The 109,204-nt window shown below is 70.1% G+C and carries 113 protein-coding genes and 1 tRNA gene (2 of these 114 cut by a window edge); 56 read left to right on the top strand and 58 right to left on the bottom strand.

Translation table 11 applies throughout. The annotated features are described in order from the left end of the window. Positions 1 to 263, top strand: partial view of a DUF5784 family protein gene (locus GN153_RS13230; protein ID WP_159903556.1) — the final stretch only. 727 nt of this gene lie to the left of the window's left edge; 263 of the gene's 990 nt are visible here — the last part of the coding sequence; its start codon lies off the left edge, out of view; its stop codon occupies positions 261 to 263. On the opposite strand, the gene GN153_RS13225 is transcribed toward GN153_RS13230, so the two are convergent. Continuing rightward, the gene (locus tag GN153_RS13225) at positions 231 to 848 is read right to left on the bottom strand and encodes a rhomboid family intramembrane serine protease (protein WP_159903554.1); all 618 of its coding nucleotides are present in this window, start codon (positions 846 to 848) and stop codon (positions 231 to 233) included. The two genes, GN153_RS13230 and GN153_RS13225, sit on opposite strands and share 33 nt — an antisense overlap. Positions 849 to 954: 106 nt before the next feature. On the opposite strand from GN153_RS13225, the gene GN153_RS13220 reads away from it, so the two are divergent. Next, positions 955 to 2,010, top strand: a complete 1,056-nt coding sequence (locus GN153_RS13220; RefSeq protein ID WP_201287896.1) for a DUF2891 domain-containing protein — start codon at positions 955 to 957, stop codon at positions 2,008 to 2,010. A 55-nt stretch (positions 2,011 to 2,065) separates the two neighbouring features. Here GN153_RS13220 and GN153_RS13215 read toward each other — a convergent pair whose 3' ends face one another. Continuing rightward, a complete protein-coding gene (locus GN153_RS13215; protein ID WP_201287895.1) occupies positions 2,066 to 3,688 on the bottom strand; it encodes an AMP-binding protein in 1,623 nt (540 codons plus the stop codon). Positions 3,689 to 3,826: 138 nt separating this feature from the next. Here GN153_RS13215 and GN153_RS13210 point away from each other — a divergent pair, with 138 nt between their 5' ends. After that, positions 3,827 to 5,113, top strand: coding sequence for an MFS transporter (locus GN153_RS13210; RefSeq protein WP_159903814.1), 1,287 nt, complete (start codon positions 3,827 to 3,829; stop codon positions 5,111 to 5,113). A 123-nt stretch (positions 5,114 to 5,236) separates the two neighbouring features. Further along, the gene (gene cofH / locus GN153_RS13205; protein ID WP_159903550.1) at positions 5,237 to 6,592 is read left to right on the top strand and encodes a 7,8-didemethyl-8-hydroxy-5-deazariboflavin synthase subunit CofH; all 1,356 of its coding nucleotides are present in this window, start codon (positions 5,237 to 5,239) and stop codon (positions 6,590 to 6,592) included. Positions 6,593 to 6,642: 50 nt separating this feature from the next. On the opposite strand, the gene GN153_RS13200 is transcribed toward cofH, so the two are convergent. After that, positions 6,643 to 6,966 (bottom strand): hypothetical protein, encoded by a 324-nt coding sequence (locus GN153_RS13200; protein WP_159903548.1) that lies wholly within the window; start codon positions 6,964 to 6,966, stop codon positions 6,643 to 6,645. An 85-nt stretch (positions 6,967 to 7,051) separates the two neighbouring features. Here GN153_RS13200 and GN153_RS13195 point away from each other — a divergent pair, with 85 nt between their 5' ends. Further along, positions 7,052 to 7,711, top strand: coding sequence for a helix-turn-helix domain-containing protein (locus GN153_RS13195; protein ID WP_159903546.1), 660 nt, complete (start codon positions 7,052 to 7,054; stop codon positions 7,709 to 7,711). On the opposite strand, the gene cofG is transcribed toward GN153_RS13195, so the two are convergent. From cofG to GN153_RS13175, 4 genes are all read right to left on the bottom strand, one after another. Next, positions 7,708 to 8,922 carry a 7,8-didemethyl-8-hydroxy-5-deazariboflavin synthase subunit CofG gene (gene cofG / locus GN153_RS13190; protein WP_159903544.1) on the bottom strand — a complete coding sequence of 405 codons (1,215 nt, stop codon included), beginning with the start codon at positions 8,920 to 8,922 and terminating at the stop codon, positions 7,708 to 7,710. The genes GN153_RS13195 and cofG overlap by 4 nt on opposite strands. A gap of 53 nt (positions 8,923 to 8,975) precedes the next feature. Further along, positions 8,976 to 9,623, bottom strand: a complete 648-nt coding sequence (cofC, locus tag GN153_RS13185; protein WP_159903542.1) for a 2-phospho-L-lactate guanylyltransferase — start codon at positions 9,621 to 9,623, stop codon at positions 8,976 to 8,978. A gap of 76 nt (positions 9,624 to 9,699) precedes the next feature. Next, positions 9,700 to 10,881, bottom strand: coding sequence for a tubulin/FtsZ family protein (locus tag GN153_RS13180; RefSeq protein ID WP_159903540.1), 1,182 nt, complete (start codon positions 10,879 to 10,881; stop codon positions 9,700 to 9,702). A 133-nt stretch (positions 10,882 to 11,014) separates the two neighbouring features. Next, entirely contained in the window at positions 11,015 to 11,923 is a 909-nt protein-coding gene (locus GN153_RS13175; protein WP_159903538.1) for a complex I NDUFA9 subunit family protein, read from the bottom strand. Positions 11,924 to 12,069: 146 nt separating this feature from the next. Between GN153_RS13175 and tmk the strand changes: the two genes are divergently transcribed. Next, the gene (tmk, locus tag GN153_RS13170) at positions 12,070 to 12,657 is read left to right on the top strand and encodes a dTMP kinase (protein WP_159903536.1); all 588 of its coding nucleotides are present in this window, start codon (positions 12,070 to 12,072) and stop codon (positions 12,655 to 12,657) included. Positions 12,658 to 12,669: 12 nt separating this feature from the next. Here tmk and GN153_RS13165 read toward each other — a convergent pair whose 3' ends face one another. After that, positions 12,670 to 13,017: a hypothetical protein gene (locus GN153_RS13165; RefSeq protein WP_159903534.1), complete on the bottom strand. Its 348-nt coding sequence runs from the start codon at positions 13,015 to 13,017 to the stop codon at positions 12,670 to 12,672. Positions 13,018 to 13,075: 58 nt separating this feature from the next. Then, positions 13,076 to 13,306 (bottom strand): Lrp/AsnC ligand binding domain-containing protein, encoded by a 231-nt coding sequence (locus GN153_RS13160; protein WP_159903532.1) that lies wholly within the window; start codon positions 13,304 to 13,306, stop codon positions 13,076 to 13,078. 95 nt (positions 13,307 to 13,401) lie between these two features. Between GN153_RS13160 and GN153_RS13155 the strand changes: the two genes are divergently transcribed. Further along, the gene (locus GN153_RS13155) at positions 13,402 to 14,085 is read left to right on the top strand and encodes a potassium channel family protein (protein ID WP_159903530.1); all 684 of its coding nucleotides are present in this window, start codon (positions 13,402 to 13,404) and stop codon (positions 14,083 to 14,085) included. A gap of 1 nt (position 14,086) precedes the next feature. Continuing rightward, the gene (locus GN153_RS13150) at positions 14,087 to 14,317 is read left to right on the top strand and encodes an Lrp/AsnC family transcriptional regulator (protein ID WP_159903528.1); all 231 of its coding nucleotides are present in this window, start codon (positions 14,087 to 14,089) and stop codon (positions 14,315 to 14,317) included. Positions 14,318 to 14,533: 216 nt separating this feature from the next. On the opposite strand, the gene GN153_RS13145 is transcribed toward GN153_RS13150, so the two are convergent. Together GN153_RS13145 and GN153_RS13140 are read right to left on the bottom strand one after the other, a co-directional pair. Next, on the bottom strand, positions 14,534 to 15,043 hold the full coding sequence (locus GN153_RS13145; RefSeq protein ID WP_159903526.1) for a DUF5813 family protein: 510 nt from the start codon (positions 15,041 to 15,043) through the stop codon (positions 14,534 to 14,536). A gap of 207 nt (positions 15,044 to 15,250) precedes the next feature. After that, positions 15,251 to 15,335, bottom strand: a tRNA-Leu gene (locus GN153_RS13140). A gap of 89 nt (positions 15,336 to 15,424) precedes the next feature. Between GN153_RS13140 and GN153_RS13135 the strand changes: the two genes are divergently transcribed. Further along, the gene (locus tag GN153_RS13135; RefSeq protein ID WP_159903524.1) at positions 15,425 to 16,333 is read left to right on the top strand and encodes a hypothetical protein; all 909 of its coding nucleotides are present in this window, start codon (positions 15,425 to 15,427) and stop codon (positions 16,331 to 16,333) included. 45 nt (positions 16,334 to 16,378) lie between these two features. Here the strand turns inward: GN153_RS13135 and GN153_RS13130 are convergent, their stop codons facing one another. The 8 genes from GN153_RS13130 to GN153_RS13095 all read right to left on the bottom strand — a co-directional run bounded on the left by GN153_RS13130 (position 16,379) and on the right by GN153_RS13095 (position 24,477). Further along, positions 16,379 to 16,921, bottom strand: a complete 543-nt coding sequence (locus GN153_RS13130) for a hypothetical protein (protein WP_159903522.1) — start codon at positions 16,919 to 16,921, stop codon at positions 16,379 to 16,381. A gap of 57 nt (positions 16,922 to 16,978) precedes the next feature. Then, positions 16,979 to 18,334: an ABC transporter ATP-binding protein gene (locus GN153_RS13125; RefSeq protein WP_159903520.1), complete on the bottom strand. Its 1,356-nt coding sequence runs from the start codon at positions 18,332 to 18,334 to the stop codon at positions 16,979 to 16,981. After that, positions 18,334 to 19,407 carry an ABC transporter ATP-binding protein gene (locus GN153_RS13120; RefSeq protein WP_159903517.1) on the bottom strand — a complete coding sequence of 358 codons (1,074 nt, stop codon included), beginning with the start codon at positions 19,405 to 19,407 and terminating at the stop codon, positions 18,334 to 18,336. The genes GN153_RS13125 and GN153_RS13120 overlap by 1 nt, the downstream gene beginning before the upstream one ends. After that, on the bottom strand, positions 19,407 to 20,447 hold the full coding sequence (locus tag GN153_RS13115; RefSeq protein ID WP_159903515.1) for an ABC transporter permease: 1,041 nt from the start codon (positions 20,445 to 20,447) through the stop codon (positions 19,407 to 19,409). The genes GN153_RS13120 and GN153_RS13115 overlap by 1 nt, the downstream gene beginning before the upstream one ends. 3 nt (positions 20,448 to 20,450) lie before the next feature. Then, positions 20,451 to 21,401: an ABC transporter permease gene (locus tag GN153_RS13110; protein ID WP_159903513.1), complete on the bottom strand. Its 951-nt coding sequence runs from the start codon at positions 21,399 to 21,401 to the stop codon at positions 20,451 to 20,453. Between the two features lie 30 nt (positions 21,402 to 21,431). After that, complete coding sequence (locus GN153_RS13105; RefSeq protein WP_236544806.1) at positions 21,432 to 23,372, bottom strand: ABC transporter substrate-binding protein; 1,941 nt, start codon at positions 23,370 to 23,372, stop codon at positions 21,432 to 21,434. A 227-nt stretch (positions 23,373 to 23,599) separates the two neighbouring features. Then, a complete protein-coding gene (locus GN153_RS13100) occupies positions 23,600 to 23,935 on the bottom strand; it encodes a ferredoxin (protein ID WP_159903509.1) in 336 nt (111 codons plus the stop codon). Beyond that, positions 23,935 to 24,477 (bottom strand): peptidylprolyl isomerase, encoded by a 543-nt coding sequence (locus tag GN153_RS13095; RefSeq protein WP_159903507.1) that lies wholly within the window; start codon positions 24,475 to 24,477, stop codon positions 23,935 to 23,937. The genes GN153_RS13100 and GN153_RS13095 overlap by 1 nt, the downstream gene beginning before the upstream one ends. Positions 24,478 to 24,553: 76 nt before the next feature. Between GN153_RS13095 and GN153_RS13090 the strand changes: the two genes are divergently transcribed. Further along, positions 24,554 to 25,105, top strand: a complete 552-nt coding sequence (locus GN153_RS13090; RefSeq protein ID WP_159903505.1) for a GNAT family N-acetyltransferase — start codon at positions 24,554 to 24,556, stop codon at positions 25,103 to 25,105. Between the two features lie 18 nt (positions 25,106 to 25,123). Here GN153_RS13090 and trpB read toward each other — a convergent pair whose 3' ends face one another. Next, a complete protein-coding gene (gene trpB / locus GN153_RS13085) occupies positions 25,124 to 26,284 on the bottom strand; it encodes a tryptophan synthase subunit beta (protein ID WP_159903503.1) in 1,161 nt (386 codons plus the stop codon). 197 nt (positions 26,285 to 26,481) lie between these two features. On the opposite strand from trpB, the gene GN153_RS13080 reads away from it, so the two are divergent. Beyond that, entirely contained in the window at positions 26,482 to 27,204 is a 723-nt protein-coding gene (locus tag GN153_RS13080) for a DUF47 family protein (protein ID WP_159903500.1), read from the top strand. Positions 27,205 to 27,239: 35 nt separating this feature from the next. Here GN153_RS13080 and twy1 read toward each other — a convergent pair whose 3' ends face one another. Continuing rightward, a complete protein-coding gene (gene twy1 / locus GN153_RS13075) occupies positions 27,240 to 28,226 on the bottom strand; it encodes a 4-demethylwyosine synthase TYW1 (RefSeq protein ID WP_159903498.1) in 987 nt (328 codons plus the stop codon). A 219-nt stretch (positions 28,227 to 28,445) separates the two neighbouring features. Between twy1 and GN153_RS13070 the strand changes: the two genes are divergently transcribed. The 5 genes from GN153_RS13070 to GN153_RS13050 all read left to right on the top strand — a co-directional run bounded on the left by GN153_RS13070 (position 28,446) and on the right by GN153_RS13050 (position 34,925). Further along, on the top strand, positions 28,446 to 30,623 hold the full coding sequence (locus GN153_RS13070) for a neutral/alkaline non-lysosomal ceramidase N-terminal domain-containing protein (protein ID WP_159903496.1): 2,178 nt from the start codon (positions 28,446 to 28,448) through the stop codon (positions 30,621 to 30,623). 98 nt (positions 30,624 to 30,721) lie between these two features. Continuing rightward, the gene (locus tag GN153_RS13065) at positions 30,722 to 31,675 is read left to right on the top strand and encodes a ribonucleotide reductase (protein WP_159903494.1); all 954 of its coding nucleotides are present in this window, start codon (positions 30,722 to 30,724) and stop codon (positions 31,673 to 31,675) included. A 276-nt stretch (positions 31,676 to 31,951) separates the two neighbouring features. Beyond that, entirely contained in the window at positions 31,952 to 33,025 is a 1,074-nt protein-coding gene (locus GN153_RS13060) for a metal ABC transporter substrate-binding protein (RefSeq protein ID WP_201287893.1), read from the top strand. After that, complete coding sequence (locus GN153_RS13055) at positions 33,022 to 33,843, top strand: metal ABC transporter ATP-binding protein (RefSeq protein WP_159903492.1); 822 nt, start codon at positions 33,022 to 33,024, stop codon at positions 33,841 to 33,843. The genes GN153_RS13060 and GN153_RS13055 overlap by 4 nt, the downstream gene beginning before the upstream one ends. Then, entirely contained in the window at positions 33,840 to 34,925 is a 1,086-nt protein-coding gene (locus GN153_RS13050) for a metal ABC transporter permease (protein ID WP_159903490.1), read from the top strand. The genes GN153_RS13055 and GN153_RS13050 overlap by 4 nt, the downstream gene beginning before the upstream one ends. Positions 34,926 to 35,031: 106 nt before the next feature. On the opposite strand, the gene GN153_RS13045 is transcribed toward GN153_RS13050, so the two are convergent. From GN153_RS13045 to GN153_RS13020, 6 genes are all read right to left on the bottom strand, one after another. After that, positions 35,032 to 35,937 carry an MBL fold metallo-hydrolase gene (locus GN153_RS13045; protein ID WP_159903488.1) on the bottom strand — a complete coding sequence of 302 codons (906 nt, stop codon included), beginning with the start codon at positions 35,935 to 35,937 and terminating at the stop codon, positions 35,032 to 35,034. A 262-nt stretch (positions 35,938 to 36,199) separates the two neighbouring features. After that, positions 36,200 to 37,501 (bottom strand): M28 family peptidase, encoded by a 1,302-nt coding sequence (locus GN153_RS13040; protein WP_159903486.1) that lies wholly within the window; start codon positions 37,499 to 37,501, stop codon positions 36,200 to 36,202. Between the two features lie 96 nt (positions 37,502 to 37,597). After that, complete coding sequence (locus tag GN153_RS13035) at positions 37,598 to 38,362, bottom strand: alpha/beta fold hydrolase (RefSeq protein WP_201287892.1); 765 nt, start codon at positions 38,360 to 38,362, stop codon at positions 37,598 to 37,600. A 59-nt stretch (positions 38,363 to 38,421) separates the two neighbouring features. Beyond that, positions 38,422 to 39,033 carry a class I SAM-dependent methyltransferase gene (locus tag GN153_RS13030; protein ID WP_159903484.1) on the bottom strand — a complete coding sequence of 204 codons (612 nt, stop codon included), beginning with the start codon at positions 39,031 to 39,033 and terminating at the stop codon, positions 38,422 to 38,424. A gap of 62 nt (positions 39,034 to 39,095) precedes the next feature. Then, positions 39,096 to 40,397, bottom strand: a complete 1,302-nt coding sequence (locus GN153_RS13025) for an MFS transporter (protein ID WP_159903482.1) — start codon at positions 40,395 to 40,397, stop codon at positions 39,096 to 39,098. 113 nt (positions 40,398 to 40,510) lie between these two features. Further along, positions 40,511 to 41,251, bottom strand: coding sequence for a 3-hydroxyacyl-CoA dehydrogenase family protein (locus GN153_RS13020; RefSeq protein ID WP_159903480.1), 741 nt, complete (start codon positions 41,249 to 41,251; stop codon positions 40,511 to 40,513). Between the two features lie 97 nt (positions 41,252 to 41,348). On the opposite strand from GN153_RS13020, the gene GN153_RS13015 reads away from it, so the two are divergent. Further along, positions 41,349 to 42,983 (top strand): acyl-CoA synthetase, encoded by a 1,635-nt coding sequence (locus tag GN153_RS13015; RefSeq protein WP_159903478.1) that lies wholly within the window; start codon positions 41,349 to 41,351, stop codon positions 42,981 to 42,983. Between the two features lie 305 nt (positions 42,984 to 43,288). Here GN153_RS13015 and GN153_RS13010 read toward each other — a convergent pair whose 3' ends face one another. The 7 genes from GN153_RS13010 to GN153_RS12980 all read right to left on the bottom strand — a co-directional run bounded on the left by GN153_RS13010 (position 43,289) and on the right by GN153_RS12980 (position 50,114). Next, positions 43,289 to 44,020, bottom strand: a complete 732-nt coding sequence (locus tag GN153_RS13010) for an SDR family oxidoreductase (RefSeq protein ID WP_159903476.1) — start codon at positions 44,018 to 44,020, stop codon at positions 43,289 to 43,291. 74 nt (positions 44,021 to 44,094) lie between these two features. Further along, on the bottom strand, positions 44,095 to 45,291 hold the full coding sequence (locus GN153_RS13005) for an acyl-CoA dehydrogenase family protein (RefSeq protein WP_159903474.1): 1,197 nt from the start codon (positions 45,289 to 45,291) through the stop codon (positions 44,095 to 44,097). A gap of 102 nt (positions 45,292 to 45,393) precedes the next feature. Next, entirely contained in the window at positions 45,394 to 46,602 is a 1,209-nt protein-coding gene (locus GN153_RS13000) for an LLM class flavin-dependent oxidoreductase (protein ID WP_159903472.1), read from the bottom strand. Between the two features lie 113 nt (positions 46,603 to 46,715). After that, entirely contained in the window at positions 46,716 to 47,138 is a 423-nt protein-coding gene (locus tag GN153_RS12995) for a Zn-ribbon domain-containing OB-fold protein (protein ID WP_159903470.1), read from the bottom strand. Next, entirely contained in the window at positions 47,138 to 48,286 is a 1,149-nt protein-coding gene (locus tag GN153_RS12990) for a thiolase domain-containing protein (protein ID WP_159903468.1), read from the bottom strand. The genes GN153_RS12995 and GN153_RS12990 overlap by 1 nt, the downstream gene beginning before the upstream one ends. 86 nt (positions 48,287 to 48,372) lie before the next feature. Continuing rightward, positions 48,373 to 49,149: an HpcH/HpaI aldolase family protein gene (locus GN153_RS12985; RefSeq protein ID WP_159903466.1), complete on the bottom strand. Its 777-nt coding sequence runs from the start codon at positions 49,147 to 49,149 to the stop codon at positions 48,373 to 48,375. A gap of 71 nt (positions 49,150 to 49,220) precedes the next feature. Beyond that, entirely contained in the window at positions 49,221 to 50,114 is an 894-nt protein-coding gene (locus tag GN153_RS12980; protein ID WP_159903464.1) for a hypothetical protein, read from the bottom strand. 107 nt (positions 50,115 to 50,221) lie between these two features. Between GN153_RS12980 and GN153_RS12975 the strand changes: the two genes are divergently transcribed. The 3 genes from GN153_RS12975 (at position 50,222) to GN153_RS12965 (ending at position 53,283) form a co-directional block, all read left to right on the top strand. Further along, the gene (locus GN153_RS12975; protein ID WP_159903462.1) at positions 50,222 to 51,283 is read left to right on the top strand and encodes a hypothetical protein; all 1,062 of its coding nucleotides are present in this window, start codon (positions 50,222 to 50,224) and stop codon (positions 51,281 to 51,283) included. Between the two features lie 78 nt (positions 51,284 to 51,361). Next, positions 51,362 to 51,754, top strand: coding sequence for an NUDIX domain-containing protein (locus tag GN153_RS12970; RefSeq protein ID WP_159903459.1), 393 nt, complete (start codon positions 51,362 to 51,364; stop codon positions 51,752 to 51,754). 83 nt (positions 51,755 to 51,837) lie between these two features. Continuing rightward, entirely contained in the window at positions 51,838 to 53,283 is a 1,446-nt protein-coding gene (locus GN153_RS12965) for a dihydroorotase (protein ID WP_159903457.1), read from the top strand. A 6-nt stretch (positions 53,284 to 53,289) separates the two neighbouring features. Here the strand turns inward: GN153_RS12965 and GN153_RS12960 are convergent, their stop codons facing one another. Then, entirely contained in the window at positions 53,290 to 54,066 is a 777-nt protein-coding gene (locus GN153_RS12960) for a DUF5806 family protein (protein WP_159903455.1), read from the bottom strand. Positions 54,067 to 54,182: 116 nt separating this feature from the next. On the opposite strand from GN153_RS12960, the gene GN153_RS12955 reads away from it, so the two are divergent. From GN153_RS12955 to GN153_RS12945, 3 genes are all read left to right on the top strand, one after another. Then, complete coding sequence (locus GN153_RS12955; RefSeq protein WP_159903453.1) at positions 54,183 to 54,551, top strand: universal stress protein; 369 nt, start codon at positions 54,183 to 54,185, stop codon at positions 54,549 to 54,551. Beyond that, positions 54,548 to 55,072, top strand: coding sequence for a GNAT family N-acetyltransferase (locus GN153_RS12950; RefSeq protein WP_159903451.1), 525 nt, complete (start codon positions 54,548 to 54,550; stop codon positions 55,070 to 55,072). Before GN153_RS12955 ends, GN153_RS12950 begins: the two co-directional genes overlap by 4 nt. Positions 55,073 to 55,253: 181 nt before the next feature. Further along, positions 55,254 to 56,501, top strand: coding sequence for an RNA-guided endonuclease InsQ/TnpB family protein (locus tag GN153_RS12945; RefSeq protein WP_159903449.1), 1,248 nt, complete (start codon positions 55,254 to 55,256; stop codon positions 56,499 to 56,501). 75 nt (positions 56,502 to 56,576) lie between these two features. Here the strand turns inward: GN153_RS12945 and GN153_RS12940 are convergent, their stop codons facing one another. Beyond that, positions 56,577 to 57,017 carry a universal stress protein gene (locus GN153_RS12940; protein ID WP_159903447.1) on the bottom strand — a complete coding sequence of 147 codons (441 nt, stop codon included), beginning with the start codon at positions 57,015 to 57,017 and terminating at the stop codon, positions 56,577 to 56,579. A 111-nt stretch (positions 57,018 to 57,128) separates the two neighbouring features. On the opposite strand from GN153_RS12940, the gene GN153_RS12935 reads away from it, so the two are divergent. Then, entirely contained in the window at positions 57,129 to 57,557 is a 429-nt protein-coding gene (locus GN153_RS12935; RefSeq protein WP_159903445.1) for a universal stress protein, read from the top strand. Between the two features lie 73 nt (positions 57,558 to 57,630). Beyond that, a complete protein-coding gene (locus GN153_RS12930; protein WP_159903443.1) occupies positions 57,631 to 58,719 on the top strand; it encodes a DHH family phosphoesterase in 1,089 nt (362 codons plus the stop codon). 13 nt (positions 58,720 to 58,732) lie between these two features. Here the strand turns inward: GN153_RS12930 and GN153_RS12925 are convergent, their stop codons facing one another. The 6 genes from GN153_RS12925 to GN153_RS12900 form a co-directional block, all read right to left on the bottom strand. Continuing rightward, positions 58,733 to 59,569 carry a VOC family protein gene (locus GN153_RS12925; RefSeq protein WP_159903441.1) on the bottom strand — a complete coding sequence of 279 codons (837 nt, stop codon included), beginning with the start codon at positions 59,567 to 59,569 and terminating at the stop codon, positions 58,733 to 58,735. Positions 59,570 to 59,639: 70 nt separating this feature from the next. Continuing rightward, positions 59,640 to 60,077 (bottom strand): DUF5807 family protein, encoded by a 438-nt coding sequence (locus GN153_RS12920; protein ID WP_159903439.1) that lies wholly within the window; start codon positions 60,075 to 60,077, stop codon positions 59,640 to 59,642. An 81-nt stretch (positions 60,078 to 60,158) separates the two neighbouring features. Continuing rightward, positions 60,159 to 60,515, bottom strand: coding sequence for an ArsR/SmtB family transcription factor (locus GN153_RS12915; RefSeq protein WP_159903437.1), 357 nt, complete (start codon positions 60,513 to 60,515; stop codon positions 60,159 to 60,161). A gap of 149 nt (positions 60,516 to 60,664) precedes the next feature. Next, positions 60,665 to 61,390, bottom strand: a complete 726-nt coding sequence (locus GN153_RS12910; RefSeq protein WP_159903435.1) for an RAD55 family ATPase — start codon at positions 61,388 to 61,390, stop codon at positions 60,665 to 60,667. A gap of 97 nt (positions 61,391 to 61,487) precedes the next feature. Then, entirely contained in the window at positions 61,488 to 61,913 is a 426-nt protein-coding gene (locus GN153_RS12905) for a DUF7112 family protein (RefSeq protein WP_159903433.1), read from the bottom strand. Next, complete coding sequence (locus tag GN153_RS12900; protein ID WP_159903431.1) at positions 61,910 to 62,293, bottom strand: 30S ribosomal protein S6e; 384 nt, start codon at positions 62,291 to 62,293, stop codon at positions 61,910 to 61,912. Before GN153_RS12900 ends, GN153_RS12905 begins: the two co-directional genes overlap by 4 nt. A 116-nt stretch (positions 62,294 to 62,409) precedes the next feature. Between GN153_RS12900 and GN153_RS12895 the strand changes: the two genes are divergently transcribed. After that, on the top strand, positions 62,410 to 62,625 hold the full coding sequence (locus tag GN153_RS12895) for a hypothetical protein (RefSeq protein WP_159903429.1): 216 nt from the start codon (positions 62,410 to 62,412) through the stop codon (positions 62,623 to 62,625). A gap of 44 nt (positions 62,626 to 62,669) precedes the next feature. Here GN153_RS12895 and GN153_RS12890 read toward each other — a convergent pair whose 3' ends face one another. Beyond that, positions 62,670 to 63,095: a dCTP deaminase gene (locus GN153_RS12890; RefSeq protein ID WP_159903427.1), complete on the bottom strand. Its 426-nt coding sequence runs from the start codon at positions 63,093 to 63,095 to the stop codon at positions 62,670 to 62,672. A gap of 85 nt (positions 63,096 to 63,180) precedes the next feature. Here GN153_RS12890 and GN153_RS12885 point away from each other — a divergent pair, with 85 nt between their 5' ends. After that, positions 63,181 to 64,833, top strand: coding sequence for a class I adenylate-forming enzyme family protein (locus GN153_RS12885; protein WP_159903425.1), 1,653 nt, complete (start codon positions 63,181 to 63,183; stop codon positions 64,831 to 64,833). A gap of 52 nt (positions 64,834 to 64,885) precedes the next feature. Here GN153_RS12885 and GN153_RS12880 read toward each other — a convergent pair whose 3' ends face one another. The 3 genes from GN153_RS12880 to GN153_RS12870 all read right to left on the bottom strand — a co-directional run bounded on the left by GN153_RS12880 (position 64,886) and on the right by GN153_RS12870 (position 69,119). After that, positions 64,886 to 66,463 (bottom strand): HVO_2922 family protein, encoded by a 1,578-nt coding sequence (locus tag GN153_RS12880; protein ID WP_159903423.1) that lies wholly within the window; start codon positions 66,461 to 66,463, stop codon positions 64,886 to 64,888. Between the two features lie 119 nt (positions 66,464 to 66,582). Next, positions 66,583 to 67,665 carry a twin-arginine translocation signal domain-containing protein gene (locus GN153_RS17570; RefSeq protein ID WP_201287891.1) on the bottom strand — a complete coding sequence of 361 codons (1,083 nt, stop codon included), beginning with the start codon at positions 67,663 to 67,665 and terminating at the stop codon, positions 66,583 to 66,585. Between the two features lie 248 nt (positions 67,666 to 67,913). Further along, positions 67,914 to 69,119 (bottom strand): MFS transporter, encoded by a 1,206-nt coding sequence (locus GN153_RS12870; RefSeq protein WP_159903421.1) that lies wholly within the window; start codon positions 69,117 to 69,119, stop codon positions 67,914 to 67,916. Between the two features lie 188 nt (positions 69,120 to 69,307). Here GN153_RS12870 and GN153_RS12865 point away from each other — a divergent pair, with 188 nt between their 5' ends. From GN153_RS12865 to GN153_RS12845, 5 genes are all read left to right on the top strand, one after another. Further along, positions 69,308 to 70,261, top strand: coding sequence for a ring-cleaving dioxygenase (locus GN153_RS12865; RefSeq protein ID WP_159903418.1), 954 nt, complete (start codon positions 69,308 to 69,310; stop codon positions 70,259 to 70,261). Further along, positions 70,258 to 71,454, top strand: a complete 1,197-nt coding sequence (locus GN153_RS12860; protein ID WP_159903416.1) for an iron-containing alcohol dehydrogenase family protein — start codon at positions 70,258 to 70,260, stop codon at positions 71,452 to 71,454. Before GN153_RS12865 ends, GN153_RS12860 begins: the two co-directional genes overlap by 4 nt. A gap of 223 nt (positions 71,455 to 71,677) precedes the next feature. Next, positions 71,678 to 72,919, top strand: coding sequence for an acyl-CoA dehydrogenase family protein (locus tag GN153_RS12855; RefSeq protein ID WP_159903414.1), 1,242 nt, complete (start codon positions 71,678 to 71,680; stop codon positions 72,917 to 72,919). A 348-nt stretch (positions 72,920 to 73,267) separates the two neighbouring features. After that, positions 73,268 to 74,152 (top strand): LLM class F420-dependent oxidoreductase, encoded by an 885-nt coding sequence (locus GN153_RS12850; protein WP_159903412.1) that lies wholly within the window; start codon positions 73,268 to 73,270, stop codon positions 74,150 to 74,152. Between the two features lie 35 nt (positions 74,153 to 74,187). Further along, positions 74,188 to 75,402: an MFS transporter gene (locus GN153_RS12845; protein ID WP_159903410.1), complete on the top strand. Its 1,215-nt coding sequence runs from the start codon at positions 74,188 to 74,190 to the stop codon at positions 75,400 to 75,402. Between the two features lie 47 nt (positions 75,403 to 75,449). On the opposite strand, the gene GN153_RS12840 is transcribed toward GN153_RS12845, so the two are convergent. After that, positions 75,450 to 76,445, bottom strand: a complete 996-nt coding sequence (locus GN153_RS12840; protein ID WP_159903408.1) for a hypothetical protein — start codon at positions 76,443 to 76,445, stop codon at positions 75,450 to 75,452. 54 nt (positions 76,446 to 76,499) lie between these two features. Here GN153_RS12840 and GN153_RS12835 point away from each other — a divergent pair, with 54 nt between their 5' ends. Then, positions 76,500 to 77,378, top strand: a complete 879-nt coding sequence (locus tag GN153_RS12835; RefSeq protein ID WP_159903406.1) for an LLM class F420-dependent oxidoreductase — start codon at positions 76,500 to 76,502, stop codon at positions 77,376 to 77,378. Positions 77,379 to 77,426: 48 nt separating this feature from the next. Here the strand turns inward: GN153_RS12835 and GN153_RS12830 are convergent, their stop codons facing one another. The 3 genes from GN153_RS12830 to GN153_RS12820 form a co-directional block, all read right to left on the bottom strand. Beyond that, complete coding sequence (locus GN153_RS12830) at positions 77,427 to 77,951, bottom strand: carboxymuconolactone decarboxylase family protein (RefSeq protein ID WP_159903404.1); 525 nt, start codon at positions 77,949 to 77,951, stop codon at positions 77,427 to 77,429. Positions 77,952 to 78,050: 99 nt separating this feature from the next. Next, positions 78,051 to 78,506, bottom strand: a complete 456-nt coding sequence (locus tag GN153_RS12825) for a MaoC family dehydratase (RefSeq protein WP_159903402.1) — start codon at positions 78,504 to 78,506, stop codon at positions 78,051 to 78,053. A gap of 79 nt (positions 78,507 to 78,585) precedes the next feature. Beyond that, positions 78,586 to 79,908, bottom strand: coding sequence for an MFS transporter (locus GN153_RS12820; RefSeq protein WP_159903401.1), 1,323 nt, complete (start codon positions 79,906 to 79,908; stop codon positions 78,586 to 78,588). 123 nt (positions 79,909 to 80,031) lie between these two features. Here GN153_RS12820 and GN153_RS12815 point away from each other — a divergent pair, with 123 nt between their 5' ends. From GN153_RS12815 to GN153_RS12805, 3 genes are all read left to right on the top strand, one after another. Beyond that, the gene (locus GN153_RS12815) at positions 80,032 to 80,832 is read left to right on the top strand and encodes an N-acyl homoserine lactonase family protein (RefSeq protein ID WP_159903400.1); all 801 of its coding nucleotides are present in this window, start codon (positions 80,032 to 80,034) and stop codon (positions 80,830 to 80,832) included. 64 nt (positions 80,833 to 80,896) lie between these two features. Continuing rightward, positions 80,897 to 81,685, top strand: a complete 789-nt coding sequence (locus GN153_RS12810; protein WP_159903399.1) for a crotonase/enoyl-CoA hydratase family protein — start codon at positions 80,897 to 80,899, stop codon at positions 81,683 to 81,685. A gap of 212 nt (positions 81,686 to 81,897) precedes the next feature. After that, complete coding sequence (locus GN153_RS12805; RefSeq protein ID WP_159903398.1) at positions 81,898 to 83,475, top strand: ATP-binding protein; 1,578 nt, start codon at positions 81,898 to 81,900, stop codon at positions 83,473 to 83,475. 43 nt (positions 83,476 to 83,518) lie between these two features. Here GN153_RS12805 and GN153_RS12800 read toward each other — a convergent pair whose 3' ends face one another. The 3 genes from GN153_RS12800 to GN153_RS12790 form a co-directional block, all read right to left on the bottom strand. Next, the gene (locus GN153_RS12800; protein ID WP_159903397.1) at positions 83,519 to 85,216 is read right to left on the bottom strand and encodes an acyl-CoA carboxylase subunit beta; all 1,698 of its coding nucleotides are present in this window, start codon (positions 85,214 to 85,216) and stop codon (positions 83,519 to 83,521) included. A gap of 229 nt (positions 85,217 to 85,445) precedes the next feature. Then, positions 85,446 to 87,104, bottom strand: coding sequence for a class I adenylate-forming enzyme family protein (locus tag GN153_RS12795; RefSeq protein WP_159903396.1), 1,659 nt, complete (start codon positions 87,102 to 87,104; stop codon positions 85,446 to 85,448). 92 nt (positions 87,105 to 87,196) lie between these two features. After that, complete coding sequence (locus tag GN153_RS12790; RefSeq protein ID WP_159903395.1) at positions 87,197 to 87,409, bottom strand: hypothetical protein; 213 nt, start codon at positions 87,407 to 87,409, stop codon at positions 87,197 to 87,199. 186 nt (positions 87,410 to 87,595) lie between these two features. On the opposite strand from GN153_RS12790, the gene GN153_RS12785 reads away from it, so the two are divergent. From GN153_RS12785 to GN153_RS12720, 14 genes are all read left to right on the top strand, one after another. After that, entirely contained in the window at positions 87,596 to 88,717 is a 1,122-nt protein-coding gene (locus tag GN153_RS12785) for a thiamine ABC transporter substrate-binding protein (RefSeq protein WP_159903393.1), read from the top strand. Positions 88,718 to 88,725: 8 nt separating this feature from the next. Beyond that, positions 88,726 to 90,519, top strand: a complete 1,794-nt coding sequence (locus GN153_RS12780) for an ABC transporter permease (RefSeq protein WP_159903391.1) — start codon at positions 88,726 to 88,728, stop codon at positions 90,517 to 90,519. Beyond that, the gene (locus GN153_RS12775) at positions 90,507 to 91,571 is read left to right on the top strand and encodes an ABC transporter ATP-binding protein (RefSeq protein WP_159903389.1); all 1,065 of its coding nucleotides are present in this window, start codon (positions 90,507 to 90,509) and stop codon (positions 91,569 to 91,571) included. The genes GN153_RS12780 and GN153_RS12775 overlap by 13 nt, the downstream gene beginning before the upstream one ends. Before the next feature lie 54 nt (positions 91,572 to 91,625). Then, entirely contained in the window at positions 91,626 to 92,636 is a 1,011-nt protein-coding gene (locus tag GN153_RS12770) for an AIR synthase-related protein (RefSeq protein ID WP_159903387.1), read from the top strand. 41 nt (positions 92,637 to 92,677) lie between these two features. Continuing rightward, positions 92,678 to 93,340 (top strand): MBL fold metallo-hydrolase, encoded by a 663-nt coding sequence (locus GN153_RS12765; RefSeq protein ID WP_159903385.1) that lies wholly within the window; start codon positions 92,678 to 92,680, stop codon positions 93,338 to 93,340. Between the two features lie 82 nt (positions 93,341 to 93,422). Beyond that, positions 93,423 to 94,772 carry a tRNA pseudouridine(13) synthase TruD gene (gene truD / locus GN153_RS12760; RefSeq protein WP_159903383.1) on the top strand — a complete coding sequence of 450 codons (1,350 nt, stop codon included), beginning with the start codon at positions 93,423 to 93,425 and terminating at the stop codon, positions 94,770 to 94,772. Between the two features lie 961 nt (positions 94,773 to 95,733). Beyond that, a complete protein-coding gene (locus GN153_RS12755) occupies positions 95,734 to 96,456 on the top strand; it encodes a DUF2103 domain-containing protein (RefSeq protein WP_159903381.1) in 723 nt (240 codons plus the stop codon). A gap of 99 nt (positions 96,457 to 96,555) precedes the next feature. Then, positions 96,556 to 98,367: a formate/nitrite transporter family protein gene (locus GN153_RS12750; RefSeq protein ID WP_159903378.1), complete on the top strand. Its 1,812-nt coding sequence runs from the start codon at positions 96,556 to 96,558 to the stop codon at positions 98,365 to 98,367. A 68-nt stretch (positions 98,368 to 98,435) separates the two neighbouring features. Next, positions 98,436 to 98,696, top strand: a complete 261-nt coding sequence (locus GN153_RS12745; RefSeq protein ID WP_159903376.1) for an amphi-Trp domain-containing protein — start codon at positions 98,436 to 98,438, stop codon at positions 98,694 to 98,696. 109 nt (positions 98,697 to 98,805) lie between these two features. Next, positions 98,806 to 99,087 (top strand): 50S ribosomal protein L37ae, encoded by a 282-nt coding sequence (locus tag GN153_RS12740; protein ID WP_159903374.1) that lies wholly within the window; start codon positions 98,806 to 98,808, stop codon positions 99,085 to 99,087. Next, positions 99,084 to 99,218, top strand: a complete 135-nt coding sequence (locus GN153_RS12735; protein WP_159903372.1) for a DNA-directed RNA polymerase subunit P — start codon at positions 99,084 to 99,086, stop codon at positions 99,216 to 99,218. The genes GN153_RS12740 and GN153_RS12735 overlap by 4 nt, the downstream gene beginning before the upstream one ends. A 48-nt stretch (positions 99,219 to 99,266) precedes the next feature. Beyond that, entirely contained in the window at positions 99,267 to 99,590 is a 324-nt protein-coding gene (locus GN153_RS12730; protein ID WP_159903370.1) for a KEOPS complex subunit Pcc1, read from the top strand. Positions 99,591 to 99,633: 43 nt separating this feature from the next. Continuing rightward, positions 99,634 to 100,014 carry a prefoldin subunit beta gene (locus tag GN153_RS12725; protein WP_159903368.1) on the top strand — a complete coding sequence of 127 codons (381 nt, stop codon included), beginning with the start codon at positions 99,634 to 99,636 and terminating at the stop codon, positions 100,012 to 100,014. A gap of 36 nt (positions 100,015 to 100,050) precedes the next feature. Further along, positions 100,051 to 100,308, top strand: coding sequence for a DUF3194 domain-containing protein (locus tag GN153_RS12720; protein ID WP_159903366.1), 258 nt, complete (start codon positions 100,051 to 100,053; stop codon positions 100,306 to 100,308). 25 nt (positions 100,309 to 100,333) lie between these two features. Here GN153_RS12720 and GN153_RS12715 read toward each other — a convergent pair whose 3' ends face one another. Together GN153_RS12715 and GN153_RS12710 are read right to left on the bottom strand one after the other, a co-directional pair. Beyond that, positions 100,334 to 100,561, bottom strand: coding sequence for a hypothetical protein (locus GN153_RS12715; RefSeq protein ID WP_159903364.1), 228 nt, complete (start codon positions 100,559 to 100,561; stop codon positions 100,334 to 100,336). 117 nt (positions 100,562 to 100,678) lie between these two features. After that, a complete protein-coding gene (locus GN153_RS12710) occupies positions 100,679 to 101,146 on the bottom strand; it encodes a hypothetical protein (protein ID WP_159903362.1) in 468 nt (155 codons plus the stop codon). Between the two features lie 284 nt (positions 101,147 to 101,430). Between GN153_RS12710 and GN153_RS12705 the strand changes: the two genes are divergently transcribed. The 5 genes from GN153_RS12705 (at position 101,431) to GN153_RS12685 (ending at position 105,507) form a co-directional block, all read left to right on the top strand. Then, complete coding sequence (locus tag GN153_RS12705) at positions 101,431 to 101,922, top strand: bifunctional nuclease family protein (protein WP_159903360.1); 492 nt, start codon at positions 101,431 to 101,433, stop codon at positions 101,920 to 101,922. Next, on the top strand, positions 101,923 to 102,585 hold the full coding sequence (locus tag GN153_RS12700; RefSeq protein ID WP_159903358.1) for an HAD family hydrolase: 663 nt from the start codon (positions 101,923 to 101,925) through the stop codon (positions 102,583 to 102,585). Between the two features lie 93 nt (positions 102,586 to 102,678). Then, the gene (locus GN153_RS12695) at positions 102,679 to 103,347 is read left to right on the top strand and encodes an HAD family hydrolase (protein WP_159903356.1); all 669 of its coding nucleotides are present in this window, start codon (positions 102,679 to 102,681) and stop codon (positions 103,345 to 103,347) included. 48 nt (positions 103,348 to 103,395) lie between these two features. Then, positions 103,396 to 104,415: a phosphotransferase family protein gene (locus GN153_RS12690; RefSeq protein WP_159903354.1), complete on the top strand. Its 1,020-nt coding sequence runs from the start codon at positions 103,396 to 103,398 to the stop codon at positions 104,413 to 104,415. Positions 104,416 to 104,496: 81 nt separating this feature from the next. Next, a complete protein-coding gene (locus GN153_RS12685) occupies positions 104,497 to 105,507 on the top strand; it encodes a TIGR04024 family LLM class F420-dependent oxidoreductase (RefSeq protein WP_159903352.1) in 1,011 nt (336 codons plus the stop codon). A gap of 40 nt (positions 105,508 to 105,547) precedes the next feature. Here GN153_RS12685 and GN153_RS12680 read toward each other — a convergent pair whose 3' ends face one another. Then, positions 105,548 to 106,411, bottom strand: a complete 864-nt coding sequence (locus GN153_RS12680) for a hypothetical protein (protein ID WP_159903350.1) — start codon at positions 106,409 to 106,411, stop codon at positions 105,548 to 105,550. A gap of 89 nt (positions 106,412 to 106,500) precedes the next feature. On the opposite strand from GN153_RS12680, the gene GN153_RS12675 reads away from it, so the two are divergent. Further along, positions 106,501 to 107,658: a M24 family metallopeptidase gene (locus GN153_RS12675; RefSeq protein WP_159903348.1), complete on the top strand. Its 1,158-nt coding sequence runs from the start codon at positions 106,501 to 106,503 to the stop codon at positions 107,656 to 107,658. On the opposite strand, the gene GN153_RS12670 is transcribed toward GN153_RS12675, so the two are convergent. Together GN153_RS12670 and GN153_RS12665 are read right to left on the bottom strand one after the other, a co-directional pair. Then, a complete protein-coding gene (locus GN153_RS12670) occupies positions 107,659 to 108,885 on the bottom strand; it encodes a metal-dependent hydrolase family protein (RefSeq protein ID WP_159903346.1) in 1,227 nt (408 codons plus the stop codon). It abuts the gene before it with no gap. 68 nt (positions 108,886 to 108,953) lie between these two features. Beyond that, positions 108,954 to 109,204, bottom strand: partial view of an MFS transporter gene (locus tag GN153_RS12665; protein WP_159903344.1) — the final stretch only. 1,069 nt of this gene lie beyond the right edge of the window; only the last 251 of its 1,320 coding nucleotides appear in the window; the start codon falls outside the window, past its right edge — the gene reads right to left on this strand; the stop codon is at positions 108,954 to 108,956.

Raw genomic sequence — 109,204 nt, 5'->3', positions numbered from 1 at the left:
CCGGGAACCGCCGGGCGGGCACGCCCGCCGCCGCCCTCCGGGAGACCGTCGACGGCAAGACCAGCGACCAGCTCCGTGCCCACGAGGGGGCGACGCTGCTCGTGGACTGTACCTCCTTCCGTGACGACGAGTGGTCGGCGGTGATGGGCGAGCGCCCGGCCGTGGGCTACGAGCCGACAGTGGTCTACCGCTACCGGCCCGACGGGAGCCTCTCGGGGTACACCCGCGGCTCAGTCCCGCTGGAGGTCGCGGACCTGCTGTGACCCCCGGTCGGCTCCGCGACGGCTGTCGAGCACGCCCAGCCGGCCGGCGACCAGCCCCAGCGTCAGCCCGGCAGCGTGGGCCACCAGCGCGGCCCGTGACGAGCCCGTAACGAGCGTCAGGCCGACGACCAGGACGGCCAGCCCGAGCAGCTTCGCCCTCGGGGAGAGGTCGACCCAGTCGAGGACGGCGCCCGCAAGCCGGTTGCCCGTGAGCAGGTAACCCACGAGCGCGAACACCGCACCGCTGGCCCCAAGCACGACCGGCGGCTGCCCCCACACCCCGCCGACGGCAAGCTCCGCGAGCACCGCCGCCATCCCGGTCGCGAGGAAGAAGGCGTGGAACCGGGCGCGGGTCGTCCGGCGGGCCACCAGCGGGCCGACGACCGCCAGCGCGACCGCGTTCGCCACCAGGTGGCCCGGCCCCGCGTGGGCGTAGACGCTCGTGGCGAGCGTCCAGGGCTCGGCCACGACGGTGACCGCGCTCGCCGCGAGTGCACCCGCCTGCCCGAGCACGCCCAGCGCGACCTGGAGGACGAAGACCGCGAGCATCACCGCCAGGGTCTCGAGGACCGGGGACCGGCGCATACTCCCCTCTCGGGGCCGCGCGACCAAAAGCAGTCGGCTCCGCGCCGTTCGTCACCGTGAGTCGGGCAACCACAGCATAAAATACCGGGCGGTCGCCAGTATGCCCGTGAATCCACTCGAGGTCACCGACACGGAGACGCTGCTCTCGGGGAGGGGCGGCTGGCTCACGTCCGAGGTGGTCGAGACGCTCGCACGGTACCCGCTGGAGTCGGTCGACACCGAGTTCCCCCACCACGGGCGGGCCGTCGACTCGCCGGAGGGCAACCCCCGACCGGCCGAGCGGTCGCCGGTCTTCTATGGCTGTTACGACTGGCACTCCGCGGTCCACAGCCACTGGTGTCTGGTCCGCCAGCTCCGGCTGTTCGACGGCCACCCCGACGGGGCCGAAATCCGCCGGAGCATCGACGACAGAGTGACGGCGGCCAACGTCGAGACGGAACTCGAACAGTTCGAGGGCGGCGGCTTCGAGAACCCTTACGGCTGGGCGTGGTTCCTGCGTCTGGCCGCCGAACTCGACGCCTGGGACGACCCGCAGGGAGCGGAGTGGCGGGCGACCCTCGCGCCGCTCGAGGAGCGGATCCGCGACCTCACCCGCTCGGAATTTCTCACTCAGGAGCGCCCGTTCCGGGTCGGCACCCACCACAACTCCGCGTTCGCACTCGGGGCGGTGCTTGACTACGCGACGGGGGTCGGCGACGGCGACCTGGCCGCGGAAACACGGGAGACTGCCCGGCGGTTCTACGCCGAGGACACCGACTACCCGCTCGGGTACGAGCCGCTGAGCTGGGACTTCCTCTCGCCGGCGCTGACCGAAGCGAGTCTGATGCAGCGGGTGCTCGACGACGGGGAGTTCGAGCCGTGGTTCGAGAGCTTCCTGCCCGACGTGGCCGAACGCCCCCGCGAGGCGCTGCCGGAACCGGTCGCGGTCGAGGACGACGAAGACGGCGTCGCGCTACATTTCGTCGGCCTGAACCTCGCGCGGGCGTGGTGTCTCGCGGACCTGGCGGTCGCACTCGACGGTCCGACGGCGACGGTGCTGGAAGCGAGCGCGCGCGACCACGCCGAAGCGGGGCTACGGGAGGCTTTCACCGACGACTACGACGGCGCCCACTGGCTCTCGTCGTTCGTGCTCTACCTGGTCACGCGACACCACGGCGCCTGACCGGGGTCGCGGCGCTCGTCCTGACTGCAGCGCTCGGCCCGGCCGCGGCGCCCGACTAGTCGCCGTATGCCTCCTCGATGGCCCCGCGGTCGATCTTCGAGGGGCCGCTGGTGGGCATCTCGTCGACGAAGGCCAGGTGCCGGGGAGTCTTGAACCCGGCCAGACGCCCCTCGGCGTACTCCTGAAGTTCCTCCAGCGTCAGGGAGTCGTCGCCCTGGACGACGGCCTTCCCGACCTGCCCCCAGGTCTCGTCGTCGACGGGGACGACGACCACCTCCTCGACCTTCGGGTGGCCGGCGAGGACGTTCTCGACCTCCGGCGGGTAGACGTTCTCGCCGCCGGAGACGAACATGTTCTTCTTGCGCCCCTCGATGTAGTAGTACCCCTCCCCGTCGACCCGAGCCAGGTCCCCAGTCGAGACCCACGCGTCGGTCTCCTCTTCGGTGCCGAAGGCCTCCGCAGTCTCCTCGGGGTTGTTCCAGTAGCCGTCGCCGGCGTGGGGGCTGGCGAGTTCGAGTTCGCCGACCTCACCCGCGGGGAGTTCGCTCCCCTCGTCGTCGACCACGCGGGCGTCGACGTAGAGGCCGGGCATCCCGATGCTCGCGGTCTTCTCGCGGTCGAAGTCGTCGGGCATCGCGAAGTTGTTTGGGCCACACTCGGTCAGCCCGTACCCCTGCGAGAGGTCGACGCCGCGGTCGGCCCAGGCCTCGATGATGCTGTCCCGGCAGGGGCCGCCGCCGCTCTTCGCGAAGCGGATCGAGGAGAGATCGGTCGCCTCCCAGTCGTCGTCCTCGACCATGAAGCGGAGGACGGCGGGGACGGCCACGAGCACCGAACAGTCCCGGCTGTCGACCAGGTCAAGCACCTCGCCGGGGTCGAAGTCCCGGGAGATGATGACCGTCCCGCCGAGATGGAAGAAGGGGATCGTCAGGACGTTCCAGCCCCCGGTGTGGAACATCGGGAACACCATCGGAGTCACGTCGTCGGGGCGCAACCCCCACGACAGCACCGTGTTGAACGCGTTCCAGGCGATCCCCCCGTGGGTCTGGACGACCTCCTTCGGCAGGCCGGTCGACCCGCCAGTATGAAGAAAGAGGTGGGGGTCCTCCAGCGCCACCTCGACGGTCTCGACGGGGCTGTCGTCGGCGGGGCGTGCCTCCGCGTAGGGCGTCCAGCCCTCGCCGTCGACCGGGTCGGCGAACGCGGCGGCAGCGCCGGTGTCGTCGCCGGTGGAGCTCCCGTCGGCCGGGAGGCCGACCAGCGGCGGCACGTCGGCGGTGTACTCCTCGCCGGTCAGTGCCTCGCGGACCTCGTTCTCGAAGGGCTCCTCGACGACCAGCGCCGCCGGCTCCACGTCGTCGAGCATCGCCCCGAGTTCGGGGGGTGCGAGCCGGTGGGAGAGCGGGGCCAGCACCGCGCCGACTTTCCCGGTCGCGAAGTACAGGTCCACCATCGCCGGCCGGTTCCGGGAGACCGCGGCGACCCGGTCGCCCTTCCCGACGCCGCGCTCGCGGAGCAGCCGGACCGTTCGGTTGGCCCGCCGGTCGAGTTCGGCGTAGGTGTACTCCGTCCCGGTGTCGGCGTCGACGAGCCCGACCCGGTCCGGCGAGAGCTGCGCCCGCCGCTCGCTCAGCGAGCCGACCCACTCGTAGGGGCGCCCCCCGTGCTGGTGTATCATGGTGAGCCCCTGGGCGGCCGTCGACAAGAGCGTGCTGTCTCGTGGCCGCTGGCGCCCCGTCCCCTCGTGTCAGCGTCGCTGGGCGGACCGGAGTGGACACGCTGATACGGGAGAACGCCCTGGATCGGGGTGATGGCGTTGGACTTCGACCTCGACGCGCGGATCCTGACGCTGGCGCTGGCGCGGATGGTCGACGCGGTCGCCAACTCCTTTCTCGTGGTCGTGCTCCCGCTGTACATCGAGCGGGTCGTCGACCTTCCGGCCTTCATTGGCGGGACGATAACGCTTGGCCCCGTCGAGTTCTCGCTGACCTCCGCGCTGCTCATCGGCGTCGTGCTCTCGCTGTTTGGCTTCCTCAATAGCCTCGGCCAGCCCTTCACCGGCCGGCTCTCCGACCGGACCGGCAAGCGGAAGGTCTACCTGCTCTTCGGGCTGGCGCTGGTCGCGGTCGGCAGTGCCGGCTACATCTTCCTCACCGACTACGTCTCGATCCTGGCGCTGCGCGCGCTGCAGGGTATCGGGGCCGCGTTCACCGTCCCAATGACGGTCGCGCTGGTCAACGAGTACTCCGAGGCGGACCAGCGCGGGGGGAACTTCGGGCTGTACAACACCTTCCGGCTGCTGGGTTTCGGCACTGGCCCGCTCGTCGCGGGAGTCGTCCTCGCGGCCGGTCCATACCGGCTGGCGGGCGTCGACGTTTCGGGGTTCGACGCCGCCTTCCTCGTCGCCGTGGTCGGCGCACTCGGCAGCTTCGCGCTGGTCACCCTCCTCATCGAGGACCCCGAGCAGGCCGAGGCCGAGGCCGGCGAGGACCTCTCGCTTGCCGTCCGCAACCCCGACGGTCCAGGGCTGGACCCGGTGTTCGCCCTCGGGCTCGCGACGGCGGTGATGGCGCTCAGCTTCGCCATCTTCGCCCCCCTCGCCAACGCGATCAACGCCCGGCTCGGCCAGAGTGACTTCCTCTTCGCCGTCCAGTTCGGGGCCACGGTGCTGGCGAACGTGCTCTTCCAGCTCCCGCTTGGCCGGCTCAGCGACCGCTACGGCCGCCGGCCGTTCCTGCTCGGCGGGTTCGTCCTGTTGTTGCCGGCGACGCTCGCGCAGGGTTTCGTGACTTCCTCGGAACTGATGGTCCTGTTGCGGTTCGTCCAGGGGGTCGCGGTGGCGGCGGTCTTTGCCCCCTCGCTAGCGCTCGCGGGCGACCTCGCGAAGGAGGGGCAGTCCGGCTCGACGCTGTCGCTGCTGACGATGGGCTTCGGCCTCGGGATCGCCTTCGGGACGCTCTTTTCGGGCATTCTGGTCGGCTTCGGCTTCGCGACCCCCTTCGTGGTCGCCACCCTCGGCGGGGCCGCGGGGCTCGTGCTCGTCTACACCCAGGTCGGCGAGACCGTCACCGACGCCGCCGGAATCCCGGCGGCCGGCGACTGACCCTCGACCGACGGCGACTGGCGTCCCGCCGTCGGGCCGTCCATCCGCCCCGCTCCGTCCCAGAGGCCGGCCAGTTCCGCAGGGACCCGTGTGTTTTTATTCCGGACCGCCGTTTCACCGGTGATGGCCACTCCGTCCCGGGTACGTCCGAACGTCCCCCGCGAGCAGTTCTCCTTCGAGTACCGGCCGGAGACGGACCAGTCCTTCGAGAACGCGCTGGCGAAGGCCCGCGCGGGCGAGCGCCTCTCGGTCGCCGACGGTGTCGAACTCCTCACCACCGGAACCGACCGCGATGGGATCGACCTCGAGCGCAAGGAGCTCGTCCTCGAGGCCGCCGACCGCCGCCGCGCGGAGGTGGTCGGCGACGAGGTCACCTTCGTCGCCAACCTCAACAACAACGTCACCACCGCGTGCAACACGGGCTGTCTGTTCTGTAACTTCAAGGACCGCTCCGAGCAGTTCCTCGACGAGCACGACGGCGACCACGGCGGCTTCACCAAGACGCCCGAGGAGTCCCGCCGGATCGTCGCCGAGGCGGTCGACCGTGGCATCTACGAGGTGACCTCCGTCTCCGGGCTGCATCCCGCCTTCGCGCTGGACGAAGAGCACCGCGAACTGCTGGAGGCCAGCGACCGCGGCGACCTCAACTACAAGTCCCCGGACCGCTACGAGGTCGACCCCGGGACCTACGTCGAGCAGATGCGGGCGATGAGCGTCGACGACCTCCACGTCCACTCGATGACTCCCGAGGAGGGGTACCACGCCCGCCGGGGGACCGACTGGTCCTACGAGGAGGTCTACGGCCGGCTGGCCGAGGCCGGACTCGATTCGGTGCCGGGCACCGCCGCGGAGATACTCGTCGACGAGGTCCGGGACGTGATCTGCCCGGGAAAGATCGACACCGGCGAGTGGGTCGAAGCGATGGAGGGCGCCGCCGAGGTCGGGCTCCCCACCACCGCGACTATCATGTACGGCCACGTCGAGAACGAGCGCCACCGCGTCGAACACCTCGACGTCATCCGCCGCCTGCAGGACCGCACCGACAACATCACCGAGTTCGTCCCTCTCTCCTTCATCCACCCCGACACCCCGCTCCACGAGCGCGGGATGGTCGAGACCGGCGCTTCCGCCCACGAGGACGAGTTGATGATCGCCGTCTCGCGGCTGTATCTGGACAATATCGACCACATCCAGTCCTCCTGGGTGAAATACGGCGACGAACAGGGGCTGAAGATGCTCTCCTGTGGCGCCGACGACTTCATGGGCACCATCCTGAGCGAGGAGATCACCAAACGCGCCGGCGGTGACTACGGCGAGGCGCGCTCGGTCGCGGAGTACGTCGAGATGATCACCGCGGTCGGCCGGGTGCCCGTCGAGCGCTCGACCGACTACACCGAGCGCCGGCGGGTCGACCCCGACGACACTCCCCATGGCCCCGAACTCGGCCCCCGCGCCGACGGGAGCCCGCTCGTCGAGTAGGCCGACGCTGTGCGTCCGGGCCGTCCGGGCAGCCGTGCCGGCGTGGCGTGTCAACTGTTCTGGGGTGACCACGTGTTCAGCCGGTAGATGAGCCTGGCAACGGCCAGCACGACCACGGCCGCGACGACGGGACCGACCGAGGACGGGAGGTCCGTGACGGCAGCGAGCGCGCCGACCCCGAGGAGGGCGATGCCGATGCGCAATACGGTGTTGCCCGCGATGTCCCGGACCACCTCGTCCGGGACCGGCGACGTCGATTCACTGTAGCCCGCCAGCAACCACGTCCAGCCGGCGTACTTGATGAGCACACCGAGCAGCGTCACGAGCGCGCCGGCGCCGAGCCACTGGAGTGCACGGGGACCGAGTCCGAGCATGTGTGGCCGTAGCCGTGACTGGGTGAAGACACTTGAGCCGGGCTTTCGCGGCGGATTTATGAGGCGGGGCCGAGCATCCCCTGCCATGCGGTACGCGCGGCTTCGCGTCCGGCCGGCCGAGGGCGAAGGGTTTCACCCGCTGGGTGAGAAGCTGTCCGCCGACCCCGGGGTCGAACGGGGGAAGATCTACCGGGTCGACCTGCTCGACGACGGGACCGGGCTACTGCTGGCGGAGGCCCGCGGCGACCGCGGCCGCTACCGCGAGATCCTCGAATCGTCAGAGCACGTCCTCGATTTCAGCATCGCGGGGGAAACGGAGGAGGGGTGGTGGTACTCCTACACCCACTTCGAGCCCACGGAGGTCACCGAGCGGATGCTCGGGGTGCGGTACGACCTCGGGCTCGCGATGGAGATGCCGATCGAGGTCGAGCCCGGCGGCGCGATGGTGGTCACGCTCGTCGGCCCGGAGGGCGCCTTCGCCGAGGCGATGCGGGCCGACGACCCGGGCTACGAGATGGAGGTGCTGGAGACCGGCGAGCACACCCCCGACCTCGACGACCTGTTTCTCTCGCTGACCGACCGCCAGCGGGAGGTGCTCGAGGCGGCCGTCGAACTCGGCTACTACGACGACCCCCGGGCCGCGACCCACGAGGACGTCGCACGGGAGGTCGACGCCGCCCCGAGCACCGTCGGCGAACACCTCCGAAAGGTCGAGAGCCGGGTCTTCGCCCAGCTGGTTCGCTAGAGCGACTCGTCCCGGAGTACTGTCCGGAACCGACGGCCGGCGTCGGTCTCGGCACGGAGCGCCGCCTGGATCCGCTCGGACACCCACTCGTCCCCGGCCGGAGACTCCGGGTCACCCGGTCGCCGGGGGCCGTCTCCACCGTCCCCGCCGTCCGTCGCTGGCGCCCGCGCGGGCGTCCCCTCGAACCCCTCGCTGCGGAGGTCCCCGGGCAGGTACCGCTCGTAGACGGGCAGCCGCTCGCGTAGCGGGACGTCCGCGCCGTCGGCGATATCGCGGAGGACATCGAGCCCCGGCCAGGCGTAGTCCGGGTTGATGTGGTCGTCGGTCACCGGAGAGACCCCGCCGAGGTCGTCGATGCCACAGTCGACCACCTCGCCGGCCGGAGCCAGGTTGGGCGGGACCTGCAGCGACACCTCCTCGGGCAGGGCTGACCGGGCCATCGCCACCGCCCGGCGCAGCGTCTCCAGGTCCGGCGTGGGACCCCGCCAGCGCTCGTTCTCGGCGACCGGCTGGACGATCACCTCCTGGATGTGGCCGTAGCGCTCGTGCATCTCGCGGATGGCCAGCAGACTCCGGGCCCGGTCGGCCCACTCCTCGCCGATGCCCACCAGGATGCCCGTGGTGAAGGGGACACCGAGCTCCCCCGCCGTGCGGATCGTCGCGAGGCGCTGGCCCGGCGACTTCGCGCGAGGCCCACCGTGGGCCTGGACCTCGGCCGTGGTCTCGAGCATCACGCCCATCGAGGCGTTGCAGTCGGCGACGGTGGCCATCTGCTCGCGGGTCTGGTCGCCGGGGTTGGCGTGGGGGAGCAGCCCCTCTTCCAGGGCGATCTCGCAGGCCCGCCGGAGGTACTCGTGGATGGAGTCGAAGCCCCACTCGGCGAGCTGGTCGTGGACCTCCGTGTAGCGGTCGTCGGGGTCATCCCCGAAGGTAAAGAGGGCCTCCGTGCAGCCGGCGTCGGCGCCGGTCCGGACGACCTCGCGGACGTCCTCGGGGCTCATCAGCTCGGCCTGCCCCGGCGGGTCGTAGTAGGTGCAGTAGGTGCAGGTGTACCGGCAGGCGGTCGTCAGCGGGACGAAGACGTTCCGGCAGAAGGAGAGGTGCTCGGCCGGCTCCACGTCCGCGGGCCGGACCGCGAGCAGCTCCGATACGGCCGACTCGGAACCGGGAAGCGAGAGGTCGACGTCGTAGGCCTCGGCGTCCGGGATCACGGCCCGGAATCCGGGCCCGAGGGTCAAAACCGTTCGGGAGTCCGGGGGCCTTCCTACTCCCGCTCGACCCTCATCTGGCCGTCCGCCGCCGAGACGGCGAAGCCGGCCTCGCGGAGCCACGCCGCCGCCTCGCCCTCCGAATGGAGGAGGACCTCGGCCAGGTCCGCGGGGTCGTCGACGTCGAGCGCGAGCCGGAAGGAGTCGACCGTCCGCACCGCCGCGCCGACCGCGGCGGCGGCCTCGCGGTGGTCGCGGTAGGAGACGCCGTGGTAGTCGACCCGGAAATCGGGGTGGCGAGCGAGCAGGGCGTTGGTGCCGCCACCCAGCCCGGGCGCGAGCACCACGCCGGCCGCCTCGTTCGGGTCGTCGGTGCCGCCCGGCTCGGGCCCGAGCAGCCGCCCCACGGCCTCCGGCGTCGCCAGCGGGAGGTCGGCCATCACGACCGCGACGGGCTCTTCAGTGGCTGCCAGCGTGGCGTTGACGGCGGGCGTGAGCGGGCGGTCGTCGACGGTGACGGCGGCGTCGACATCCACCGGGCCGGTCGCGAGCACCCGGACCTCGAGGTCGCGGTCGGTCCCGCGCAGGGCCGCGAGCACGTCCGCGAGCATCGCCCGCGCGAGGGCGCGGCGCTCGTCGGCGTCGAGGGCGGGTTCGAGACGCGTGTTCGGGTCGCGGGCGTCGAACGGGACGACGACGCGCATCTACCGGTCGTCCGACCCCCGCTGTGAGCGCCGCCCGGCGCCCGCGACCGCGCCCGCTGGATGGCGTATCGCCGTGTCAGAAGAGGGGGTCGAGTTCATCCTCCTCGTCCTCGACCAGCGTCTCCAGGTTGTCCTCGCTCTCCTGGCGGATCTCGTCGATGTTGTCCTGGGCCTCGATGGCCACCTGCTGGAGCTCCTTGATCCGGGGGACGTTGTGGACGCCCGAGAGCAGGACGGCGGCGGCGACGTTGGGGTCGTTTTTCGGGTAGTCGCCGCCCCGGACTTCCATGCTGCCGGTCTGCTCCTCCAGCCACTTGCGCCCGCGCTCGATCCCCTTGCGGTTGAGGTACTGGGGCGGCCCCGAGAGCACCAGCAGCGCCCGCTCGGCGCCCTCGATCTCGCAGGGCAGGGTCAGCCGGCCCAGCGCGGCCTTCCGGACCAGCGAGGTGACCCGGTTGGTGGTGTTCGCGCTCTCGATCCCGTCGTCCTGGCCGTCGCTCTTGAATCGCGAGAGCAGGCCGCCGCCGCCGGAGTTTCCCAGCTCGACGGACTCGGTGGCGTAGCCCACGGTGGAGACGCCGCCGCCGCCCAGCGTGTTGATGATCTCCGAGGAGTCGACGACGCTCTCGGCGACGTTGTCGCCGGCCTCGACCTCCCCGGCGCCGAAGAGCACGCCGAAGCGGCGGACGATCTCCTCGTTTATCTCCTCGTAGCCGCCCTCGACGGACTCGCCGGTCTTGCGCCAGGCGTCGTTGTCGAAGACGAGGAGGTTGTCCACCTCGCGGACGAACGTCTGGAAGGAGCGGGCGGCGTTGAGCGTGTAGATACCGCCCTCGTCGCTGCCGGGAAGCACGCCCAGCCCGTAGACCGGCTCGGTGTAGATGCGTTTGAGGTGTTTCGCGACGACCGGCGACCCGCCCGAGCCGGTCCCCCCGCCCAGGCCGGCGACGATCAGGAAGGCGTCGACCTCGTGGACCGGGATGTTGTCGATTGCCCCCTGGATCTCGTCGATATCCTCTTCGGCGATCTCGGCGCCGAGCTCGTTGTCGGCGCCGACCCCGTGGCCCTTGACGCGTGCCTGCCCGATGAGCACGCGGTTCTCCTGGGGGATCTGCTCCAGGCCCAGCAGGTCCGCCTTCGCCGTGTTCACCGCGACTGCCGACCGGACGATCTGACTGCCCGTCCGCTGGTCGTACTCCAGAAATTTGTCGACAATTTTCCCGCCGGCCTGCCCGAAGCCGATCATCGCGAGTTTCATGTCTTAAGAAGGGTGTGTTCGATTGGACGAATAAGTCTTTTGCCCACGAATCGAAATCGAGAATCGGAGACGCCGCTCGAACCCCGGTTTCACAGCCCGAGAGCCGGCTACGGCGGTCGCCCGTAGGACCGGCTTACCCCTCGACGCCGAGATACGAGCCGAGCCTGGTGAGGTCTTCGACGCCGAGGCCGAAGGCGTCGACGTCGTTGTCGTCGGTCGTGTTGTCGAATTTCAGCGAGCGGTACTGGTCGCCGCCCATCGGGAACCCGGGGACGACCCCCAGCGTCTTCAGCCCGACGCCGGCGAGCCCCATCGGGAGCCCCACGATCCGGACCGATTTCCCTTCGCTCTCGTAGACCATCTCGGTGATCTCCCGGAGCGTGAGCACCTCCGGCCCGCCGACCTCGTAGGTCTCGCCGGGGTGACCCTCTTCGACGGTCGCCTCCGCGATCATTCCCGCGATGTCCCCGACCCAGATGGGCTGAAAGCGGGTCTTCCGGCCGCCTCCGGGAAGCGGGTACAACGGGAGGCCGGGTGCGAACATCCCTTTCAGGCGCTTGGTGAAGGAGACGAACTCGCCGCCCTCGCCGAAGACCACGGAGGGCCGGAAGATGACCCACTCAAGCTCCGAGTCGCGGACGGCCTGCTCCGCCCGTCCCTTCGCGCGGATGTAGTGGGTGTCACCCTCGGGGTCCGCACCCAGCGCCGACAGCTGAACGAACCGGTCGACTCCGTGCTCCTCGGCGGCCCGCACGCAGTTCTCGGTCCCGCCGCGGTGGACCTCGTCGTGGCGCCGGTCCCCGCCTTTCGGCTCGAACAGTGGCGAGAGTGCCACCAGATTCACGGCGGCGTCCCGGCCCTCGAAGTGGGCCTCGATGGAGTCGTAGGCGGTCACGTCGCCCATCGCCGTCTCCACACCCTCGGGGAGCGCGCCGGGGTCGGGGTCCCGGGAGAGCGCCGTTACGTCGTGGCCCCGTTCGACCAGCCGTTCACACAGGTGTCGGCCGATGAATCCGCTGCCGCCTGCCACCAGGATATCCATGTCTACCCCTCGGGGCGGCTGACAGGTAAAGCTAACCGACTCCGTCCCGGCCGGGACGCGGAGTTCGCGGTTCCCGAGCGGACCCACGGGCAGGGAGACAGCCGGCCGACCGACCGACTTACCTGTCGCCCCTGCCAGAGGCGGGTATGCTCGTCACGCTGGAGGGACTCGACGGCAGCGGGAAGACCTCCTGCATCGAGGCACTCCGGGCGCACGACGCGGTCCCGGCGGAAACCACGTTCACCCGGGAGCCGACCGGCTCCTGGTACGGGGACGCGGTCCGGCGCTCGCTTGCCGACGGCGACGCCGACCCGCTGGCGGAACTGTTCCTCTACACTGCCGACCACGCTGCCCACCTCGCCGACACCGTCGGGCCGGCACTGGAGCGGGGCGACCCCGTCGTCTCCGACCGCTACTCCGACTCGCGGTACGCCTACCAGGGGGCGACGCTTTCCGGCCGGTTCGAGGACGCGCTGGCGTTCGTCCGGTCGGTCCACCGGCCCTGGACGCGACCGCCGGACCTGACGGTCTATCTCGACGTCGACCCCGAAACGGCGGCCGAGCGGGCCGGCGCGACCAACAAGTTCGAGACGGCCGACTACCTCGCGGACGTCCGCGAGAACTACGAGCGACTCATCGAGGGAGCGCCCGACCGGTTCGTCCGGGTCGACGCGACACAGCCACTCGAACGCGTTACCGACCGGGTCCGCGAGGTCGTGGCCGGCGAACTCTAGGAGGGGCCCTGGCTACCGCGACCGGCGGGGCTGGCTGTCCCGGTCGCGGTACTGCTCCGGCAGGTCCACCTCGTCGGGGGCGGGCATCCAGAAGTAGTCGAAGGCGACCCCGACAGCCATCGGGAGGATGACGGTCACCCCGAACACCGCCGCCGCGCTGCCCAGGTCGGGGCCGACGCCGAGGCTGCCGATTGCGAGCGTGAGCACGACCAGCAACACCGGGACGAGGAGGGCGGTGTAGACCGCGCTCCCCCACCCGGTCTTCAGCCGGACACGGAAAAAGCGGGTCGCGAGTGCCGTCGCCGCCGTGTTCACCAGGACGATGAACAACAGCCCCAGCAGTTCCAGCGATGTGGCCATACACGCGGTTGGGGCTCGACGGCCTTTGGCGTGTCGGCGCGTGGCCGTGCCTCAACAGCTACTCGAGACAGATGTAGGTCCGCGTGTCGGCCACGCCAGTTACGTCCCGCAGCCCGGTCGCGACGCCGTCGATAACATCATAGACTTCCTCGCCGACCGCCTCGACGATGACGTCGTACTGGCCGGCGACGACGTGCGCCTCCTCGACGGCGGCCTGGTCGTGGACCGCTTTCGCGACGGCCGCCGCCTCCCCTGGGCTCGTCTTCACCAGAATGAACGCACGGACCATGGCGTGTGGTACTGTCTCACACGCGCATAAAGGTTGCCCACGCGACAGGAAGCCGGCGAGAACAAGTTTATGCCCCTGTCCCCGTTAGTCCCTGTATGCGATTTGTTATCGTGGGTGCAGGTCGCGTGGGGATGCGGACCGCGCGCGCCCTGGCGGACAGCGGCCACGAGGTGGTTCTGGTCGAGCGCGGGGAGACAGTCGCAGCCGTCGCCCGCGAGGAGGGGTTCGAGGTCGTCGTCGGCGACGGCGCCGTCGAGGAGACACTCGTCGAGGCGGGGGTCGACACGGCCGACGCGCTCGGGGCGCTGACCAGCGACCTCAACGACAACTTCGTCGCCTGCATGATCGCCAAACAGCGGGGCTGCCGGACTGTCATGCGCGTCGACGAGGGCTACCGCGAGGGGATCTACCGGAAGTACGCCGACGACGTCGACGAGGTGGTCCACCCCGAACGGCTGGGCGCCATCGTCGCGAAAAACGCCCTGCTGGGGGGCAACATCCGCGCCATCGCCGATATCGCTCAGGACCTCCAGCTCGTCGAATTCACGATCACGGAGGCCTCGCCGATGCGTGGCTACACGCTGAGCGAACTCGAACTCCCCGGCGAGTCGCGGTTGCTGGCGTTCGGGAAGGCGGACGGGGCGTTCGGGATCCCCGACCCCGACGAGTCGCTGGCGACCGGCGACCGGCTGGTCGTCCTCGCGGCGTTCGACACGCTCGGGGACGTCCGGGAGATCGTCGCCGGCGACACCGGCGCGGCCGCACTCGGAGGTGCCTGACATGGTCAAAGCGTACGTCATGGTCAAAGCGAACACCGGCGAAGCCGACCGACTCAGGGAGAGCATCGAGGCCGTCGAGGGCGTCGACTCGGCGCACATCGTCGCCGGCGACGTCGACCTCATCGCCACCGTCGACGTCCCCTCGCCCGCCGACGTGAAAGACGTCGCCGCCACCCACATCCAGGGGGTCGACGGCGTCGAGGACACCCAGACGTACATCGCGATGGACTAGACGCTACTTTTTGCTGCGTCGGGTCTCGCACGCGCGCCTTCGGCGCGCGGCGGACCACTCCTTGCAAAAACATAGTGAAAAAGGCTGCTCGCGCTCGGTAGAGCGCTCGCAGGGAACCGCGGCGCTCCGCGCCGCGGATGCTGGTGGCCGGCCTGCCCTCCCCCGTCGGCGCGCGATTGAACGCGCGCCTGGCCCTGTTGTGTGCTCGCCAGCGCGCTACAGTGGCGTCCCACCCTTCCGGCCGCCCTCGCCCTGGCTTGCACCCTGGAGCAGTTCCCCCACAACGCCCTCGTAGTCGTAGCCCGGGACGACGCTCTCCACGTAGGTCCCCTCGACGTACTCGGCGAAGGTCTTCGCGATGGCGGCGGCGCGGTCCGGGTCGTCCCACTCGAACTGGAAGGTGACGACGGCCTCGTCGCCGTCCTCCTCGAGGTCGAATCCCGACAGCGCGACGTCCGCGCGGGTGGCCTTGGGCGCGTCCTCCAGCCGCCGGCGCATCGTGTCGAACCACCCCGAGGCGACGGCCTCGCCCACCTCGTCAGCGGTCGCAGCATCGAGTGTCGGCACCCGGACGGTCAGCGTGTACGCGACCCCGCCGCCGAGGTCGACCGCAGTCACGCGCCCCCCGAACCGGCTCGTCGTCAGCCGGAATCCATCCCCGTCCCGCTCGAAGGCGTCGTGAGCCTCGAACGCCCGGGCGGCGCTCTCTGGCAGCTCCTCAGTCATTGCCGTCCGGTAGGAGGTCTCGGGGCAAAAACTCCCCGCTCCGGGCCGCTCGACTCGTTCCTCACGTCCGTTCGTCGCAGATGCGAGGGGAGGGATTCGAACCGGAACCAGACGTTCCGGGCGTGCGGCGCTACGCGCCGTTCCGGGCCTGCGGCTGGTAGGGTTCGAATCCCGAACGACTCGCTCCTCACGTCCGTTCGTCGCAGATGCGAGGGGAGGGATTCGAACCCTCGAACCCCTACGGGAGCGGGTCTTAAGCCCGCCGCCTTTGGCCTAGCTCAGCCACCCTCGCGCGTCACGCACTCGGTCCGTCCGCGGAATGGCCCTTTCGGTCCACCCGGACGGACCAGGTATTTGTACGCAGCCACCGAATGGCCGTCGATGTCGGAACGCGAGTCGCTGCTCGGACGCCTCCGCCAGCCCGAGTACACCGGCGACAACCGCTGTCTCCCCTGCACGCTCGTCAACCTCCTCGTCGCCGCCCTCCTCGCCGGGGCCGTCGCGCTCCTGTCGCTCCCGGCCGCCGCCGGCGTCTTCGCGCTCTCGGTGCTCGCCATCGCCCTCCGGGGGTATCTCGTCCCCGGCACGCCCGAACTCACCGAGCGGTACCTGCCGGCGAGCGTCCTCCGGCTGTTCGGGAAGCACCCGACCGCGGGGACGACCCTGGAGGAGGAAGGGGAACGGGAGGAGTCGGTCGGCGCGGACCCCGACGACCTCGAGGTGTTCGAGCGGGTCGAGCGCCGCCGACAAGAGAGTGTCGAGGCCTCCGAATTCCTCCAGGACGTGGGGGCCATCGAACTCTGTGCGGACGGGAAGGAGTTCTGCCTGACCGACGGCTTCGCCGAGCGGGTCGCTGCCAACAGCGAGGCCCGGACGGTGGCCGACGACGTCGAGGCCATCGCGGCCATCTTCGGCGTCGACCCCGACGAGGTGACGCCGCTTGACCGGGAGTACCCGGCCGTCGAGGTGGGCATCCAGGTTCGCAAGTGGCCCTCGGTGGCCGCGCTGACCGCCGACGTCGCCACCGACCGCGCGCTGGCGGAGGCGACCGACCGCTGGCGCGAGGTGCCGCCGGGACAGCGCCGCGAGATCCTCGAGTCGCTGCGTGGCTTTCAGGAACGCTGCCCGCTCTGTGGCGGCGCGGTGGCCCTCGGCGAGGAGGTCCTGGAATCCTGCTGTGGAACCCACCAGGTCAAGACGGTCGCCTGCGAGGGCTGTGAGCGCCGCCTCCGGGAGTTCGACCACGCCCGGGTCGGCCCCGAACACAGCATGAAGGGGATCACGCCCTGACCGCAGGCCGGCAATCGGCACTGGGGGTCGAGACCTGGCTGGCGCTCACTCCGGCCGCAGCGTCACCGTCGTCTCGCTGTACAGCCCCTTCTCGACGGCCCCGTCGACGTTGAGGCTGGCGCCAATGGTGTACTCGCCGGGCGGCGCCCGCTCCCACTCCGCGGCGGCGACCTTGAACATCCCGTCCCACCGCTTCCGGAAGCGCTTGCGCTCGCCGCGCTCGAACTGGAAGCCCCGTTCTTCCTCGGGTGGACCCTCGGACGGGAGCTTGGAGGCTCCTCGATGGTCGTCGACGTGCCAGGTCCACAACAGCGGGGACCGCGTAGCGATGGTGACCGGGAACGGGAGGCTGTTTTTCATGGTCACCAGGAAGGGGACGTGCTCGCCCACCCGGAACTCCGCCCGCGGCGTCTCGACCTCCAGCGAGAGCCCCCAGTAGCGCACGCGGTCGGGGACGAGCCACCGGCTGAGCGAGCCGCTGGGGACCGACCGGAGCGCCTGCGGGCGCGTCTCGCGCTGGCGCTCCCGCGGGGCCCCGGGCTCGTCGTCGTCCCGGTAGAGCGCGTCCGACTCGTAGATCCGTCGCATTACTGTCTACTCGGGGAGACGCGAGCTAAAACGTTTGGTCGGCGGGCCGGAGTGCGGTCAGTCGTCGGCGGCTGCGTCGCTTCTGGTGTCGCCGACGAAGTCCGTCGGGTCAGGATGCTCGTCGTCGTACAGCAGGCAGGCGATCTCGTGGGTTCCGGTCTCCGCGTACAGTTCGGGATGGGTCTCCTCGCAGGGGGAGACGAAGGCCTCCGAGATAGTCGCCTCGGCTGCCTGGACGTCGCCGCCGTGGAGGTCGTCGACCGTCTCGGCGAAGACCTGCTCGGCCTCGCCGTCGAACCGGTCGGGCAGGTCGAACTCCGCCCGGACGAGCTCCTCGAGTTCCGCCCGGGAGGCGTCCTCGACGTCGATGTCCTCCTCGACGGCCGTCACCGCCCCGACGTGCTCCTCCTCGAGCAGGCGCTGTTTGAAGTCCATCAACGACCGCCAGACCTCCTGGTCGAGGTCGAACCCCTCGGGCTGGATGACCCGCGGACACCGGGTGTGGAAGCGACAGCCCGAGGGCGGGTTGAGCGGCGAGGGGACGTTCCCCGAAAGCAGGATGCGGTCGCCCTGCCACTGTGGGTCCGGCTCCGGGATCGCCGACAGCAGCGCCTCGGTGTAGGGGTGATACGGCGGCGAGAACACCTCCTCGGTGGTGCCGACCTCGGCGAACTCCCCGAGGTACATCACGCCGATCCGGTCTGAGATGTGCTCGACGACGCTCAGGTCGTGGGCGATGAAGATGTAGGACAGCCCCAGCTCCTCCTGGAGGTCCTCCAGGAGGTTGAGGATCTGGGCCTGGACCGAGACGTCGAGCGCACTGACCGGCTCGTCACAGACGATGACGTCCGGGTCGACCGCCAGCGCGCGGGCGATCCCGATCCGCTGGCGCTGGCCGCCGGAGAACTCGTGGGGGTACCGCTGGGCGTGGCTGGGGTTCAACCCCACGAGCTCCAGCAGCTCGTAGATCCGGTCGGTGCGCTCGGCGCCCGAGGCCAGATTGTGAATATCGAGCGGTTCGCCGATGATGTCGCCAACGGTCAGCCGCGGGTTGAGACTCGAGAACGGGTCCTGGAAGATGTACTGGAGGTCGGTCCGCAGCGACCGCAGCCGCGAGGAGGAAACCTCCGTCAGGTCGACCTGCTCGCGCCCACCGGCCCCGTCGGTCCGGTTGTAGTAGACCGAGCCCTCGGTGGGCTCGAGCAACTGGAGCAGCGTCCGCCCCAGGGTCGTCTTCCCGCAGCCGGACTCACCGACGACGCCCAGAGTCTCGCCCTCGTACAGTTCGAGGTCCACCCCGTCGACGGCTTTCACCCACTGACTCCGGCCCAGAAGCGAGTCGATGAAGCCCTCGCTGTCGTCGAAGTACTTGGTCAGGTTCTCCGCCCGGAGGATCGGTTCGGTTCGGGACACTAGTCGTCCCCCCGGCCGGCCGCCGACTCCGCGTCGGGGTCGGCGCCGTCGACGTTCACTTCGTAGTCAAGTCCCTCGACGAGGTCGCCGGTGTACTCCAGACACGCGGCGACGTGCTGGTCGGTACTCCCGGCGGCCGCCTCCCCGGTCTCGTGGTCGACCAGCGGGGGTTCTTTTTTCGTGCAGGCGTCCTCGGCGAACGGACACCGCGGATGGAAGCTACACCCGGAGGGCAGCTCCACCAGGTCCGGCATCGTCCCGGGGATGGTCTGGAGCCGGTCGCGTTTCTCCCCGACCCGCGGGATCGAACTCATCAGCCCGACCGTGTAGGGGTGTTTGGGGTCGTAGTAGAGGTCGTCGACCGGCGCCTTCTCGACCGGCTTGCCGGCGTACATCACCATCACCCGGTCACAGACCTCCGCGATCACCCCCAGGTCGTGGGTGATCAGCTGGACGGCAGTGTCGTACTCGTCGGCGAGGTTCTCGATCAGGTCGAGGATCTTGGCCTCGATGGTGACGTCCAGCGCGGTCGTCGGCTCGTCGGCGATCAGCAGGTCGGGGTCACACGACAGCGCCGTCGCGATGACCACCCGTTGTTGCATCCCCCCGGAGAACTGGTGGGGGTAGTCGTCGTAGCGCGCGTCGGGCTCTGGGATGCCGACGTCGTCCATCAGCTGGACCGCGCGGTCGCGGGCGTCGGACTCGCTGTAGTCGAGGTGGTGGCGGATCGCCTCGGATATCTGCTCGCCGACGGTGTAGACGGGGTTGAGCGCGGTCTGTGCGTCCTGGAAGATCATCGCGATCTCGTTGCCCCGGATGCTCCGGACCTCCGACTCGCTCATCTCCAGGATGTCCTCACCCTTGAACAGGATCTCACCGTCGGTGATCTGTCCGGGTTCCTCGATCAGCCGCATCAGCGAGAGTGCGGTGACGCTCTTGCCGGCCCCGCTCTCGCCGACGACGCCGAACTTCTCGCCGCTCTCGACGGTGAAACTGAGCTCGTCGGCAGCGGTGACCACGCCGTCCTCGGTGTAGAACTCGACGGTGAGGTCGTTGACCTCGAGCAGGGCCATCAGCCGCCACCCCCCTGGGCGACGGTGGTATCCTGGGCGTCCAGCGCGTCGTTGATCCCGTCACCGATCAGGTTCATCGCCATCACGAACAGGAAGATGGCCACCCCTGGGAACACCGTCGCCCACCAGGGCAGCGTCGCGCCGGGCCCCTGGATGAGCGTGCTCCGTGCGGCGTTGAGCATCGTCCCCCACTCGGCGGTCGTCGGGTCGAGCCCGACCCCCAGGAAGCCGAGCGCGGCGACGCCGATGACGACCGTCCCGATCGACAGCGAGGCCTGGACGATCACCGGCGCCAGCGCGTTCGGGACGATGTGTCTGAAGATCACCTTCCGGTCTCTCGCGCCCAGCGCCCGCGCGGCCATCACGTACTCGTTCTGTTTGACTTTCAGGATCTCCCCGCGGATGAGGCGGGCGTAGCCCGCCCACCCGAAGACGGTGAACGCGAGCACGAGCTGCCAGTAGCCGCCGCCCAGCGTGGCGACGATGACCAGCGCCAGCACCAGCCCCGGGAACGCGAAGATGACGTCGAGCACACGCATCATGACCTCGTCGACGAGCCCGCCGTAGTACCCCGAAATCGAGCCGTAGATGATGCCGATGACCGCCGTGATGAACACGACGATGAAGCCGATCGAGAGGCTGTACCGGCCGCCGTACAGCAGCCGTGAGAGGATGTCGCGACCGGTCCCGTCGGTGCCCAGCGGCGTGGTCGAGGAGGGCGGCGAGTACGGCCCGATGTCGGCGTACTCCGGCATGAGATACAGGATCGTGTCCGGCTCGAAGGGGGTGATCGCAAAGGGCTGGACGGCGACGCCGAACAGTTCGATGGGGCGGGCAAGCAGCGCGAGCAGCGTCAACACCGCGACCACGACCACGCCGAGCATCGCGCTTCGGTTGCGCCTGAACCGCCGCCAGGCCCGCCGCCAGCGGCTCTCCGGCTCCGTCTCGCCCTCCTCTACCCAGTCCGAGAGCGCGTCGCGTTCGTCGACGCGCGTCGGGTCAAAGCCCGTGATACGGATACGGCCTCGTTGTGTTGACATAGTTTAGTATCTGATCCGCGGGTCGAGCACTGCGTACGCGATGTCCGCGAGCAGGTTCGCGATGATGAGCGCCAGCCCGGTAAACAGCGTGATCGCCATGATGAGGTTGATCTCCCGGCCGACCACCGCCCGGACGAGCTCCCTGCCCAGCCCGGGCCAGCCGAAGACCGTCTCGACGACGACCGACCCGGCGAGGATGTTCGCCGTCAGGAAGGCCGCGACCGTCGTCACCGAGATGAGCGAGTTCCTGAGGACGTGTTTGAGGATGACCGTCCGCTCGGGCAACCCCTTCGCCCGCGCGGCCGTGACGTACTCCTTGTTGAGCTCCTCGGCCATCGACGACCGCATGATCCGCATCAGCGTCGCCGAAGCCGCGGTCCCGATGGTGATCCCCGGGAGGATCAGAAACCACAGCATGTCCGGACTCAACAGGGGTTCCTGTGGCGAGAGCACCGGGAAGAAGTTCAGCCAGACGGCGAAGATCAGGATGAGCATCAGCCCGAGCCAGAAGTTCGGGATCGAGATGCCCGACAGCGCCAACACGCGGCTGACGTCGTCGCCGAGCTGGTCCTTGTTCACCGCCGCGTAGATCCCGGTCGGGATGGCGATGATCAGGGCGATCAGCCACCCGAGGAACCCGAGTACGACGGTCGGTGGCAGCCGGGACACGACGACGTCAGCGACCGGTTGGTTGCTCGAGATCACGACTCCGAAATCGCCCTGGAGTGCGTTGGTGAGCCAGATGAGATACCGCGACCACACCGGCTCGTCGAGGTTGTACCGCGCTTTGATCTGGGCGATCTCCGTCGGGCTGATGTTCGGGTTGAAGGAAACCAGCAGGTCGATGGCGTCACCGGGTGCGAGGTTCGCGAGCCCGAAGGTGACCAGCGAGACACCCAGCAGTATCGGGATGATCGACAGCAACCGCCGGACAATGAATCGTCGCAGGCTCATGGCGAGTACGTTGGCGTGGGGCTACTCGCGCTATGAGTCGCGATCGATGTAAGTGATCTGCTGTGAGTAGGGGGCGTACAGCGCGTAGTCGTACATCCCCTCCGGGAACGGATAGGCGTCGAATCCGTTGACGTCGTTGTTGTGGACCCCGACCGTCAGGTCGATATCGAGGTAGGAGTTGGCGCTGAGCTCGACGACCTCCTGCCAGAGCTCGTCGTACCGGGAGGCCCGCTCCTGCTGGTCGCCGACGACGGCGCTGTCGAACCGTGCGTTCTCGATCCCCTCGTTGATCGACTCGAAATTGATCCGCTGGAAGTTACAACACTGCGCGAAGTTCGCGAAGTCGTGGGTGGCGTCCACGAAGCTCCCGGGGTTGAACGTCCCCGAGAGGCCGATGACGGCGATGTGTCCCTCCTGGTAGTAGTTCGGGTCGAGGATCCGCCCCACGAAGTCGCCGAACTCGAAGGTCTCGACGTTGACCTCGAAGAGGTCGGTGGCGTTCATCGCCTGGGCGATGGCCTGGACCTTCTGGACCCGGTTCTGGTTGTCGGAGTTGGTCTCGATCTGGACCTCGATGGGCGTCTCGACGTCCGCGTTGTTGATCAGCTCCTGGGCCCGCTGTGGGTCGTACTCGTTCATCGGCCGCAGGTTCTCCTCGAGAGCCTCGGGGTCGGTCGTCCCGGCACCGTAGGCCAGCTCCGGCAGCGGCGTCCACGCCGGCCGTGCCCAGCCCTGCTCGATGTTGTCGACCATCCGCTGGCGCGGGATCAAGTGGTTGACGGCCCGGCGGACGTCCTGCTGGTCGAAGGGCTCGACTTCGACCGGATACTGCATGAACAGGTAGCCGCCAGTCTCGATGGCCTTGGTCTGGAAGTCCGAGGATTCCTGGAAGTTGGTCTGTGCGCTGGCCGTCAGCCCGTGTGCGACGTCGACCTCGTTCTCCTGAAGTGCCGCAGCACGCTGGGCGTCTTCCGAGATGAACCGGTGGTTGACCTCGTCAACGACCGGCCCGTTCGGGAATCCCTCGGGCCCATCGAACCACTCCTTGTTCTCGACGCCCACGTCGTCCATCCAGTAGTCGTCGCGCCGGGAGACAGTGAACGAGGAGCCGTCCTCGAAGCTCTCGAAGTTCCAGGCGCCGGTACCGATCGGCTCGTTGCCCTGCCGGGGGTCCAGGTCCCCGCCGGCGAGGTCGACCTGCTCCAGCGAGAAGACGTAGTAGGGCAGTGCGCGCTCGGCCTCGGCGTCGGGGACCTGTGCGTACAGGTCGACAGTGTACTCGTCGACCGCCTCGGCGGCCAGAAGGGTGTTGAAATACTGCGCGGAGATCTGGGAGTTCTCGACGCGGTCGTAGGACCGGACGACGTGCTCGGACGTCATCTCCTCGCCGTTGGTGAAGGTGACCCCCTCGTGGAGGTTGTACCGCAGGCGCATCCCGAAGACGCCGTCGGAGGCGGCCTGAGACGCGCCATCACGCAGGAGCACCCGAACGTCGCTTCCGGGTTCGAGGCTGTCGTCGGGGTGCTGGACGACGACCTGCTCGGGAGTGTCGATGACCGGCACGTCGTCCTCGTTGGTCGTGACCGGTGCGGTCGTCATGTAGTCCTCGTAGGCCGTCCGCTCGATTTCCTGGACCTCTGCGACCTCGTAGCTCTCGGCGAGCCACGGATAGAGGTTCCCCTGCTGGTCGGAGGCGACCAGCGACTCGAAGAAGTAGTTCTGGACGAGCGTCGACGGAACACCGCTGCTGTACGGCGGGTCGAAGGAACTCGGGTTCGACGTGAGTCCGACGTTCAGCGTGCCGCCCTCGACGATTTCGTCCACCTCCGAGGGGGTCGCAGTCTGTTGCTGGGCCTGGGTCTGGGTTCCCCCGCCGCCGCCGTCCCCGTCACCGTCGCCGTCTCCGTTCCCACCGCCCCCCGGACAGCCGGCGAGCGTGGTAACCCCTGCAGCGCCAAGAGCGCCGAGCATTCGGCGCCGCACTGAACTTACACGACTGTCGGCGTCGGTGTCTTCCGTCGCCATATATACCCCCCGTCGCCATACGCATATATATGTGATTGTAACTCGACGTTCACTTTCGGGGGATTCGAGTGGTGAGTATCCGGGAACAACGTCCAGAGCTGTGCGTTTTTTGCCACATGTGTTGCCTCGTGGACCGGGCTGTGGGCTGCGAGCCGGGTCCGGGAACGGAGCCCTCACCAGTCGACGGAGACGGTGCCGTCGCCCCCCGGGTCGGGGGCGAGTTCCTCGCCGGTCTCCCGGTCGATGACGTGGATCACGCCCCGGCCCTTCTTGGCCGGGCAGACCTCCGCCGCCCGGACGTTGTGCTCCAGGTGCTCCTCGTCGAAGAAGTAGGCCTCCGGGCTGGCGATGCCGGTCGCGAGGTCGAGCGTCCAGTTGTCAGACACTTCGGCGCACTTGCCGGCCCCGATGCAGCCGTTTGCCTCGAAGACCACTTTGTAAGGCTTCTCCGCGACCGGCGGTGCGTCGCGCTCGCCGAGCTCCGCGGGGTCGACCGGCTCCTCCGGCATCAGTCCTCGTGGACGGTCACCGACTCGATGACGACCTCGTCAAGCGGCTCGTCGCCGCGGCCGGTGGGTTTGGCGCCGATGGCCTCGACGACGTCCATCCCCTCGGCCACCTCGCCGAAGACCGCGTGTTTCCCGTCGAGGTGGGGCTGGGCGTCGAGCGTGATGAAAAACTGCGAGCCATTGGTGTCGGGTCCGGAGTTGGCCATCGACAGTTTCCCGGCGGAGTCGTGGCGGAGGTCGTCGTGGAACTCGTCGTCGAACTCGTAGCCGGGGCCGCCGCGGCCGGTGCCGGTCGGGTCACCGCCCTGGATCATGAAGTCCTCGATGATGCGGTGGAACTCGGCGCCCTCGTACAGCGAATCCCCCCGTATCTCGCCGGTCTCGGGGTCCTCCCAGGTGACCGTGTCGGGGGCGGGCTCGGCGTCGGCCGCCGGGTCGTGGCGGGCGAGATTCAGGAAGTTCTCGACGGTCCGGGGGGCGCGGTCGTCGAACAGCTCGACGGTGATGTCGCCCTCGGAGGTGTGCAGCGTGACTCGTGTCATGTGCTCCGGGAGGGCTGGCCGGCGGATAACCCTGGCGGTAGGAACGCTCAAGCCGCCCGAGTTCGTTGCGGCGGTGATGACAGCGCCGGGCTCGGACCTCCGTCTGCGGCGGTACGACGAGCAGGACGCGGCGGCGGTCTGGCGGCTGCACGAACTGGCGATGGAGCCGACCGCGACCGACCCCGACGACATCCCCGGAACCGAGGACCTCCGGGATGTCGAGGGGGCGTACCTCGAGACGGGCGGGGAGTTCCTCGTCGGCGTGCTCCCGGGGGCGGATGCGGGCGTGGGGACGGACACACCGACAGTCGGCGACGGGCTGCTCGTGGCGATGGGAGGCGTCCTGCCCAACCAGGCCGGGCACGAGGACGAGCGGTCGGTCGCGGGCGCGGCCGAACTCCACCGGATGCGGGTCGCACCGGCCTACCAGCGGGAGGGGTACGGCCGGGAGCTGCTCCACGCGCTGGAGAAGTGGGCACGCGAGGCCGGCTTCGACCCGCTTCTGGCGACGACCGCCCGGACACAGCCCGCCGCCGTGGAGTTCTACCGCCAGGAGGGGTACGAGGCCGTCGGCGAGTCGACCGAGGCGGGCTACCGACTCGTCCACTTCGAGAAGTCGCTGCGGTGACTGTCGTCCAACCCCGGCTCAGGAGAGGTCGAACTTCTCGGCGGCGGTCTGCATGTCCTTGTCGCCGCGACCACAGAGGTTGACCAGCAGCGAGTCGTGACGGTCCTCGGCTGCGAGCTTCTTCGCGAGTGCGATCGCGTGTGCGGGCTCGAGGGCGGGGATGATCCCCTCCGCCCGGCTCAGCTCCTTGAACGCGTCCAGGGCCTCCTGGTCGTTGATCGCGTGGTACTCTGCCCGACCCAGCTCCTGCAGGGCGGCGTGCTCGGGGCCGACGGCGGGGTAGTCCAGTCCCGCCGAGACGGAGTGGTTCTCGGTGTTCTCGTCGATGACCTTCGTCAGCATCCCCTGGAACACCTCGGGGTCCTCCTGTTTGGACTTCGAGAGGGGCGCGGAGTGTTCGGTCTCCCCGCGGCCGCCGGGCTCGGCGCCGTAGAACATCACGTCGTCGTCCTTGAACGCGTGGAAGAGTCCGATAGCGTTGGAGCCGCCGCCGACGCAGGCCACGCAGGCGTCGGGCAGGTCACCGTGTAGCTCCTGGACCTGCTCGCGGGCCTCCCGGCCGATGACGGACTGGAACTCCCGGACCATCCGCGGGAACGGGTCCGGCCCGACCGCGGAGCCGACGAGGTAGTGGGTGTCCTCCATGTTCGCCGCGAAATCCTCCAGGGCGGCGTCGACGGCCTCGGCCAGCCCCTCGTTGCCCCGCTCGACGGGCTCGACCTCCGCGCCCAGCAGCCGCATCCGGAAGACGTTCATCTCCTGGCGCTGGATGTCCTTCTGTCCCATATAGACCTTCGCCGGGATGTCCAGGAGTGCGCCGACCATCGCCGTCGCGGTGCCGTGCTGGCCGGCGCCGGTCTCGGCGATGAGCCGCTCCTTGCCGGCCTGTTCGGCCAGCAGTCCCTGCCCGAGCGTGTTGTTGAGCTTGTGAGCGCCGCCGTGGAGCAGGTCCTCGTGTTTGAAGTAGATGTCCGTCCCCCAGTCCTCGCTGAGGCTCTCGGCGTAGTAGACCGGCGTCGGCCGGCCGCCGTAGTGTTTCAGGAGGTACTGGAACCGGTCCTGGAACTGTTCGGTGGGGACGATCTCCTCGAAGGCCGTCGCGAGCTGGTCGAGGGGTTCCTCGAGCGGTTCCGGAACGTGTCGGCCGCCGAACTCCTCGAATTCGCCGGGCTGTGACATACCACCCACCGGGTGCGGCGGCGGCTAAAGCGTATCGGTCGATTCCCGCCCGCTCGCCGGGGTTGGCCTCGAGATCAGCGGGGACGGGCCCGCAACGGCAGCCGCCCCGGGCGTGATACGTACCCTTGGTGAGGCAGGTTTGGCCTATATACGTCACATACCAATCTACTTGCGGTCAAGCGCCCGACACCGGACCGATGACAGATGGGTCCGACACGACCGTCGGTGACCGGATCGTCGCGGGGACAGAGCGGTACGTCTCGCGTGTCGAGGGGTGCGTGACCCTGATCCCGGAGTTGCTCGAGGGCTACGTCGAGGGCGGCCCGTACCGGGAGACCGCAGAGCGGATCCGCACGCTCGAAAGCGAGTGCGACCACGCCGGCAGACGGGTCAGTGCCGCCATCACGACCGCAAGCGCCGAGCAGGTCGGCCTCCGGAACAGCCGGGTCCACATCAACTCCCCGCAGGTCGTCGCGCTGTTCCAGACGCTCGACGAGGTCGCTAACGCGGCCGAGCAGGTCGCTGAGGAGCTGCTCACAGTCGGACCACCGACCGGGGCACCCTTCGACCGGCTCCGCGAGATGGCCGACCGCGCCACAGAAGCGATGGCTGCGCTCGCCGGGGCAGTGGTCGCGTTCGTCCGGGCGCTGTGTGACCCGGCGGACTCGGTGACGCTCGTCGACGAGGTCGAAGCGGTCCGGGAGTCCGAGAGCGCCTGTGACCGACTCCGGAACGACGCGGTCGCGGCCGCCTTCGACGACGCACCGGCAGCCGAGGCCCTGCTGTACCGCGAATTCGCGCTCCTGCTCGACGGTCTGCTCGACGCCATGGAGGACGTCACCGACCGGATGGTACTCATCTCCAGCAACGAGCCGTGGGTCACGACCCAGACCGACCGTGACCGGACCACCGCCGAGTAGGTCCTGCCCGCTCCTCGACACTCTCCGGAAGCGCCTCAGTACTCCACGACCGGGTCCCGCTCCCAGAACTCGCTTCCCTTCTGTAGCTTGGGAACCCACGTCTCCTCCTCGGTGGCGAGCATCGCCACCCGGGAGGGTTCGACCTCCTTGAGCACGTCGTGCGGCAGGAACGCCTGCATCCGCTCGGCGAACGCCCGCACGTCCTCGTGGTCGGGCATCGACTCGCGGTCCAGCCGGCCCCGCGAGTGGCCGACGTGCATGTACGCCTTCAGCTCGACGAAGTCGGCGTCGGCCCGGTCGGCCATCGCCGCGTACCACTCGGGGTGGTGCATGTTGTGGCCCTCCACGAGCGTCGTCCGGAGTACCGTCCGGGTCTCCTCCTTCTCTGCGAGGACGTCAAGCGTGTCGATAAGACGGTCCCAGGCGTCGTCCTCGACGGCCTTCACCGTGTCGTCGAAGGTTCCGCGGTCCGGGGCGTCGACCGAGACGTACAGCTGGGTCGGGTCACACTCCGCGAGGACCTCCGGCTTGGTGCCGTTGGAGACCAGGAAGGTGGTGATGTCGCGGTCGTGAAACTCCTCGATGAGCTCGGGCAGGTACGGATAGAGCGTGGGTTCCCCGTCCAGCGAGATAGCGACGTGACGCGGTTCCATCGCCTCCGCGAAGACCTGGTCGGGCACCTGGTCGTTGCCGCCGAACCCGGAGAGTAGCTTGGTCTGCAGGCGCACCGAGGCGTCCGCGACTGCGGCGGGGTCGTCCCACTCCACGTCGCCCAGCTCGTAGGCGTGGCCCGCGTGGTCCCGCCAGCAGAAGACACACCGCTCGTTGCACTTCACCACCGGCGTCATCTGCATACAGCGGTGGGACTCGATCCCATAGAAAATGTACTTGTAACATTTTCCCTCCCCCCGGAGCGCGTTTTTCGTCCACCCGCAGGTCTGGGCAGCGGTGTGGTTCTCGCTGTGGTAATCGGGGTCGTCGACCTGTTTTGGCCCACCGCTCCCGGCCTCGGAGTCGCTCATACCCCTGCATTGCTATCGGGAGCCAAAAGCCATGTGGACGGACGAGCGGCACCGAATTGCCGACGCGTCTCCAGTCAAACCTCACAGGGGGTCCGTAGGTTTACGTCCGCCGCCCCCGACCACTGCTCGCATGAACGGCACCTGTCCGACTCGCCGCCTCCGGCCAGCCAGGACGCCGCCGAGGAACCACACTCTCCCGCTGTTGACGAGGGTCGCGGGATGACCGGGACCGACAGCGACCCCGGCCCGGGCCTGCGAGCCGGCGCCGCCGGCCGGGATATCACACCCGCGAATGGCGACCAGTTCTTCGGGTACGCACGGCCGGACAAGACCGCCGAGGGGGTCTCGCTCCGGCTGTTCGCCCGCGCACTCGTTCTCGGATCCGACAGGGGGCGCGTCGCGCTGGTTTCGGCGGACCTGGGCGCGCCGAAGGTCCGCGAGCGAGTCCTCGAGTACGTCCGACCGCTGGGGTTCGACGAGAACACGCTCCTCTTTGCCTGCACTCACACCCACGCCGGGCCCGACGACGTGGGCGACTGGGTCGCCGCACAGATCGGCGACGCGGTCGCGGCCGCCGCGGAGCGTGCCCGCCCGGCCGTGGCCGGGTGGGGAACGGCGACCGTCGATGCCGCCAACCGCAGCCGCTCGGTCGAGGCCCACCTCGCGAACCACGGCCAGGACCACCAGCCCGGGACGGCAACGCCGGACCTGGACCCCGAGGGCCCCGACCACACCCGCGACACGACGCTCCGGCTGCTCCGGGTCGAGACACTTGACGGCGACTCGGTCGCCGCCTGGGCCCACTTCCCCGTCCACCCCACCGCCTACACCCCGCGCAACACGACCTACTCGGCGGACTGCTCCGGCGTGGCCGTCCGCCGGTTCGCCGCCGAGTTCGACGGCGACACGCCACTCGCCATGCACACCAACGGGCCCCTCGGCGACATGATCCCGGTCTACGACGACCACAACATGCACGCGGTCGCCGACCGGACCGGCAGGCGCATCGCTTCCGGCATGCGAGAGGCCTGGGACGACGCCGCGGGGGAGCTCGCGACGGACGTCCCGGTTGCCGGGCGGGCCACGACCGTCACCTACGAGGGGCAGGAGGTCGCCCCCGGCAAGCGCGTCGCCGACGAGGCGGCCTTCGGACTCCCCTTCTTCGGCGGCGGCGAGAACGGCCCGTCGCTGTTCTTCGACGCCGGTCTGCAGGGCCTGCGGCTGCCGGCTGAAAAAGCGGACCCGGTCCACGGGCGGAAACTCGTCGCCGGCGCGGACGGTCCCTGGTCGTGGCCGCCGGCGGTGCCGGCCCAGGCTATCCGCGTCGGCGACCGGCTGCTGCTGGCCTACGGTGGCGAACCGACCGTCGAGACCGGCCGTCGGGTCTGTGCGGCCGCGACCACGACAGCCCCCGACGGCGTCGAGGACCTGGCGGTCGTCGGCGTCGCCAACGGCTACCGCGGTTACTTCACGACGCCCGAGGAGTACGACCAGCAACACTACGAGGGCGGGCACACGGTCTTCGGCAAGTACAGCTCGCTGGCGATGGAGCAGGCACTCGTCGGCCTCGCCGGGGACCTCACTACAGGGGAGGCCGGGGACGCGACCCGTGCCGGCACGGGGCCCGAGTCGCCGCCAGCTCCCGTCGGGCAGTCTGGTGCGGAACCGACTCTCGCTGACGACGTCCCGGAAACCGTCGAGCGCATGGAGACCGTCACCGTCGGGTGGGAAGGGGATCCTGCCGGACAGGACCGCCCCGTCGGCGAGCCCCTCGTTGTCCTCGAGCGTGAGGAAGAGGACTCTTGGGAGGAGGGAGCCACGGACCTGGACATCGGGTTCGTCTGGCGTGAGCACGAGGCCGGGACGTACACCGCCCGGTACGACGTGCCGCCGGGGCTCCCGACCGGCACCTATCGCCTCCGGATCCGGACCGCGGGGGGCACTGTGGCGAGTTCGCCCGTCGAGGTGGTTCCCTCGACGGGGCTCCTTGTCCGGGGCATCCGCCTGGAGCCGAAGGCCGAGCAGTCCACGGTGGCCGTCGTCGCACAGAACCCGCCGCCGGACCCCGACCGCAGCCTCAGGACGCGCCCCCAGCAGCCCACCGGCGGCACGGTCACGGTGGTGGTCGACGGCACGGCACGCGAGGCGACCTGGGACGAGACGGCGGAGGCCTGGACCGTGACGGTCGACGGCGTTGCGGCGGGGGACGAGGTGACGGTCCCGGCCGGAGGGCTCGTCGACGGACACGGAAACAGGTCCGGAGCGGAAATGGCGCTGACGGTCGGCGAGGTGGCGGGGGTGGAGTGGCCGCCACACATCGGGTCCGGGGGCGAGCGACCCCCTGCGCCGGCCGACCTTCGGGAGCGCTACGAGGCCGTCCTCGACCTCCTGGAGTAGCCGTGCCCGTGGCGGGATTCGGACACAGGGCCACGCTACGACGAGCTGGCGACCCGTCAGCGTGTGATTTATTACCGTTTCCCACCTCTGCTGTGAGCATGCCCGTCGACTACAGTCAGCGGGAGAAATCCTTCGAGCTGTACCGGAAGGGAAAACGAGAAGGGACCTGGGACCCCGACGACTTCGAGTTCGAACAGGACAAGGAGGACTGGGCCGCGTTCTCGGACAGCGAGCAGGCACTGTTCCTGACCATCGCGTCGGGGTTCTACGAGGGCGAGGAGGACGTCACCCGGACGCTCTCCCCCTATATGTACGCCCTGGACAGCCTCGACCGCGACGCGGTCCCCTTCGACCCGGTGCAGGAGGAGATGTACCTCTCCCAGCAGGTCTACGAGGAGGCCAAGCACACGGACTTCTTCAGCCGGTACTTCGAGGAAGTGTTCGAAACGCAGGACGTCGACCAGTACAACGACGACGGGGACGGTGACGCCTACAGCATCAAGGACCTCTACGAAAAGGGCGAGGACCTCATCGACGCGGCGCGGGGCGGCGACCGGACGGCCCTGGTCCACACCCTCGGTGATGCCTACCTGGAGTACATGGGAATGGTCGAAGCCCAGGGGGCACGACGGGGCTATCTCGCGTTCGACCAGATGGCCGACATCAAGGCCGACCAGATGGGGCGGGAGACGGTGCTGCCCGGCTACCAGGCCGCGGTCGGGAAGATCCGTCAGGACGAGACCCGCCACATCGAGAACGGCCGGTGGATGCTCCGCCAGCTCGCCGAGACCGAACCCTCCGTGGTGGAGGAGGTGTACGAACCCCGCATCGAGGCCTACATCGAGCACGAACTCGTCGCGGGCGACCGCGTCGAGGCTGACGGCGTCACGATCGACGAGGCCTACCCCGGCTTCGACGGGTGGGTGATCCACGAGCGGACGATGCAGTTCCTCCAGGACACGGTCGACTACATCGGCGCCGACCGGTTCGACCGGGTCAGCGACATCGAGGCGGCCGTCAAGCAGCGACGGGCACAGGCCGCCGACGACTGACAGCGGACGGGGGCGTCCGAGACCTGTTTTGGCCGCCGCTCCCGGCCGCGGGACCGCTGGCGGGAGCCGACCCACCCACGTCCAAGAGGCCGGAGCGACAGGCCCTCCCCGGCCCTGCCGCGGGTGGTCGTGAACCGCGTGCGGCTGTGTCGACAAAGCGGCTCCCCCCTCCGGCTGGCGCGCGTCTGACTCTCTTTTTCGGCTAGCACAATATATAAATACGCCTCCAGCAGACAAATTATTAGACATGGCTAATCTAGAAATTTGGTGGATAATATGACGGCCGAGTCAGACGGCAGACCGGCGGTGACGCGACGGGGCGCGCTCCGAGCCGGTGGTGTGGCGGCGCTGGCGGGGTTGGCCGGGTGCACGGCATTGCCGAGCGCGCCGGGACGGGCCGGAAGCGGTAGTGATGACGGGCCGGTCGCGGTGGCCTCGTTTTTCACCTTCTTCGATTTCGGCCGGCAGGTCGCCGACAGGACCCCGTTGACGGTCGAGAATCTCGTGCCGACGGGGCTGCACGGCCACGGCTGGGAGCCAAACGCCAGCATCACTCGCCGGATCATCGAGGCGGACGCGTTCGTCCACGTCGGGGAGGACTTCCAGCCCTGGGCCGACCGCGCCATCGAGACGATCAAGGGCGACGACGTCGACACGGCGCTCGTCAACGCCCGGAAGGGCATCGACCTGGTGGATCTGGCCGCGACCCTCGACCGCGAGGAGGAGGGGGTCGGCGCACAGCGCGGGCAGGACCCCCACTTCTGGCTGGACCCCCGGCGCGCCAAACGGTCCGTCGACAACATCGCCGACGGGTTCGCCGCCCTCCTGCCGGAACACGCCGACACCTTCCGGGACAACGCTGCGGCCTACAAAGCCGACGTGCTCGACCGGATCGACTCGGACTACGAGGCCATCTTCGACCGGGCCGAGCGCGACATCGTCCAGCTGGCCGCGCACAACGCCTTCCAGTACATCGGGGTGCGCTACGGCGTGCGGATGCGGCCGCTGGTGACGAATCTCGCAGCGAGCGGCGACGTCAAGCCCGTGGACATCCGCGAGGCGGTGACGACCATCCGCGAAAACGACATCAGGTACATCGCCAACGGCGTCTTCGAGTCCCAGCGCCCGGCCCAGCAACTCGTCCGCGAGACGGCCGTGGAGGCGTACTTCCCGGTGACGCCGTACGCCGGCGTCCGCGAGGAGTGGGTCGAGGAGAACTGGGGCTACGAGGAGATCGCCGACAACATCAATATGCCAACGTTCGAGATAGTGCTCGGCAACGAGTCACCCCGGGAAGCGGCCCCGTCGGCGGGCTGGCTCGAGCAGTGGCGGAACTTCGACCCGGTATGAGCGAGCAACACAGCGACCCGACGACGGCTGCGCCGGACCGACGGGCCACTGCTGGAACCGACCCGGACACCGCGGCGGACGGACCGGTCGTCGACCTCGCGGACGTCACCTTCGGTTACACGGCCACGCCCGTGGTCGAGGGCGTCTCGCTGACCGTCGACCCGGGCGAGTACCTCGCCATCGTGGGGCCGAACGGCTCCGGGAAGTCGACGCTCATGCAGCTGATGGTCGGTCTGCTCGAGCCCGACGCGGGCACGGCCCGCCTGTTCGGCGAGCCAGCAGGCGAGTTCGACGACGGCGAGCGGGTCGGCTATGTCGCCCAGCACGCAAACGCCGCGAAGGAGATGCCGATCACCGTCCGCGAGGTGGTGAAGATGGGGCGGTTCCCGCACGTCGGCTTCGGCCGGCTGTCGAGCGAGGACCGGGCCATCGTCGACGACGCGCTCGCGACCGTCGGGATGAGCGCGTTTGCCGACCGCCGTATCACCGAACTCTCGGGCGGCCAGCGCCAGCGCGCGTTCATCGCACGGGCGCTGGCGAGCGAGGCCGACCTGCTCGTCCTGGACGAGCCGACCGTCGGCGTCGACGCCGAGTCAGTCGGCGCCTTCTACGACCTGCTGGCGACGCTCAGCGCCGAGGGCATCACCATCCTCCTCGTCGAGCACGACCTGGGCGCGGTCGTCGAACGCGCCGACCGGGTCGTCTGCCTGAACCGCGAGGTCTACTTCGACGGGCCGACCGACGAGTTCGTCGACAGCGGCGCGCTGGCCCGGGCCTTTGGAACCGAGGCGCGGATCCTCGCGGGGGCGGACGGATGAGCGCGGGCGTGGGCCCCGCGCTCGCGGCGAGCGGCCTCGCCGCCGTGGACCCGTCGGTGGTGCTCCCGCTACAGGCCGGGCCGGGCGCCATCGGCGACCTCATCTTCGGCGCCCTCCTGTGGCTCCTCGAGCAGTGGTACTGGCTGATGGACTGGGTCTACTACGTCACGGGCCTGGAGATGCTGAACCCGGACTACCGGTACATGCACCGGGCGATACTCGTCGGGCTCTGTGTCGGCGTGATGGCGCCGCTGATCGGGACCTTTCTGGTCCACCGCCAGCTCGCGCTCATCGGGGACGCGCTGGCCCACACCGCGTTCGCCGGGGTGGCCGTCGGCCTGTTCCTGAACGCCGTCATCGACCTCGGGGTGTCGCCGTACCTCACCGCGGTCGTCGTCGCGATGGTCGCCGCGCTGTTCATCGAACTCATCTCCGAGGTCACCGATGCCTACAACGACGTCTCGATGGCGATCGTTCTGTCGACGGGGTTCGCGCTGGGGACGACGCTCATCAGCCTCAACGCGGGCGGACTCGCCGTCGGCGTCGACCAGTTCCTCTTTGGCAACCTCTCCACGGTGTCGCCCCGGAGCGCGGCGATCCTCCTCGTGCTCTTTGCCGTCATCGTCGGAACGGTGGCCGTGACGCGAAACCAGCTCCTGTACGTGACCTTCGACGAGACTGCGGCCGCCGTCTCCGGTATCCCCGTCAACTGGTACAACCGGGTGATGGTGATGCTGACGGCGATGGTCGTCGTCGGCGCGATGCAGATCATGGGGGTCATCCTCGTCGCGGCGATGCTCGTGGTTCCGGTAGCGGGGGCGACGCAGGTGTCCCGGAGTTTCTCCGAGTCGCTGGTCGTCTCCGTCGTCCTCGCGGAGCTTGCGGTGTTGCTGGGCATCGCCGTCGCCTACTACGGCGGCGTCACGGCCGGCGGGGTCATCGTCCTCGTCGCCGTCGGGATCTACGTCGGCGCCGTCGTGCTGGGCAAGGTCCAGTCCGCCCGCGGCGAGCAGGAACCGCCCGGCGTGGAGAGCATCGGAGCCGGCGACGCGGATGGCGCACCCGGGACCGAGGGCGACTGACGGGCGCCGGGTGACGGCGACTCGCCGGATGGCCGTCGCGACCGAAGCGGGGAAAGCGGCGAACGTGTCGGCAGGACCGATGTGGTCGCGAGAGACTGCCGCGAGGTCACTCGGTGCCGTGGTACTTCAGGTATCCCAGCGTCACGAGCCGGGCGTAGAACGACTCCATCACCGGGGCGTAGGGCGGCGCGATGTCGAGCAGCTCCTCGCCGGCCCGGTCGACCGTCGCCCCGACCGACCCGGTCTCCTCGTACAGCTCCATGACCCGGTCGTCCCAGCGGTGGAGCTCCCGCCCGGCAGTCTCGAAGAGCTCGTCGGGGTCGCGGGGCCAGGCGCCGAAATGGGGGAAGACGACGGTCTCGGGGTCGTACCCTCGCAGGCGGTCGATGGCCCGGTCGATGGCCTCCACGTCGAAGTTCGGCAGCGTCCCCGGCGGGACCCACCGGTCGGCCCGCTCGAGGTACATCCCCAGACACTCCGCGGCGAAGAGCAACTGTCGGTCGGGGTTCCAGACCGCCAGGTGGTCCGGCGAGTGGCCGGGTGCGTGGACCAGCTCCAGGCGTCCGCCGCCGGCCTCGACGGTCAGCCCCTCGTCCGGAACGCCGACGATGGTCTCCCCCGGGACCGGCCCCTGCTCGCCCATCCGCTCGAAGTGCTCGCCCATCGCCTCGCGGCTGCTCTCGATGAGCGCGCCGGGCTCGGCGAGGTGGGGTGCGGTCATCTCGTGGATGTAGACGTTCAGGTCGGGGTTTTCTTCGACGAGGGCGCTGGCTCCGCCGCTGTGGTCGACGTGGATGTGCGAGACCACGAGGTGCTCGAGGTCGGCGGGCTCGACGCCACACGCGGCCATTCCCTCCATGACCGTCTCGGCGCTGGCGGCGGTGCCGGCGTCGACCAGCGCGGGCTCCTCGCCCTCGAAGAGGTAGACCGCGAGGCTCCCGGCGTCGAACAGCCCGGTGTCGATGCAGTAGACGCCGTCGGCGACCTCGAAGGGGTCTCTCGCCGTGCTCATGGCGCCCCCTACCGCGGGAGGGGCCGTGAATCTACCCTTCCGCAACGGGGGTGTCCGTGTTGGCGCTCGGTGAGTCGGAAATGAGACACCGGGAAAGCTCCACCCGATGCCACACACCTCCCCAGCCGACTGCGGTGCTCGGCCTCCGGCCTGCGCTCCTCGTCCCTCGCGCAGTGTCGTCGCGGCCGGAGCCGCGACAGCGCGCGCCCGACACCGAGATCCACGTCGATAAGACAGAGCCGGGGTGAGGAGCTGCTTGCGTTCAGTACGGCCAGTCGCCGGTGATCTTCATCCCCTCCGCCAGGTCCTCCTCCTCGAGCTGGTCGGCGATGGCATCGGGGTCCCGGGGCTCGATTTCGGTGTCGGCGTCGGCGAGTTCGACGACCAGGTCCGCGACGAGGACGGCCTGCTCGCGGAGGTTTCGCGATTCGAGTTTGTCCAGGGTGTCCGCGCGGGTGTGCCCCCAGCCCCGGCCCTCCGAGCCGGTCTTGCTCATCACGTGGTAGCCGGGGACGCCCCACGTGACGTAGGGCCAGTGGTCGCTGTGGGGACCGAGTTCGGGCGTGGTCTCGACGGGGTGGTCGAAGCGGTCGCCGACGGCCTCGGCGGCCGCCTCCAGCGCGTCGAAGCCGTGGGTGTAGAAGGTGAGGGTCCGACCGCGGACCACGCCGTCGTTGTTGACGATTGCCTTGATCCGGTCGTGGTCGCGCAGGTCGGCGTCGTAGCCCGACCCTACGAGCCCGACCTCCTCGGCGCCGTAACAGATGCACTCGACGCGGGTGTCGAGGTCGTCCTCGCGGGCGGCGAGCGCGCGGGCGACCTCCACGACCAGCGCCGTCCCCGCGCCGTTGTCTCCCGCCCCCTCGGCGATGTCGTGGGCGTCGACGTGGCTGGTCAGCAAGAGTGCCTCCTCCGTGTCGGGCCCCAGCTCGGCGTGGACGTTCTGGCTCGTGGCGTCGTGGATCGCCGCCTCGACCTCGACGGTCACCTCCTCGCCCTCGAACCGGCGGGCGAGTCGCGAGCCGACCTCCTTCGAGACGCCGACTGCGGGGATCTCGCCGATCGGTGCGTCCTCGGTCCCGACGCTGCCCGTGGGTGCGAGACAGCCCTCGACGTGGTTGCGGAAGACGAAGGCCGCGGCGCCGGCCTCGACGGCGTGGTAGTACTTCTCGCGGCGGTGGAGAAAGCGGTCGTACCAGTCGGGGACGTTGCTCGCGGCCATCACGACCTTGCCTTCTAGATCGTCCGCAAAGTCGTCCGGGAGCCCGTACCCCAGGTCGACGAACTCCCCGGCCGCCGTCCCCGACGGGCTGCGTGGGAGCGCGATACTCTCCTGGGGCTCGCCGCCGGCGTGGACCGCGGAGGACCCCCGTGCCCACCCCTGGATGTCGAACTCCTCGAGGCGGGCGTTCCGTGCGCCAGCCTCCTCCAATGCGTCGCGGGTCGCCTCGGCGGCCCGGCGCTCGCCCTCGCTTCCCGCCATCCGGTTCCCGATGTCGACCAGGCCCTCCAGGTGGCTCCAGCCGGCCTCGCTCGTGAACGTCTCGCCGATCCAGTCGGTCATACTCCGGTCTCGGTCACCGGCGGCAAAAGACTGTGCGAGACGGCAACGCACGTCGGGAGACCGCGCGAGCGTTCGGGCTCGCCACCGGCCGCCAGCTCACGGACGGGCGCCCAGCCAGGGAACGACCACCTCGGCCAGCCGGCGGTGGGCGGCGGCGTAGGAGAGCCCGCTGGGCTCGTCGCCGGCCTGGCCCCGGTAGCCGCCGAACTGGGAGTGGTTCAGCGGCAGGGTTCGCGTCGTGGCGTCCGCGGGGAGGTTCCCGAGTGCGGCGCGGTAGGCCCCGCGGTTCAGGACGGTGTCGGCACTGCCGGTCACGCTCAGCGCCTCGAGTCCGGTCCCGGAGATGTCCCGGTCGCAGTAGGAGGCAAACAGGACCACGCCGTCGACGCGGTCGGGGTTTGCCCGGGCGTACCGGCAGGCCATCACGCCGCCCAGCGAGTGGCCGCCGACGTACCAGGTGTCGACATCCCCGACTTCCATGTCGGAGCGGGTGACGTACCGCGAGGCCGCGTCGCCGTCCAGCACCGCGAGGTTCAGCGGCATCTTCGGGACGACGACGGTCACGTTCGCGTCGGCGGCGAGCGGGGCCAGCGAGGCGACGTACGCGTCCGGGTGAACGCGCCCGCCGGGGTAGAAGACCAGCCCCGCAGTCGCGTTTCCGCCGGCGGGTTCGAGGACGTAGGTTTCGCCCTCCGCCGTGACCGTCACGTCGGGATTCGCCTCGGCGGCCGCGATGCCGGCCTCGGTACCCCGGAGCGGCGTCCCGAAGTAGACCAGCGCGACCGCCAGCGCGACCACGCCGGCGGCGACGAGCCAGACGACCAGCCGCTTGCCCTGGCTCCGGAGACGGCTTCTGTTCATCGACGGCGGGTTCGACCGGGTGTGATAAACGTCTTCCCCGGCGGCAGCCGTGGCACGGGTCAGCCGTCGTGCTGGTGTCGCGGCGGGTAGGACTGGGCGGTGCCCGTCGACTTGCGGGCGAGGATGCGCGTGCTCGCCCGACGGCGGTCGTCGGGCCGTTCCTCGGTGGTCTCGTCGTAGTACAGCACCGTGAGGTCGAGACAGGCGTGCAGGAGTTCGTTGGCCGCGAAGCGGTAGCGGTCGGTGCTCGGCCCCGAGGGAGTCTCGTCGGTCGAGCGGAGGTGGTGTTCGACGAAGAGGTAGCCGCCGGGAACGAGCGCCTCCTTGATGTCGGGAAACCGGTCGACAGCGCGGTAGAAGCTGACGGTGACGACGGCGTAGCGCTCGGTCGGGAATCCGTGGGAGGGGACGTCGGTCTGGACCGGCGAGAGGCGGTCGGCGACGCCGCGCTCGCGGGCGTTTTCGCGGGTGACCCGCAGCCCCTCGCGTGACTGGTCCAGCGCGTCGACCTCGTAGCCGGCCTCGGCGAGGAAGAGGGCGTTTCGCCCGGTTCCCGTCGCCACGTCCATCGCCCGGCCGTCGGGAAAGTCCTCGACGTACGCCCGGAGCAGCGGAGAGGGGTCGGGGTCCTGTGGATACTCGCCGCGGCGAAAGCGCTCGTCCCAGTCCATACCGGAGCCTGTGGCCCGGGCGGTACAACGCTTTGGGGCACAGCCCGGGACGGAGAGTGGCGTCAGTCGTCGGAGGTGTCGGGAACGGGCGCGTCGACGGGCCGGTCGGCGTGGGCGCGGCGGGCGGTGACGGTGAAGGCGACGGTCGCGACGCCGATGAACGCCGCCGCGAGCAGGAAGCCGGCGGTCGGGTCCAGAACGTCGATGGTCACGCCGACGACGACGGGACCGGCGATCTGCCCTACCTTCCAGGAGATAGAGCGCAGCGACATCGCGCTCGCGACGGAGTCGTACTGCGAGCCCTCGTCGACGAACAGCGACATGCTCGCGGGCAGCCGGAGCGAGTCGGCAACCCCGAGCAGCAGGTACGCACCGAACAGCGCGAAGAAGGCGCCGCCGAGCACCTGCGTGTCCCCGAGGAGGCTGACGGTCACCGTTGGAAGCGCCCCCTCGGCGTAGCCGGCAAGCGGGATCGCCGCGACGCCGACCCCGTACAGCAGCGCGCCGGCGGCGACGAAGTGGTGTTTCCGGCCGTACTGGTCCGTGAGGTTCCCGACGAACCCCTGGAGCAGCCCCTTGACGAGCTTCCCGCCGGCGAGGATCCACCCGATTGCGAAGGCGGAGATCCCGAAGGTCGTGCGGGCGTAGATGGGCAGGAAGATGATGACTGCCATCTTCCCGAAGCTGAAAGCGAAGCGAAAGCCCACCAGCGCCCGCAGCATCGGCAGACCCAGAAGCGAGCGGAAGGTCTCGACGCTCCCCGATTCCTCTGGGTCTTTTTGCCCGCCGGGGTTGTCCCGGAGCGCGACGAGCACGAGAACGAACGAGCCGATGGTGATCCCCGTCAGGACGAGGTAGGGCAGCGTGAATCCGTAGGCGTACAGCAGATACCCCCCGAGCAGGTCGCCGGCCATCGAGGAGAAGGAGGCGACCTGGTTGTACGAGCCCAGCCACAGCCCCTGGCCCTCGTCGGGGCTGATCTCGCCGACGACGGCCGTCCCGGTGATCCAGAGGATGCTCGCGCCCAGTCCCTGGAGCATCCGCACCAGAACCACGTGAACGGCGTTTTGGACGAAGATGAAGCCGACGAAGACGACGATGTTGACCAGAAAGCCGGCGAGCAGCCACCGCTTGGCGTTGCCGGTGTCGACCTTCCGTCCGAGCGGGAGGACGATGATCAGCTGGACCAGCGCGAAGCCGGCGCCGAACAGCCCCTCGACGAACCCGGTGGTCTCGAAGACGTCGGCATAGAGGGCGAGCGCGATGAGGATCGTCGAGTACGCCTGACTGCGCGCGAAGGCCGTCCCGGCCAGTGCCGCGAACTCCCTGTTCTTCAGGAGTGCGATGGATCTGAACCGTGTCACACGGAGGTCCGACTCGGCTGAACGCACCACGGTGAAAAAAGTCTCCCGGTCCCGCGACCGGGCTCACGCACTCGCATTCGACCGCAGACGCGCGCTCGCCCCCGCTCCGGCCGTCAGTCCCACTCCTCGCCGAGGCCGGCCAGCGAGAACGGGCCGACGGGGAGGTTGTACCCCTCCTCCATCGCGGTGTCGACCTGCTCTTTCGTGGCGACCCCCTCGTCGACGACCTTCTGGGCCTCCTCGCGCATGGCCGCGTAACACCGGTTGGCGACGAAGCCGTACTCCCCGGGAGCGTCGTCGATGACGATCGGCTCCTTGCCGACCTCCTCGCAGAGGGCCTCCATCAGGTCCACCACCTCCTGGTCGGTCTGCTCGGACTGGACGACCTCGACCAGCGGCATGACCGGCGCCGGGTTGAAGAAGTGGGCGACCGCCACCCGCGAGGGGTCCGAGACCGCGTTGGCGATGCTGGTCACCGAGAAGCCGCTCGTGTTCGAGTACAGCGGGATCTCCTCGGTCGCCTCGTCGATCTCCTGGAACACCCGCCCCTTCAGCGAGAGGTCCTCGGTGACCGCCTCGATCAACAGGTCGGCGTCCTCGACAGCCTCCTCCAGATCCGTCGTGAGCGTCAGCCGGTCCAGGGCGTCCTCGCGTTCCGCCTCGGTGAGATAGCCGCCCTCCACGGCCCGGTCGAGCCCGTAGTTGCCGCTCTCGATGCGCTCCTCGGCCTCGTCGAGAATATCCCCGTCGATATCCCGGATCGAGACGGTGTAGCCGTTCTGGAGGAACACCTGTCCGATCCCGCTGCCCATGACCCCGCCGCCGACGACCGCGATGTTGTCGATGTCTTGCATGGCGTCCCCCGGTGCTCCCGGGACCGGCATAACTCTTCGGTCAGAGGGCGCCGTCAGCCCGGAACGTATAACAGCCACCGCCGAGACGTGGCTGCCGATGACGAACAAGCCCGACTACCAGGCCGCGTACGACGCCTTCGAGTGGAGCGACGCCCTGGAGACCTACGACTGGGACGCACCCGAGGAGCTGAACGTCGCCCACGAGGCGTGTGACCGCCACGCCGGCTCCGGCGACGTGGGCTTCGCGTGGGTCGACTCCGACGGGGGTCTGGAGGAGTACACTTTCGGCGACCTGCAGGAGCGCTCGAATCAGGTGGCGAACGCGCTCGAAGCACTGGGCGTCGAGCGCGGCGACCGCGTGACGACGCTGCTCCCGAAGGTCCCGGAGACGATCGTCACGATCCTGGGAGTCTGGAAGACCGGTGCCGTCCACGTCCCGCTCTTTACGGCGTTCGAGACCGGGGCCGTGGAGTACCGGGTCGAGGACTCCGAGCCCGAGGTGCTGGTCTACGGCGCCGACCACGCCGACACCGTCGCCGCGGTCGACACCGCGGACCTGACGACGGTCAGCGTCGGCGCGGACCCGGCCGCGGACCACACGTACAGCGACCTCGTCGCCGACCGCTCGCCCGATTACGAGGTCGCCCGCACGTCGATGGACGACCCCTGCACGATGCAGTACACCTCCGGAACCACCGGCCCGCCGAAGGGGGTCGTCCTCCCGCACAAGGTGTTGCCGGTGCTGTATCCGCACACGAAGTACGTCCTCGACGTACAGCCCGACGACGTGGTCTGGGGGGCGGCCGACCCGAGCTGGTCGTTCGGCCTCTTTACCACGGGCTTCGCGCCGATGGCCTTCGGCGCGACCCGGGTGCTGCACTCGGGGCAGTTCGACGCCGACCGCTGGGTGGGGATTCTGTCCGACCACGACATCTCGGTGCTGGGCGCGGCCCCGAGCGCCTATCGGGGGATCATCGCCGGCGGCGAGGAGCTACTGGAGGGGCGAAGCTTCGGGGACCTGCGGGTGCTCCACAGCGCGGGCGAGCCGCTCAACCCCGAGGTGGTCGACTGGTTCCGCGACCACTTCGGCCTGACCGTCCACGACGGCTACGGCCTGACGGAGGGCGGGATGGTCGTCAACAACTACGCCGGACTCGACGTGGAGGTGAAGCCGGGGTCGATGGGGCTGCCCTGTCCCGGTTACGAGGTGACACTTCTGGACCCCGAGACCCGCGAGCCCGTCGAGCAAGGCGAGACCGGCGAGATCGCGGTCAAACCCCGCGAGTGGCTGCTGATGGACCGGTACTGGGGGATGCCCGAGAAGACCGAGGCCGCCTTCCACGACGGCTGGATGCTCACCGACGACCTCGCTCACCAGGACGAGGACGGCTACTACTGGTACGAGGGCCGGGGCGACGACGTGATCATCTCCTCGGGCTACCGGATCGGTCCCTTCGAGGTGGAAAATAGCCTGATGGAGCGGGATATCGTGGCCGAGGCCGCCGTGGTCGGGGTGCCGGACGAGCAACGCGGCCAGCGGGTCAAGGCCTTCGTCGTCCCGACCGAACAACCCGACGACCCCGAGGCGGCCGCCGAGGAGATCAAACAGCACGTCAAGGAACAGCAGGCCCGCCACGCCTACCCCCGGGACGTCGAGTTCGTCGAGGAACTCCCCAAGACGGCCACGGGGAAGGTTCAGCGGTACAAGCTGGAGGAGAGTGAGGCCGAGTGAGTTGGGGTATCTAGTTCGGGAAGACCACCAGTGATACGCTCCACGACAGCGAGAAAGCCCCGACCTGTTCGACGACGGTGGGCGACGTAAGGACCGCAGGCGAACAGGTCGCCCCTTTCAGTCCCGCCCAGCCTGGACAGCCGAATCGGGCGGGATTGAAAGGGGCCGGCGGCTCGCCGAGCGAGACGACGTAAGCACCGCAGGGAGTGTAGCGACCGAGGAGCGCAGCGAGGCGCAGCCGGCAGCCGCCGGGGGCTTTCTCGCTGTTCCCAGTGCTCTCGGAAACGTCCAGCTCAACATACGCCTCAGAACATGTCCTCGAACTTGTCCCGGCGGTAGAGGTCGAGTTCGCTGACCATCGACGGCGAGCACTCGGCGGCGAAGACAACCGCCTCCGCCACCTCCTCGGGCTCCGTAACCTCACCCTCGTCGTACAGTTCCTCCATCGACCAGCCGTCGCCGAACTTCGTCCGCACCTCGGAGGGGTTGATGACGGTCACGCCGACGTCCCCGCCGACCTGCGCGGAGACGCTCTGGGCGAACCCGCGGGTCCAGAACTTGGTGGCGGCGTAAACGGGGTTGAACGGCCGGGGGAACTTCCCGGCGAAGGAGCCGACGAAGACCAGCGTCCCGCCCGTCTCCCGGAGGTGCGGGAGGGCGGCCCGGGTGGCGAAGAACATCCCGTCGGCGTTGACCGCCATCATCGTCCGGTACTCCTCCGTGGTCATCTCCTCGACGTCGCTGCCGCGGGCGACGCCTGCGTTGTTGACGAGTACGTCCAGCCCGCCGAAGGTCTCGACCGCTTCGTCGACCAGCGCCTCGACGGCCGCCTCCTCGGTCACGTCGGTCGGGACGGCGACGGCGTCGGCCTCTGTGGTCTCCCGGATATCGGCGGCCACCTCCTCGATGGCATCCTCGCTGCGGGCGGCGAGGACCACGGTCGCACCGGCGTCGGCGAGCGCGCGTGCGCTCTCCGCTCCGATCCCGGAACTCGCGCCGGTGACGACCGCGGTCCGTCCGTCGAGTGTCTCGGACATGCCGACGGCTACGGGCGGAGCGAACAAAAAGACGGCAGGAGAAACGCGGTCGTGCCGACCGGTGTGTCGACCCCTCAGATCAGCTCGCGGGCGATGGTCCGCTTCTGGATCTCGTCGGTTCCCTCGAAGATCCGCAGCACGCGGGCGCTACGGTACTGGCGCTCGATGGGCTGGTCCTTCATGAAGCCGGCGCCGCCGTAGACCTGCATCGCGATGTCGGCGGCCTTGTTCTGGAGCTCAGCGCCCCGCAGCTTGGCCATCGACTCCTCCTTGCGGGCGCGGTCGCCCTGGTCGATCTTCCAGGCGGCGTACCGGTAGAGCTGGCGGGCCTGCTCGATGTCGGTCGCCAGGTCGGCGATCTGGAAGGAGATGCCCTGGCGGTGGCCGATGGGCTTGCCGAAGGTCTCGCGCTCGCGGGCGTAGTCGACGGCCAGGTCCAGCAGGAACTGCGCGTTGCCGACCGCGGCCGCAGCGATGTTGATCCGGCCGCCGCCGATCCACTCCATCGCGGCGGTGAAGCCCTCGTCGACCTCGCCGAGGATCTGGTCCTCGGGAACCCGGCAGTCGTCGAAGCGGAGTTCGGCCTGCCCGCCCGGCGTCAGGCCCATCGTCCGGTGGACCTTCTCGACGCTGAAGCCGGGGTTGTCGTCGTTGACGAGGAAACAGGTGATCCCCCCGTAGTCACCGGGCTCGCCGGAGGTCCGGGCGAAGACCATCGCGAAGTCGGCGTAGGGGCCGTTGGTGATCCAGTACTTGTTCCCGTTGATGACCCACTCGTCGCCGTCCTTCTCGGCGGTGGAGTCCATGAAGTGGGGGTCGCTGCCGTGGTCGGGCTCGGTCAGCGCGAAGCAGGTCGTCTTCTCCCCCTCCATGACGGGGTAGAGGTACTCCTCGCGCTGTTCGTCGTCGAGTTCCATCAGGATGGGCGTCGGGCCGCCCGCCCCGCCGAGGATGGCGCTGTGAAAGCCCGGCGGCCGGTTGGCGAGGTGCTCGCCGACGATGCCGCGGGTGAGGATGTCGACGCCGCCCCCGCCGACCTCTTCTGGCATCGACATGCCGTAGAAGCCCGCCTCGACTGACTTCTTGCGGATCTGCTCGACGATGTCGCGGTACTCGGGGACCTGGTAGTGGTCCTCGTCGACGATGTGTCGCTCGTAGTCCTCCCCCAGGAACTCGGGGTGCTCGCTCTCCAGCGGGTCGACCTCCTGCTCGATAAAGTCGTCCAACGCCTTGTTGATCTGTTTCGCTTCCGAGGGGACACTGAAGTCCATGAACTTCCCTTACGTTCCACCCTGATAAATGTGGATGGCACACGTGGAAACGTCCCACACGTTTGCGATTGAAGGGGGGCGCCGGCCTCGGGCGACCCGGGCTCAGTCGTCGGCGGCCCGCTCGTAGGGGTGGACCAGGGGGAGGTCGTCCTCGTCGACCGGCTCCATGGTCTCCTTGCGCTCCATCGCCCGCTCGACGTAGGGCTCGAGCTCTGTCCGCTTCTGGCGGCGGTGCTCGGCGTCGCGGTCGTGGAACTCCGGCATCACCTCCTCGGCGAACAGTTCCAGGGAGTGACAGATGTGCTCGTGTTCGTTGTTGCCGCCCTGCTGGACGAAGATGACCTGGTCGACGCCGGCGTCCTCGAACCCCCTGAGGTGCTCGCGGATCTCCTCGGGAGACCCGATGGCCGACTCCAGGACGTCCTCTTCATCGAGGGCGTCGACGCCGCCGGCGGCCTGGAACTCCGCCCAGATGTCCGTCTCCCCGGGGGTGTGGTCGCCGAACTGGTAGTAGTGTCCCAGTGCGTACTGGAAGAACGCGAACCCTTCGGCACCCCGCTCCTCCGCCACGTCGGGGTCCTCGTGACAGGAGAAGCCGGTGGTCATCGCGACGTTGGGGTTGACCGCCCGGCCGATGGGGACACACTCCTCCCTGAAGGTCTCGTAGTAGGTGTCGACCCACTGTTCTGCCTCGTCGGGGTCGGCGAAGGCGAAACACAGCGCTCCCACCCCACACCTGGCGGCGGTCTCGATCATCTCCCGGCTCGAACAGGCCATCCACAGCGGCGGGTGGGGGTCCTGAATCGGCTTGGGGACGACGTTGCGGGCGGGCATCTCGAAGTGTTCGCCCTCGTAGCCCGGGTACGGCTCCATCGACATCATGTTCGCCACCTGCTCGGTGGCCTCCCGCCACTTCGAGAACTTCTCGCTCGGCTCGACGCCGAACCCCTCCAGTTCGGTCCGGGACGCGGACTCGCCGGTGCCCCACTGGACGCGGCCCTCGGAAACGAGGTCGAGCGTCGCCACCTCCTCGGCGACTCTCGGGGGTGGGTTGTACTCGGGGGGCATCAGTTTGATCCCGTGACCGAGCTTGATCTGCTCGGTGTTGCGGGCGGCGGCGGCGAGGAACACCTCCGGCGCCGAGGAGTGGCTGTACTCCTCCAGGAAGTGGTGTTCGACCTCCCAGACGTAGTCCAGACCGAGCTCGTCGGCCAGCTCGACCTGCTCTAAGGCCTCCTGGTAGAGACGGCGCTCGTCGCCCTCGTCCCAGGGCCGGGGCAACTGGTGCTCGTAGAAGATGCCGAACTGCATGGCCGTGAGAAGCGTTAACGAGCCAAAGTATCTTTCGGTGAACAGGACGGGACGAAGCGGGGTGGCTCGGGGCGGGCCAGGACAGGAGGGCGGGTCGGCGCCCGCCCGCCGGGTCAGACCGGCCGGAACCGGGGGATGGCGTACTCGCCGTCCTCGGTCTCGTGGAAGACGGCCTCGACGGACTGGCCGACCGAGAGCGCCTCGGGGTCGTCGGTGACGACGTTGGTCAGCATCCGGGGCCCTTCCTCGAGTTCGACGTAGGCAACCACGTACGGCGTCGCCTCGTGGTAGGGCGGCCCCATCTGGCGGGTGACGGAGTGGGCGTAGATCTCCCCCTCGCCGCTGGCCTCTGTCCACTCGGTGTTCTCGGAGAGACAGTCCGGACACCGGGCCCGCGGCGGGTGGTAGAACCGGTCACAGTCCGCACAGCGCATCACCAGCAGGCGACCCTCGGCGGCGGCCGCCCAGTACTTCTCGGTCTCGGGGGTCGGCGAGACGTCGGGTGACGGGAGGTCTCCGGCACCGGCGTCGGACATCACCGGTCACCCCCCAGGACGAGGGTAGTGCTGGTCATCCGCGTCCCGAGGCTGCCGCCGGTGCCATGGGAGAGCCCGATTTCGGCGTCGGGCACCTGAACCTCCTCGTTCGCCTCGCCGCGCAACTGCCGGACCGTCTCGATGATCTTCGGCATCCCGCCGCGGTTCGCGGGGTGGTTGTTGCAGAGGCCACCCCCATCAGTGTTGAAGGGTAACTCGCCGTCGGGCGCCTTTAGCGTCCCCCCCTCGACGAACTCGCCGCCCTCGCCTTTCTCGCAGAAGCCGAGGTCCTCGAGCGTCTCGACGACGGTGATCGTGAAGGAGTCGTAGATGGAGGCGTAGTCGACGTCGTCGTGGGTGATGCCGGCCTCCTCGAAGGCCCGCGGGCCGGACTCGACGGCCCCGGTATAGGTGAGGTCGATGTCGCCGGCGTCGTGGTGTTTGACGGCCTCGCCGTGGCCCAGCACCGACACGCAGTCGCGGTCGAGGTCGTCGGCGACCTCGGGGCTGACGACGACGACCGCGCCGCCGCCGTCGGAGACGACACAGCAGTCGAGCAGGTGCAGCGGGTCGCTGACCAGCCGGGACTCGACGACGTCCTCGACAGTGACGGGGTCCTGGAACATCGCGTCCTCGTTGTACTGGGCGTGCTCGGAGGCCGCCACGCGGACCTCGGCGAGCTGTTCGGCCGTCGTGCCGTGCTCGTGCATGTGCCGGCGGGCCGCGAGGGCGTACATGTTGACGGTGCCGATCCCGTAGGTCTCCTCGAAGTCGGCCTGCGGGCCGGAGGGTGGCCCGCCGTCGCCGGAGCGCGAGCGCGGCCGGCCCGCCATCGTGATGAGTGCGACCTCACACTTCCCCTCCGCGATGGCCGCGGCGGCGTGGCCGACGTGGGAGACGTAGGAGGTGCCGCCCACGTCCGTCGAGTCCACGTACTCCAGGTCCTGCAGGCCCAGGTAATCGACCATCGACATGACCCGGCCGGGCCGGCCGGCGGTGAAGTAGCCGTCGACGTCACCCTTTTCGAGCCCGGCGTCCTCGAGCGCCCCGACGGCCACGTCGCCGTGGAGCTGGGCCGTGGACTTGTCGGGTGCCTCCCGGGTCGGGTGTTCGTACACGCCCGCGATCGCGGCGGTGTGGTCTGCCATACCATCCACCGACTGTCGGTCGATTTTTATAGTTGCTGGTCCGCGTCCGGACCGGCCGGAACGGACCGGTCCTCGCGGGCGCCCGGTCAGCCGTCGCGGTCCGCCACGGCCTCCTCGAAGGTCGCCTTCGAGGTCGCGGCCCCACCCATCAGGTGACTGGTGTCGGTCCCGACCATCATGAAGTCAAAGCCCAGGTCGACGTAGCGTTCGATCTCCTCGCGGCCGAAGGCGAGCGTCGCCACCGGCTTGTCCTCGGCGTGGGCCGCCTCGACCACCCGGTCGACGGCGTCGAGGAAGGGCTCGGACTCGTATTCGCCGTACATCCCCAGGTTGGCCGACAGGTCCGCCGGACCCAGAAAGAGGCCGTCGAGCCCGTCGACGGCGGCGATCTCCTCGACGTGCTCGAAGCCGGATTCGGTCTCGACCTGCGCGACGGTGAGCACGCGCTCGTTCGCTTCCTGGACGTACTCGTCCATCTCCAGGCCGTACCGGGACGCGCGGCCGCCGGCCACGCCCCGATTGCCGTCGGGCGGGTAGCGGGTCGCCTCGACGAACGCCCGAGCGTCGTCGGCGTCGTCGACCATCGGGGACATCACGCCGGCGACACCGGTGTCGAGCACCCGCTTGATCACGACAGGGTCGTTCCAGGGCAGGCGGACGATGGCCTCCGTCCCGCTCCCGGCGGCGTCGGTGGCCCGGGCCATGTCGACCACCGTTTCCAGGGTGTTGGTCGTGTGCTCGATGTCGAGCACCACGAAGTCGAAGCCGAGTTCGGCGCTGATCTCCGCGACCGCCGGGTCACGCAGCGAGAGCCAGTTCCCGACCGCGGACTCGCGCGCTCTGAGCGTGTCGACGAGTGCCATGGAGCCGCTTCCGTGCCGGGGCTGAAAACTGTGGGTGGTCGCCGGCCCCGACGCCGGGAACCGACCGTGTCTCAGTCGCCCGCCAGTTCGATGGTCACGTAAACGTCCTGTCCTACCGACAGGTCGACGCCCTCTCCGACGAGTTTCACGCCCGCGCGGTCGCGGCCACAGAACAGCGCCACGCCAATGACCGGGTCGCCGTTCGCGCGCACCTCGACGTCCCGCCAGGTCACGTGTCTCCCGCTTGCCGTCCCGACGGCCGTCCCTGCGAGCGCGACTGTCTCCCCGCCGTCGCCCGGCCTGCAGCTCCCGTCGCCAGCCACCCCGCCCCCGAGCAGCCCGCCGCCCTCGTAGTGTGTACAGCCGCCGTCGAGGACCGCGTTACCTTCGAGGGCACCGCCGGCCGCGACGCCCGCGAAGGCGTCGCCCGGCGCGGGGTGGACGGGCGCGTCCAGCAGCGCATACGTCTCGCCGGCGGCCACGACCTTCCCGGTCCCGTCCCAGTCCACGGGCCGGAGGTCGACGTCGGAGCCGAGTTTCAGCGGGAGCGAGCCGGAGGCGCGGTAGGGGTCGTCGCCGCGGTCGCGGAAGCCGAGGTGGATGTGGTTGGGGACCCAGGGGGCGAAGAAGCCGGCCCGGACGAGTTCGCCCAGCGCGTCGCCGACTGCGACCGTGTCGCCGGCCTCGACGGACGGGTCGACGTGCAGCATCCGGGCGACGCGGTCGCCGGTGTCGACCAGAACCAGGTGGTCCTCGTCGGCGGCGTAGGGCCTGGGAGGGGCGGCGACTGTCCGGGTGTCGACGACCTCGCCGGCCACCGGCGAGGGGGCCGCGGTCGCGGTCGTCGTCTCGTCGCCGGGGTACAGGTCGACCGCACAGCCGCGGTCGTGGGCGACGAACGGGGAGTTGTACAGCGAGAACCGGCAGTACCGCGAGAGCACGTCCGCGGCGAGCGTGACGGCCATTGCCGGCGGTACGGCGGCGACCGGCTTAGCCCCGTCGACACCGCGGTACCGTCACCGGGCGCGCGCCTACCCCAACGGTTAGGCCGTGTCGCCGCCTACTCCGGCCGATGACACTGTACGACCGGGTCGCCGACCTCCCGCTGGCCGTCGAGGGGTACGACCTCTCGCGGCTAGAGGGCGAGACGTCGAGCGACTTCACCCGAGTGTCGACGGTCTTCGCCCTGCGGGGGCCGGACGCGACCGGCCGCGGCGAGGACGTGACCTACGACACGCCCGACCAGGAGGCGCTGCTGGACGCGGACCCGGACGGCGACCGGTTCCCGCTGTCCGGGGAGTACACCCTCGACTCTTTCTCGTCGATGCTTGACGGCCTCGATCTGTTTCCCGCGAAGGAACCGGACCGGGAGGTATCACGACACTACCGGCGGTGGGCCCTCGAGAGTGCGGCGCTGGACCTTGCGCTCCGGCAGGCCGGCGAGACGCTGGGGAGCGCGCTCGGCCGGAGCTACGACCCCGTCAGCTTCGTCGTCAGCACGCGGTTGGGTGAGCCGCCGACGACCGACCGGCTCGAGCAAGCCCTCGATGTCCACGGTGACCTCGCGTTCAAACTCGACCCGACACCCGAGTGGACCCCCGCGCTGGCCGAGCGAGTGGCGGGGCTCGCGCCCGTCCGCATCCTCGACCTGAAGGGGCTGTACGAGGGGACCGAGGTGGACGCAGAGCCCGACCCGGACCTCTACGAACTCGTTCTAGAGACGTTCCCCGACGCAGTGGTGGAGGACCCCGCGCTGACCGAGGAGACCCGGCCGCTGTTCGAGGGCCACGAGGGCCGGGTCTCCTGGGACTACCCGATCACCGGCGTCGGGTCGGTCGAGGACCTGCCCTTCGAGCCCGAGTGGCTGAACATCAAACCCTCGCGCTTTGGCACTGTGGAGGCGCTGTTCGACACCCTCGAGTACGCGCTGGAGCGGGACATACAGCTCTACGGCGGCGGCCAGTTCGAACTCGGCGTGGGCCGCCGGCAGCTACAGGCGCTGGCCTCCGTCTTCTACCCCGACGCTCCCAACGACCTCGCGCCGCGGGGGTACAACACGCCGGAGATCCAGCGGGACGTACCCGCGAGCCCGCTCGCGCCGCCGGCCGACCCCGAGGGCCTGGACTGGCGGTAGTACGGTGGTCGGGGCAGCGTTCCGGGTCGGGGCAATCGGGGCGCCAGGGATACGTATCTCGGCCGCCCAGACTCAGCCATGACGCGACCGCTCGCGACCGACGGCGTGGTCGTCCTCGACGGCGAGGTGCTCGTCATGGAGCGCACCCACGACCCTTACGAGGGGTACTGGGTCCTGCCCGGCGGGTTCGTCGAACGCGAGGAACGCGCCCGCGAGGCCTGCGTCCGGGAAGTACAGGAGGAGGTCGGCCTCGACGTCGAAGTCGAGGAGTTCGTCGGCCTCTACGACGACCCCGACCGCGACGAGCGCGGGACGGTCAGCGCCGCCTACCGCTGCCGGCCCGTCGCCGACGACCCCCGGCCGGAGCCCCGCGAGGAGGCCCGCCGCGTTCGCACCGTCGACCCCGGCGACCTCCCGCCGACGGGCTTCGACCACGCGGAAATGATCGGTGATACCTTCGAAGGTATTTGAAACGGGAGGGAGTCGACACCCGGAGAGCCGCGGTCCCGGACCGCCCTGCGAAGATTTAACCGCGGCGCGGGGGGAGAGGGGGTATGCTCATCCGCAACGCCACGCTCGCCGACGGCCGGCGGCGTGACGTACGCGTCGACGGCGAGCGGGTCGGGGCCGTCGCGGAGGCCGGGGCGCTTTCCCCCGGCGAGGGCGAAGAGGTCCGGGACGCCACCGGCAAGCGACTGCTCCCGGGGATGATAGACGTCCACGTCCACTTCCGCCAGCCCGGCTTTTCCCACAAGGAGACCTGGGCCACCGGCACACGGAGCGCGGCGGCGGGCGGCGTGACGACGGTCGTCGACCAGCCCAACACCGACCCGCCGACCGTCGACGGCGCTGCCTTCGACGGCAAGGAAGACTTTGCTACCGACGCCCTCGTGGACTACGGGATCAACGGCGGCGTCGTCGACGGCTGGGAGCCCTCGACGCTGTTCGACCGCCCGCTCTTTGCGCTGGGGGAGGTCTTCCTCGCCGATTCGACCGGCGACATGGGGATCGACACGCCGCTGTTCTCGCGGGCGCTGGACCGGGCCCGAACGGAGGAGGTTCCCGTTACCGTTCACGCCGAGGACGCCTCGCGGTTCAACGAGAGCGCCCGCGAGCGGACCGACGCCGATGCCTGGTCGGCCTACCGGACCGCCCGTGCGGAGGTCGCCGCCGTCGAGCGGGCCTGCCGGGTCGCCCAGGAGCGGGAGACGGAGGTCCACATCGCCCACGCCAGCACGCCCGAGGGGATCGACGCTGCGAGCGAGGCCGGGATGACCACCGAAGTGACGCCCCACCACATGTTCCTCTCCCGGAGCGACCTCACGGAGCTGGGCACGTTCGGTCGGATGAACCCCCCGCTGCGCCGCGAGAAGCGCCGCCAGCGGGTCTTCGACCGGGTCGCCGACGGGCCCGTCGACATGGTGGCGACCGACCACGCCCCCCACACCCGCGCCGAGAAGGAGGCGAGCATCTGGGAGGCGCCGAGCGGCGTCCCGGGCGTCGAGACCGCGCTTCCCCTGCTGCTCGCTGAGGCCCGCACGGGCCGGATCGGGTACGAACGCGTGCGCGACCTCACGGCCGCGAACCCCGCCGACGTCTTCGGGGTCGAGGGGAAGGGCCGGATAGCCGAAGGGTACGACGCCGACCTCGTGCTCGTGGACCCGGGGACGAGCACGGAGGTCCGTGCGGAGGACCTGCACACGAAGTGTGACTGGACGCCCTTCGAGGGCCGCGATGCCGTGTTCCCCGAGTGGACGATGGTCCGCGGGACGGTCGTTTACGAGCGCAGTGCAGCGGAACCGTTCGCCGACCACCGGGGCAGGAACGTCCGGCGTCCGCGGCCGGACGCCGGGGAGCCCGCCCCCGTCGGCCGCGAGACGGGGGCCGCGGACGAAGGCGGAGCCGGCACCGAAACCGGAACTGGCGGTTCCACCGGCGCCGGCGAAGACGGCGGTGGACCCGCCGGGGCCGGCGAGGGCGACCGCGAGTCCGGCCGGTAGCCCGCGTCAGTCGTCGCCGGCGCTCGCGTCGTTGGCGTCGGCTCCCGTGGCCTCGAAGTGGTGGCCACACTCCGGGCAGGTCACCTGGTCGTGACGCAGCGCGGCGGAGTGCTCGCGAACCTCGCGCATCACCTCCGAGATCTGGTCCTCGGCCTCAAGTTCCTCCTCGACGGAGAGGTCCACCCCCTCGACCTCCAGCAGGAACTTCGCCACCTCGGTGGCCTCGTACATCACGTCGTCCAGCTCCTCGGCGGTGAAGAAGTCGCTCATCGCCCCGTAGAGAAATGTCGCCCCCGACTTGCGGACCTTCTCCTCGAAGGACGCGCGGGCCTGGTTGACCGCCTGGGGAGTGTAGGTGTCGGTCATGAAGGGGACCAGTTCGGGGAGGTTCTCGCCGATCTTCGTCATCTCGACGCCCGTTTCGGTCCGGAAATCGGCGCACAGGCGGGCGATCGCCCACTCGCGGGCGGTGATGTAGGTGCGCTCGCGCAGGAAGTCGTTCGCCCGGTCGTAGGTGCTGCCGTCGATCTTGGTGAAGCGGTCGTAGGTGCGGACGTCCTCGGGGAGGTCTGACCCGTCAGCCCCGTCTGACTCGCCGGTTCCGGCCGGCTCGTCCGCCGCTGCCGGTTCGTCCGTCCCGGTCGGTTCGTCGGGCATGTCCGGCTCCGCTGTCGCCGCCGTCCCGGCCGATTCGGGGCCGGGAGCCGTCTCTGACGCGTCGTCGTCCTCGCGGTCGTCGTCGGCACCGTCGCGGTCGTCTGCCTCGGCCGGGTCGTCGGGCATGCCGGTCGTTGCGCGCGCGCCGAGAAAAAGGGTGTCGCCGGTCGCGGTCCCGGCCCGCCCTCCCAGGAGCGGCCGCGACCGGAAGCTTTTGGCCGCTCGGTGTCGGCTATGTGGATATGAAACTGCTCTTGGGTATCGGTGCCGGCGACGACGCCGGGGCCGCCCTGGAGGCCGTCGTCGGTCGAGCCCGGGAGGCCGGCGACGACCTCACGGTCGCTGTCTACGCCGGGGACGGCGGGGCCGAGGACGTCGCGGCCGTCGAAACACGAGTCCGGGACCACCTCGACGAACTCGGCTTCGATGCCCGCGTCGAGCACGTCGAGGGCGACCCCGGAAGCCAGCTGGTCGAGCTGGCCGACGCCGGCGGCTACGACAGGCTGGTCATCCCCGGCGGGACCCGGAGCCCGATGGGGAAGGTCCGCCTGAGCGACGCCGCGGAGTTCGTGCTGCTGAACGCCCGCAGTTCCGTGACCCTGCTCAGATGACGCAGTTCCCCGACGAACCGGCCGGCGAGTTCCCGCCCCCGCCCCGGGAGTTCACCGACCGGGAGGACCGGCCGGTCACCATCCGCACGGCCGACGAGGACGACTACGAGGCGCTGGTCGGGATGTACGTGGAGTTCGACCCCGAGGACCGCGCCCAGGGGATCCCGCCGAGCCGCGAGGACGCCATCCGCGAGTGGCTCGACGCCGTCACCGGCCCGGACTGTCCGACCGTCGTCGCGGTCGCCGACGGCGACGTCGTCGGTCACGCGATGCTCGTCCCGGACGGCAACGGGGCCTACGAGCTGGCGATCTTCGTCCTCCAGCCCTACCAGTCCGCGGGCATCGGGACCGAACTCCTCCAGACGCTCCTGGGGCTGGCACAGGAGGAGGGAATCGACCGGGTCTGGCTGACCGTCGAGCGGTGGAACGACCCCGCCGTCCGGCTGTACCACTCCGTGGGCTTCGAGACGACCGAGGAGAGCGGGCTCGAACTGGAGATGGGGATCCGGCTGGCAGCGTAGGGCAGCCCGCACGGGCCGCTGACCGACCGGTCAGCGTAATTCAAGATGGAGCCTCCGGCCTCAAGGAGCGACCGGAGGGAGCGAGTAGGCCGGAGAGGAAACCGACATGGTGGAACACAACCGACGTACTCCGCCGGGCTGACTCCCGGACATATAAGTACCGTTGGGTCTTCTCTGAAGTATGGGCGTGCGTCGAACCGCCGTCGTGAAACTCGCCGTTTCCGACGAGCAACGCGACGCACTCCACCGAACCGCCGACCAATACCTGTACTGCGCGAACCGAACCGCCGACTACTGTTGGTCCGACACCTCCTACACCGAGTGCAAGACCAACAAGCGGAAGATTCGTGACGCGCTCTACTCCGAACTCCGAGAGGAGACAGAGTTACAGGCACAACTCGTCCAAGCCGCGATTCGCCGCGCCGTCGAGGCCGTCAAAGGCGTTATCGAACGGTGGAAGAAGGGACAGCGTGTCTCTTGCCCCACGTTCACCGCCGAGACGATGGACTACGACACGCGAAGCGCGACATTCTACCGAAATACGGTGTCGCTGGCAACTGTCGAGGGTCGGGTCGAACCCTCGTTCGTTCTCCCGGCAGACAGCCCGACGCCCTACGAGCGATACGTACTCTCCGAGAACTACGAGTTCCGCGAGAGTACACTACGGTACGACGCGGTGGACGGCGAGTTCTACCTCAACATTTCGACTCGGCGGATAGACGGCGACAAAGAGGTTTCGGCAGATACCGGGCACCCCGACCAAACAGTCCTCGGTATCGACCTCGGCGTCAACAGTCTCGCCGTCTCTTCAACCGGCACGTTCTGGCAGGGAGACGACTACGACCACTGGTGCCGCGAGTTCGAGAAGCGGCGCGGTGAGATGCAACAGCGCGGCACGCAAGCCGCACACAACGCCCTGCTTCGACTCGGCAAGCGAGAAGAAGCGTGGCGGAAACAGTACATCCACACCGTCGCTAACGAACTCGTCACGGAAGCCGTCGAGCACGACTGTGACGTTATCGCGTTCGAGGAGTTAACCGACATTCGTGAGCGGCTTTCGCACGCGAAGTGGCATCACGTATGGGCGTTCCGTAGGTTGTTCGAGTACGTCTCCTACAAAGCGCCCGAGCGGGGCGTCTCCGTGGAGCAAGTCGAACCGAACCACACGTCCCAACGCTGTTCTCGGACGGACTGTGGGTTCACACACGAGGATAACCGTCACGGTGAACACTTCAAGTGCCAGAAGTGCGGGTACGAGGTGAACGCGGATTACAACGGCGCGAAGAACATCGGCCTACGGTACGCCCGGAAGCGGACACACAGACTCCGCTCCTCGCCCAAGTCGGGGAGCGGAGACGCAGAAGTAAACCTGCGTGTGAATGGTGGGACGTTGAACGGCGAGAGCCACCAGCCTATTGCTGGCGACTAATCTCCGGGAGTCCACATCAAAGCCTCACCCTCAAGGACCGAGGCGCGGAGCACCGAGGGAGTAGGGTGGGGTAGTTTACACGGAGAGTACCGGCTGGTCGGCGTACTGGAGCACGTACAGCGCCGCCTTGCCAATGGTCACGTCGACGTCGTCTGCGGGCGTCTCCCGCGGGACGACCAGAAAGTCCGCATCCAGCTCCTCCGCGGCGTCGAGCACCACGCTGCCGGGCGTCCGGCTCAGACTACTCGTCGAGAAGCCAGCCGCCGAGGAGGTGGTGATGTCGACGTCGTGGTCGCCGGCCCGGTCGTGTACCTCCGACAGGAACTCCCGGTGGGTCTCGGCGACCGCCCCGGCCTCGATGTCGCCGGTCTGGATCCCCTGGGCGACCCGCTGGTCGAGCACGAAGAGCAGGTGCAGGTCCGCCCCGTACCGGCTGGCGACCGCGACCGCGTAGTCGGCCGCCCGGCGGGCGTCCTCGCTCCCGTCGACCGGCGTGAGTACGAGCTCGGTGTCCACACGGGGGTGTGCGCGGAGCCGGGGCAAAAAGTCCCCGGTCGGGACACCCGACCGCCCACACCTCGGTGCGGGCCCGAACCACTTTTGACCCGCCCGCTCGCTGTACCGGGTATGTTCGACACCGTCGTGGTCGCGACCGACGGCTCCGAGAGCGCCGAGCGGGCCGTCACCGTCGCGCTCGACCTCGCGGCCCGCTTCGACGCGGCGGTCCACGCGCTGTACGTCGTCGACGCCGGCGAGGTCGCGGAGTCACCGCCCGACATCCGCGAGGAGCTGGGGGACGCGCTCCGGGCCGCCGGCGAGGAGGCGCTGTCCTTCGTCGACGACCACGCCGACGCGGTCACGACGGTCGTCCGGGAGGGCGACCCCGCAACCGAGGTCATCGACTACGCCGAGTCGGTCGACGCCGACCTCGTCGCCACCGGTACCCGCGGGCGCCACGGCGAGCACGCCTTCCTGCTCGGCAGCGTCGCCGAGGCGGTCGTCCGCCGGGCCCCGATGCCCGTCCTGACGGTCCGTCAGCTCGCCGACGAGGAGTGAGGGAAAAGCCGGCGCGACCCCGGCCGCTCGCGCCGACCGCGCCGCTTTTGCCGCCTGCCCCGCTTTCGCGTGCATGGACGACTGGCTCATCGACGACGACCGACTCCCCATCGGGCGCAAGTCCGTCCTCCCCGGCGCGGGGTTTTTCAGCCCCGACTCGTTCGAGGCCGAGCAGGCCGAACGCGAGGCCGCCGAGCGACTCGACAGCGACGTGGCGGTCATCGCCGACCCCGACGCCGACGGGCTGGCCTGCACCGCGCTCGTCCGGGTCGCCCGCGGTGCCGGCGAACTCGTCCCCGCGGGCCCCCACGACCTCGACGACGCGCTGGCGTGGGCCGCCGAGTACGCCACCCCCGAGACCCACCTCTTCGTCTGTGACCTCTGTCCGGACAGCCCCGAGGACATCGAGTCCGTCGACGCCGTCGCCGACCGGGTCGCGTCGGTGGCGTGGTACGACCACCACCAGTGGGACGAGAGCCTCGCGGCGACGGTCCGGGAGGCCGGCGTCGACCTCGTCGTCGGCGAGTCCGGCGAGGTCTGCACCGCGGACGTGACCCTCGAGGAACTCGACTACGATTTCCCGGAGCGATACCGCGACCTGGCGGCCGCCACCCGCGACCACGACCTCTGGGTCCGCGAGGACCCCCGCTCGGACGACCTGGCGGACTACGCCTACTGGGCCGAGCCCGAGGAGTACATCGACACGGTCGTCGAACACGGCGCGGACCTGCCCGCCGAGGTCGAGGACTTCCTTGCCGAGCAGCGCGTCGAGAAGGACGCGCTGATCGAGAAGGCGACCGAGCGCGCCACCCTCCGGGAGGTCGGCCCCTGGACCGTGGGCGTGACCTACGGCCGCTGCTCGCAAAACGAGGTCGCCGAAAACCTCCGCGAGCAGGGCGCCGACGCCGCCGTCATCGTCAAGCCCGCCGGCTCGGCGTCGATCCGCGGAACCGAGAGCTTCGAGCGGTGCCACGAGGTCGCCGCACAGGTCAACGGCGGCGGCCACCCCCGGGCCGCGGGCTGCAAGCCCGACATCTACGACGACATGCTCGACTACGCCCACCACTGGACGACGGAGGGCGCGGTCGCCAAGCAGGCCATCGTGGATGCCTTCCGCCGGCTCGACGTGGAGGGCGACGCCGGGGCGGAGGCCGGCGAGTAACCCGGCGACTGCGCTACTCGGCCCGCAGCCGGACCTCGATACCGTCCGGGTCGGCGACGGCGATACCGCCGTCCGTTTCGGTGGGCGAGTATCCCTTCTCTACCAGGCGCTCGTGGACGGCGTCGAACCCCGCCGTGGGGACGACGACTTCGACCCACGACAGACCCCGACCGTCGGCGGGGCCGGTCCGTTCGTTCCAGACGTTGGCGCCGACGTGGTGGTGGTAGCCGCCCGCGGCGACGAACAGCGCGCCGGGGTAGGAGTCCCGGACCGCAAATCCGAGGGCGTCGACGTAGAACTCCTGGACGGCGTCGAGCGAGGACACCTCCAGGTGGACGTGGCCGAGGTCGGTGTCGTCGGGGACCCCGTCCTCGCCCGCGGCGGCGGTTTCGAGCGCCGGGAGGTCGAGCGGGTCGGTCGCCATGCCGGCCCGGCCGTCGTCGGTCTCCGGCCACGATTCCCGCGGGAAGTCCCGGTAGACCTCGACGCCGTTGCCCTCGGGGTCGGTGAGATACAGCGCCTCGCTCACGCGGTGGTCGGAGGCGCCGTCCAGTTCCCAGCGGTCCCGGACCCGCTCCAGCGCGTCGCCCAGAGCCGCCCGCGAAGGAACCCGGAAAGCGTTGTGGTAGAGCCCCGGTCCCGCCCGGGTGCCGGCCTCTGCGTCGGCCTCCAGGACGAGCAGCGCCGTCCCGCCGGCGCCCAGCGTCGCCGTCTCCGTGGCGCGGTCGAGTACCTGGAGGCCGACGACATCGCGGTAGAAGGCCGTCATCTCCTCGAGGTCCGCGACCCGGAGCGCGCTCCGCCCGACCCGCGTCTCCGCCGGCAGTTCGTCGGTCGACGGTCCGGTCATCCTCCGACAGTTCGCTCCCGCGCCCGATATACCTGGCCGTGGACGGTCGGGGCACTCGTGGACGGGCCGGTCACTCCCCTGTCAGCCACTTCTCGGAGTAGCGCTGGCCGCACTCGCAGGCGACGTAGGCGTGGACCACGTCGCCCTCGGCGTACAGCCCCTCGACGTCCTCGTTCTGTGCTTCGGCGAAGGCGAAAATCAGGCGGGCCTCGTGGCCCTCGCGGTCCCCGCCGTCGCCCTCGCTGTCCGGGCAGGTCCCCCCGGTGAGGTCCCGATCGACCCGACCCTCGGTGCCCATCGCCTCCCGGGCGAAGGCCATCGGGTCGATGCCCGTCGCGGACTGGAAGGCCTGCCGGCCGGCCTCGCCGTCGACGACCAGCACGACGCCCTCGGCGGTGCGCTCGCCCCGCTCGGCGAGTGCGTCGATCCCGGAGACGGCGGCCTCGTGGAGGAAGAAGGCGACGTCGTCGGGGCGCTCGCCGGCGAGGAACTGCTCGCGGTCGGTCATTGCTGGCGGGAGTGGGGCGGCGGTCAAAAGGGGTGCGGTCGGGGCCGGCCGGCGGTCCGAACAGCGTCGGCGCCGGCGGCGTCAGGACGAGGAGGTACAGGCGGGTTTCTCCGAGAGGCTGCGCCAGGCCTCGTCGAGCTTGTTCGTGACCGTCGAGCGCTCCTCGACGTCGATGGCGAGTTCGTCGCCGAAGGCCACCCGGACCCCCTCGACGTTCCGCCGGTAGACCTTGATCCGCCGCCGGTCCTCCGAGAGGACGTTGTCGTGCAACTCGAGCAACCCGTGTTCGGTCAGCTCGTCGATCCGCCGGTAGCAGGTGGCGATCGGGATGTCGAGTTCGTCGCTCAGTTCCTGCGCGGAACGGGGTTCCCCGGTCGCCTCCAGTATCTCGGCGCTGTATTTGTTCCCCAGCGTGCGGAGTACGTCTACTGACGCCATCTGATACGCAGGGTCGTGGCGGACGAAGGTTAAAGCTATCGGGAATTGAAACGCCGTGAAAACACCGAAAGAGGAAGGTAGACGGCTACTAAACCGGGCGAAAGTGTCGCCGACCGGCGGGTTCGTTTTCGTCAGTGATAACTGCGGGGTCAGAGGGGGGACTCCCCCTCGCCCATCATCGAGAACGCGCTGGCGTTTTCGTGGACCCGGATTCCGCCCTGTGTGATCTCCATCGGGAAGATGTCGGTGTCGATGTCCTGTTTTCGCATCTTCGCGACCCAGACGTAGCGGTTGACGCCCGACTCCGTCGGCGTCTGCAGCAGGAAGATGTTGCCGTCGGTCAGGAAGTTCTCCAGGCCGATGTCGGTTTCCGGGAACACCGTCCCCTGCTCGTTGGTCATCACCGTGGTGAGGTCGTTCTCCCGGAGGATGTCGGTGAGTTTCAGCAGGTACGTCCGCTTCTCGCGCTCGTCCTCGAAAAAGAGCTGGAACATGGTCAGCGAGTCGAGCACCAGCCGCTCGTAGCGGGAGTCCTGGACGTCGTCGAGGATGACCTCAAGCGAGGAGTTGAAGTCGTTCTCGCGCAGCAGCTCCCGCTTGTCGAACACGCGGATCGCGCCCGAGTCGACGTGGGTCTGCCAGTTCTCGAAGCCGATCGACTCGGCGGCCTCCCTGAGGTCCTCGGCGTTCTCCTCGAAGGAGAGGTAGATCCCGTCCTGGTCGAAGGACTCGACGCCGTTGTAGACGTACTGCAACCCGAAGACGCTCTTGCCGGCACCCGGGTTTCCGGAGACGAGTGTCGTCGAGTTCCGGACGATACCACCCCCCAGGATCCCGTCGAGCCCGTCGATACCGGTCTCCGTGAGTTCCACCATCTACTTCCCGGCTCTCGGCTGGCTGTCCTAAAAAGTGTTCGCACGTGCGGCACCCGTGCGTTCGGGACAGCCGGAGTCTCCCGCCTGCCGCGGTCGGTCAGCCGAACTTCTCGGCGATGTCCGCGAGCCCGTCGTCGGGGGCTTCGACCGCGTCGTAGACGACCCGTTCGCCCGGCCGCCGGAGGCCGTACTGGTAGCCGGCGGTCACCACGTCGAACAGGAGCGGGTCGCCCTCGCCCAGCCCGTGGCGGTCGAGCCACGCGGCGAGACGGTTCTCGCCCTCGCCCGCCCGGGCGAGCTGGGCGTCCGGGTACGCGCCCTCGACCCCCGGCTCGCCGCGGAGGTCCGCGGTGACCTGTGCGTGGGCCTCGTCCCCCTCGAGGGAGAGGCGGAGGAGCTCCTCGGGGTCGTGGTCGAGGGCGTCGGGAAGCGGGACCCGGGGACGGCCGGTGCGGCCGACGGTCTCCAAGTGGACGCGGTGGCTGTCGACGGTGGCGTGGTCGGAGGGGACGCGTTCGGTCACTCCTCTTCGAGGAGGTCGGCGACCGGCGTGTCACCGCGGGCGACGACCTTCGCGTTGATCTGACGGGTCGCGTCGCTTATCTCGCGGCCGCGGACAGTCACGCGCTTGCGCTCGCCCTCGCGGTCGGGGTTGTATCCGGTGCCGCCCTCCAGCAGGAGCTCGGTCAGCGTCGAGCCCGCCACGTCGGCGCGCATCGGCCGGCCGGCGTCGTCGGAGCCGCCGGTGACCTCGAGCGTGTAGCCGTCGAGGCCGACGGCGCTGCCGTCGACCTCCTCGCCGATCTCCCGGCCGGCGAAGCGGTTCGCGTCCTGGTCGGAGACGTCTACCTGGTAGGTCGTGCCGTCCTCGGGGTCCGAGACGGCGACGGTGAACTCTGCCATTACCCCGGAGAAGCCGACCGAGCGTTAAAAACGCACCCTTTCGGGGCCGCGAGCCGCCCCGGGGATCTCCCCGGCCCCACGACAAGCTACTTATCGCCCACCTGTGAACTGCGCGTATGAGCACTGCCCTCCGCAGCCCCCCGTGGACGGACCTCTGGCGCCAGCTCGTCACCACGGTCCTGTTCGCGTTCCTGGGTGGCCTCGCGGCCGTCGTCGCGGGCTACCCCGAGTTCGCCGAGTGGCCCCGCATCGTTTACCTCGTCCTCGCGGCCTACCTGCTCGCCGCAGTCGTCGTCTGGTCCGACGCCGTCCCCTGGCCCGGCGACCGGTAGGCGGGGAGCCCGCGTCGGGCCAGCGTCGGTCCTGTGGGCGGCTCTCAGGCCGGCTCCGCGCCGACCACCGTCGACACCCGCGCGTTCTCCTTGAGCAGGAGGCCCGCCCCGCCGACCGACAGGGGCACCGGGTCCAGGTCGGTGACCCGCAGCGTCGGGTGGAACGCGGCCCGCGCCCGGAGCTCGTCGCGAGTCTGTATCGTGAGCGCCAGGTTCCCGGCGGTCAGCGACTCGTTGTACTCGAGCAGGTACTGGCCGGCGTCGAGGTGCCACCACTCGTAGTCGTCGTCCTCGTTGCGCTTCTGGCTCGGGCAGGGCTCCACGTCCGCAGGTTCGAGTTCCCCGCCGCCGAAGTCGACCCGGCCCGGCCCGGTCACCTCGTACACCTCCGCGGCGGTCAGGTCCAGCCCGCGGCCCTCCGTCTGGGTCGGTTCGTGGAGGATCCCCTCGACGAACTGCGTGTAGTCCATACACGGGATCCGGCGGCGCCACGGGAATAAACAGTGTGGCGGCTCCGGCCGGAGTTTTTTGTCCCGCTGTCGAGAACCCCGGGACATGAGATGGCCCGACGCGACGCTCTACGAGGGGCTCCGGGAGGTCGCCGACCGGAACCCCGACGCGACCGCCCTGCACTTCCGGGGCGAGCGGACGACCTACGCCGAGTTGCTCGCGGAGAGCCGGGCGCTGGCCCGCGGGCTGGCCGACCTTGGTGTCGGCGCCGGCGACCGGGTCGCAGTCTGGCTCGGCAACCGCCCCGAGTGGGTGACGACACAGCTGGCCGTCTCCCGGCTCGGTGCCGCCGCGGTCGCGGTCAACACCCGCTACCGGACCCACGAACTGGCGTACATGCTCCGGGACTCGGGTGCGTCGGTGCTGGTCACCGAGGAGTCGTTTCTCGGCAACGACTACCTGGAGATGCTCGCCGAGGTCGCCCCGGAGGTCCGCGAGGACTCCCCCGACGAGTTCGACGCCGGGAGCGTCCCGCTCGAGGCGGTCGTCGGGCTCTCGACAGACCCGGACTTCCCCGCAGTCCGGGGGTACGAGGCGGTGCTCGACCGCGACCGCGAACTCGCCCCCTCGGTCGACGCGCTGGACCCGACCACCGACCCGGAGGCACCCGTCACGGTCTTCTACACCAGCGGGACCACCAGCGACCCGAAGGGCTGTCTCCAGTCCAGCCGGTCGGTGCTGAACCACTCCTACAACGTCGGCAGCTACCTCGGACTCGGGTCCGACGACGTCGCGCTCGGCGTGCTTCCGTTCTGTGGGGTCTGGGGGTACAACACCATGCTGAGCGCGCTCTCGCGGGGCATCCCGCTGGTCGTCGAAACCCACTTCGAGCCCGAGCGGACGCTGGACCTGATAGAAGAACACGGCGTCACCTACTGCAACGCGCAGGCGGTGATGTTCGACCGGATGCGCCGGTCGGAGAGCTTCGACCCCGAGCGGGTCGCCACGCTCAGACGCGGCGTGACCGCCTTCCTCACGATGGGGGTCGACGGCGAGGTCTTCGCGGAACTGGAGGCCGCCTTCGACTTCCCGCTGGTCCAGCCCTACGGCATCTCCGAGGGCAACAGCATGGTCTTCGTCGGCGACCCCGATGACCCACTGGAGCAGCGCGAGCGGGTCGGCGGCCCGCCGGTCCACCCCGACGCGGAGGTCCGGGTCGTCGACCCAGAGACCGGCGAGGAACTCCCTGCGGGCGAGGAGGGGGAGCTCTGCCTGCGGGGGTACAACGTCATGAACGGGTACCACGACAAGCCCGAGCAGACCGCCGCGGCGGTCGACGACGGGGGGTGGCTTCACACCGGCGACCTCGGGGTTCGGGACGAGGCGGGCTACTTCTACTACCGGTCGCGGCTCGACGACGCGCTCCGGGTCCGGGGTTTCCTGGTCACGCCGCGGGACATCGAGGCCGCCCTCAACGGGCAGCCGGGCGTCGACCAGGCCCAGGTCGTCGGCGCGTCCCACCCCCGCCACGGCCAGGTCCCCGTGGCCTTCGTCATCCGCGCTGACGGGAGCGACGGCGACGATGGCGACCTGGATGCGGCGACCCTCCGCGAGTCGCTCGCGGCGGAGGTGGCCGACTACAAGGTCCCCGAAGATATCGAATTCGTCGAGGAGTTCCCCCGGACTGAAGGGCCTCACGGCGCCAAGGTCCGGAAGGGGGAGCTCCGCGAGCGGGTGGCGGACCGGTATCAGGAGTGAGGAGAGCGGAGAACGTCGAGAGAACTGGCGGCAGGAACGGCTTGCGAGCAGGTCAGGCCTCGGCGGTCTCGGCGCCCGGCGCGTTCCGCTTCACGCTCTCGATGGCGTCGTGGATGCCGTGGCGGCTGGCGTACCCCTCCCCGCCGTCCGCGATGACCTCGCCGTTGCGGTGGCGGAGCCGCCACCGCCACTCCTCTGTCTGGTCGCGGTAGACCTCGAAGGCGGCGAAGCCGACGTCCAGCGCGTCGGCCTCGGGGGCGTACGCCTGGACGCGCTCGACCGCCCCGCGGGCCTCCGACGCCGAGGAGTAGCCCTCGCCGCTGGTGGCGATGACCTCGTTGTTCGCGGCCGTGAGCCGCCAGCGGTGGTCGCCGCGCGCGTCTTCGTAGACCTCGAAGGCGTCGTCCGCGAGCGTGTCCTTGACCGTGTCGACCGACCGGCGGGCGTCCCGGCGGCGGGTGTACCCCTCGCTCGCGGCCGCGATGATGTTCCCGTTCTTGTGGACCAGTCGCCAGCGCCACTCGCCGGCCCCGTCGCGGTAGACCTCGAAGGAGACGGGGTCGAACTGGAGGTAGCTCGCGGGACCGGCGTTGCGTTTCACGCTCTCGAGGCCCTCGCGGGCGTTGCGCTTCGAGGCGTACCCTTCCCCGCCGTCTGCGATGACCTCGCCGTTGTCGTGGACCAGCCGCCAGCGCCACTGGTCGGCCTCGTCCTCGTAGACCTCGAAGGTGGCCTGACTCTCCTCGACGTCGGGGATCAGCGGCGCCTCCTCCAGGGCCTCCTCCGGCTCTTCGGTCTCCGGGTCGGGCTCGATCTCGAGCAGGCTCGCGCCCAGCGCGTTGCGCCGGACGCTGGCCAGCCCCTTCTTGGCGTTGTGCTTGCGGGTGTAGCCCTGGCCGCCGTCGGCGACGACGTTGCCGTTGCGGTGGCGCAGCCGCCAGCGGTACTCCCCGGCCGTGTCCTCGTACAGCTCGAACTGCGCCTGGCTGGCCCGCAGGGAGTCGAGCTGGGCCTCGAGTTCCGCCAGGTCGGCCTCGAGGGTCTCGGTCCGGTCGGCGGCGGTCGCACCCGCCCCGCGGGTCTCCTCGAGTTCGGTCTCCAGCCGGTCGCGCTCGCGGCGCAGGTCCCGCAGGTCCTCCTCCAGGTCGGCGGCACGGCGCTGGCTGGCCTCCAGGTCATCGCGGGTCGTGCCGACCACGAGGGGGACGAGCGCGCCGCCGAGCGTCGTAACCGCCAGCCCGGCGGCGTAGAGGACGATCACCGGCTGGTTCCCGGTCTGGACGTTCCAGTCGGCCGGGAAGACGAGGACGAACCAGACGACCGCGAGAAAGGAGACGAGCTGGCCGAGGTAGGCCGCGTAGTTGGCCCACGACTTCAGCGGGAGTCGGATGACCGGGCCGGCCACGATCATCGCCAGCCCGGCCGCCGCGAGCGCGATGCTCGCCTCCCGGAGCGTGAGTCCCGAGGCGCCGGCGGCCGACTCGCTGGGTAAGAAGAGAACGAACCCGACGACACCGAGCACCAGCCCGGTGAGGAATATCCAGTACCCCCGGACCTCGTCGTGTGTGGTCGGCGTCCCGATCCGGTTCTGGTAAACCGCTGAAAGCGTCCCGCCGGTGTCTGTCGACATGCCTGTTTTTGTGCGATGGTACCAGCCCACATAAAAATATCCGAAAAAATACAAGACCCCCCACTCAGAAGGGAGGAAGTAGCGACCGTCGGGCAGGTGTCCTCCGCCGGTCCTGGCAGTCAGACGCCCTCCTCCTCGACTGTCGTGTCGGGGTTGGGTTCGAGCGAGGTCATCACGCGTCTCGCGACCTCATCGAAGGTGTCCCCGCAGACTGTCGGCTCCAGGTCGTTCGAGAACTGGACCGTCGCCTTGACGGACATCCGGTAGTACTTGGTCCCGTCGGAGCCCTCGTGTGGCAGCCCGGCGACGTAGTAGGGATAGCTGCGGTAGTAGTTCGTCCCGTTGTCGCCGTTGGGGGCCGGCGACGCCCGGACCAGCGGCACGGTGTCGCCGCCGAACTCGAACTCGCCGACCCGTTCGAGCCCCTCGACGTTCCCGAGCTGGGCGTCGGTCGGCGAGTCCGTCCCCACGAGCTTCTGGGTCGGGAAGATGTCGAACGCCTGCCTGTCGCCGATGTACTGCCGGATCGTCAGCGAGTGGAAGTTGTTGACGGTGCCGGTGGCCGCGACGCTGCCGGGATACTCGAAGGTACCGACGAAGGGGGAGTCGGGCTCGTCGTAGCGGCTGTACCCGCCCTCCGTCAGATCCCCGCAGCGGCCGGACCCGCTCTCCCCGCCGGACACGTCCGTGCCCGACCCCTCGGCCACGCCGAGGACGGCTCTGGCCTCCCCGTTCGGGGAGACCTCGACGGTGTACTCGCCTGACTCGGGGACCTCCACGACCCACGTCTCCGAGCCCCGCGTGGCGTCGTTCAGCAGAGCGTGCCCGCTGCGGCTCGTGTACACCAGCGTGTTCTCCCCGTCGAAACTCTCGACGTGCAGGCGGATCCTGGCGCCGCCCGCCAGGTCGTAGGTGTACCGCGTCGTCTCGGTCATCCGCTCGTCGACGCGGGTCTCGTAGGGGCTCTCGGTGCCCGGCGGTTCGGTCTCGGTCGCCGACCCGCCACCTGAGGTATCGTCCCCGGTATCGCCGCCGGACGTGTCGCCGCCGGACCCGTCGCTGCCGGCAGGCGTGTCGGTTCCGCCGGTGTCGCCTCCACCGTCGCCGCCGCCCGAACAGCCCGCGAGGCCGGTCACCGCTGCCGACACCCCGAGCGTCTTCAGCACCCGGCGCCGGCTCGGGTTCCGGGAGCCGTCACTCATCTGTCGGCCCTCCGCTCCGCCACGTCGCCCCGGTCGGCGACTGCGAGCGCGCGTCGTTCGGTATCCGATACTCCAGGCTCGGTCGCAGTCCTGTGTGTCGCCCTCATCCCGTGCGTCCGGGCAGTCGCTGTCTCCTGGGGTAAATCCGGTCCCTAAGTGTATAGTGCCCCGGGCCGCCCGGGGTCAGTCCGGATGAGCGCCGGTCGGGCAGCGGCCCGGAGAGCGGCCGCCTCACCGGGAAGGCGGCGTCAGTCGGTCGCACCGGCGGCCGGGGTCTCGCCGGGCGTGCCGCCGGTCGGCAGGCGGTCCCGGGTGTAGAGAACGTACAGCGCGAGGACGAGAGCGCCGACGCCGACGGCGAGCCCGCGGAAGACGGCGGTGTAGCCCAGCCCCTGGGCGACGGCCATCCCGACGGCCCCCGAGCCAAGCGCCTGGACGACCATCATCGTCGCGGAGTACAGCGCGTAGGCGCTCCCGCGGTGGTGGTCGGGCAGCGCGCTGAGCATGTAGGTGTCCATCGCCGGGAACAGCGCGTGGACGGCGAAGCCGAGCACGACGCTGACAGCGGCGACGGCGAGGACCCCCGTAACGGCGGTGAGCGCGAGCGTGCAGACGACGAAGCCCGCGATGATCCCGAGGATGAGCGGGACGTTGGGCACCCGGTCGGCCAGCCGCCCGGTGAGGAAGAAGGCGGGGACGCCGGCGGCGAACATCCCCGAGAGCAGCAGCCGGCCGGTCCCGGGGTCGATCCCCTTCACGACGGTGAGGTAGTCGCCGTAGAGGTTGAACAGGCCGTTCCAGAGAAAGCCCGCGGCGCCGATGAAGACGACGCCAGTGAGCACCAGCTTCCACTGCGCGCGGGCGGCCGCCCGGAGGCTACGGTCCGCGGCGCCGACCGAGGGCAGCGCCGTCCGGCGGGCCGTCAGCACGAGCGCGCCCGTCGCCAGCACCGCACAGCCCGAGATGACGAAAAACGCCGTCTCCCACCGGCCGACCACGAGCAGGACGCTCAGGAACACCGGCGCGGCGACCGCGGCGAGCTGGCTGGCTGCGCCGTGGACCCCGATCGCGGTGCCGACCCGCTCGCGGAACAGCTCGCTGACCAGGGGGTTGGCCGCGATGAAGTAGACGCCGCTGGACAGCCCCATCGCGAACGCGCCGGCCGCGAGCAGCGGGATGGAGTCGGCGAAGGCGGTCCCCGCGGCCGCGACGGCCAGCACCGAGCCCGCGGCCGCGACGACGTGGTGGCGGGGGAACCGCGTCAGGAGGTAGCCGGTGGGCAGGCGCGGGGCGGCACTGCCGAGCCAGGCGGCGCTGGTCACCACGCCCAGCGACGCCGCGGGGACGCCGAACTCGGCGGCGACCGGCTGGACCAGCGGGGCGAAGACCACCCGCGCGAGGTTCACGAGGAACACCATCGCACAGAGCGAGCCGAAGAGGCTGCGCCGTGACACTGCCCGAACGTTGACGCCGGCCGCCTTGAATCGCCCGAACTCCCCGCGGCAGGACCGGCGGCGAGTCGGGCCGGTCGCGGCGGTGAGAGGGTCGCCCGGTCGTCACCGGGCGGGCGGGTACCGGATGGTAACCTGGTGTCACCGGTGTCCGAACAAGCCCTACATGGGAGGGGGTCCTACCGGAGGGTATGCCAGAGACAGCGGGCATCCACCACGTGACGGCCATCGCGGGCGACCCGGGGCGAAACGCGGACTTCTACGTCGACACCCTCGGGCTCCGCTTCGTGAAGCGGACCGTCAACCACGACGACACCCACACCTACCACTTCTACTTCGGCGACCGCCGGGGGACGCCGGGGACGGCCATCACGTTCTTCCCCTGGACCGACGAGGGCCGCCAGGGGGAGTTCGGCGCCGGCCAGGTCGGGGCCACCGCCTACGCGGTCCGTCCGGAGTCGGTCGGTTACTGGCGCGACCGGCTGGCCGACCGCGGCGTCGACGTCACCGGGACCGAGCGCTTCGGCGAGCCCGTCCTCTCCTTCTCCGATCCCGACGGCATCGGGCTGGAGCTGGTGGGGACCGAAGCCGCAGCCGAGGCCCCCGCCGAACCCTGGGAGGGGAGTTCGGTCCCGGCCGACCACCAGCTCCGTGGCTTCGACGGCGTGACCCTGGCCGTCGCCGGATTCGAGCCGACCGAGCGGGTGCTGACTGACGTGTTGGGGTACGAGTTCGCGGGCGAGGAGGACGGGCGGCGCCGGTACCGGACTGCGGTCGGCGAGCGGCCGGGGACGACGGTCGACCTCGTCGGGACCGACGCCGAGCGCGGGCGGATGGGTGTCGGGACGGTCCACCACGTCGCGTTCAAGGCCGAGGACACCGACGAACAGGAAGCCTACCGGGAGGCGTTCAAAGATCAGGGACTGCGCGTCTCCGAGACCATCGACCGGAAGTACTTCCACGCCATCTACGCGCGCGAGCCCGGTGGGGTCCTCTTCGAGGTCTCCACCATGGGACCGGGCTTCACCGCTGACGAGGACGTCGAGGAGCTGGGCTCGCGGCTGACCCTTCCGGAGTGGCTCGAAGACGAGCGCGAGGCGATCGAGACCGCCCTGCCGGCCGTCGAGACGGAGGTGGCGAAATGACCGACTACCGCTTCGCCTACGAGCCCGGCGCGGTCCGGTACGGCGAGGGCGCAGCGGGCGACCTCGACGACGAACTGGAGGCGCTCGGCGCCGAGCGGGCGCTGGTGGTGGCGGGGCAGACGGTCGGCACCACACCCGAGGTCATCGACCCGGTCCGCGAGGGGCTGGGCGACCGGCTCGCGGGAGTGCTCGCGGAGACCACGCCGGACAAGCTTGTCAGCACCGCACTCGACGTCGTCGAGGCCATGGAGGAGACGGGCGCGGACGCGCTCGTGGGGCTTGGCGGGGGCAGCAGCATCGACGTCTCGAAGGCCGCGGCGGCCATCGCCAGCAAGGACAGCCAGGGAGTCGACCGGGCGGCCGTCGGCACCGAAATGGAGGAGACCGGTACCATCGCCATCGAGGGCGAGGCACCGCCCGTGGTGGCGGTGCCCACGACGCTCGCGGGCGCGGACCTCTCGCAGGTCGCGGGGATCAACGCCGACCCCGCGACCTGCCCGGTCGCGGAACCCGTCGACGGCGGCGTCTCCGACCCCGCGCTGATGTCGGCCGCGGTCGTCGGCGACCCCGAACTGGTCGCGACCACGCCCCCGGGGATCCTCAGGGCCTCGGCGATGAACGGCTTCGACAAGGGGGTCGAGACGCTCTACACAAGCGCCGCCACGCCGTTCACGGACGCGACGGCCGTGCGGGGGCTGGACGTGCTGACCGACGCGCTGCCGGACCTGGGCGAGCGCGTCACCGTCGAGACCGCCGCGCCCTCTCTGGAGGGGCTCCTCCTGGTTCAGTACGGCATCTCCCGGCCCGACGGCGGCACGCTCGGGCTGATCCACGCCTTCGGCCACGGGCTGACTGCCTACTCGGACATCCAACAGGGCGCGGCCCACGCCGTCGTCGCGCCCCACGCGCTGCGGTACCTCTTCGGGGAAGTGGAGGGTCGCCGGGAGCTGCTGGCGGAGGCGTTCGGTGTCGGCGACGCCGGAGACCCCGCCGAGGCCGTCGTGGAGGCGGTCGCCGACGTGCGCGACGGACTCGGGCTGCCCGCGCGGCTGCGGGACACCGAGGGGCCCGAGCCCGACCAGTTCGAGGATGTCGCGCGCGCGGTGGTCGACGACCCGCTGATCGTGAACCTCCCTGAGGGGCTGGAGCTGACCGTCGAGGACATGGTGGGGGTCCTCGAGGACGCGCACTGAGCCGTCCGCGACCGGGGGCGTCGACACTGACGGAGCGTCACCGCAGGTGGAGCGCGGTCCGGCGGAACTGTCGGATCCGCCGGAATCGGGCCGACGAGTACTGAATTTCGACAGTCAACGGCCATCTCCTGTCGGTTCGTGGCACCCCTCGGCCGCGAAGGTAACCACCGGCACGCCGGACGGTCTCCGCCATAGTTTTAGTGTTGCACTCGTGGGAATAGGTATGGAGTACCACGACTCCGAGAAAGCAAAAGAGGTCGCGACGAGAGTTGAAGCGTTCATGGAGGACGAGGTCCTCCCCCGCGAGCGGGAGGCGCTCCGGACCGGGGAACTCGTCTCCGAGGCGGAGATCCACGACTTCTGGGAGCAGGCCAAGGAGCGAGACCTGTTCGCGCCCCAGGTCCCCGAAGAGTACGGCGGGCAGGGGCTGGGCTTCCGGGACATGCTGCCCTCCTTCGAGCAGGTCGGCCGGTCGCTGATGGGCGCGCTGTCCATCCGCGCGAACGCCCCCCAGGAGGGGAACATGCACACCCTCGAGATCGCCGGCACCGAGGAACAGAAGGAGGAGTACCTCCGGCCGCTCGTGCAGGGTGACATCCGCACCGCCTTCTCGATGACCGAGCCCACCCAGGGAGCGGGCTCTGACCCGAAGATGCTCCGGACCACCGCCGAGAAGGACGGCGACGAGTGGGTTCTGAATGGCCACAAGTGGTGGACCTCCGACGGCTACAACGCCGACGTCCTGCTGGTGATGGCCCGGACGGACATGGACGCCCACCCCTACGAGGGCACCTCGCTCTTTCTGGTGCCGACGGATCTTGACGGCGTCGAGATCGTCCGCAACATCCCCCACCTCGGCGGCCACGGCATCGTCGACATCGAGCGCGGCCACGCCGAGGTCAAGTATCACAACGTCCGGCTCCCCGAGGACATGCTGCTCGGCGAGGAGGGCGGCGGGTTCCGGCTGGCCCAACTGCGGCTGGGCGGCGGCCGGCTGACCCACTGCATGCGCTACTCCGGGATGGCCGAGCGCGCCCTGGAGATCGCGAAATCCTACATCCAGGACCGGGAGGCCTTCGGCGAGTCGCTGTCGGACAAGCAGGCGCTTCGCCACCGGATCGCCGACGCCGAGACCGACCTCCACGCCGCCCGGTCGATGGTCCGCCACGCCGCGCGTGAACTCGACAACAGCGACGCCCGCATCGAGGTCGCGATGTCCAAGACCTTCACCGCCAACGTCACAAACGAGATCATGGACCTGGCGGTCCAGTGTCTCGGCGGCCACGGCATCAGCAAGGACCTGCCCGTCGCCCACTTCTACGAGAGCGTCCGGCCGTTCCGGATCGTCGACGGCGCCGACGAGGTCCACCGCCGCACCATCGCCCGCAACGCCTTCGAGGACGTCTACGACGAGGACCTGGAGAACGTCGTCCGGTTCGACGACGAACTCGACAAGACCGAGTAAGTCGCCTCGCACACGCAACCCCGACCGATTTTTTGACGTACGGGAATCAGAGCGGAATCCGAGTCGGAAGCTCCGAACAGCAGGAAAGCCCCCTTCTCAGTCTCACCCGTATGGTCAACACCTCGGGCGCACGCCGTCGCGCGTGTCCTCGCGCGACGGGCGCCGTGCGAGGGATGAGCACCGCAGGAGCGAGCACCGCGAGCGACGAGGAGCGCAGTCGGCTGGGGAGGTGTGTGGTTTCGGGTGGAACTGAAAGGCACGGGGCTTTCGTGTTGGCCCTGTTCCCGGGAGGCCAAACATGACGCACCGACCACGTAGCTTGAAGTCCCTGCCGCGACCGCTCGGCGTATGGAACTCGGCACGGTACTCCCCACCCTCGAACTCGGCCCCGACCCCGGACCTCTCCGCGAGTACGCACAGGGGGTCGAGGCGGCCGGCTACGACCACATCCTGGCCTCGGACCACGTCCTCGGCGTCGACCCCGACCGCGACTGGGAGGGGCCCTACGACAACGACGACCTGTTCCACGAGCCGCTGACCACCCTCTCGCACCTCGCGGCGGTCACCGACGACCTGGCGTTCGGGACGGCCATCCTCATCCTCCCGCAGCGCCAGACCGCCCTCGTGGCGAAACAGGCTGCCCAGGTCGCCCGGTTTTGTGATGGCGGGTTCCGCCTGGGCGTGGCGGTCGGCTGGAACCCCCTGGAGTACGTCGCCCTGGGCGAGGAGTTCGACGACCGCGGCCCGCGGATGACCGAGCAACTGGACGTGCTCCGGCGGCTCTGGACCGAGGAGGTCGTCGAGTTCGAGGGACGCTTTCACGACCTGCCGGGCGTGGGGATCAACCCCCGGCCCGATGAACCGGTCCCGCTGTGGCTGGGTGGGACGGCGGACCCCGTCAAGCGCCGCATCGCCGAGAAGGGCGACGGCTGGGTCCCGCAGTTCGACCCCGCGGAGGACCGGGAGGAAGCCGAGGCCGAACTGGCGGACCTCTACGAGTACGTCGAGGACGCGGACCGCGACCCCGCCGACGTCGGCCTCCAGGGGCGGATGAGTGTCCCGCCCGGCGAACCCGACGAGTGGGTCCGCCGTGCTGAGGCCTGGCAGGCAGTCGGCGCCGACTATCTCGCCGTGACCACCCAGGAGCAGGGGCTCGACGGCGTCGGCGAGCACGTCGACCTGCTGGAGACCGTTGCCGGGACGCTGGCCGAGGTCGGGCTGCTGGAGCGATAGACAGCTTTTACTGGCGCCTGCGCGCCCGTCCCGACGTGGACGCCAACGACCGGGCGCTGACCGCCTTCGCGATGCTGGGCCACGCCACCTTCCACACCTACGAGCTGGTGATCCCGGTCTTCGTGGCCATCTGGATCGACGCGTTCACCGCGTCGCCGGCGCTTCTGGGGCTGGTCGCCGGCGCCAGCTACGCGCTGGTGGGCGTGGGCGCGCTGCCCAGCGGCGTGCTCGCCGACCGGGTTGGCTCGAAGCGGCTGGTGCTCGCCTGCCTGGTCGGGATGGGCGCGGCCTTCGGGCTGGTGAGCGTCGCGCCCACGCTGCCAGTGCTTGCGGTCGCCCTGCTGCTGTGGGGGGCGGCGGCGAGCATCTATCACCCGGCCGGGCTGGCGCTTCTCAGCCGCGGCGCCAGGGCCCGCGGGACCGCCTTCGCCTACCACGGCGCGGCCGGCAACGTCGGCGTCGCGGTGGGGCCGCTGCTCGCGGCGGTGCTTCTGGTCTTCGTCGGCTGGCGGGCGGTCGCCGCCGTCCTGGTGGTCCCCGCCCTGGTGGCGGCGCTGGCCGGCTGGCGCCTGGAGTTCGACGAGACCGCCGGCAGCGCCGCCCGCGAGGCCGACGTCGACTCCGGGACGCCCGACAGCCTCCGCGGATTCCTGACGGACTCGCGCCTTCTCTTTACCGGGGGGTTCGTCCTCGTACTGGTGATGGGCGTGCTTTACGGGCTCTACTACCGCGGGGCGGTCACTTTCCTCCCGGAGGTGCTGGGCGGGCTCCCGCTGTTCGAGCCCGTCGAGGTGTACGGCCGGGCGGTCGAGCCCAGCCAGTACGTCTACTCCGGGCTGCTCCTGCTGGGTGGCGTCGGCCAGTACGCCGGCGGGTGGCTCGTCGACCGCGTCCCCGTCGAACGGGTGCTCGTCGGGAGCTACGCGGCCCTCGCGGCTATCGCGGTGGTGTTCGTCCCCGCCGCCGACGCCGGCCTGTGGCCGCTGTTGACTGTTGCCGCTGCCTTCGGCTTCTGTGCCTTTCTGGTCGCGCCCGTCAACCAGGAGGCCATCTCGGCGTACTCCGGGGCCGACGTGCGCGGGCTCTCCTTCGGCTACAGCTACACCGCCATCTTCGGCGTCGGGGCGCTGGGCTCCTCGCTGGCCGGCCTCGTGCTCACCCGGTCCACCCCCGCGATTCTCTTCCTGCTGCTCGCGGGACTCGCAGGCTGTGCGGCGGTGCTGGCCGGGGTGTTGCTGGTCCGGTCCTGACCGCCCGGCGGGTGGCCCCTACCAACCCGGTCGCCGCCCGGGCCCCCTCAAAACCGGTCGCGAACGTCCGCCGCGTAGGCTTCGGGGGCGGTGTCGACCACGCCCTCGTCGTGCAGCACCGTGAAGTACGGCGAGTCCGACCAGTAGTGCTCGTCGAAGACCGACCGGGCGATGACGGTGAACACCGGCCCCATGGCCGGGTCGTCGGGCAGGTGCAGGGCGAAGTTGAAGGCGTTCAGCCCCTCGTCGGCGTAGGCCCCGAGCACGTTCGTCAGCCCCTCGGCGAGCCCGCGGACGGCGTCGCCGTCGGGGTCGGGAAGGCCCGTCCCCTCGAGGACGCCGAGCACCTGGCGGTGGTGCCGGGGCGCGAAGGGGACCAGCCAGTGGACTCCCGCGGTCTCGCCGATCCAGCGGTCGCCGCCGCGCTCGGCGGCGACGAGGTCGTCCCAGTAGCGCGAGCCGTGGTCCTCGTGGTACTGGCGGCTGGCCCCGAGCAGCCGGCGCCCCTCGTTGGTGCCGTGGCCGTCGACGAGCGTCTGGAGGTGAGGGTGGATGAGGCTCGAGCCGGCCGACCGCAGGAAGTTCATGTTCACCGAGGCCACGCCGGCGTCGGGGTCGGTCTCGCGGACGCGCTCGATGTACTCGACGGCGAGCGCGAGGCCGTCGGCGAACTGGTCGGTGGTGAACGCCTCCATGGGCTGGAAGTGGGTCTCGGTGAGGGCGACGACGTTCGAGTGGGCGCCATAGGGGTTGAGGTTGGGGAAGGAGGTGGCCTCGCCGCGGCCCCCGCGGTCGACCTCGAGGTCGTCGGCGTAGGTCGGGGTCGCGTCCGCGACCATGTCGGGACAGAAGAAACAGCCCTCGTCGTCGCTCACGACGGCCTCGATGTCGGGGTCCTCCGCGATGGCAAAGGCGGCGTCGGCGATGCGCGCGGTGCGGCCGGTCAGCGGGTCGCGGCGGACCTCGACGGTCTCCGTGACTTCCTCGAAGTCCGCCAGGGGACTGTGGAAGGTCGCTTCGTCGGTGGTGCGTTCGAAGTCCATGACCGGGCTATGGTCGGATGGAACCTTCAAGGTCCTGGGAGGCGCGGGGAGCGTATGGAGATCGGCACGGTCTTCCCCCAACTCGAGATCGGCGACGACCCCGAGACGGTCGGCGACTACGCCCGGCGCATCGAGGACGCGGGCTTCGAGCACCTCCTCAGCTACGACCACGTCCTCGGCGTCGACCCCACCTGGGACGACTGGGAGGGGCCCTACGACAACGCGGACACGTTCCACGAGCCGCTGACGACGTTCAGCTACCTCGCGGGCGTGACCGACGAGCTGGAGTTCGTCACCGGCATCCTCATTCTCCCGCAGCGCCAGACCGCACTCGTGGCGAAACAGGCCGCCCAGGTCGACCGCTTCGCCGACGGCCGCTTCCGGCTGGGCGTGGGCGTCGGGTGGAACCCCCACGAGTACGTCGCGCTGGGCGAGGAGTTCGGCGAGCGCGGCCGGCGCATCGAGGAGCAAGTCGAGGTGTTGCGGGCGCTGTGGACCGAGCCGGTCGTCGACTTCGAGGGCGAGTACCACCGGATCGAGGAGCTGGGGATCAACCCCCGCCCGGTCCAGCAGCCCATCCCACTCTGGATGGGTGGTATGGCCGACCCGGTCAAGCGCCGGGTCGGCCGGTTGGCCGACGGCTGGCTGCCGCAGTTCCAGCCCGGCGACGAGGGCGCCGAGGACGACCTCGCGGACGTCTACGCGGCTGCCGAGGACGCCGGCCGGGACCCCGACGACGTGGGACTTCACGGGCGGATCTGGGCCGTCCCCGGCGAGGAAGAGGAGTGGGTGGAGCGCGCCCGGGCCTGGCAGGACCTCGGCGCCGACTATCTCGCCGTCAGCACGATGTACCAGGACCTGGACAGCCCCGGCGACCACGCCGCCCTCCTCGAAGAGGTCGCCGACGCGTTCGCCGACGCCGGCGTGCTCTGAGCGGCGCCGGGCGCGGCAGGCGCTCGTCCATCCCTGGCCCGTCCCCGGTCAAACCGTCCAGCCGACGAAGTCCTCCTCGGGCGTAATGCCCATCGCGTCAAGGGTGCGGGCGGTCGCAACGTAGTGGCTGGCGAGCATCGCCACACCCACCGCTGTCCCCTCGTCGTAGTGCTCGACCAGGCGCTCGTACTCGGCGTCGCGGGGGTCGCCGTGGGTAACGCCGTGGGCGTACGCCGCGAGGGCGGCGTCCCGGTCGTCGAGGTCGTCGAGGTGGCCCGCGCTGATGGCGTTGATCTCGGCGTCGGTGACGCCGGCCTCCCGGCCCAGCCGGACGTGCTGGTGCCACTCGTACTCGTGTTCGAGCGCCCGTGCCGAGGCGAGGATGACGACCTCCCGTTCGCGCTCGGGGAGGACCTCCCAGAGTCGCGTGGAGTAGCGGAGATACCACTGCAGCTGCTTGGGGGCGTTGGCCATCCCGCGGAAGATATCGGCCTCGCCGACGTCGTTCTCGGTGAAGAGGTAGCGGTACTCCTCGTCTATGTCCTCGGCGTCGAGCAGCGGGACGCGTGCCATACCCGGGGATGGGCGGGAGCCGTCAAAAGCGCGGGGATACCGGCGGCGAGCCGGGACCGCCGCACGGGGGCTGGCGGCCGGCGCCCCGGCCGCACACTCTCACTCGGCCGATTCGGGGTCCCGGACCGCCACCATCCCGAGCCCGACCCAGGAGATGACGACCTCGCCGTCCTGGTTGAGTCCCTCCATCTTGTTGTCGACGTAGCCCCGTCCGGGGTCGCTCTCCGAGCGGCGCTTGTCGACGACCTCGGTCCGGAGGTGGATGGTGTCGCCGGGTCTGACCGGCTGTCGCCAGCGGAGTTCGTCGACGCCGCGGGCGCCCATGCTGGCGCGCTTGTCCATCATGTTGTCGACGAGCAGCCGCATGCAGATGGCGGCGGTGTGCCACCCCGAGGCGACGAGTTCGCCGAACGCCGATTCCTTCGCGGCCTCCTCGTCGGTGTGGAACGGCTGGGGGTCGTACTGCGACGCGAACTCGATTATCTCCTCTTTGGTGACGTGGTACTCCCCGAACTCCTCGGTGTCGCCCACCTCGATGTCCTCGTAGTATTTCATCGCCCGTCGGTCCGTGGGCGGCCGGCAAGAAGGTGTTGGGTAGGGCTCGGGCCGTGTCGGCCGGCGCGGCGACGCGCCGTCAGTCGGTCGCGCTCTCGGCGGCCGGCCCGACGCCTTCCGCGGCCCGTTCCTTCCGGACCCGCAGGTAGAGCAGGAGCGCACAGAGGGTTGCCAGAAGCCCCGCCGCGACGGCGATGGCGAAGGCGACCCGGTAGCCGAACGCGGAGTAGACGCGGGTGCCGTTGACCGTCTCGCCGGTCCAGTAGGCGTCGAGCGCCGCGCCGAGCACGACCGGGAAGACCGCGGCGCCCAGCCAGCCCATGCTGTTGACGAGGCCGATGACGGTCCCGCTGGCGGCCTCGGGGTGGCGTTCCTTCATCACGGTGTAGGCAAGCGGGATCCCGCCGCGGAGCACCCGCGAGAAGAGGAAGACCGCACCCACCAGTAACAGGGGGATCGTCCCGAAGACCGCGAACACGCCCCAGGTCAGCATGAACATCACCGCCGAGAGAACGATGAACTCCGCGCGGCGGCCGACCTTGTCCGAGAGCCACCCAAAGAGGGTGGGGCCGACCATCCCGCCGATGTTACCGAGCAACAGATAGACCGATGCCTCCGTCACGGAGATGTCGTAGGTCTGGACGAGGTAGGGGATCCCCCACAGCCCGAAGATGGTGATGCCGACCCCGGTCATGAAAAAGAGCATGACTCCGAGCAGCCAGGTCTCGGCCTCGGTGACGGCGTCTTTGACGTACCGCTTGAGGTCGCTCGCCGTTACTTCGGGGCGGTCGGGGACGTTCTGGATGGGCTCCAGCCCCGCCGCCTCGGGGGTGTCCTGCGAGAGGAGGACGACGCCGACGGCGATCGCCAGCCCCGCGACCCCGAGCCCGACGACCGTCCCGCGCCAGCCGAACGTGGAGATGGCGACCGCCAGCGGCGTCGTCGCGGCCAGCCCGCCGAAGATGCCGACCGTGAAGGTGACGCCGGTCATCGTGCCGAACTCGTCGGGCCGGTACCAGTTCGCACAGTACCGCAGCGCCGCGATGAAGAGGACGCTCGCCCCGAAGCCGACACAGAGCCGGCCGACGAACGCCACAGGATAGGTGGTCGCCACGCCGAAGGCGATGGCGCCGGCGCTCATCAGCCCCGTCCCGGTGGCGGCGATGGCGCGCGCGCCGAACCGGTCGGTCAACAGCCCCGCCGGCACCTGCAACAGCGCGTACAGGTAGAAAAACGAGGAGTGCAACAGGCCGAGACTGGTCGCGCTCGTGTCGAAGGCCCGCATCAGCTGTTCGGAGAGGACGGCGGTCGACGTCCGGTGGAGGCTCACGAGGAAAAACGCCGAGACGAGCAGCCCCCAGCCGAACCACCGCCGCTTGTAGGGGTCGGAGAGCAGGTCCATCCCCCTGGGGTTCGTCACCACGCCCCATAAATCCCGGTCCCGCGGGCGTCTCCGACCGTGACGGCCCGGCGGGCCCGCTCGCGCCGGCGGGTGATTTATCGGCTGTCCGGCGCTCGAGCCCGCATGGTCGACGCCACCGTCACGCCCGTCGACAGGGGCACCATCCACCTCGACGAGAACTACGCCATCGAGCACGCCACCGTCGCCACCGCCTCGGAGCCGAACCCCGAGGCCGAGCGCATCGCGGGGAAAGTGTACAATCTCGTCGTCGACCACCCCGAGGCGACGATACTCTGGGACACCGGCTCCCATCCCGAGGCCGGCGCCGGCCACTGGCCCCCGGCCCTCTACGACGCCTTCGAGCACGCCGACGCCGACGAGCGGGACCTCCCGACCGCGCTCGACGACGCTGGGTACGCCCTCGAGGACGTCGACTGCGTCGTCCAGTCACACCTCCACCTCGACCACGCGGGCAGCCTCCACCGGTTTGCCGGCACCGACGTCCCGGTCTACGTCCACGAGGAGGAACTCAAGTACGCCTACTACTCCGCGAAGACCGACGAGGGGTCGGCCGGCTACGTCCTCAAGGACTTCGACCACGACCTGAACTGGCGGGTGGTCCACGGCGACGAGACACACTTCGAGGGGGTCGAGTTCCTCCACCTGCCCGGCCACACGCCGGGGCTGATGGGAATGCGCGTGGACGTCGACGGCTACGGGACGGCGCTGTTCATCGGCGACCAGGCCGACGAGCGCGCGAACTACGACAAGGGGATCCCGATGGGCGGCGGGCTGCTCTGGAGCAAACACCACTGGCGCGAGAGCCTGCGGCGGGTGCAGGAACTCCAGCGGCGAACCGGCGCCGACGTCTTCTGTGGCCACGCCTCGGAGGACTTCGAGCGGCTGCAGGGCGGGCTGCCGTAGCGGGTCCGGTCCACCGCGACGCTCACCCGAACGCCAATGTGAGAGCCCTCCGAAGCCCGCCGGCATGGTCACCTACGACCGCGACGGACCCGTGGCCGTCATCGGCATCGACCGCCCGGAGGCAAAGAACGCCATCGACAACGAGACAGCGCTGGCACTCCAGGAGGCCTGGGAGCGTTTCGACGGGGACGACGACGCGGCGGTGGGTGTCCTCACCGGCGACGAGGAGGTCTTCTCGGCGGGCGCCGACCTCAAAAAGATGGACCTAGAGGACCGCGACGAGGGGTGGCTGGGCTTCTCCCGGATGGAGGTCTCGAAACCCACCATCGCCGCCGTCGAGGGGCACTGCGTGGCCGGCGGGCTGGAGATGGCGCTGTGGTGTGACCTCCGGGTCGCGGGCGAGTCGGTCGTCTTCGGTTGCTTCGAGCGCCGGTTCGGCGTCCCGCTGGTCGACGGGGGGACCCAGCGCCTCCCCCGCATCGTCGGCCAGGGGCGGGCGCTGGACATGATCCTCACCGGCCGTCCGGTCGAGACTCCCGAAGCGAAGGAGTGGGGGCTGGCCAACCGCGTGGTCGGGGACGGCGAGGCGCTCTCGGCAGCAATCGAGCTGGGGAAGACCATCGCGGGGTTCCCACAGCGGACCGTCCGGACCGACCGCGCCGCCGTCTACGACGGGCTGGGCCAGGAGCTCGCACAGGGACTGAAAGTCGAGGCCTGGCACGGCCGCCGGGCGCTGGAGACCGCCGAAGCGGGCGCCGAGCGGTTCGCCGCCGGCGAGGGACGTGGCGGCGAGGGCATCCCTGACGACAGAGCTGCCTCGCGTGAGGACGGCGAGTCACACGAGGGCGCGTGAGACAAATGCACCCCGGGAGCGGGGAACGTCCGGGTTGACGGCCGGCACACTGACACACGTTTTTTGTCGACGAGGGGCGGATCCTCACGGGTGTGGACAGTTCACGCGCCGCGGTCGCGGCCAGCCGAGCCGGAAGCTGGCCGGTCGTCGACGGGAGTCGGTGTGCAGGCACGGGAGCGCCGGCGGGGAGCGGGTGAGTCGAGGGTGGGAGGATGAGTTCGAGCCGGGTTGCCTACAGCGGGCTCGTGCTCGCGGCGATGGGCTTCCTGCTCACCCGTTTCACCATCGCCTTCGCCGCCATGGACGACCCCATGGTGTTCCTGTTCTCCGGGCTGGTGCCGCTGGTGCTCGGCCTCTCGCTGAGTGCGTACGGTGTCGTCCTGACCGTCGGGGCCTACGACCCCGCATCGGTGCGGACGGTCGTCCGCTGGTCGCTGCTGGGGACCGGCGCGATGGGGGCGCTGGTCGTGTTGACGGTACTGGGGTCGGACCCCGCGACGCCGATGACCGTCGACGCGCTGCGCTCGGAGACGTACTTCTCGAACTTCCTCATCGGGGGTGCGGTCGGCGGGACGCTCACGGGCGTCTACGCGGCGCGAACCCGCCGCCAGCGGGAGACGCTGCGACAGCGTGCGAACCGGCTCACCGTCCTCAACCGGCTGTTGCGCGACCAGGTGATCAACGCCGCCACCGCCATCACCAGCCACACGGCGCTGCTGCGCGAGCGGTACCACGACGACTCCGTCGAGACCATCGGGGAACAGGGCGAGCGGGTCGTCGAACTCATCGAGGACGTGAAGTACCTCTCGCACACGGGCGAGGGGTCGGACGTGAGCCTGCGGACGTGTGACCTCCAGGCGTCGGTCGACCGCGCCGTCGAGACGGTCCGGTCGGCACATCCCGAGGCCGACTGCCGCGTCGACGGAACCGACGAGGACGTCGCCGTCCAGGGCCACACACAGCTCTCGGAGGTGTTCCGCCACCTCGTCGACAACGCCGTCAGGTACAGCGACGGCGACCCGCCGACGGTCGAGGTGTCGGTGACGGCGACCCGCCAGTCCGCGACCGTCACCGTCCGCGACGACGGCCCCGGCCTGCCCGCCGACCAGCGGACGCTGCTCGCCGACGGGGAGATCGCCGAGTTCGACGACCCGACGACCGGCTTCGGGCTCAACATCGTGCGCCTGCTGGTCGAGAGCGCCGACGGCGGGGTCCGGGTCGACGTCGACGAGGGTGGCTCGACGGTCGCGGTCACCCTCCCGCGTGCCGACCCCGACGCCGGCGCCGACGAGCCGGCGTCGCGGGTCACCGCACCGGAGATCGCCGGCGGACGGCTCGGGGTGACCGTCGCCGCCGGCCTCGCCGCGGGCGTCGTGATGGGGGTCGTCCTGAGTGCAGCTGGCGGACTGATCCCGGTGATCGGGGCGCTGTACGGGATCCAGAATCCCACCGTGGGCTGGGTCACCCACCTCTTTCACAGCGTCGTCTTCGCGCTCGGGTACGTCGGGGTGGTCTCCGCGGCCCCACGGTCGTACACGACCGCCCCTCTCGACCGGGTCGCCGTGGGGGTCGTGTTCGGGCTCGGGCTGTGGGTACTCGCCGCCGGGGTCGTGATGCCCGTCTGGCTCCGGCTGGTCGGGGTCGGTGCCCCGCTGCCGAACCTGCCGCCGGGCTCGCTTGCCGCACACGCGCTCTGGGGGCTGACGGCCGCGACGGTCTACCACGCCGGCGACCGGTGGCTGGCGGGCCGGGAGGTGTCGCTGCCGTCCCCGGGCGTCGACCTCCGGTGACCCGCTGCGAGCGTGGGTCCGTCCTCACGGACCCACGGGTCGCTCAGAACAGGATGGTGCCGTGGTGGCGGTCCCGTTCGGTCCGGCGCTTGTCCGCGAAGGCGTCGAGCCGGTGGAGCAGCTGCTCGCGGAGGTCCCCCGCGGGGAGGAGTTCGTCGACCTGCATCCGGGCGGCCTGCTTGCGGATGTCGATGCGCTCGTCGAACTCCGCTTTCACCTCCTCGACGAAGGCCGCCCGCTCCTCGGGGTCCATCTCGGCCATCTGTCCGCCGAAGAGGGCGTGGACTGCAGCGTCCGGGCCCATCACCGAGATCTCCGCGGAAGGGAGCGCGAGCGTGGCGTCGGCGCCAAAGGCCGGGCCGCACATCGCGTAGATCCCCGCGCCGTAGGCCTTCCGGGTGATGACACAGAACTTCGGCACCTGGGCGTTGGAGGTGGCGTAAATGAACTTCCGGCCGCGCTGGAGGATGCCCTGGCGTTCGACTTTCGAGCCGACCATGAACCCCGGCGTGTCACAGAGGTATATCAGGGGCAGGCCGTACGCGTCACAGACCCAGACGAACTCGGCGGCCTTCTCCGCGGAGTCGGGGAAGATGGCGCCGCTTTTCTCCTCGGGCTGGTTCGCCACCACGCCCACCGGCTGGCCGCCCATGTGTGCAAACCCGGTGACGATCTCCGGCCCGAACCGCGGTTTGAGTTCGAAAAACGAGTCGCTGTCGACCACGCGGGCGATGACCTCGTGGACGTCGTAGGCCGCGTTGGGTTCCTCGGGGATGACGGCGTCGAGCCCTTTGGGGTTGGCCTGTGGCGCGGCGGGCTCGCTGGCCGGCAGGTCGGCGGCGTAGTTCTGTGGCAGGTAGGTCAGCAGGTCCCGGACGGCGTCGGCGGCGGCCTCCTCGTCGGGCACCACGAGGTCGGCACTGCCGGAGTGGCGGGCGTGCACTTCGGGGCCGCCGAGCTCCTGCATGTCGACGTCCTCGCCGGTCATCGCGTTGACGATCCGGGGGGAGGCGATCGCCATCCCGGAGATCTCCTCGACCATCACCAGGAAGTCACAGAAGACGGGTGTGTAGGCGGAGCCGGCGATGTCCGGGCCGTAGAGCACGCCGACCTGAGGAACCTGGCCGGAGTGGATACACTGGTTGAAGAACATCCGGCCGCCGCGGTAGCGGTCCATGTGCGTGCTCCCCTCGCCGCGCTCGTCGGCGTCCAGCCGGGCGCCCGTGGAGTCGATCAGCCGGAGGATCGGCGCGCCGGCCTCGGCGGCGCGCTCGGCCAGGCGGATCTCCTTCTCGACGCCCATCTGTCCCAGCGAGCCGGCCTTGACGGTGTAGTCGTTGGCCGAGAAGAAGACCTGGCGGCCGTCGATGCGGCCGACGCCAGTGATGAGTCCGTCGGCGGCCAGGTCCTCGCCGTCGTGGCGGGCGAAGGTGCCGTCCTCGTAGGTGATCTCGTCGAAGACCAGGTCCAGGCGGTCGCGGACGAACAGCTTGCCGAGCTGTTCGACCTTCTCGTGGCCCCGTTCGGGGCCGCCCTCCAGGATCTCGGCGACCTCCTCGCGGAGGCGGTCCTCGCGGTCGGTGACGACCGCGCCGGCGTCCTCCCACTCGCCGTCGTCGGCCGCGACCCGCCCACCCTCTGCCGGGACCACCTCGACCGGCCGACCGAGGTGTTCGGCGACCGCCGTGGCGATGACGCGGGCCGTCTCCTCGTCGGGGGCCGTGTCGACGCGGATCTCCACGGCCGTCACCACCTCGCGGCCGGGGTCGAGGCCCCGCGCCGGCCCGCGGCGGGTTCAGTCCGGGAGCGGTCCGCAGTCACGGTCAGGGAACGTTCTGTGTGCACGGTGCGGTGATGCGCCCTGGCGGTCTTCAATGTGTGGGTGTCACACACCCTCACAGTTTCGGCGCGTGGGGTCCGCGTCCCGTCACAGGTCCACCAGGTGGGTCCCCGCACGGGGTCGCGGGCCGTCAGAACTCCTCGTCGGTGGACTCCAGGGGGCCGCCAAGCCGCTCCTCGATGTCGTCCTCGAGCTTGTAGCGCTGGACCTTCTGGGTGGCGCTGCGGGGGAGTTCGTCGACGAAGAAGACCCGCCGGGGGTGGGCGTAGGTGGCGACATGATCCAGCGAGAACTCCCGGAGTTCGCGCTCGGAGACCTCCGCGCCCTCTTCCAGGACGACGTAGGCGACCGGCGCCTCCCCCTTGACCTCGTGGGGGGCGGCGACGACCGCCGCCTCGGCGACCGCGGGGTGCTCGTAGAGAGCGTCCTCGACCTCGGCGGGGTAGATGTTCTCCCCGCCAGCGATGATCATGTCGTCGGCCCGGTCGACGATCCAGAAGTAGCCGTCCTCGTCGACCCGGGCGATATCCTTGGTGTGGAAGTAGCCCTCGTCGTCGAAGACCTCGCGGGTCTTCTCGGGGCGGTTGTAGTAGCCCTCGAAGACGTTGGGGCCGCGAATGGCGATCTCACCGGTGACGGCGTCCTCGTCTTCGAAGTCGATGTCCTCGTCGGGGACCGGTTCGAGCTGGTCGGTCGTCACCCTGGTCTCCCCGGTCGCGGGGTCGACCAGCTTGATCTCGACGCCATCGAGTGTCGGTCCGACGCTGCCGGCGGCCTTCTTGACGCCGTGACCGGGCTCGATGGTGCCCGCGGGGGCGGTCTCGGTCATCCCCCACCCCTCCGTCATCGGCACGTCCCAGGCGTCCATGATCGCCCGCCTCGTGGAGTCCGCCAGCGGCGCGGCCCCACAGAAGGTGTACTCCAGCGAGGAGACGTCGTAGTCGTCCTCGTTCTCGCGGTACTCCCGGAACAGCTCCGTGAACAGGGCCGGGACGCCCGCGAAGAAGGTGACCTCCTGCTCGCCGAAGTCCTCGAGCATCGCTTCGGCGTCGGGCTCGGCGTGAAAGACCATCTCGGCGCCGCTGTAGAGGCAGGTTCCCATCATCCCGTTCAGCCCGTAGATGTGGAACAGCGGAAGGACGACCAGGAAGGTGTCCTCGGGGTCGACCGACAGCCCGCCCTTGTCCAGGGCCTCGATGGTCGACAGGAGGTTCTGGTGGGTCAGTTCGACGCCCTTCGGCCGGCCCGTGGTGCCGCTGGTGTAGGGCTGGACGGCGACATCGTCGAAAGCGCGGTCGACACCCGCCGCCTCGCGGTCGAAACTGTCGTCGACGTCCGCGATAGCCTCGGCGTAATCGACGACACCTTCGCCGGAGACGCCGGGGATGTACGCCGTCTCGATGCCCGTGGCCGCCGCCAGTTCCTGGGCCTCGTCGGCCAGCCACACCGAGCCGAAGAGGACGTCCATGTCGGCGTCCTCGACGACGAAGCCGAGCGTCTCGGGGTCCATCCGGAGGTTCAGCGGGACCGGGATAGCACCGGCCCGCATCGCGCCGAAGTACACCTTCGGGAACCAGTCCGTCGTCGGGATGAACAGTCCAACCCGCTCGCCGGGCTCGACGCCCGCCTCGACCAGCAGGTTCGCCACCCGGTCGGCGGCCGCGTCGAGCTCCGCGAAGCTCGTCTCCTCACCCCGGAACGTGACCACCGTCTTCTCCCCGTACCTGTCTGCCGCCATCGCCGGCAGGTCCCCCATGTGCGAGAGCGGTTGACCGTCGTAGTACTCCATGGAACTCTATGCGAGACTCTCTCACAAAAAATTATGCCTGTTATTGACAGTCAACCCGGGGACGGCTCGGACGGGTACGGGAAGCCGGACCGCTAGCTGTCGGCGCTGGCGCTCGCGCCAGTTTCGGCGCCCGCGACGGCGTCGTCGAGTCCGTCGCGCCGGACGACGTCCGAGACCTCCGCCATGGCCGTCTCGGGGCTCTCGATGGGGTCGTGGGAGGGCTCCTCCTCCTGGGTCTCCGTCACCCCTTCCTCGCCGGTCACGTCGAGGTACAGGTCACGCAGGGAGTCGGTATCGGTCGACATCGGTACTATCTTGATTGATTGTGGTTCTATATAAATGTTTCGCCGACGGGCCACGGTGACTCTCCCGCGCCACCGTCCGACCGGGGAGCGACGACGCCGGTGTGCCCGGCCCCGACCCGGCCACAGTCCGGCCAGTGTCGTCCCTGTTGCGAGTCCCTTATTACCACTCAGTGTGACCACCGAGTGATGAGGCGACGAACCTTCCTGAGGGCAGCGGGTGCGGGGTCGCTTGCTGCGCTCGCAGGCTGTGCAGCGACACCGACCGGCGACGGGACCACACCTCCACCGGAGGAGACCACCGGCGGGGCCACGCGCACGCCGCGGGAGACCATCGACGGGACACCCAGCGGCACGCTCCGGGTCGCGACCTACGACTCGTTCACCGGAGAGGGTACCGCCGGCACCTACCTGAAGTCGGCGTTCGAGGACGAGTACCCCGGCGTCACCGTCGAGTTCACCACGCCGTCGAACGGCGTCAACCAGTACATCCAGCGCAAGCAGTCGGGTGCGCCGATCGACGCGGACCTGTACGTCGGAGTCAACACGGACGACCTGGTTCGCGCGGACGAACGGCTCGATGACGCGCTGTTCATGCACAGCCGGGACCACCTCGACCGGGCCGACACGATCAAGCCTGACCTCGAGATCGACCCCGAGGGGCGAGCCGTTCCCTACGACACGGGCTACATCAGCCTGGTCTACGACGAGAGCGCCATCGAGGCCCCCGAGACCTTCGACGACCTGCTCGAACCCGCCTACGAGGACGCGCTCATCACCCAGAACGCCCAGCAGTCCGACCCGGGACAGGCCTTCCTGCTGTGGACGATCGACGCCAAGGGTGAGGACGGCTACCTCGACTACTGGGACTCGCTGGTCGAGAACGGCGTCACCATCCTCGACGACTGGCAGCCGGCCTACAACGCCTACATGAACGAGGAGGCGCCGATGGTGGTCTCCTACTCGACCGACCAGGTGTTCTACGGCGCCGACGCGGACCTGACGCGCCACCAGGTCGGGTTCATCGAAGGAGAGGGGTACGCCAACCCCGAGACGATGGCCCGCTTCGCCGACACCGACCAGCCCGCGCTGGCGCGGCTGTTCATGGACTTCGTCCTCCAGCCCGACCACCAGGGGCAGGTCGCCGAGCGGAACGTCCAGTTTCCGGCGGTCACGGACGCACAGCTCGGCGAGACGTTCTCGGAGCTGGCCAAGGAACCCCCGGAGGCAGTCACGTTCACCTACGACCAGCTGCAGGGCAACGTCGACGAGTGGACGGACGCGTGGGCCCGTCGCGTCGTCGGGAACTGACCGACAGGATGGCACCCAGCAGGTGGCCCGAGCGGGCGGCACTGCCCGCGGCGGTCGCGGGGACGCTCGCCGTCATCGCGGTCGTCTTCTACTACCCTGTGGCGACCGTCTTCGCCGAGGCGGTGCTCGACGCCGGTCGCCTCACGCTCGACCCGCTGCTGTCGGTGCTCGGGGACCCCTTTTATACTGGGGTCGTCCACCACCTCTTCGTCGACCCCGCCGGCGTTCCCGCCGGGCTCCTGGCGTGGGTCGACGCCGGAGCCCCCCCGGTCGAGTTCGGGCTCTTCGGTTTCACCGCCTACCAGGCGGCGCTCTCGACGCTCGCCAGCGTCGCCCTCGGGCTCCCGGGCGCGTACGTGCTCGCCCGGTACGACTTCCGCGGCCGCGAGACCGTGCGCTCGCTGACGATCGTCCCGTTCGTGCTCCCGTCGATCCTGGTCGCGGTCGGCTTTCTGGCCATGTTCGGCCAGACCGGCGTGCTCAACGACCTGCTCGGGGCCGTCGGCCTCGGCCCGGTCGAGGTCGTCTTCACGCTCGAGGCGATCGTCATCGCACACGCCTTCTACAACGCGCCGCTTGTGATACGGCTGGTCGCGACCGCCTGGGAGTCGGTCGACCGCCGGCAGGTCGAGACCGCCCGTGCGATGGGCGCGTCGCCGCTACGGGCGTTTCTCGACGTGGTGGTGCCGGCCATCCGCCCCGCACTGCTGACGGCCGCGCTGCTGACGTTCGTGTTCACCTTCCTGTCGTTCCCGATCGTGTTGGCGCTGGGCGGGCTCGAACTGGCGACCGTCGAGGTGTGGGTCTTCGCCCGCGTGCAGGCACTGGACCTGAGCGAGGCGGCCACGCTCGCGACGCTCGAGACGCTCGTCTCGCTCGTGCTGATGTATCTCTACCTCCGGTACGAGAGCCGTCAGCGCGCGACGACCGGCGCCGGCCAGCCCCTGCCCCGAAAGCCGCTCGCGACCGGCTGGGCGACCCTCCGGAGCCCGGTTCGGCTCGCGCTGGCCGGCTACGCAGTCGTCGCCGCGGTCGTCTTCCTCGGGCCGCTGGTCAGCCTGCTGCTGGAGAGCGTCACCGCCCCCGACGGCTCCTTTACAACCGCCTACTACGAGTTCCTGCTGACCCAGCAGGCATCGACGGCCGCCGGGACGGCCAGGCCGCTGCCGGCGGTCCTCAACTCGCTCGTGTACGGCGCCGGAACGCTCCTGCTCGCGGTCCCGATGGGGGTCGTCGTCGCCGTCGTCGCGACCCGCGGGGGACGGGGGTCGCGGCTGGCCGAGACAGTGCTGAGCGCACCACTCGCGGTCAGCGGGATCGTCGTCGGGCTCGGGCTCCTCCAGACGATGGTCTTCGGGACGGTGCTGTTCGGCTACCGGCTGACTGCGGCCGGTCCCGTCGCGGTCGTCTTCGCCCACGCTGCCGCGGCCTACCCGTTCGTGACGCGCAACGTGGCGCCCGCGCTGGGCGGGCTCGACTCCCGGTACCACGACGCCGCCCGCTCGCTGGGAGCGAGTCGGCTGCGGGCGCTGCTCGACGTCGACCTCCGGCTGGTCGCGACCGCCGTCCTCGCCGGGGCGGCCTTCGCCTTCGCGATCAGCGTCGGCGAGTTCGATTCGACGGTCTTACTCGCCGAGGGGACGGACAGCTACACCATGCCGGTCGCGCTCGAACGCTACGTCGGGAACCGCTCGCTCGGTCCCAACCTGGGGCCGGCGACCGCGATGGGGACGGTCCTGCTCGCGGTCACCGGCCTGAGTTTCGTCGCGATCGACCGCCTGGGCGGACGGTGGGAACCGTGACCGGGGTCACCCTGCGGGACGTCTCGGTGACCTTCGGTGGCGTTCCCGCGCTGGCGAACGTCTCGCTGTCGGTCGACGACGGGGAGTTCTTCACGCTGGTCGGCCCCTCGGGCTGCGGGAAGACGACGACGCTCCGGACCGTTGCCGGCTTCGAGACGCCCGACGCCGGCGCCGTCGAGATCGGCGGCGAGGACGCGGCTGGCCGCCCGCCCGAGCAGCGAAACGTCGGCATCGTCTTCCAGAACTACGCCCTGTTCCCGCACATGACCGTCCGGGAGAACGTCGCTTACGGGCTCCGGTTCCGGGACCCGCCTCGCGACGTCTCGACCGACCAGCGCGTCGGCGAGTTGCTCGACCTCGTCGACATGGCGGGCATGGGCGAGCGCGACCCCGGGGAGCTGTCCGGGGGCCAACAGCAGCGGGTCGCGCTGGCTCGGGCGCTCGCGCCCGGCCCCGACGTGCTCCTGCTCGACGAGCCGCTGTCGGCGCTCGACGCCCGCCTGCGCGAGCGCCTGCGGGTGGTGGTCCGCTCGCTCCAGCAGGAGCTCGGCATCACGACGGTCTACGTCACCCACGACCAGGCCGAAGCGCTGGCAGTCAGCGACCGCGTGGCGGTCATCGCGGACGGCCGCGTCGAGCAGGTCGGCCCGCCGGAGACGGTCTACCGCGAGCCGGCGAGTCGCTTCGTCGCGGAGTTCGTCGGCGACAACAACCTCTTCGAGGCCACGGTCGGGCGGGGAGACCCATCGCGTGTGACCGTCGACGGGCGGACGCTGGCCCTGCCGGGGCTGGATCTTGCCCCCGGAACGGACGCCCTGCTGTCGGTCCGGCCGGAGGCGGTCGCGGTCGACCCCGACAGTCCGACCGGCCCGACCCTCGAGGCGACCGTCGAGACCAGCGAGTTCCTCGGCGACGCCTACCGGCTGCACTGCCGGTGGGGCGACCGGACCCTGCTGGTCAAAACGACCGGCGACACGGCTCCGGACGGCACCGTCACGCTTGGGGTCGACCCCGGACGTGTCACCGTCGTGGACCGGGGTGGTGAGACGTGACGGTCGTCAACTGGGGTGGCGACACATGACAGCCGTCCACCGAGGTGAGCGCGCGTGACCGAGGACCGCCTCGGCAAGGTCGACGCCGGGACCTTCGAACGCCTCATCGCACCGCGCCTGGGCGCCGACCGGGACGACGTGACCGTCGGCCCGCAGGCCGGCGTCGACTTCGGCGTCTTCGAGGTCGGCGGGCAGGCAGTCGTCACCGCGACCGACCCCCTCTCCTTTCTGCCCGCACTGGGCCACGAGCGGGCCGGCCGGCTCGCACTCGATATCGTCCTCACGGACGTGGCGGTCTCGGGGGTCCCACCCTCGCACGTCACGCTCGGTCTGACCCTCCCGCAGTCGTTCGGGGAGGAGACCTTCGCCGGCGTCTGGCGGGGGATCGACGCACACGCCCGCGACCTCGGCGTGGCGGTCGTCTCGGGCCACACCGGCTACTACCCGGGCGTCGAGAGCTCCTGGGTCGGCGCGGCGACGGCCATGGGAGTCGGCGACCCCGGCGACGTCGTCCGGCCGGACGGCGCACGGCCAGGTGACGTCCTTGTGGTCTCGACGGGTCCCGCCGCGGAGGTCACCGGGCTGTTCGCGACCCTGTTCCCCGACGACCTGGACCTGCCGGCCGAGACGGTCGCGACCGCACAGGAACGGGTCGACGACATCGCGGGCGTTGCCGACGCCCTGGCCGCCCACGACGCCGGGCGCGTGACCGCGATGCACGACGCGACCGAAGGCGGGGTGGTCGGTGGCCTCGCGGAGATGGCCGACGGCGCCGGCGTGCGGGTCGACCTCGACACGGCGGCAACGCCGGTGGCTGACGGCGTCGAGCCGGTGTGTGACGCGGTCGGCGTCGACCCCTGGCGCGTCACCAGCTGCGGAACGCTGTTGACCGCGGTCGACGCCGACGACGCCGCGGCAGTCGTCGACGCACTCCGGGACCGGGGGACCCCGGCGGCGGTCGCCGGCCGGGTCCGCGAGGGGTCGGGACTGTACGTCGACGGCGAGGCCACCGCCCCGCCGGAGGTCGACGAGTCGTGGGCGGCGTTCCGCCGGCTGTCGGAGTAACCGGCGGGGAGTATATGCCCCGGCCGAACGTAGGTGCGGCCATGCGAGTCGACCACGAGGGACTCCAGTTCGAACGACTCGGCCACGCGAGCGTTCGCATCGAGACCGGCGACCGGGTCGTCTACATCGACCCCTGGTCGGAGGTACTCGACGGGGCGCCGGGCGACGGCGACGTCGTCTTCGTCACTCACGACGACCCCGACCACTACGACCCCGACGCCATCGCGGCCGTCGCGAAGCCGGACGCGACGGTGGCCGCCTACGAGGCCGTCGACACGAGCGACCTCGAGTTCGATGTCCTCGGACTCCCCCACGAGGGCGAGCGCACGGTCGCGGGCATGACCGTGGAAACCGTGCCGTCGCACAACGACCCCGACGGGCCACACGTCGACGACGACGGCGACCCCTGGCACGCGGAGGGCGAGGTCGTGGGCCTCCTGCTGACGATAGACGGAACGACCGTCTACTTCCCATCGGACACGGACTTCCTGCCCCACCACGAGTCAGTGCGGGCGGACGTCTTCCTCCCGCCCATCGGCGGCCACTACACGATGGACCGTCACGAGGCCGCCGACTTCGCCCGCAGCGTCGCCCCCGACCTGACCCTGCCGGTCCACTACGACACCTTCGAGGCCGTCGAGACCGACGCGGAGGCCTTCGCCGAGGAACTCGCGGCCGAGGGCTTCCGCGTCGAGCTGTTCTGAGGCGTAGCCGGGCAGGGTTCCGTGGGGCGGCGTGAGCCGGCCGACGCGACAGGCGTAAAGCCGCCCCGCCCGCACGGCGACCATGCGCGAGGCACACCCCGTCGAGCGATCCGTCGGGATGGCCTACTACGTCAGCGACGCCGACGGGACCGGCGGCCGCCTGCGGGACTCGCCCGCGGACTTCCGGGTTCGCGAACTCGAGGCCGTCGACCCCGAGCCGGTCGAGGCCGACTCCGGCTCGTACCCCCACCTCCTGTTGCGGGTCGAACTGCGGGGTTGGGACACCAACGACTTCGCGGGCGCACTGTCGGACAAGCTGGGTATCTCCCGCGAACGGATCTCCTGGGCGGGCACGAAGGACAAACACGCCGTCACCACCCAGCTGTTCTCTATCGACGGCGTCGACCCCGACGACCTGCCCGACCTCCGCGACGCCGACCTCGAAGTCGTCGGGCGGGTCGGCCGGCCGGTGCTGTTCGGCGACCTGGCGGGCAACGCCTTCGAGGTGGTCGTCCGCGAGCCCGACCGGCCCGAAGCCGTCGAGGCGGTCACCGACGACCTCCGGACGTTCGCCGGCGCGGAAGGGTCCGTGACCGACGACGGCGTGACCGTCGGCGTCCCCAACTACTTCGGCCAGCAGCGCTTCGGCAGCCGCCGGCCGGTGACACACGAGGTCGGGCTGGCACTCCTCGGGGAGGGGTTCGAAGCGGCCGTCCTCGCGTACGTCGGCAACCCCTCCGACCGCGAGCCCGAGCGGACCCGCGAGGCCCGCGCCCACGTCGAGGAGACCCGGGACTGGCAGGCGGCGCTGGAGCGGTTCCCGGGCCACCTGGGCTACGAGCGGGCGATGTGTCACCGGCTCGCGGAGGTCGACGGCGAGCCCGGCCCCGCGGACTTCCGGGCGGCCCTGGAGACCGCGCCGACGAACCTCCAGCGGCTGTTCGTCAACGCCGCCCAGTCCTACGTCTTCAACGAGATCCTCTCGGCGCGCCTGGAGCGCGGACTGCCCTTCGCCGAGCCTGTGGCGGGCGACGTCGTCTGCTTCCGGGACCGCGATGTCGACGCGCTCGCCGTCCCCGACACCGGCCGCACCCAGCGGGTGACCGACGGGCGTCTGGAGACGGTCCGCCGCCACTGCGAGCGCGGCCGGGCGTTCGTGACGGCGCCGCTCGTGGGGACCGAAACGGAGCTTGCAGATGACGAGCCCGGGGAGATCGAGCGGGCGGTGCTGGAGGATGTGGGTGTGGAACCCGCTGCCTTCGACCTTCCCGGGGAGTTCCACAGCGAGGGGACCCGGCGGGCGGTGCTGGTCCGGACAGAGCTGGAAGTCAAGCACGAACCGCTCACCTTCGAGTTCGCGCTCCCGAAGGGGAGCTATGCGACGGTCCTGTTGCGGGAGTACCTGAAGACCGACCCGGAGGGGCTGGAGTGAGAGATGGTGGCTGTGTTGAAACCCTCAACTGCTGACGCCATCGGCGTGACCGATACAGAGGATGAGTTCAGTACGAGCCTGAGACCACCCATCACGGAGTAGTGATTCCGGTTCACACGTGTGATCGGAACACGTCGTCGGACGAGTTACTACTATTCTCCCGGCGCCCCTCTCCCCGTGGGCATAGTCCTTTCAGGGGCAATGATGCCTATGACCCCGAAGATCAGGCAGATACCGCCCAGGAAGATCGTAATGGGGCCATCGGGTATGTTTCCCGTATACGGTATCCAAGGACCGTCTCCCATAAACACAGTCCAGAGAATAACACCGCCCAACACTGCCAGACCGACCGAGATGACACGTTGCGTCCATGCACTCCGATAGTTTGCCATAACAGAACATTATTTCAATCTTTTATTAATTTTAGGGCGTGGATCTACCTGCTTCTCCGTTGTCCCGCCAGTCCCCGACTGCTGCATTCGCGCTGTGTATTCAGCACGGCTCCAACGATATATCAGCGATTGAGCGTTTCAACAGAGCCGAGATGGTTGGTTCGGGGATTGCGGAAGGCGGAGAGCCAGGTGAGAAAGCCCCGAGGCGTTGCGGGCGCGCGCCTCGCTGTGCGCCTCAGTCGCTTCGCTCCCTGCGGTGCCTGCGTCACCGGGAGGGCGAAACTCTCCCGAGCCCGCGGCGCGACGCGCCGCGGACGGCGTGCTTCCCGCAACGCCTCGCCCTTTTCAGCTCCACCCAACACCACACACCTCCCCAGCCGATTCGCTCACTCGGTCGCTATTGCTCCCTCGCTCGCTCACCCCTCGCACGATGTCGTCGCGGCCGGAGCCGCGACAGCGTGCGCCCGACTCAATTTACGCTCACTTCTCCCGCCTCGCGGACCGACGGGAGTCACGACAACTGGGCCCCGAATCGCCTCACTTATCGGCGCGAGCGCCCCAGATCCGGTATGGAGTGCGGTCGCTGTGGCTCGCCGCTCGCCCGCCCGGGCGACTACTGTCTGGTCTGTCGCTCGGAGAACGCCGACACCGTCGTCCTGGAACTCTCCCGCGAGCGGGCCCGCGTGACCACCATCGCCGACGGCGAGGTCCTCGGACAGCGGGAGGTGACCACCACCCCCGAGACCGACGGCGAGCGCGAGCCGCCGGAGCTGCGCGCCTTTGCCGGGCAGGTCGCCGACGAGGTCCGCCGGAAGCGCCCCGAGGAAGTCTACGCCACCGGCGACCGCGAGGTGCTGCGGGCGGTCCGGGCCCAGTTGCGCTACGAGTTCTACCGCGTCGAGGCGGAGGACCCGGTCGCCCACGTCGTCGAGCACGGCGGCGAGGAGCCCCTGGAGGTGGTGGAGGCACCCGTCGCCGAGAAACTCGGCGGAACCCACTCGACGCTGATCGGCGGCCGCGACGGCCGGGCGGCCCTGGAGGTCGTGGCCGAGCACCCACACGTCAAGAAGATCATCCCCGGTCCCATCGACGCGGGTGGAGTCTCCTCGGACTCGGGGCTGCGCGCCAAGGCCACCCGCGCGGACGGGACCGGCAACGTCCGCCTGCTGGTCCGGGAGGGCTCGAGCGTCCAGGAGAACCGCGTGGTCACCACGGCGCGGGACCGCGAGCTCGGCGAGCGGGTCCGGGCCGACCTCAACGAGGCGCTCTCCGAGGCCGACCTGAAGGAGTAGCCACGGACTGACCGTCCCGGGTATCCCGGGACCCGGACGGCTGGCGCGGGGTGGCCGAACTACAACTCATTTAACCGGTCGGGCTGAAACACCCCCCGCGTGACACCGCCAGACGACCCCGAGGAGGAGAGCGAGGTCGAGACCGTCCGCGAGGCCGTCGAGCAGTCCCGCAGCGGGGCGCCGGCCGTGGGGTCGGTCGTCCGGGACCGGTTCACCTCCAACGAGATCTTCCAGCGGATCGTCGCGGCGGCCGACGAGGAGATCACCTCCGGGAGCCGGGAGCTGTTCTTCAGCGCGCTCGCGGCCGGCTTCGCCATCACGATCACCTTCCTGCTGTACGCGTCGCTGACAGCCTCGACCGACGGCGACCCGGTGTTGAGCGCGATGCTCTACCCGCTGGGTTTCATCTACATCATCATCGGCGGCTACCAGCTCTACACCGAGAACACGCTCCCCCCGGTGGCGCTGACGCTGGAGCGGCTCGCCAGCATCCCGGCGCTGTTGCGCAACTGGGTCGTGGTGCTGGCCGGCAACTTCGCCGGCGGGGCGCTCGGCGCGGCGGTGCTGGCCTACGGCGGCGTCCTCTCCGCCGACGGTGCGGCGGCCGCCCTGAGCCTCGCCCAGAAGGGCATCGAGACGAGCCCTGGAACGCTCTTCGTGAAAGCCGTCTTCGCCGGGCTGATCGTGGCCGGCGTCGTCTGGGTGGAGTACGCCGCCAGGGACACCATCTCCCGGCTGGTGGTCGTCTACCTGGCCTTCCTGGCCATCCCGCTGGGGGGGCTGTTCCACGTCGTCGTCTCCTTCACCGAGATGCTGTATCTCGTGTTCCGCAACGACCTCGGCCTGCTGCTCGGGCTCCGGGAGTTCGTCCTCCCGGTCCTCGCCGGCAACACCGTCGGCGGGGTCGTGCTCGTGACGGCCGTCAACTACTTCCAGACGACCGAGACCCGCCTCGAGTCGGCCCGGTTCCAGGGAGCCGCCCGCCAGCTGTCGCTCCGGGAGTGGGCCTTCGGCGGGTTCGTCGGTCGCTCGTACGTCCCGCTGGTCGACACCGCGACCGAGGGCGAAAGCTCGGGAGGGTACCGGGTCGTCGTCCCCATCGCGAACCCGCGGACCGAGTCGGGCGTGCTCGAGCTGGCCTGCCGGGTCGCCAGCGCACACGAGGACGCCACCGTCCACGCGGTCCACGTCGTCCAGATGCCACAGCGCCGTGCCCGCGCGTACGGCCGGAGCCAGCGGGCCCGGATCGTCGCCGAGTCCGACGACCTCCTCGCGGACGTCCGCGAGCGCGTCGGGCAGTACGACGTGAACTGCGAGACGTCGACGGTCGTGTCACACCGCTCCTTCGAGGAGATATTCGACATCGCACGCCGGAAGGACGCGGACCTGACGGTGATGGAGTGGGGCGACGACCGGCTCTGGAGCGCCGTCCGCACCGAGCGCCCCCTGACCGAGATGACCCACCGGCTCCCCTCCGACTTCCTGGTGTTGCGGGACCAGGACCTCGACTTCTCGCGACTCCTCCTCCCGGTCGCCCGGAGCCCCCACGCCGACCTGAGCGCCGAGGTCGTCGAGGGTCTCCGGACGACTGCCGACGCCGAGGTGACGCTGATGCACGTCGTCGACAACCCCGAAGAGCGCGAGCGCGGCGAGGCGTTCCTGGCGGACTGGGCCGCCGAGCGGGGTCTCGGTGACGCCGAGCTCGTCGTCGACGACTCCGGGGACATCGAGCGCGCGATCGAGCGGGAGGCGCGCGAGAGCACCCTGCTCGTGATCGGCGCGACCGACCGCGGGCTGCTCGCCCGGCTGGTCACCGGGTCGCTCCACCTCGGCGTCGTCGAGGACGTCGACTGCTCGGTGGTGCTGGCCGAACGATCCACCAGGCGGGGGTTCCTCCGGCGGCTGTTCTGAGCGCCCGCATCCCCACTCGTGTAGCACGGCCTATATGTATATCCGGGCGGCGAGCGTAGCCACACTAGATGCCCGAAGAACAGCTGTTCAAGACCGAGAGACGGCTTTCGCGGACCGAGGTCGCAGAGGCGCTGCGCGGCGCTGCCGAAGGGGTCGAATCCGGGTCCGTGACCCTGGAGAGCGACACTGACAGCCGGGAGGTTGCAGTCCCCGAGAACCCCCGGTTCGAGGTCGAACTCGAGGTGCTCACGGACTCGGAGACCGGGGAGCAGCGCTACGAGCTCGAGTACGAGGTCAGGTGGACCGGGGAGGGTGACCGGCCCGAGTAGCGGCCGCGCTCTCGCTGGGGGCCCGGACCCGGACCGCCCAGTCCGGGCCTGTGGCGCGCGGTTCGGACTCGTAGCGTTTATACCGCCGCCTGCCGGATGGTGTGTCACCATGAGCGAACAGCGCGGTAGCGTCGGCAGCGCCGGCCGCTTCGGGGCCCGCTACGGCCGGGTCGCCCGACGACGGGTCGCCGAGATCGAGAGGGACACGAACGACGACCACACCTGCCCCGAGTGCGGCGAGGACCGGGTCTCGCGGCAGGGCACCGGCGTCTGGGAGTGTAGCTACTGCGGACACACCTACACCGGGGGGGCCTACCGCCCGGAGACGCCCGCCGGCCGCACCGTCAACCGGTCGATCCGCGCGGCACTCGCCGAGGACGCCGAGGAATGAGCTACAAGTGCGCCCGCTGCAAGCGCGACGTCACCCTCGACGAGTACGGCGGCGTTCGCTGCCCCTACTGCGGCCACCGCGTGCTCCTGAAGGAGCGCAGCCGCGACGTCAAGGAAGTCGAGGTCAACTGACCCCGACTGTCGGCCAGGAGGCCGGAGCCGACACTCTGTGAACGGACCGTGAACGAAGCCGTCTTCTCTGCCGTCTACGACACTCCCGAGCGCGCCCGCCGCGTCGAGCGGGCGCTCCGCCCGGAGGTCGGCGATATCGACGGTGACCGGACGACAGTCGGGCTGGCCCGCGAGGGCGACACCCTCGAAGTCACGGTCCGGGCGACCGACCTGACGGCACTGCGGGCCGGGCTGAACACCTGGCTCGGGCTGGTCGACGTGGCCGAGCGAGCCGGCGGAGCTGGCGGGAGCGGGTCCACAGGCGGGGAGGGCGACAGTGGCGACGACAGCAGGCCGGGTGTCGACCGAGACGGGGACGGAGCCGCCGGATGACCGAAAGCTTGGGTTTATCCCTGCGGGTCACGAGGTGACGGACATGCAAGGGAATCTGCCGCCGGAAGCGCAGGAGAAGCTCGAGGAGCTCCAGGACCTCCAGGAGACGGCCCAGCAGGTCGCCGCCCAGAAACAGCAGGCCGAGACCACCCTCGAGGAATCCGAGACCGCCCTCGAGGAGCTCGAGAACGTCGACGAGGACGCCACCATGTACCGCGAGGTCGGCGAACTCCTCGTGAAGACCGACTACGCCGAAGCCAAGGAGGACCTGGAGGAGAAAGTCGACAGCCTCCAGGTCCGCGTCGAGACCCTCGAAAAGCAGGAAGAGCGCGTCCAGACCCAGTTCGAGGAACTCCAGGAGGAGCTCCAGCAGATGCTCGGCGGTGCCGGCGGCGGCGGGCTCGGCCCGGCCGGCGGCGCGTAATCCGACGGCGAATCCCCGCCCCTCTTTTCAGCATCGATGACAGACAACACCGACGACGGCACGGCCGAGCCGAGCGACGACGAGGTCGTCCGGGCCGCCGCGCAGGCCGCCGAGGACGTCGTGTTCTCGCGGTACGACCGCGCCGCGGTGCGGGACCTGGACGTGACTGTCACCTTCGAGGACGGGGTCCTCGAGGTGGACGTCTACCTCGACGCGGAGGGCGGGGACCCGGACCGGGTGGCCGACGACGCCGCCCTGGCTGCACGCGGGGCTGCCGACGACCTGTTGCTCTGAGCGCCCGGCATGCGGGCAGGGGCCGCTACTCCTCGAGCCGGCTGCTCGCCAGGCCGGTCCGGAGGGCGAGATAACAGAGTATCGATACGAAGGCGATCGGCGGGAAGATCAGAAAGCCCCACAGCGGTTTGAGTCCCCAGCCGAGCAGCAGGACGAGGTTGATGACCCCCAGCGCGAGGAAGGGGAGTGCCCACAGCACCGCCCGCTTGCGGGTGATGGGGTATCCGTCGTCCTGCCCCGTAGCCGTCGCCATACCCGGGGTTCGGGGCGCAGGCAAAAAAGCGCCGCGCTTGCACAGCGTGCGGGAGGCGTCAGCGGGTGTCAGAGCGGAGTGTCAGCGGTGGAGTGGTGGGGCGAGAGCCCGGTGACGTCAGGCGGGCGTTCCGGCCGGACGGTCGGTCTCCTCGCTGTCGGGCGTCTCGGTCGCGTCCCGACCGTCCTGACCCGTCTCCTCGTCGGCGTCACCGCCGGTCTCGCCGCCGGGCGTGACCTCGCTGATCGCCGACCCGAGGTCCTCGACGGCACCGCTCAGGTAGTCGTTGATCGTCGCGTGGATCTCGCTCACGAAGTCGGGCGCGGCCCCGGGCATGTCCGCGGGCGGGCCGCGCTCACCGGCGACATCCTCGGGCGGACTGCCGGCCTGGCGCTCCTCGTCAGCGTCGCGCTCGTCCTCGGCGGTCTCGTTCATCTCGGCCTGTGCGTCCGCTTCCGTGTCGCCAGTCTGGTTGTCGGCCTGGTCCGGAACGTCCACGGGCGCGTTGCCCGGCATGGCCGCGGCCGCCCCGGTGGCGACCACGAGCAGCGCGAGCAGCGCGCCGAGGGGCTTGGTCGGTGCCATTGCACTCGCCACTCCCCGCCGGAGGGATATGAAAGGGACAAGCGCTCAAGCCGTCTACAGCCGGTTTTCGGACGGTTAAGCCGGATTTATCCGCGTTCAATGCCGATCAATCGGCCTCGACCGGGCCGGGAGCCCCGGAGGCCGCGTTTCGCCGGCTGCCCGCGCCACCGGCCGGGTCGGACGCGCGCCAATCGCGGGGATCCGGGGTAAAAGGGAGCCGGGTCCGGGACGGAGACCTGGGGGGGTCGGATAGCCTTTTCACCCCTCGCACCCTTGACCGAGTCATGGAACACGAGGCCACCGTCGAGGGAGTCGGCGTCGGCGTCAGCGACGAGGGTCCCGGCGCGCCGGTCGTCCTCCTGGAGGCCCGCGGGGAGCTGGTCCCGATCTTCGTCAGCTCCGACCAGGCCCAGTCGATGCAGCTCGCCCTGGAGGGGGAACCGTTCGAGCGCCCGCTGACCCACGACCTGTTCGTCGAGATGGTCGCTGAGTTCGGGGCCGCCATCGACCGCGTCCGGATCGACGACCTCGCCGACGGCACCTTCTACGCGAAGGTCGACGCCGAGCAGTACGCCGGCGGGGAGCGCAAGCAGGCGGTCTTCGACGCCCGCCCCTCCGACGGGATCGCGCTGGCGCTACGCGTCGACTGCCCCATCATCGTCTCCGACGAGGTGGTCGACGAGGCCGGTCGGTCGCCCGAGGAGTTCGAGACCGACGACGACTCCGGGGCGGGTCCGGGACTGGGCGGAGAGGGCGGCGGCTTCGGCGACCGATAGATGTACGACGGACTCCTGCTCGACCACGACGGCGTCGTCGTCACGCTGGGCGACCAGACGGCGCTGCGCCGGGCCGCCCGCGACGCGCTGCTGGACGCCGGCGTCTCCGAGCCCGACGAGTCGGCCGTCGACACGCTCGCCATCGCCGTCTCGAACGACGAACTCGCGGGGCTGAGCCGCCGGCACGGCCTCCCCGCCGAGCGGCTGTGGCGCCACCGCGACGACCGCGTCCGGGATGCGCTGCTCGCTGAGACCACCGCAGGCCGGAAGGCCCCCTACGACGACACCGCCCGGCTGCGCGAGCTCGACGTGCCGATGGGGATCGTCAGCAACAACCAGACCCGGATCGTCGAGTCGGTGCTCGACCACTACGACCTCCGGGGCCTGTTCGGGACTGTCCGGGCTCGCGCCCCGACCCGCGAGAGCCTCTCGCGGAAGAAGCCCCGCCCGACCTACCTGGAGGAGGCGATGGCTGACCTGGCTCTCGAGAACCCCCTCTACGTCGGCGACAGCGAGAGCGACGTGGAGGCCGGGCGGCGCGCGGGCGTCGACACCGCCTTCCTCCGGCGCCCACACAACGCCGACCGGAGCCTCGGGGAGACGCCGACCTACGAGGTCCAGGGGCTGGACGAGGTGGCCGCGCTGGTCGCCGAGTCGGGCTGAGCCGGCCACAGCGGCGCGGCCGCTCCGGCGGACCCGGCCGGCCGTCGCTCGGGCGCCCGGCAGCGTTTTGCCGCCGACACCCCTACCGGAGGTGTGTCCCCTGTCGACGACATCGAGGCGGTCCTGTTCGACCTGGACGGGACGCTCTGCCGGCGCACCCAGGACGTCGCGGCGCTCTACGAGGCGGCCTTCGAGCGAGCAGGAGTCGAGCCCTTCGGCGAGCCCGCCGCGCTGTGGCCGCTGCTCGACGGCCCCCCGGACCCAGACGACCAGGTCGGCCACCTCGCAGCCGGGTTTGCACGGCTGGCTGCCAGGCACGGCCGCCGCGTCGACGCCGTCGCCCTCGCCGAGGCCTTTATTTCGGGCGTGGACAACACGCAGGTCGCCCTTGTCGACGGCGCCGAGCGGGCCCTCGAGTGGGCAGCCGCGCGCGGCCCTGCCGGGCTGTTGACCAACGGACCGAGCAGCCGCCAGCGCCCGAAAGTCCGGAGCCTCGGGCTCGAGGAAGACCTCGACCCCGTCGTCTACGCCGGCGACCTGTCCCGCCGGAAGCCACACGCCGAGCCCTTCGAGCGCGCGCTCGCCGACCTGGGGACCTCGCCCGAGCGGACCCTGTACGTCGGCGACTCGCTGGCGTACGACGTGGCGGGCGCGCACAACGCCGGTCTCCCGGTCGCCTGGGTCGACGACGGTGGCGACCCCGGCGAGTACTGCCCGGACCTCGTCCTCGAGTCGGTCGGCGACCTCTCCGACCTGCTGTGAGCGCCACCGTTTTGCACCCGCGTCCCTCCCTTCCGGACCGGAGCCGAGATGGCCGACCCCGACGACCCCCCCGGTGATGTCGAAGCCACGGCAGTCACCGACACCGCTGCGTTCAGTGCCGCGCTGGAGGCGGCCTGTCCGGACCGACAGCCGACCGCAATCGAGAAGCTGGGTCGGGGAAACCGAAAGCTGACGCGGCTGGTCCGCTTCGAGCACGGCGACCCGGTCGTCGTCCAGCTCGCGGCGACCGGCGACGGGGCGGTCGCGGAGACCAGCGACCAGGCGGGGCTCCGGGCGGAGGCGCTGGTTCTCCGCGCACTCCGCGAGCGGACTGACGTGCCAGTGCCGGCTGTCCTCGCAGACGGGACCGTCCGCGGGACGGACTATCTCGTCACCGAGCGCGTCGGCGGCGAGGACCTCCACGAGCGGTTCGCCGGGCTCGACGGCGACGTCCAGCGCCGGCTCGCCCGGACGTTCGGCCGACACCTCGCCGCCGTCCACGACGCATTCTCCTTTGCGGGGTACGGGCCGCTCGACGCCACGGGGGACGGCCTGACGCCGCGCGCGGACCAGTGGGGAACGTGGTTCTGCGCCTATGGCCAGGCGGCAGTCGGGCGGCTGCCGCCGGCGTTCGACGACCTCCAGAGGGAGCTCGGGGAGCTACTCGCGGGCCCGCTCCCCGAACCGGACCCGCCCGCCACGCTGTTTCCCTGGGACTTCCGGCCGGGGAACGTGCTGTACCGCGACGGAGCGGTCACCGCCGTGCTGGACTGGGAGCAGCCGCTTTCGGCCGCGCCCGCGCTCCCGGTCGCGAAGGCGGAGTATCTGGTCGTGGACTGGTACGTCGACGACCCGGAGCCGCTCCGGGCGGCGTTCCGGGAGGGGTACGGGAGCGTGCGGCCCGTCCCCGAGGTCCGGCCGGTCCACCGGGCCGTCGCGGTCGCGGCGAGCGCGGTCGACACCGCCGGCGCCGTCACCCGGCCCTCCTATCCCGAACGCGACCGCGAGGGGTCGGTCGCCTTCCACCGGCGGGCACTTCGGCGGGTGCTCGACGGGGCCGGTGAGTGAGCGCGGGCCGCACGCGAGGGGGCTGTGAGTGGCGGCTCGATTTGGGTTGCTTCTTTAGCCCCCCGGGGTGTACGGGGTCGTATGCCAGAGGAGTACGGCCGCGACATGGTACTGCCACTGAATTCCTACGACGACGTCGAGGACGCCGTCGACATGGTCCAGTTCGCCGAGGAGCTGGGCTACGGCTACGTCTCGATGGGCGAGACCTCCGGACGGTCGATCCCGATCGTCATGGGGCTGCTCGCCGAGCGCACCGACGAGATCGGGATCACCGACGACGTGCTCTCGCCGTACAGCCGGACGCCCTCCACGCTGGGGCAGACGGCGGCCACCCTCCAGGAGCTGAGCGGCGGCCGCTTCCGGCTCCGGATCGGAGCCTCCTCGCCGGCACTGGCCGAGCGCTGGCACGGCGTCGACTTCGAGCGCCCGCTCCGGCAGGTCCGGGAGGCCGTCGAGATCGTCCGGCAGGTCCAGTCCGGCGACCGTCTGGACTACGACGGCGACTTCTTCTCGCCGGAGGGGATGGCCTTCGAGGGCCCGGTCCCGGAGGAGCCCGCCCCCGTCGACGTCGCCGCGCTCGGCCCCAAGTCCGTCGAGATGGCCGGCCGCTTCGCCGACGGCTGGGTCCCACAGCTGCTGACGGTGGAGGCCATCGAGGAGCGCATGGAGGACCTGAAGCGCGGGGCCGAACTCGGCGACCGCTCGGTCGACGACGTCCGCGTCTCGCTGAACTTCCGGTGTGGCGCCCTGGAAGACGGCGAGCGGGCCCGCCAGTACGCCCGCCAGCACGTCGCCTTCATGGTCGCGCTGTACGGCCCCTACTACCGGAAGGCCATCGCCGACGCCGGCTGGGAGGACGTCACCGAGGAGGTCAGGGCGCGCTGGCACGACGGCGACCGCGAGGGCGCCTACGAGGCCGTCCCCGACGAGCTACTCGACGAACTCGTCGCGGCGGGCACCCCCGAGAAGGCCCGCGAGCAGGTCGAGCGCTTCGAGGCCATCGACGGGCTGGATACCGTGCAGGTGAGCTTCTTCGGCCCGATGGGCGAGGAGGAGCGCCGGGAGACCCTGGAACACCTCGCCCCCGAGTAGCGACAGGCGTGCGAGTTCTCGCCTGCGGTCGCGCCCGAACCTAGAACAGCCCGAGAACGAATCCGACGCCCATTCCCACGAGGACGACCGCCGAGAACAGCGGGAGGTACGGCGTGTACCGCTCGACGCGCTCCTCGAAGTGCTTGTAGCCGGCGATAAGCAGCAGTGTCAGACCGACGATGCCGGCGACGACCGTCAGCGCGTAGGCGAGCATCAGCTCCAGGCAGTACGAGGAGCCGGTACAGAGCGCGATGATCTCGAACTCCTCCTCGTGGGCAAAGCCGAGGACGAAGGCGAACCACGCGATGCCGAGCATCCCGCGGTCGGCGGCCTCGCTGGCGTCGCCGTGGTCGTGGCCGTGCGAGTGGTCGCCGTCATCGCCCCCCACGAACGGCAGGGCGCCCCGGACCCGCGCGAGCGGTCCGGCGTGAGCGCCGCCGTGGTCGTGGCGGGCGTGAGCGTCGCCGTGAGAGTGGTCGTGAGCGTGTCCGCTCCCGCCGTGGTCGTGGCCGCCGTGGGAGTGCTCGCCGGCGTGGGAGTGGCCGTCGCCGTGGGAGTGGTCGTGTCCGTGACGGTACTCTCGGATGCCGAGCACGATGAGCAGGACGCCGGCGACGAGGCTGACGGGGCCGCCGACCTCCAGGCCGCCGACGGTCAGTGGTTCGTTGACCTGCGCGAGGTCGAAGTAGGACTTGGCGTAGAAGAAGGCGAGCACCATCGCGACGGAACTGACGAGGTGGCCGACGCCGATGACGAGGCTGGCGGCGAACCCGTAGAGCCACTTGTGCGACCGGTCCAGCGCGTAGGAGGCGGCGACGGGCCAGCCGTGGCCGGGTTCGACGCCGTGGACGGCCCCCAGCGCGACCGCTCCGGCGAGCAGGCCGGGAGTGGCGTCGAGCCACATGCCCGGCAGTCGACCCACCGGCCGCTTATGCGTGTCGGCTCGTGGCACCGGACCCCGGATTTTTCCCGCCCGGAACCCTCGCCGGAGGTATGCCCACCGAAGTACCCGACGGGGAGTTCGCGGACCGGCTGGCCGCGGTCCGGGCGCGGCTGGGGGAGACCGGCGCCGACGCCGCCGTCTGGTTCGGCGCGACGGCCATCGAGTACCTGACCGGCTTCCACCACATCCAGACCGAGCGACCGGTCTGTCTGGCCGTCACCCCGGAGCGCGTCGAGCTAACCGTCCCGCGCCTGGAGGTCGAACGGGTCTCGTCCAACCCCCGGGTCGACGCCGTCCACAGCTACTTCGACTATCCCGGCGGCGAGCCGGTCGAAACCGCCGTGGGAATGCTCGAGGAACTCGAGGTCGGGGCCGTCCGGGCGGACGCCGACGGCGCCCCGGGTGTGATGGGCTACGATGGCCCGGCCCTCTCGGAGTTTCTGGACGTGGAGACCCAGTCCTGGGTCGACGGGATGCGCGAGGCCAAAAGCGACGTCGAGGTCGACCTGATCCGGGAGTCGGCGCGGTGGGCCAACCTCGCCCACCGGTACCTCGCCGAGTACACCGAGCCCGGCGCCCATCCCGTCACCGTCAGCCAGCGCGCCTCGATGGAGGGGTCCCGGGCCATGCTCGACGCGCTGGGCAGCGAGTACGCCGTCCGGACCCGCGGTGACGGCCCCGTCCACGCCGGCTACATCAGCGGCGAGGAGACCGCCCTCCCGCACGGCCACACCCCCAACGAACGGCTCTCCCGGGGCGACGTGCTGGTCACCGGCGCGACCGCGAACGTCGACGGCTACTACTCGGAGCTGGAGCGGACGATGTTCGTCGGCGAGGCGAGCGAGGAGGACGAACACTACTTCGAGCTGATGTGCGAGGCCCAGGAGACCGCCTTCGAGGCGATGGCCCCCGGCGTCGACCTGGCATACGTCGACGACGCCGTGCACAGCTACTTCGAGGAGCAGGGGATCGCCGAGTTGGCCCGGCACCACGTCGGCCACAACATCGGGCTGGGCGCCCACGAGCCCCCCTACATCGACCGCGGCAGCGAGGGGGAGATGGAGCCCGGCCACGTCTACACCATCGAACCCGGCATCTACACCGAAAATGCGGGCTACCGTCACTCCGACACCGTCGCCGTCACCGAGGACGGCCTGGACTTTCTGACCGACTACCCGCGGGACCTGGAGTCGAACATCGTAGAGTGATCAGCGCTCGACCTCCTCGCCGCCTTTGAACACCGTGGCGACGTCGTGCAGCGCCGAGATGTCGGTAAAGGGGTCGCCGTCGACCACGAGAACGTCGGCGTGGTCCCCTTCAGTGAGCGTCCCGACGTCGTCGTCGGGAAGCGTCCGGGCGGCCACCCCGGTCCCGGCGCGGATGGCCTCCCGTTCGCTCATCCCCACCTCCTCGACGAACAGCTCGGCTTCGAGAGCGTTCTCGCCGTGGGGGAGCAGCTCCGGGCCGAGGAAGTCGGTTCCGAGCGCGACCGGCACGCCCGCCTCGTGTGCTTTCCGTGCGGACTCGAAGTGGGCCTCGCGGGCCTCGTAGGCCTTCTCAAGGCCGTACTCCGGGAGGCCGTGCTCGGCGCCGCGCTCGCAGATCCGGTGCATGACCGCCAGCGTGGGGACCAGCGTCGCGCCGGTCTCGTGGAACAGGTCGACCGCCTCGTCGTCGAGCCAGATGCCGTGCTCGACGGTGTCGACGCCGTTGCGCAGCGCGTTCTTCACGCCGGGCGTGCCCTGGGCGTGGCTGGCGACCGGGATGCCGACGCGGTGGGCCTCCTCGACGACCGCGCTGATCTCGGCGTCGGTCATCTGGCTCTGTCTGGGGTGGTCTTTCTCCGAGAGGACGCCGCCGGTTGTCATGATCTTGACCAGGTCGACGCCCTCGCGGACCCGCTTGCGGGCCTCCTTGCGACACTCCGCGGGGCCGTCCGCGAGCGTCGACACCCCGCGGGGGTCCTCCTCGCGGACCCACTGGTGGGGCAGAAAGTGTGAGTCCCCGTGGCCGCCGGTCTGGGACATCGCCAGCCCGGAGGTGTAGACCCGTGGACCGGGAACGGCTCCCTCGGCGACCGCGTCCCGGAGTCCCAGGCCGGTACCGCTGCCGACGTCCCGGACGGTCGTGAACCCCGCGGCGAGCAGGTCCCGGAGGTCGGCGGTCGCCCGCGCGGCGGCGTGGGTGTCGGTGCGCTTGAGCCACTCGAAGGGGTCCATCGACCGCGCCCCCCAGAGGTGGAGGTGGGCGTCGACCAGGCCGGGGATGGCCGTCCCGGCGTAGCGGCGGTGGTCGGCGTCGTCCGGTACAGCCAGGTCCTCCTGGGTGCCGGCGGCCTCGACCCGTCCCTCCGAGACGAGCAGGCGGCCGTCGGCGAGCGGTTCGGCGTCGGTCCCGTCGAACAGCCGGTCGGCGTCGATCGCGAGGTCGACCATGCCGGCGCGCAGGGCGCGGGGCCGCAAATAACCACAGGAGTCGGGAGTGTCGGCCGGGCCGCGGCCGGTCACCCGCGCCACAGGAGAGCGACGACCGGGAGGAGCACGAGCGCCCCCGCGGCGAAGGGTGACCAGGCGACCGCGACGTAGGCGGCGGCGGCAAGCGGCGGGCCGACGGTCCGGCCCAGACTCCCGGCTCCCTGAGTGACGCCGAAGGCGCTGCCCTGGGCGTCGGCCGAGGCACGCTCGGAGACGAGCGTCGCGAGCCCGACCGTGAGCGCGCCGTTTCCGAAGGAGGCCAGCGTCGCGAAGCCGAGCA

The organism is Salinirussus salinus (assembly GCF_009831455.1).
In the GTDB taxonomy this organism is placed as follows: Archaea; Halobacteriota; Halobacteria; order Halobacteriales; family Haloarculaceae; genus Salinirussus; species Salinirussus salinus.
Note: the sequence above shows the minus strand (reverse complement) of the source record. Positions and strands in the feature narration are given on the sequence as shown.

What these genes read in the sequence shown, in the direction of transcription:
- GN153_RS12700 (WP_159903358.1), top strand. Translation starts at nt 101,923, where the DNA reads ATGTACGACGGACTCCTGCTCGACCACGACGGCGTCGTCGTCACGCTG.
- truD (WP_159903383.1), top strand. Translation starts at nt 93,423, where the DNA reads ATGCGCGAGGCACACCCCGTCGAGCGATCCGTCGGGATGGCCTACTAC.
- GN153_RS13030 (WP_159903484.1), bottom strand. Translation starts at nt 39,033, where the DNA reads ATGGACTGGGACGAGCGCTTTCGCCGCGGCGAGTATCCACAGGACCCC.
- GN153_RS13055 (WP_159903492.1), top strand. Translation starts at nt 33,022, where the DNA reads ATGAGCGAGCAACACAGCGACCCGACGACGGCTGCGCCGGACCGACGG.
- GN153_RS12705 (WP_159903360.1), top strand. Translation starts at nt 101,431, where the DNA reads ATGGAACACGAGGCCACCGTCGAGGGAGTCGGCGTCGGCGTCAGCGAC.
- GN153_RS13165 (WP_159903534.1), bottom strand. Translation starts at nt 13,017, where the DNA reads ATGGCCACATCGCTGGAACTGCTGGGGCTGTTGTTCATCGTCCTGGTG.
- GN153_RS12825 (WP_159903402.1), bottom strand. Translation starts at nt 78,506, where the DNA reads ATGAAATACTACGAGGACATCGAGGTGGGCGACACCGAGGAGTTCGGG.
- GN153_RS12900 (WP_159903431.1), bottom strand. Translation starts at nt 62,293, where the DNA reads ATGGCAGAGTTCACCGTCGCCGTCTCGGACCCCGAGGACGGCACGACC.
- GN153_RS12895 (WP_159903429.1), top strand. Translation starts at nt 62,410, where the DNA reads ATGAGCACTGCCCTCCGCAGCCCCCCGTGGACGGACCTCTGGCGCCAG.
- GN153_RS12835 (WP_159903406.1), top strand. Translation starts at nt 76,500, where the DNA reads ATGGAGATCGGCACGGTCTTCCCCCAACTCGAGATCGGCGACGACCCC.
- GN153_RS13080 (WP_159903500.1), top strand. Translation starts at nt 26,482, where the DNA reads ATGACAGATGGGTCCGACACGACCGTCGGTGACCGGATCGTCGCGGGG.
- GN153_RS12935 (WP_159903445.1), top strand. Translation starts at nt 57,129, where the DNA reads ATGTTCGACACCGTCGTGGTCGCGACCGACGGCTCCGAGAGCGCCGAG.
- GN153_RS12740 (WP_159903374.1), top strand. Translation starts at nt 98,806, where the DNA reads ATGAGCGAACAGCGCGGTAGCGTCGGCAGCGCCGGCCGCTTCGGGGCC.
- twy1 (WP_159903498.1), bottom strand. Translation starts at nt 28,226, where the DNA reads ATGAGCGACTCCGAGGCCGGGAGCGGTGGGCCAAAACAGGTCGACGAC.
- GN153_RS13110 (WP_159903513.1), bottom strand. Translation starts at nt 21,401, where the DNA reads ATGAGCCTGCGACGATTCATTGTCCGGCGGTTGCTGTCGATCATCCCG.
- GN153_RS13095 (WP_159903507.1), bottom strand. Translation starts at nt 24,477, where the DNA reads ATGACACGAGTCACGCTGCACACCTCCGAGGGCGACATCACCGTCGAG.
- GN153_RS12735 (WP_159903372.1), top strand. Translation starts at nt 99,084, where the DNA reads ATGAGCTACAAGTGCGCCCGCTGCAAGCGCGACGTCACCCTCGACGAG.
- GN153_RS12670 (WP_159903346.1), bottom strand. Translation starts at nt 108,885, where the DNA reads ATGGTCGACCTCGCGATCGACGCCGACCGGCTGTTCGACGGGACCGAC.
- GN153_RS12820 (WP_159903401.1), bottom strand. Translation starts at nt 79,908, where the DNA reads ATGGACCTGCTCTCCGACCCCTACAAGCGGCGGTGGTTCGGCTGGGGG.
- GN153_RS13000 (WP_159903472.1), bottom strand. Translation starts at nt 46,602, where the DNA reads ATGCAGTTCGGCATCTTCTACGAGCACCAGTTGCCCCGGCCCTGGGAC.
- GN153_RS17570 (WP_201287891.1), bottom strand. Translation starts at nt 67,665, where the DNA reads ATGAGTGACGGCTCCCGGAACCCGAGCCGGCGCCGGGTGCTGAAGACG.
- GN153_RS13120 (WP_159903517.1), bottom strand. Translation starts at nt 19,407, where the DNA reads ATGGCCCTGCTCGAGGTCAACGACCTCACCGTCGAGTTCTACACCGAG.
- GN153_RS13135 (WP_159903524.1), top strand. Translation starts at nt 15,425, where the DNA reads ATGTCGGAACGCGAGTCGCTGCTCGGACGCCTCCGCCAGCCCGAGTAC.
- GN153_RS13060 (WP_201287893.1), top strand. Translation starts at nt 31,952, where the DNA reads ATGACGGCCGAGTCAGACGGCAGACCGGCGGTGACGCGACGGGGCGCG.
- GN153_RS13225 (WP_159903554.1), bottom strand. Translation starts at nt 848, where the DNA reads ATGCGCCGGTCCCCGGTCCTCGAGACCCTGGCGGTGATGCTCGCGGTC.
- GN153_RS12855 (WP_159903414.1), top strand. Translation starts at nt 71,678, where the DNA reads ATGGAGTACCACGACTCCGAGAAAGCAAAAGAGGTCGCGACGAGAGTT.
- GN153_RS12950 (WP_159903451.1), top strand. Translation starts at nt 54,548, where the DNA reads ATGACGCAGTTCCCCGACGAACCGGCCGGCGAGTTCCCGCCCCCGCCC.
- GN153_RS12710 (WP_159903362.1), bottom strand. Translation starts at nt 101,146, where the DNA reads ATGGCACCGACCAAGCCCCTCGGCGCGCTGCTCGCGCTGCTCGTGGTC.
- GN153_RS13065 (WP_159903494.1), top strand. Translation starts at nt 30,722, where the DNA reads ATGCCCGTCGACTACAGTCAGCGGGAGAAATCCTTCGAGCTGTACCGG.
- GN153_RS13040 (WP_159903486.1), bottom strand. Translation starts at nt 37,501, where the DNA reads ATGACCGACTGGATCGGCGAGACGTTCACGAGCGAGGCCGGCTGGAGC.
- GN153_RS12805 (WP_159903398.1), top strand. Translation starts at nt 81,898, where the DNA reads ATGAGTTCGAGCCGGGTTGCCTACAGCGGGCTCGTGCTCGCGGCGATG.
- GN153_RS12955 (WP_159903453.1), top strand. Translation starts at nt 54,183, where the DNA reads ATGAAACTGCTCTTGGGTATCGGTGCCGGCGACGACGCCGGGGCCGCC.
- GN153_RS12975 (WP_159903462.1), top strand. Translation starts at nt 50,222, where the DNA reads ATGACACTGTACGACCGGGTCGCCGACCTCCCGCTGGCCGTCGAGGGG.
- tmk (WP_159903536.1), top strand. Translation starts at nt 12,070, where the DNA reads ATGCTCGTCACGCTGGAGGGACTCGACGGCAGCGGGAAGACCTCCTGC.
- GN153_RS12915 (WP_159903437.1), bottom strand. Translation starts at nt 60,515, where the DNA reads ATGGCGTCAGTAGACGTACTCCGCACGCTGGGGAACAAATACAGCGCC.
- GN153_RS13160 (WP_159903532.1), bottom strand. Translation starts at nt 13,306, where the DNA reads ATGGTCCGTGCGTTCATTCTGGTGAAGACGAGCCCAGGGGAGGCGGCG.
- GN153_RS12725 (WP_159903368.1), top strand. Translation starts at nt 99,634, where the DNA reads ATGCAAGGGAATCTGCCGCCGGAAGCGCAGGAGAAGCTCGAGGAGCTC.
- GN153_RS13115 (WP_159903515.1), bottom strand. Translation starts at nt 20,447, where the DNA reads ATGTCAACACAACGAGGCCGTATCCGTATCACGGGCTTTGACCCGACG.
- cofC (WP_159903542.1), bottom strand. Translation starts at nt 9,623, where the DNA reads ATGCGCGTCGTCGTCCCGTTCGACGCCCGCGACCCGAACACGCGTCTC.
- GN153_RS12680 (WP_159903350.1), bottom strand. Translation starts at nt 106,411, where the DNA reads ATGTGGCTCGACGCCACTCCCGGCCTGCTCGCCGGAGCGGTCGCGCTG.
- GN153_RS12930 (WP_159903443.1), top strand. Translation starts at nt 57,631, where the DNA reads ATGGACGACTGGCTCATCGACGACGACCGACTCCCCATCGGGCGCAAG.
- GN153_RS13200 (WP_159903548.1), bottom strand. Translation starts at nt 6,966, where the DNA reads ATGCTCGGACTCGGTCCCCGTGCACTCCAGTGGCTCGGCGCCGGCGCG.
- GN153_RS12980 (WP_159903464.1), bottom strand. Translation starts at nt 50,114, where the DNA reads ATGGCCGTCACGCTCGCCGCGGACGTGCTCTCGCGGTACTGCCGGTTC.
- GN153_RS12910 (WP_159903435.1), bottom strand. Translation starts at nt 61,390, where the DNA reads ATGGTGGAACTCACGGAGACCGGTATCGACGGGCTCGACGGGATCCTG.
- GN153_RS13100 (WP_159903509.1), bottom strand. Translation starts at nt 23,935, where the DNA reads ATGCCGGAGGAGCCGGTCGACCCCGCGGAGCTCGGCGAGCGCGACGCA.
- GN153_RS12790 (WP_159903395.1), bottom strand. Translation starts at nt 87,409, where the DNA reads ATGTCGACCGATACCGACTCCCTGCGTGACCTGTACCTCGACGTGACC.
- GN153_RS12920 (WP_159903439.1), bottom strand. Translation starts at nt 60,077, where the DNA reads ATGACCGACCGCGAGCAGTTCCTCGCCGGCGAGCGCCCCGACGACGTC.
- trpB (WP_159903503.1), bottom strand. Translation starts at nt 26,284, where the DNA reads ATGTCACAGCCCGGCGAATTCGAGGAGTTCGGCGGCCGACACGTTCCG.
- GN153_RS12840 (WP_159903408.1), bottom strand. Translation starts at nt 76,445, where the DNA reads ATGGACTTCGAACGCACCACCGACGAAGCGACCTTCCACAGTCCCCTG.
- GN153_RS13045 (WP_159903488.1), bottom strand. Translation starts at nt 35,937, where the DNA reads ATGAGCACGGCGAGAGACCCCTTCGAGGTCGCCGACGGCGTCTACTGC.
- GN153_RS12795 (WP_159903396.1), bottom strand. Translation starts at nt 87,104, where the DNA reads ATGGAGTACTACGACGGTCAACCGCTCTCGCACATGGGGGACCTGCCG.
- GN153_RS12965 (WP_159903457.1), top strand. Translation starts at nt 51,838, where the DNA reads ATGCTCATCCGCAACGCCACGCTCGCCGACGGCCGGCGGCGTGACGTA.
- GN153_RS13195 (WP_159903546.1), top strand. Translation starts at nt 7,052, where the DNA reads ATGCGGTACGCGCGGCTTCGCGTCCGGCCGGCCGAGGGCGAAGGGTTT.
- GN153_RS12885 (WP_159903425.1), top strand. Translation starts at nt 63,181, where the DNA reads ATGAGATGGCCCGACGCGACGCTCTACGAGGGGCTCCGGGAGGTCGCC.
- GN153_RS13070 (WP_159903496.1), top strand. Translation starts at nt 28,446, where the DNA reads ATGACCGGGACCGACAGCGACCCCGGCCCGGGCCTGCGAGCCGGCGCC.
- GN153_RS12860 (WP_159903416.1), top strand. Translation starts at nt 70,258, where the DNA reads ATGACCGACTACCGCTTCGCCTACGAGCCCGGCGCGGTCCGGTACGGC.
- GN153_RS12765 (WP_159903385.1), top strand. Translation starts at nt 92,678, where the DNA reads ATGCGAGTCGACCACGAGGGACTCCAGTTCGAACGACTCGGCCACGCG.
- GN153_RS12780 (WP_159903391.1), top strand. Translation starts at nt 88,726, where the DNA reads ATGGCACCCAGCAGGTGGCCCGAGCGGGCGGCACTGCCCGCGGCGGTC.
- GN153_RS12970 (WP_159903459.1), top strand. Translation starts at nt 51,362, where the DNA reads ATGACGCGACCGCTCGCGACCGACGGCGTGGTCGTCCTCGACGGCGAG.
- GN153_RS13150 (WP_159903528.1), top strand. Translation starts at nt 14,087, where the DNA reads ATGGTCAAAGCGTACGTCATGGTCAAAGCGAACACCGGCGAAGCCGAC.
- GN153_RS12830 (WP_159903404.1), bottom strand. Translation starts at nt 77,951, where the DNA reads ATGGCACGCGTCCCGCTGCTCGACGCCGAGGACATAGACGAGGAGTAC.
- GN153_RS12850 (WP_159903412.1), top strand. Translation starts at nt 73,268, where the DNA reads ATGGAACTCGGCACGGTACTCCCCACCCTCGAACTCGGCCCCGACCCC.
- GN153_RS13015 (WP_159903478.1), top strand. Translation starts at nt 41,349, where the DNA reads ATGACGAACAAGCCCGACTACCAGGCCGCGTACGACGCCTTCGAGTGG.
- GN153_RS13155 (WP_159903530.1), top strand. Translation starts at nt 13,402, where the DNA reads ATGCGATTTGTTATCGTGGGTGCAGGTCGCGTGGGGATGCGGACCGCG.
- GN153_RS12690 (WP_159903354.1), top strand. Translation starts at nt 103,396, where the DNA reads ATGGCCGACCCCGACGACCCCCCCGGTGATGTCGAAGCCACGGCAGTC.
- GN153_RS12880 (WP_159903423.1), bottom strand. Translation starts at nt 66,463, where the DNA reads ATGTCGACAGACACCGGCGGGACGCTTTCAGCGGTTTACCAGAACCGG.
- GN153_RS13050 (WP_159903490.1), top strand. Translation starts at nt 33,840, where the DNA reads ATGAGCGCGGGCGTGGGCCCCGCGCTCGCGGCGAGCGGCCTCGCCGCC.
- GN153_RS13175 (WP_159903538.1), bottom strand. Translation starts at nt 11,923, where the DNA reads ATGGATATCCTGGTGGCAGGCGGCAGCGGATTCATCGGCCGACACCTG.
- GN153_RS13130 (WP_159903522.1), bottom strand. Translation starts at nt 16,921, where the DNA reads ATGCGACGGATCTACGAGTCGGACGCGCTCTACCGGGACGACGACGAG.
- cofH (WP_159903550.1), top strand. Translation starts at nt 5,237, where the DNA reads ATGGCCACTCCGTCCCGGGTACGTCCGAACGTCCCCCGCGAGCAGTTC.
- GN153_RS13010 (WP_159903476.1), bottom strand. Translation starts at nt 44,020, where the DNA reads ATGTCCGAGACACTCGACGGACGGACCGCGGTCGTCACCGGCGCGAGT.
- GN153_RS13145 (WP_159903526.1), bottom strand. Translation starts at nt 15,043, where the DNA reads ATGACTGAGGAGCTGCCAGAGAGCGCCGCCCGGGCGTTCGAGGCTCAC.
- GN153_RS13180 (WP_159903540.1), bottom strand. Translation starts at nt 10,881, where the DNA reads ATGAAACTCGCGATGATCGGCTTCGGGCAGGCCGGCGGGAAAATTGTC.
- GN153_RS12720 (WP_159903366.1), top strand. Translation starts at nt 100,051, where the DNA reads ATGACAGACAACACCGACGACGGCACGGCCGAGCCGAGCGACGACGAG.
- GN153_RS12990 (WP_159903468.1), bottom strand. Translation starts at nt 48,286, where the DNA reads ATGGCAGACCACACCGCCGCGATCGCGGGCGTGTACGAACACCCGACC.
- GN153_RS12675 (WP_159903348.1), top strand. Translation starts at nt 106,501, where the DNA reads ATGCCCACCGAAGTACCCGACGGGGAGTTCGCGGACCGGCTGGCCGCG.
- GN153_RS12685 (WP_159903352.1), top strand. Translation starts at nt 104,497, where the DNA reads ATGCCAGAGGAGTACGGCCGCGACATGGTACTGCCACTGAATTCCTAC.
- GN153_RS12815 (WP_159903400.1), top strand. Translation starts at nt 80,032, where the DNA reads ATGGTCGACGCCACCGTCACGCCCGTCGACAGGGGCACCATCCACCTC.
- GN153_RS12785 (WP_159903393.1), top strand. Translation starts at nt 87,596, where the DNA reads ATGAGGCGACGAACCTTCCTGAGGGCAGCGGGTGCGGGGTCGCTTGCT.
- GN153_RS12945 (WP_159903449.1), top strand. Translation starts at nt 55,254, where the DNA reads ATGGGCGTGCGTCGAACCGCCGTCGTGAAACTCGCCGTTTCCGACGAG.
- GN153_RS12995 (WP_159903470.1), bottom strand. Translation starts at nt 47,138, where the DNA reads ATGTCCGACGCCGGTGCCGGAGACCTCCCGTCACCCGACGTCTCGCCG.
- GN153_RS12960 (WP_159903455.1), bottom strand. Translation starts at nt 54,066, where the DNA reads ATGCCCGACGACCCGGCCGAGGCAGACGACCGCGACGGTGCCGACGAC.
- GN153_RS13035 (WP_201287892.1), bottom strand. Translation starts at nt 38,362, where the DNA reads ATGAACAGAAGCCGTCTCCGGAGCCAGGGCAAGCGGCTGGTCGTCTGG.
- GN153_RS13005 (WP_159903474.1), bottom strand. Translation starts at nt 45,291, where the DNA reads ATGGACTTCAGTGTCCCCTCGGAAGCGAAACAGATCAACAAGGCGTTG.
- GN153_RS12925 (WP_159903441.1), bottom strand. Translation starts at nt 59,569, where the DNA reads ATGACCGGACCGTCGACCGACGAACTGCCGGCGGAGACGCGGGTCGGG.
- GN153_RS13105 (WP_236544806.1), bottom strand. Translation starts at nt 23,372, where the DNA reads ATGCTCGGCGCTCTTGGCGCTGCAGGGGTTACCACGCTCGCCGGCTGT.
- GN153_RS12890 (WP_159903427.1), bottom strand. Translation starts at nt 63,095, where the DNA reads ATGGACTACACGCAGTTCGTCGAGGGGATCCTCCACGAACCGACCCAG.
- GN153_RS13020 (WP_159903480.1), bottom strand. Translation starts at nt 41,251, where the DNA reads ATGCAAGACATCGACAACATCGCGGTCGTCGGCGGCGGGGTCATGGGC.
- GN153_RS13215 (WP_201287895.1), bottom strand. Translation starts at nt 3,688, where the DNA reads ATGATACACCAGCACGGGGGGCGCCCCTACGAGTGGGTCGGCTCGCTG.
- GN153_RS13090 (WP_159903505.1), top strand. Translation starts at nt 24,554, where the DNA reads ATGACAGCGCCGGGCTCGGACCTCCGTCTGCGGCGGTACGACGAGCAG.
- GN153_RS12715 (WP_159903364.1), bottom strand. Translation starts at nt 100,561, where the DNA reads ATGGCGACGGCTACGGGGCAGGACGACGGATACCCCATCACCCGCAAG.
- GN153_RS12865 (WP_159903418.1), top strand. Translation starts at nt 69,308, where the DNA reads ATGCCAGAGACAGCGGGCATCCACCACGTGACGGCCATCGCGGGCGAC.
- GN153_RS12810 (WP_159903399.1), top strand. Translation starts at nt 80,897, where the DNA reads ATGGTCACCTACGACCGCGACGGACCCGTGGCCGTCATCGGCATCGAC.
- GN153_RS12985 (WP_159903466.1), bottom strand. Translation starts at nt 49,149, where the DNA reads ATGGCACTCGTCGACACGCTCAGAGCGCGCGAGTCCGCGGTCGGGAAC.
- GN153_RS12745 (WP_159903376.1), top strand. Translation starts at nt 98,436, where the DNA reads ATGCCCGAAGAACAGCTGTTCAAGACCGAGAGACGGCTTTCGCGGACC.
- GN153_RS12755 (WP_159903381.1), top strand. Translation starts at nt 95,734, where the DNA reads ATGGAGTGCGGTCGCTGTGGCTCGCCGCTCGCCCGCCCGGGCGACTAC.